We start from the raw sequence: 107,749 nt of genomic DNA, 5'->3' as shown, positions 1-107,749 counted from the left end.
CTGGTGGCTAACGTGTTGATACATATAGGTTAGGCGCAGTATTAGCGGTGGGTGTCTTACAGAATTTAATGAGTATCCTAGTGTGAATAATAGCCAAAAGTGTGGGTGTCTATGCAATATTAAATGCTACGACACCCTAATTTTTTCGCCAGGTGCTAGTTTTTAGGCAAGGGTGTTGAAAGAATTTCTTGTACAGAAATTGCATTCCCATTTAATGCGCCTGAAGAGTTCGCCGCTTTTACAATAATGGTGTAATAGACATTATTGATACGGGTTTTCTCAACAACATTTTGGCCCGTTCCAGCCATCGGTTGAGCCACTTCCGAGCAGCCAGACATTGTACATTGGCGCTGTGTTTGAAACGGAACAGGTTTTTCAGGTTCAATGTTTACTGAACGTGCAAGCGTTGGCTTTTTCTCTATATCTGTTTTTGTTATCGCAAGATACTGAAACCCCTTCTCCTCAGCTATTTCAGCCGCTCGTCTTAACACATATTGCTGAACATCATCCTCAGGTGTTTTATCTGTCGCTTTAAAAAGTACTTTGTATTCCGTATCGCTTACCATCTCGCTCGAGTACCCATACGCGCCTTCTGAAGACGCTGATCTGTACTTAGTGGGCACCGCGGTAGGGGTCGTAGAACAGGCTGCTAGCAATAAAATGCTGCTAAGAAGTGCACTAGTCATTGTTCTTTTTATCATTTACATACTCCGTTTGTTATCAACCGCCATTAGGCAAGAAATTGCATGAGTGTTGCTCTTGCTATAGAGAGTATAGCTTTATTTTTAGTAGTCTTGGGGTTATCTGTTTTCGTTCCTTTGTACAGACCAACGGCAAACACGGCCGCAATTACTTCGGGCTCTCCCATTAATAATTTGCAACGGGTTTTCGTTTGTTGAAGCGCAATGTCGCTGTTCTTTTTTTGCAGTTTATACAGTTTTTGTTGCTGCTGTGCTTCGGATAGCGCTTTGCCAAGTAGGAGAGTCATAAGTAATCCTTCTTTACCGTTCATTTACCGCGGCATCTATAAATCTTTAATCACATTAATAATTCGCTCAAAACGCGCATATCGACTTGTCTTTTTCACAATGTAAACCGTGAATGTGAGTAGAGTGATATTGATAATTAATAGAATAACGATACTGAAAACAATTGAAATTCCTAGTGAATGCAAACTTAGACCAATTAATGCGTTGATCATTAACCAGCATACTCCAGCTAGTAATACTGCAGCTAATCCAGCGAATAGCGTTGAAAAAATAGAAGTTTTTATTACGTTTATCTCGGCATCAACCACACCTAAAAACGCAGACGTTTGCTGCTTCTTTTGGGAGAAAAGATGTATCAATGAATCTTGAACCTCACTAAACGTGATACGAGGATATTCTTCATCCGTTTTATGGGGAGATGAGTGGCTGTCCACAGGAGAGTCGATTGAAGATTCGATGTTCTGTGCATCGCTAGGGGCATCGCCGGGGTGACTGTCCACAGCGTTTTTGTCCAAAGCGTTTTTGTCTAAAGTACTCTTGGTCGATTGAGATATATCGCTGGAATATAAATTACGCCCTTTCCCGTCAAAGTCTATTTCGTCGGCAAGGGCTTTAGAATACAGCGTATCACGCCCAGGGGGCGTGATACGATATGGATTTTCAAAGCACTCACTAAAGCGTGCACGTCGAAAATCAATTATAGAACGCATAAGATTATTTCTTACGCAGTATTGACGTAATCAACATACCTGCCGCAAACGCAATACCTGCAGTTGCAATTGGATTTTCGATAGCAAACTTACGAACTTGTGAAGCTTCCCATTTTTGTTCTGCTAGACGCTTTCTGGCGGCCAAGCTTTCAGATGAATCACTTGCAGACTGACGAATTTTCTCTTCAGCTTTGCCCGCAGTGTCCGCCAATGAATCAATCGACGAGTGTAATGACGAGGTTAGCTGCTCAGTCACAGGGTGACCAGATTCCGTTGCTCCATTCGTCTTACCTGATTTTTGTGTTGTATTTCTTGTTGCCATGATATTTTCCTTTCTTCGCTTACAATACACTTAAGACGGTGCAAGGCATATACCATGATGGAGTGATTTTTAAGTCACTGATAAATATGTATATAATTTTTATTAAACTATTTGTGTTCTCTATTAATGCAAGTCGAGCCGTCTTTCTTATAGACTTAGTGTAAATATTTCTTGGTGTGCCATCAATGCGAGTACATCAACGTATGACAGTAGCAATATCTTCTTTTGTTACTGGTTTTAGCAACGATGCACTTACCCCTAACGATTCCACAACACCTTTTTCAGGTTCGTATCCGCTCACAATAATAAGTGTTGCAGATTGCTGAATGACAGCAATTTCTTTTGCAAGGTCGTAGCCATGGTAATCGGGAAGCGTGAGGTCTAGTAAAACATAATCAAATTCGACGTTCTGGAGATGTTCCAAAGCTTCTTGACCACTATAGGCTAGATGAACAGTATGCCCTTGGTGTGATAGAAATATTTGAAGTAATTCTGCAGTGTCTTCATCATCCTCAACGACAAGTACTTGACGGCGCGTTGAACGCGACGCTGATACAGTATTTTTATCCGTTGAATCCGACGTGACTATTGAATCAGATGCAGTTAAATAGTGGGCAAGTAATTCAATAAGTTCAGAGCGGTCTAGCGGTTTACCTATCACATTGTCAAACCCATCATCTAGCAAAGAAGACTTCAAGCCTTTCCTACTTGCGGCAGTCATTGCGATGATAGGAATATCGATGCCGTGTTTTCTTATTGCTTTAAGTGCATCGACGCCATTCATCACTGGCATGTGGATGTCCATCAAAACGAGATCGAAAGGACTACCGCTTTTATTCGCCTCTAGCACTGCTTCTAGTGCTTTTACTCCGTTGTCAGCGAAAGCAACATTTGCATGGCTTTGACCGACGATGTGTCCAGTAAGGCGACGTAGTTCATGAATGTCATCAACAATTAATACGCGACCAGATACACTGATATCTCGTCGCTTAACGGGTTGATGTAGTGTTTGCTGAACAAGTGTTTTGATACGTGGTTGGGTGGCAATATTCCCAGGATTGATATAAAAGGTAAACGTACTACCCTTACCAAATACTGAGTCAACGTCTATTGCGCCCCCCAACTTGCTCACTAATTCACGAGATATGGCAAGCCCTAACCCAGCGCCGCCATGGTTGGCCCTCATTACATCTTCTAATTGCTCAAAGGGGGTGAAAATACTGTCAAGCTTATCAGGAGGCATACCGATGCCCGTATCTTTTACACTAAAGACAATTTTCTCATTGGGTATCGTTGCTACCTCGTGTTCCATCTTGACTAAAAGTGTAATAACACCGGTGTCGGTAAATTTGATGGCGTTACTTATTAAATTAATAAGTATCTGACGAAGTCGAGTAGGGTCTGTATAGATACATTCAGGTAAGTTACCCTCTGTGGTTACGACAAGTTCTAACCCCTTATCCTCTGAGGCCAACTTCATAAGAGAATGGATGTCAGCTAAAAAGCCGCCAAGGTTTACTTCATGATGACTAATCTCAATTTTATCAGCCATTATTTTTGACATGTCTAGCAGGTCATTTAGCAAATTTAATAGATGCTTTCCATTACTGTGAATGGTTGATAACTCTTGCTGTAGCTGTGAATTTTTTGGTTCATCAAGCAGCAGTTCTGTGTAGCCTAAAATAGAGGTGAGGGGGGTGCGTAATTCATGCCCTAAGTGGGCAAGAAACTTATCTTTTGCCTTATTCTGCTGCTCTACTTTGTTACGTTCGAGTCGCTCGTTTTCAATCTCCCGCCGGACCATCGCATACCGAATTGTGCGCATGAATCTTGGCGTTTCAATTTCACTTTTCTGTAGATAATCGGCGGCACCAGCTCGCATGACCAGCTCATCTACTTTAGCATCTGACTGCCCCGTTAGAATGACCACGGGTAAATTAAATTGGTTTGATTTAAGCGCATCTAATACGTCAACTGCGTTTTCTGCGCCCAATAGGTAGTCTAAAAGGCAGAGGTCAAAACTGTTGTACTGCAGCGCTTCAATCGCATCAGCGCTGTTGGTTACCCACGTTAACTTAAAGGTGGGTGAATCACATTGCTCAAGGTAGTCTGACGTTAAAAAATAATCGTCTTCGTCATCTTCAATGAGAAGTACCCTAATAACCTCTGCCACTATTTACCCCATTAATCGTGTGGAAGTTCTACGAACTCAATCCAATACTTCCCTAAGGCTCGCATCAACTCTACCAGGCCTTCAAAGTTTACAGGTTTGGTTATATAAGACGCGCAGCCAAGGTCGTAACCACGAAGCATATCTTCTTCTTCTTTCGATGTTGTTAAGATAACAACAGGGATTGCTCGCAGACTTGGATCGTTTTTCAATTCTTGTAGTGCCTCTCGTCCGTCTTTTCGAGGCATATTTAAATCGAGTAAGATAAGACTCGGACGAGGCGCTTTCTCTTGGTCTGTATATTTACCTTCGTTACGAAGAAATTCTAAAAGCTCTACACCATCTTCTACGCAAAAAAGATTGTTTAACACGCGACTTTCTTTTAGCGCGTCGACTGTAAGTAAACGGTCATCCTCATCATCATCTGCCATAAGAATGTTTATAGGTTGGGCTTGTTTACGCGTCATTGTTATCTCCGTAACTTTGTGTTGATCCGAATGGCTCACTGTTTTTAGGTAATAGAAAAGTAAAGCTAGCACCCGCACCCTCGGTGCTGGTCGCAAAAATCGCTCCGTTGTGTCGCTCTACAATACGACGGCATACGGCCAAGCCAATACCCGTACCTTTGTATTCGCTTCTTCCGTGTAAGCGCTGAAAGGGAGCAAAGATTTTTTCGGCAAATGATTGTTCAAAGCCAATCCCATTGTCCTTAATGGTTATCTTTATCCACTCGTAGTCTTCTGCGTTTAACCTATCCTTAAGATCGTCATCACTTGCTTCTTCGCAGGTAACATCAACGACTATCTTCGTATCGTCTTTTTGAAATTTAAGGGCGTTAGAAAGTAAATTTAAAAAAAGTTGTTCAAGCTGAGAGCGGTCGCCTCGTATTTTGGGCAATGCGGGAATGTTAATCGTTGCATTGCGTTCTTCTATGGCGACTTCTAAGTCGCCTAATACATTCTTGGCTACCGTTTCCAAATCCACATCATCAAAATCCTTACCTCGAGTAGACACCCTGGAAAACGACAGCAAATCGGAGATAAGCATAGACATTCTTTCAGCAGCATTTAGCATACGCTTCAAGAAATCCTGACCACGCTCGTCAATTTCATTGTGATAACCAGATTCAAGCCGGTTGCCAAACGCTCGGATTTTTCTCAAGGGTTCTTGAAGGTCATGCGAGGCAACAAATGCAAAATCTTCTAGCTCTCGGTTGCTGCGGGTAAGCTCATCTGAATAGACCTGCAACTCTTTCGTTCTCTCTGCAATTTTATCTTCAAGGTTTTGATTTTGTTTCTCTAAATCAATCTGATGCTTTTCATTTTCTCTAACATTCATTTTCAATAAAACAAAAATGGTTATGATTAGGAACAGCGTTGATGCAGAAGAGATAATCAAGGTGTTCGCTGAGTCTTTTCTTAGCTTCATTAGGTCAGCAAGGTGGGTGCCTTGTAGATCGCGTTCAGAGGAATCGATTTCTTTAAACAGCATCTCGAACTCGTTGTAAAGAAAAAGCCCTCTATCGCTTGAAAGTATTTCGAACGCATCATCTGATTTTTTGTCACGAACAAGTTCAACCACTTCAATCATGCCATTTAATTTTGCTCGTGTTAGCAAAATCAGCGCTTCCATTCTTTCTGACTGAGAAGCAAAGTTAGACGCCAATGCACTGACTTCTACTTCATCGACCAGCGCGCCAAAGTTGTCGAGTGTTTCAGAGTATTCTTCGAGGTACGCCTCGTCTTTTGTAATTAAGAAACCACGTTGCCCAGACTCTGCTCTTAATACCGCAACATGAAGTTGGTTTACCGCGTTAATAACGCGGTTGGTAGTAAAAAGTCGAGATTCCAGCCCTGATAAATCGTCAAGGGTTTTTACCACGTAGAACGAATTTGCAGTGATAACAACAATGATCACCGCCACCATAATTATCCAGCTATACATTGAGGACAGTGCTTTATGTAACATTAATTTATTCCACGTGAGTATTGCTGAATTCAGCGGTTAATTCAGACAATGTTGCACTGCAGTCTTTCGTGCTTGCTATAATTTTATCCAATGATACCAGCGCTTTTTCTGCGGGCACATCACCGTTAAGTGCCATTTTGATAAGCTCTGCTTGCATTGAAATTCTATTTAAAGGTTTTCTTGCATCGTGAACATATTTAGAGAGCTTTTGGAACGCATCTTCATTCATCGGGTTACCTCAATTACTGTTCATCTTTTGATAAATCACCGTATGCATGGAGGCGGTTATAGAGTGTTTTTGTGCTTATTCCTAACATTTCCGCTGCCGTTGTCTTATTGCCGCTAACTTTCTCTAGCGTTGCGTAGATAAGCTCTTTCTCGACATCTTCAATCGTTCTACCTGCTTGTAGTGAAGGCGAAGTGCTTTGCTTTTGTGCAAAAGGAGATTCTATCGTTTTAGGTAACTCAATCGCTGACTTCTCAGGATCACTCATGATTGCAGCGCGATGGACAAAGTGTCGTAATTCACGAACATTGCCCGGCCAATCATATGCTTGAAGGGTATCTAACTGACTATCTTTCCATGTAAACTGAGAACCATTTTCTGCATTAAATTCCTCCATAAACCGTCTCGCAAGCAGCGGTATATCTTCTTTGCGATCGCGAAGCGGGGGAATAGTAATAGGGAAAACGGCTAATCGGAAATAGATGTCTTCTCGCAATACTTTACTTTGCGCTATTTCTTCCATGGTGCGGTTAGTCGCGGACACAACACGACAATTCACGGGCGTTGTTTTTGTTCCGCCTACGCGAATAACAACTTTGTTTTCTAGTACTCTGAGTAAATTAGGCTGCATGTCGATAGACATTTCCGTGATTTCGTCCAGGAATAACGTGCCACCTTCGGCTTGTTCAAAGACCCCTTCTTTTCTACCCACGGCACCGGTAAATGCCCCTTTTTCATGGCCGAAGAGTTCACTGCCGATCAGCTCTTTAGAAAAAGCGCCACAGTTAGTAGCAACATAAGGTCCTTCGCTCTCTGAAGCTCTATGAATAGCAGCGGCAACCACTTCTTTACCTACACCGCTTTCACCTAGCAACATTACATTTGCGCTCGTTCTGCTTACCCGTTCAATCAGCTTGTATAGCTCTTTCATTGGGGCAGATTCACCAATTAATAAACCAAAATGCTGCTTGATTGAATCTTCTTTTTTCGATTTCCCTTGCGGCTTCCCACTTAAAACCTGCTCTAAGTCTTCACGCTGAATAGGCTTCACAAGGTAATCTATGTTAGGACCGCAAAGTCCTTTGATTACGCTTTTGACCGAAGGGTGGCCAGTGATTAAGGTTACGCGGGGGCTTTTAGGTAGAGAATTAAGCTCATCAAAAAGATGTGCTCCACTTCCGTCTGGAAGCATGAAGTCGAGTAAAATATGATCGAACGTTTCTTTCTTTAGCCATTCTCTTGCTTCTTCAAGGCTTGAAGCAGTTAATACTTCGTGTCCCAAAAATTCAATAATAGTGCAGGCCACTTCCGTGAATTCGGCATCGTCATCTACAAGTAAAACTGTTAACACGTATTCTTCCTTTTACAAATTTCCGCTCGTAACGCCATTTTTCGAGCTCTTATACTGGCGAACTGATTTGAGCAATAGACTAAGAGTTTGCAAAAATCGCGCCATATTCCGAGCTTTCGTATATCCACTATTAGATGGCACGCTTCTGGCCCTTCAAAATAACCGAGGCCTGTCTTGTTTTCTAAATTGTAACACGGCAATAGTCAGAACATACCCCGCAAGGGATGAGATTTATGTTTTAAGGATTTAAATAACACATTTTTTATCACTCAAGACCGTCGCGACACCACGGGATACAAGGTGCGAAATGTCGACAGCAAACTTGGAGAAACGAATGGAAGCGGCTACGAATTCAATGACACTTTGTGAACTGTTGGGAAAGATAAAGCCTAAAGAATCGGCTGAAACATGGCGCTTCGGCGATTTCTGGTATGTACTCGAAAAACGGGGCTTCGGCCCTATGTTAGCGATGCCTGCGTTCATTGCGTCCACCCCTATCGGCGCTATTCCCGGCGTTCCAAGCGCTACAGGTGTGACTATTTTACTTATTGCTTTGCAAATATTACTCGGTAGGCGTCATCCGTGGATACCAACTCGTCTCATGAAAGTTGAACTAAGTGCGAAACGCCTACAAACCACTGTGAAAACACTACGTCCCCACGCTGCAAGAATTGACCGTTTTCTTGTTCCAAGTTGGTTTTTATGCGCCATTCTGCTTTTAGAGGCCTCATTGCGCTGCATGCGGCATAGTCATGATACCGCTAGAACTTGTTCCTTTTTTAGGACTACTTCCTGCTTGTGCAGTTTTGATAATGGCGGTTGGAATGGCCACAGACGATGGAGCTGTGGCAATAATCGGGTTGTCAATCGCCACCTCTGGGTTTACGTTGTGTCGGCAGCAGCTTATAGCGTTGTAACGACTATTGACATTCTTCGCTAGTGCATTGTGGTAATAAGCCCTTCGCTTCAGGAAGTTGCATCGACTGAAAACGTAGTTCGCCAATAAAGGTTCGGGCGGCCGGGCCCAAACTGTCTCCGTCAGCAAATGACAGATAAAGCAATGATTTTCGAATTCCACTATTATTATCTAATGAGAGAGGCACAAGTGAACCTTCTTCTAGCTCTTTTCTAATAACCGCAACGGGCAGCCAAGCAAACCCTAGGCCTTGAGAAATAATATCAACCGAAGTGCGTATATGACTGACCGTCCATCGTTGCTCCGCACCCAGCCAGCCGGCTTGTGCTTTTCGTTCTGACGATGAATCTCTAACCACTATCTGTCGGTGAGACTTTAAATCTTCTAATGTTAGTGAGCGACCAAGGCTGTGCAATGGATGTGAAGGATGAGCAACCGCAGCAAATTCAATCTCACACAAATCTTCACTAAACCCATTGGCGTAGATAAAAGGAGAAATTGCGATATCAACGTTACCATTGCTTAGCAATGAATTTGAGCCGTTTAACACCGTTTCTTCAATTTCAATGCGTAACAACGGAAAGGCTTCAGATACTTTAGTAAGTACGTTGTACAACAATTCTGAAGGAAAAATTATATCGACGGCTATTCTTAAAAGGGTTTCTGTACCCGATTGTAAGCTGCTCGCAACGGCTTCCAGCTTTTGCGCTTCTGTTAGTAAAAACGAAGCACGCCGGTACATTAATTCACCTTGTGGGGACAGCTTAACTTTTCGGCCACTATTTTCAAATAACGATACGCCAATTGCATGTTCTAACTTTTGAACGGCGTGATGAATACTGGATTGACTTTTATGGACAACCGCAGCGGCCTGATTAAACCCCCCAGCATCTACGACGGCCTTAAACATGCGCCATTGCTCTAACGTTGACTTAAGCATATATTTCTCTTAACACTGAATGGAGAAGGGGAACCTATCGACATGTTACGTTAATAATTAACAAACTACGCTTGGGTTGGTTAGTTATTTACCGCTTTGTTTATGTCAGGAACAGAGCAGGTAATCACGGTGATATTCTCATACCCCATTGCTAAGAGTTGTTCTGCTGAAAGCTTTGCGCGAACGCCAGATGCACAGTGTATGTAAATAGGTTTTGCTGCATCTTTTACATTCTCTAGCATCTTCATTTCCAACACACCGCGAGGGAAATTTGTCGCTTTTGGTACTGGATTAGCTTGCACTTCGCCAGGCTCTCTTACATCGATCAGTATGCCGTTGTTTTCGCGCATCTCATTATCCGCTTCAACAGCGGGTATGCACCGAATGTTACACGTTATATTTGATAGTCTTGTTGGTATGTCTATAAGCATTATTATTCCTTTCATAGAAATATTAGGTATTTCATATATAATGTTATTTATTCTAATATGTCAAATGAACCTAATTAGGTAGGGTAAGTTAGCGGGTTGTTAGACTTTCGTATATCATAGCGCTACTTTATCGTTAATCAATAATACTAAACGGAATAACAAGCTTTTATGGAATTATCTTCTGAGTTACTTAATGAAGACATGCTTAGTCATGCGACAGAAGCTGAACAGTTTCTTAAACAGTTGGCCAATAAAACGCGGCTTATGGTAATGTGCTCATTGCTTGACCAAGAAAAAAGTGTAAGCCAGTTACTTGAAATTGTTAATGTTTCACAACCTGTCATATCTCAACACTTAGCGTTATTGCGAGAATCAGGTTTAGTGTCAACACGTCGTGATGGGCAAACCATTTATTACAGCCTGGCCGATGAACGCGTGCAACGCACGATAGCGCTGTTGTATGACTTCTTCTGTAAACCTAAAAATTAGAGCAAGAGGGCAGTGCAAATGATGCCCCAATCATCTGCACTTATGCTCAAGGTTAACCGAACAGGCAGCGGTGTTTCATAGATGAGGCATGCTAAAGTAGCATGGCGCATTCGATGTAAGTGGTACACTCCTGCTCGTGTTACAAGTTTAGAATAGCCAATATCATGCCTTGCCCCTCAAACAGCCGTCCCCCGAAACACCAATTATTTTAAGTTCATAAGCGAAGTTGTTTGCGAATTAGGCGCGAGCCACAATGCTTTCAACATATTCTGTGTCGTTGAGCTTATCAATATCAATTTCTGGTTGATTTAATAGATCAGCTTCTGACAACAGTATGTCTACTTTGTGTGCGGCCCAGTCTATGTTAGAAATGTGTGAGGGCAAAATAGTAATTTTTTTACCACCAGGCAGCCAATTATGCGTGTCTAAAATAACCAACGTTATTTTCCACGTTTTAAGGTCGAATACAAAATCGCAAATATGACCTACATTACCACTCGTCGTCGCGACCTCATATCCATTTACTTCACCGCATGCCCTTAGGTGGTTGACGGGGCGTGTTTCCTCCAGTGAAGCATCAGAACTTTGAGTCGGCGGATCAACAAGGTCTCCAGGATGTGCAAAGTCACCCCATGCGCCAGGACCAACCCAGTAATAACCATAACCAAAATATTTAAACAGGGTTTCCTCATAGTCTCGAGACACAGGCTTATGCTCGTCAATAGACGGACTGTTTTTCAACGTCTGGGATGTCATGTCAACGGCTATCACATTTTCATCTGGGTCGATGTGGGTAACAGAAACGGGAGATACCACTACTTTTCGGCTCAGCGGTAACCATGTATTGGTATCGGCAACAATGTAGCGAATGACGAAGCTTTCATCGTCAAACAACATATCTTTAATGCCGCCGACTGTCGTATCCGTGGCTTGGATTGAAAAGTGACGCATTTGCTTGAATGAGATAGTCATCACAGGCCTCCTTTCGCTTGTGTTATGTAGATAAGGTCGTTAGCGCTTAAAATCGCAATGCTTATTCTTAGTTAAGTGTAGTGCAGTTATATAATTTTGAAAGTAGATGAATAAGGTGAAAGGCTATCTAGATAGATATAAATCAACGCGAAATAGGTGGGTTAAAAATAGCAATAACAACGATACGCTGAAGGGTTTAGCGAGGAAAGCACAACCACCCCGGGAGTAACGAAGGTATGGTTGTGCAGCTGCTGGTGTTGCGAAGTAATTATGCTACGTCAAACGCATCGTCTGAGTAGTCGTCGTCATAATCTGATTGATTACTAGCGCTGCTGTGTAGCGTGTAAAAGTGCTTTTTACCTCTTGCCAACCTTACATACTTAGCCCATGCACGAGCAATAGGTGTAGTGCATTCTTGTTGACCTTTGATAAACGCAACAAAATCATGCTCGTCGGCGTTTTCAGGCGACAGTTCACCGCTTTCAAGCGCTAACAAGGTATATCCGTATTGGGAGAGAATATTTGCCTCACTAATACTAAAATCTCCGGACTTTTTGAAGCCGTAAGGGAATTTCTGTCTATCTATAAATGGCTTAGAAGAGGGTCTAATTGCTTCCGTTTTCATGTTTTCACCTAGCTCAGCGTTTGGATTCCTCGCACTTTTAATCTAATTATTGGCGTCGGTGAAACAAAATATTTTTTTCTTATCAATAAAAAAAATTATAACTCAAGACTGTGTTCAGCAAGACCAGGCTGGTCGTGCTTTTACGCCTTATTTATGTAAGAAGCGGAATAGTAATCATAGTTTTCACGGCGTGAAAAATTTTCTATCGCTACGATGAGAATTATTCGTTGTTATTTTTTAAGGTTAATGCCAATACTTAGTTGTGTTTAACTTCACCTACATAAAGTAACAAAGCAATGAGTAAAGATTACCGCCACCAACACGACGACTGGTCTTTTGAAGATGATGGAGCAATGCATCACAATCAAAAAGATAAAACACGAAGTCAAAGTTTTAAGGCAAAATTGAAAAGAGACATTCAAAGAAAAGAGAAGCAAAAGCGCTTATATCAAGAAGCGCATTAGTTCACGCTTTCTTTCTTTAATATGTCATTTGAAATCAACGCTGTTAATAATATAACGGCGTTGTTGTGCTTTTGCTTTTTTTTACCGTATTATCTATACAAATTTACACCTTATACTTGGTTTAGTAAGACGTATGGATATCCGCTTTCTCACAACCTTTATCGAAGTGGCAAAAACACGTCATTTCGGTAAGGCAGCTGAAAACCTTTATTTAACTCAATCTGCTGTTAGCGCGCGCATAAAGCTTTTAGAAGAATATTTTCATACCACCTTATTTATTCGACAGCGAAATAGTATTCAGCTTACTCAGTCTGGCGAGAAGTTGCTCCCTTACGCGAAACAGCTTTGTGAAACCTTAAATGATGCAAAGCAGGAACTGCAAATTCAGTCCTCTGAATACGTGGTATGTGGTGCAACACAGCTTGCTAGTGAATTGATCCTTCCTGACGTGCTAAGCCATTTACATAGCACTTTCCCTGATTGGTCCGTAAAAGCAGAGGCCTTATCATTAGATGGTTTATCCCGGCAGCTACACGAACGCGTGCTTGATATCGCGTTCTCTACAGAGCCGCTAAAGTCTGAAGATGTGGTTAGTTCGGTATTAATAGAAAGCCCCCTTGCACTCTATGTAGTGGGCGAGGCAAGTGAAGAGGTAATGCCTAGCGAGTTTGTGGCCATTGATTGGGGCGCGAAAGCTCGTGAATGGTTACTTACGCATTATCCACAGTTACGTGATGCAAAGTTAAGTACCAATAGCTTAGCGTTAGCGGTTGATAACCTCACTAAGGATGGAGGTGTGGCGTTACTACCAACGTTTATTGAGCATTCGGCTACAGATACAAGTGGGTGGAAAAAAGTTGAACAACTTGAAGATATCACTATGAAAGTATACTTGCACAGCATGAAGCAGGTGAGAAGAGTAGGCTTAAGCGCTATAATAGAAAGCGTATCAAGTATCAATCCCATCAATAATTGAGAGACGTTATGTCAACAAATCCTTTGCTAGAAAAAAACGCCTTCGACAGGTTAGAAGCATCACTGCGCAAAATTAAAGAGAATAGCGAGCTATTTATCTTAAAAGATGAACACGGCTGCGTGATGTTGACCACCGATGAAGAGGATGGGATCCCAGTATGGCCTGATGCAGAGCTTGCGCTTCTTTGGGCAACAGATGAATGGTCACAATGTGAAGCAATGCGTTTATCGGTAGATGACTTTTTAAGTAAGTGGGCGCCCGGTATGTCACAAGATGATTTAATGGTAATGGTTTGTCCGGTACCGGGAGAGGAAGGGGAAGTTATTGAACCAGGTGATTTTGCCCAGCAAATAGGGTGATCTTAAACGTCGTATAGTGCGTTTTTAATAGTACTAAACCGTGCGTGATTTGCTGTCCTTGATGCGCCCACTCGGGCGTATTTTCGTTTAACAGTAATACCGCGTCAAAGGGCAGCTATACGCTGAACACGGCACTTCAACAGTGTTTATTCCGTTCTTTGTTTAAAATAGTCTTCGTTAGGAGTAATACCTTGGGTGAGCCGAGTAGTGATGATCTGTGGTTTCTTCCATTAGGAGGAACTGGCGAAATCGGCATGAATTTAAATCTCTACGGTCATGATGGTAAATGGCTGATGGTTGATTGCGGCGTTTCATTTGATGAGCCTTTACAGCCGCCCTATAAAACGTCTTCACAAAACTCGCACTCAGCACAAAAGCATCGCGTTGTTGCAGCTGACCCCACATTTATTTCTCAACGGAAAGAAGCATTAAGTGCCATTATTATCACGCACGCACATGAAGATCATGTCGGTGCCATTCCCTATCTTTGGCAGCGTTTTCAATGTCCTATTTATGCTACGTCTTTTACTGCTGAAATCCTTCGTAGAAAGCTTGCGCAAACGAAGTTGGCAAACAAAGTACCTATTATCGAGATTGAGCCGGATACCACACATCAGTTTGGCCCATTTACCGTATCTTGGTTATCCGTTACCCATTCACTTCCTGAGCCTTTTGCACTTAAAATTAGTACGTCCGTGGGAAGCGTGCTGCATACTGCTGACTGGAAGGTTGATGCTAACCCTATAACGGGGAAGCCTTTTGATGTAAACCGCTTCAAAGCGCTATCGAAAGAGAATATTCTTGCATTAGTCGGCGATTCAACTAATGCCACCAAACCCGGCTTCTCAATTTCTGAACGAAATTGTTACGACGGATTACTAAGCACCGTTCGTTCACAGAAAGGCAAAGTGGTGGTGACGTGTTTTGGAAGTAATGTTGCGCGTCTTATTTCTTTGGCTCGTGTGGCGCAAAAGTTGGGGCGATACATGGCACTGTATGGGCGTTCTTTACTAAACATGTACGGAGTAGCAAAACAACAAGGCATATGGCCAGACGACCTTACCGTCATTGATGCACATCATATAGGGTATTTGCCGTCTAACGAAGTACTCGCGGTGGCAACGGGCAGTCAAGGTGAGCGTAATACAGCGCTGGCAAGACTGGCCGACGATACACACCCACTTTTGCAATTAGACAAAGGAGATACCGTAGTCTATTCCGCGATGGTCATTCCAGGAAATGAAGATAACGTGGCGCGTGTTAATGCTAAGTTGGCCGCTCGAAAAATAAATGTCATTATGAGCGAAACTCACGATTTGCCTATTCATGCTAGCGGGCATCCTTGCGAGGAAGAACTTAAATTAATGTATCATTGGGTAAAACCTAAAATTGCTATCCCCGTTCATGGAGAGCCCAAACACATTAGTGCGCATGCAAATGTGGCAAAAGCATGCGGTGTAAAGATAACGTATGAAGGGCTTAACGGTGATTTGTACCGCTTAGCACCACAACCAAGTGTAAGGCGGCAAGTTGTTGATACGGGGAGAATTCCTGTTCTGCAAGACTAATCTTTTTGGTACTAAATGTATTACCCTCCTCGGAGCAGTTTTACACTGCATTTTTATGACACGTTCTGATACAATTCACACATAATAATAATTTCGTCGAGCTGTTATGCGCCTTTCCCTCATCCTACTTTGGATGCTTCTTCTGGTTTGCTTCTCAAGCAATGCGTCTCCTCGCCTTACTAACCCTGTCTTTCAATCGCTTTCAACTAAGAATGGTCTACCCCAAGATATCGTTAATGACATTTGTATTGCAAATGATGGATTTATTTGGATTGCAACGGAAGGGGGGCTGGCAAGATGGGATGGTGTAAGAGCAAAGCAAATTAGCGGGCCGGACAATATTTTTTTTGACACCGCTATTTATAAAATTACCCTTGAGGGTAACGACGCCGTTTGGATAAGCACGTACTCAAATGGTATCTATCGGTTAGATCTTGCAACACAGGACGTCAAACTTGCTATTGATATGCCTTTCTCAAACTATAGCGACTGGTCTCAAAACGCGGAAAGTTTCTTTTGGCAGAGTGAGCATGAGTTAGTTATCGCCCTTCCTGAAGTGGTGTTGCTCTATGACACCGAAACGAAAAAAACAACGGAATTAGCTGCACTTAGCGAAGAGCTTATCGAACAAACACATTTGATCCGCTTCGCGATGATAGTTGATGATATTTTAATTATGGCCACGACGGACGGTGTTTTTACGGTAGACACAACATCACAAAAGCGTGAGTTAAAACGTTTAGATTACTTGGCCGGCGTGCCCAAAGACGATGACAATAATAACGCCAAATTTCTTACTTTAGATAAAAAGGACAGGTTGTGGATAGCAACCGTAAATGGGGTATTTAAAACGTCCAAAGCGCACTTTTTAGCGCATATTCATGACGAAGCTCAACCGTCTTTTGAAAGGGTTATTTCCGGTAAAAACGTATGGACGATGAGGGACGCAGGTGAAGATAGTTTTTGGCTGGGCACGAACCGCGGCCTCGCCTTACTGCAAAAAAAAGATGAGACGTGGATTTTTGAACACATTTTAGAGCCACACAACGGTCGTACCGAATTATCAGACAAAAGAATTAAGGCGTTGCAGGTCGATAACGCTGGCAACTTGTGGCTAAGCTCTGTTTACGGTGGAGCGTTGCATTTTGGTGTAAAAAGTGCCGATATTTTTTCTATTCAAAATAGTCGGTATAACGAAGAACGCGCGTTGAGCGATGGCGTGGTGTGGGCGCTTGCGCAGACTGAACCCGATACGTTATGGATAGGTACTGAGAACGGGCTTAATCGATACAATTTCACCACTGACAAAACCGACCAATACCTCACCAAAGAAAGCAGTGATATTACCGAAGGTGAAGCGCTCATTCAGCGTGTTGTTCCAGCACCCGAAGGCAAACTGTTTTTGCAGACCTATATGGGGATCAGATTATTCGATCCCGAAGACGAAACCTTATCAATTCCTCTCCTTGTAGATGCCACGCAAAAAGATATTTTCGATGTATGGAGCTCTAGTATTGTTGGCGATAAAGAAGGTGACCTGTATTTTATCGGCAATGAGTTTTATCGATACCGCGTGGCGACGCAAACGATAGAGACGTTAGCGCTTGATAAAGAAATATTCGATGTAGGCTTTTCAATTGGCTTTTTGGGAGAATCACCTTACCACGATAATCGGATGTTTTTAGCTATGGGAGGCGGCCTGTGGCTAGTCGACCTGAATACGTTTGACCACGAATTGGTCTATCGATTTTCAGAGTCGCAACGAAGTACCGATCGCTCAATAGGTTCTTGGGTCATTGACGATCTTGGGGTGCTCTGGCTAGCCTATAGCGGTTACGGATTGATAGGTGTTGATGCCGATACCTTTGAACCGCTGTATAACCTTAATGACTCTAATCTACTCATGAGCAACATTGTGTACGGGCTAGAAAAAGATGGAAACGGGGATATCTGGTTTAGCTCTCACAATGGTCTTCATCGTTATTCTCCGCTCTCGGGGCAAGTAAAAAACTTTATTTATGGGCGTGAATTATCGGTCTCAGAGTTTAATCAAGATGCAGCATTAAAACTGCATGATGGATCTTTCGCATATGGAGCCACGACCGGGGTCGTTATTTTTGACCCAGTGACGTTGGCGAAATCATTTCGAACAGAAGCGTCAGATGTAAACCAAACAGCCATTACTGAGGTGTCAGTAGATAGTCGATTACTGCCACAACCATTAACGAATCTGAATGGAAAAACCGTTTACTTAAATCATGATGACTACGGCCTAACGGTGTATTTTTCTGCCCTTGCAATGAACAGTGTTGGCAATGTCAAATACCATTACACACTCACCCGTGATAGCGATATTGTGAGTGAGGGAGTCACCACTGATAATAAACTAACGATTGCCAGTTTGAGCCCCGGTACGTATGAATTTTCAGTGGGGCCGACGCCTGGCAGTTTTGAAAATGCAATTTTACCGGCATCACTCACAGTCGATATGCCATATGCTCCTTGGCGGTCTCCATTGGCTTACGGCATATATATCTTGCTTATTGCCTCTGCGCTGCTTGCATTTTTCCTCTCTAGACAGCGTCAATTACTTCGCCTACAAAGTGCGCAGCGAGAAGTCGCATTATTTAGTGATGCATTTAAACAAACACGCGATTGGGTCATTATATTTGATAGCAAGCAAGAACCTGTTGCCGCTAATCCTGCTTTTGAAAAAGTATTTGGATTTAATCAAAAAGAGCGGTTGTCAAAACAGTTGAGTCGCCTTTACATGCGCTATCCCTTTTTAAATCGCCAGTTGTCGGGCAAGTTGAAAGAATTAAAGCCTGGAGAGTTTTGGAAAGATGAGGCCGTCGTTGAGGGGCGTGACGGCAACAATTACGACGTATTAATCGACGTAACGGCGGCCAGCGATGGCGCCGGTGGGGTAGAGCATTACCTTATTGTTATTTCAGATATAACAGAGCAAAAAAATGCTGAGAAGAAACTATTAAAGATAGCTAACTACGATAGCTTAACCGGCTTGGTTAATCGAAGTTTGTTACTTGATAGACTAGAGCATGCCATTGGCCATGCCCGACAGCACCACAACAAGGTTGCTGTGATGTTTATCGATTTGGACCGGTTTAAAGGGATAAACGATTCGTTAGGTCATGATTACGGAGACAAGTTGCTTCGCGTTGTCGCTAACCGTATGAGGAACCTTGTAGCAGACGCGGGTACCGTGGCGCGTTTGGGTGGCGATGAATTCGTCATTGTTATTGAAGATGTAGAAAATCCGGAATCGCTTACCTCATTTGTTGGGCGCCTTATAGAGTCAGTAGAAACCCCCATAGCGCTTGCCGATGAAGTACTTAGGGTGTCGTGCAGTATCGGTGTTGCCTACTACCCTGATGATGCCGCTGAGCCTGCAGAGTTGATAAAGCAAGCTGACGTAGCAATGTACACAGCCAAGAAAGATACCCTCAATGGGTTTGCGTTTTTCACGCAAGACATGAACGAGCGAGCGAGACAGCAACTTAACATAGAGAATGTTGTTAAACGCGCCTATTTAGAATCGTGTTTTTTTAATCATTACCAGCCAATAGTGAATGCATCAATGGGTAAAACGGTAGGCGTGGAATTGCTTCTTCGGGGGAAATTGGACGGTAAGCCTCTTTATCCTGATGCGTTCATTCCCGTTCTCGAGCAGCTCCGTCACATTATTGATGTAACTCGCTTGGCTATGCGGCGAGCAGCGGAAGATCTATCAGTTTGGTACGAACAAGGATTTACGGGGTTTGTATCTATCAATCTATCGGCATTACACTTTAAAACCGAGTTTGACCTTGAAGGCGTGCTAGCACTTTTAAATGAATTCAACTTACCAAAAGAAGCCTTTCGTTTTGAGATAACAGAAGGCGTATTGATGGACGATAGTGACAACGCGCTTCGGCAAATTAACCGTTTTGTAGACGCTGGATTTATTCTTGCGTTAGACGACTTCGGTACCGGCTATTCGTCAATGAGTTATTTAAAGCGTTATCCACTTTCAGTGCTTAAAATTGATAAAAGCTTTGTACACGATATGGCACCTGGGAACGCGAATGAAGCCTTGGTGAGTACTACAATTACATTAGCAACAAGTTTAAAAATGCAAAGTGTTGCGGAAGGGGTGGAAACGCAAGAACAGGCCACAAGCTTGTTAAGTAGAGGATGCGAGTATCATCAAGGATATTTTTACTCTCGACCTGTTACGAGTAAAAATGTATTACCTTTATTGCTTAAAAAATGGTAGGCAATCATAGTTTTATAAAGAAAATGTACGTTCTTTGAACCATAATGAATGATAACTTTAATCTATAAAAATTATAAATTTAACCCCGCAGGCTGCGCCGTTCATCGCATCTAAAGTAAACGTCTGTTTAAAAAGCTTGTTATTGTGTTGAAAATAATGCTTATTATGTCACTGTGAAAACATTGTAAAAATAAGCTACATTATAACAACATATGAGTGACCTATGCCGCTAGACATGACAGCAAACGCAAACAGCACCGAAGTAATAAAATCGCCTTTAAGTATGTTGTACCATTGGGAGCAAAGCCGTGGTGACGACGTTTTTCTAACGCAGCCGATAAAAGGTGAGTTTCATGACTACACCTGGAAGCAAGTCGCTAATCTTGCCAGACGCGTGGCGAAACGCCTTGAAGAGCGTAATCTGCCTGAAGGCAGTCGCATTGGTATCTTTTCAAAAAATTGTGCAGAGTGGTTTATTACGGACCTTGGCATAATGATGGCTGGGCATGTTTCTGTGCCTATTTTTTCCACCGCAGGCGCAGATACCGTTCAGTATGTATTGCAACACGCTGACGTTAAACTTTTATTCGTTGGGAAGTTGGACAATACCGAAGAGCAAGTAGCGTCAATTCCCGCCAATTACGAGACGGTGGCGTTTCCTTACCCGGGTATCAAAACAACACAGCAATGGGATACCTTCATTGATTGTGACCCCATAGACGGCTCACCTGTGCATGAGATGGATAAAATTATGACCATCATTTACACCTCAGGGAGCACCGGGCAACCAAAAGGGGTCGTGCACAGTTACCACTCAATTTGCTGGGCGGGACAACGCTCACTAGACCAGCTTGGGGTAGACACTCACGATCGTATTTTAAGCTATCTACCGTTGGCTCATATTACCGAGCGAGTATTGGTTGAGTTAGCGAGCTATTACAGTGGGTGTAGAATTCATTTTGTTGAAGCGTTGAATTCGTTCCAACGTGATGTAGTGAATTGCCAACCAACGTTGTTTATTTCGGTACCGCGTTTATGGACTAAATTCCAAATGGGCGTGTTGGCGAAAATGCCACAGAAAAAATTAGATACGCTGCTTAAAATCCCAATCATCAATAAGCTTGTTGCCAAGAAAATTCGAAATGGTCTGGGCATAAATAATGCGAGACTATGGGCAAGTGGTTCAGCGCCATTGGCGCCAGCTGTTATAGAATGGTTCGCTAAAGTGGGTGTCAATATCTCAGAAGGTTGGGGTATGACAGAAAACAGTGCCTACGGTACGGGAAGTGTTCCTTTCCGTCACGACAAAATAGGGTGTATTGGTAAACCCTATGATGGTGTCGACATTCGAATCTCAGAAGAAGGTGAAATTCAAGTAAGCGCACCGTGCAATATGCTTGAATACTACCTAGAGCCTGAAAAAACGGCAGAGGTGTTTACTGAAGATGGCTACCTTAAAACAGGGGATAAAGGGGTTATCGACAGTGATGGGTACGTCAAAATTACTGGCCGTCTTAAAGATATTTTTAAAACAGCCAAAGGTAAATACGTTGCGCCTGCGCCAATCGAGGCGAAGTTCATGGAGAACCCTATTGTTGAGCAAGTGTGTGTAACGGGTAACAACTTACCTCAGCCGGTTGCATTATTAGTACTGAGCGAAGATGCACAGAAAAAAGATAAAGCCGCGATTGAGGCCAGTTTAAAGCGCACTTTTGAAGCCATTAATGCCAACTTAGAAAGCCACCAAGTGATGGATCGTGTGGTCGTGATGAAGAACGAGTGGAGCATAGAAAATGACTTGTTAACGCCTACACTCAAAGTAAAACGTCATATCCTAGAAGAGCGATTTATTGATGTGATCCAGGGGACTTATAGCGACAAAGTTGTATGGGTTGATGCTTAACCATCCACTTTGATGCAATAAAAAAACCAGACGTACGTCTGGTTTTTTTATATCAAAATCAATAATGTTTTTATGCTGAAGGGTAGCGCGCATTTAACCCATCGTACACATTGTCACTAAAATTCGCGTCGTTTAAATCTAGTGCGTCCATCACCTCTACAAGGTGTTCGTTATCTTCTCTGCCGCTCCACACTTTTATGTAGGTTCCCGTTTTATAACCGTTGTCTTGTCGAAAAAAGTTCAGCACGTTCTTACCTACATATTGACGGTAAAGTTCATCCGCGTGCATGTCACACTGCTCTACAATTTTCATAAATAATGGCACACTAAAGCGCTTTGCGGCGCAAAGCCCCGTCATTAATTCAAGATTATCCAATAAAGATTGGTTAGCAAACGCGTAGTTAACGCCGTCGAACGTTACATGTTGTTCTCCGCTCGCCAGTTCTGAGGCAATTTGTGAAGCGGTTGCCGAAATATCGCCGTTAAAATCAATAATGCAAGCAGAAAGCGCAAAGTGCCAAATGTCTACCAATTCCATCTGAAGTTGTGGAAGGTCTTTTTCTTGTGCTTTCCACCATTTCCAACCGTGGTGCTCAATTGCTTCAACCGACTCCACCATAGCCGCGCGCAGATAGCCATATCCTGCAGTTAACCAAGCAGGATTAACTTTGGTGTTCATTTTATCCTGGAGAGAGAGCATGGTAGCGAGTTGTTGTTGTGTGAGCATAGTAAACCTTTCAAAAGCCCCAAATGGGTAAACAGAGTTATTAGCGTAAAATTGTACTTTACTGGCGTTGTGCAGTGAACCATTCATTTCTTTTTCTGCTGCTGCGTGGTGGTGCAATTGCACCATAGGTAAACTACATAATGTGTCGTTACGATGAGCTGTTTTTTTAAGGTGTTGAATATATTGGCTTTATAAGTTTTTCGTATACGAAAAAATTTGGCATTTAATATGCAAAATATAAAACGTTAACTGTGTGATGCTATAGCGTTAATATAAAAACCGTCAGGCAACGCTTTTTATATTGTTATGGTGTGGCTCATAAACCTTACCCATACAGATTTTTCGTGTCCTGATGTCTGTATGGGTTTTTTTCCCATTTATCCGTTGATTACCTTTTCTATCCATTTTGTATTGAGCAGTCGTTCATCGCTATTTTATTATAAATACGACTTAACACAGCGTCATATTACGATACACTAAATCCTTACGAACAAGAGAAGGTTGCCTCTTATTGACCACCTCTATTCTGCTCGCCATTTAAAGGATTTTACGATTGCTAGCGCTTTATCCCTCGAACAAGTTAGAACACCTTAGTTTTCTGTTAACTACGCTCGTTAAACAGCAGCCTACCGCTGTGTTTACACCTGAAACTATTTTGGTTGAAAGCCCTGGAATGCAGCACTGGGTAAGTATGCAACTTGCAAACGAGCAAGGGGTGTCGATGAATATCGATTTTCCATTACCTGTACGCTTTATGTGGAATACTGCGCGCGCTGTGTTAGGTAGTGACACAGTACCGAAACAATCGCCTTACCGTCGTGAGGTACTTACATGGCGTATTGATAATATTTTACAAGATGAAGCGTTAATGGAAAAAGAGGCTTTTATCCACGTAAAACAGTATTGGGAGAGTGCAGGCGCACAGCAGGAACAAGGTGTGCAGCGTTTGCAGCTAGCAACTGCGTTGGCCGATGTTTACGAGCAATACTTACTATATCGCCCCGATTGGCTGTTTGCTTGGGAGCGAAATGAGCGGGTCGTGTTTGACGATATGGAACTTTGGCAAAGCGAAATATGGCGCATACTTGTTGCATCACAGCCGCTTCATCCAGCGCGGTTACATCACATGGCACTTGAGGCCCTTCAGGACGGGCAGATTCCCGCACATTTACCCACTCGAATTATTGTATTTGCAATTAATACCATGGCGCCGCAGTTAATCGCATTTTTCAATGCGTTAGCAGAGCACATCGATATTCATATTTTTCATCTCAACCCAAGCGTAAATTACTGGGGTGATGCTAAAAGCGACAGTGAACTTGCAAAGCAACTTCGAATGGAAGGGCTTGAGAAGTGGATGGAACATGAGCAGAGTAACCCGCTTCTGGGTAACCTAGGTAAGCAGGGTAGAGAGCTGTTTAATTTACTTACTGAGTTAGAGACTTTTGAAATAAGTGCTTTCGATGCCCCCTCTATGAATGACGCAGCGAGTGGGCGGGATACCCCTGGGTTATTGGCGCGTATTCACGACGACATATTGCATGCTGCTCCAGCATTGCCCCTTGCTGACACAGACATACGCGCCGACGACGACAGCATTACGGTAATGTGCACGCATTCAGCGCTACGAGAAGTGCAGGTTTTGCACGATCATCTTCTGCATTGGTTGTCACAAGATAGCACCCGAACACCGTCAGACATTGTAGTGATGTGCCCGGCCATTGAAAATTACGCTCCTTTTGTTGATGCAGTTTTTCATCGTGTAGGCACTAAGGCGCTGTATGGAAACGGGTTAACACGGCTACCGTGCTCTATTGCAGATAGAAGTCCAATGGATGCAGAGCCTTTAATTGCAGCTTACATGGCCCTTTTACAACTCCCTGATAGCCGCTTTGGTGTATCCGATATAATGGATTACTTGCAGCTTGATGCTGTTCAGAAACGCTTCTCGGTCTCACAAGATGATATTGACCAAATGGCCGTGTGGCTTAAACAGGCTCATATCCATTGGGGGTTAAACAGCGACCATAAATCAGCAGTGTCAGAAGGGGTAACCGACCAAGACACGTACAGTTGGTGGTGGGGCATACGTCGTATGCTTATGGGCATGCTAGCGCCAGACACAGAAATGGTCATCAGCGATTTGCTGACGATCCCCGATGTTGAGGGGCAAAGTGCACTAACGCTTGGAAAATTAGTGCAGGTTATTGCATTACTTGGACAATTTGCGAATGAATTAACGACACCTCGCACGCCTGCTGTGTGGGCAAAAGACTTAATTGAACTGCGTGATGCGTGCTTTATGCCGCTCAATGATCAAGAACAGAGTTGGGATCTGATTGCCAAAGTCGCCGCTGATTTAGCGGCTCGCTGCGAAGAGGCAGAGTACGAACACACGCTGAGTCTTCGACAGGTACGAGATTTACTTCTTAATCGCTTTTCATCGCCCGATGCGGGCAACCACTTTATGACCGGGCAGGTCACCGTATGCTCTATGCTGCCAATGCGAAGCATTCCATTTAAAAAAGTGTGTATTTTGGGCCTCAATGACAGTGAGTTCCCACGTAAATCTACTCCGCTAGGGTTAGATTTAATGGCAGGGCCAGCACGGCGCGTTGGCGATCGTTCAAGACGTTTAGAGGACCGCTATCTATTTTTGGAAGCGATTATTTCATGCAGAGATGGCCTGTACCTAAGTTATCAAGGAAACGACGTTAAAAACAACAGTGAGCGCCAGCCTAGTCTAGTGTTAGCTGAGTTTCTCGACATGCTGCAAGAGGGCTACACGGTTGATGTAGCACGTTATGTAAAGCATGCACCTTTGCACCCGTTTAGCGAAAGCGCGTTTACTGGTGAGTTACCAAGTTATGAAACGGGTTGGCTACGGCTTGCAGATGCGTTAAGGCAAGCAAGGCAATCACAATGCAATGAACAGGCTGGTGATACTACCGATAAATCATGTAATGAGAGTGACAATACTGGGCCACCATTACTGTCGCTGAAGGACGACCATGAGGCACTAGATGAGCGCCTATCGGCTATGCAAGTCGCTAGCGCGTTTAAAGATCCACTTGCCTACTTTTCGATTCAGCGTCTTGGCGTGAACCTACAGCAATCGTTTACCTTGCTTGAAAACAGTGAACCATTTGAGACCAATGCGTTAGTACGTTACCACGTTTTAGATGCTATTTTTGCATCTCCTCACGGCAATGGGCATAGCGCCGCCAACGACAGCTACAGTGAGCAAGTCATTGAGTTTGCTGCAATGCGTGGCGATATTCCTGCTAATCCAGTAGCGCAAGAAGAGCTTGAAATGTGGAGAGACGGGGCGACGGCATTAACACAGGCAATGGGCCCTCACGATGCCGAGGCCAAAAGTGCAAGTTTTACGGGTCAACATATCACGTTCACGGCCAGTGCGTTTGAGGGCGCAGACAGCCTGATGCTGCTATGTGCAGGTAAAATAAATGATACCCGGGCACTGTGTTATTTTATCTCTCAACTTGTATTTTGTAGCAGTGAAACGACTACATCGCACAGTGGTTATCCGTTAGACGCATTTTATTGCGATTGGGAGAAAGGTGAAACCAACTTGGTCAAACGCCGCTTTATGGCATTTGAGAAAGATTTCGCACAACAGCTATTACTATTCATTGAACGTTTATATATCGCTATTTATACGGCGCCTACGCCGCTTTACCGCAGTGCGTTTGATGAGCTTGTACCGGGTAAGCGTAATTCGCAAAGCGCCGCGCTGGTTAAAAAAATCAAGCCTGAGCACTTTATTGACATTGTCGAGGCGTTGTTGACTCAACCGGACACGGTTAATAATGATGTGTCAGAAAGTACGGCTAGTCTCATTAACAACGTGACCTCGCTTTTTGATGATTTCGATGCGGAACGGTTTCTAAAAAATTGGCTTCAATCCGCGGGGCCTTTTACTTCTGATATAGCCAATAACCCCTATATCAAGTGGCTATTCCCGCAAGGCATTAGTTGGCGTGACTTGCCCCATAATGAAGGCTTTATACTATTTGCTATGGTGATAAACGCAGCCGTTGAGGAAAAGTTATGAGCCAGGAGAACACACACACTAATACCGGAATCTCTGGCAATAATAACCATGGCTCCACCGTACCGCTGACAAGCAACATTAATGGTGCTACCCCCTTAGATGTACCAGCAATGCCACTGCATGGTAGGCACCTAATTGAGGCAAGCGCTGGCACCGGCAAAACCTTTAATATTACGCGTTTGTATTTGCGGTTTTTATTGGAAAAGCGCCTTACGGTGACTGAAATATTGGTCATGACCTTCACCAAGGCCGCCACCGAAGAAATTAAAGGTAGAATTGCAAAAACGCTTCGTGACGCGTCAGCAATATGGCAGCAAGTGAAAGAGAATGATGGTGAAGTGCCACACAATATCGACCCTGTTTACGCACACCTTATTGCCTGTTGCGACATAGACGATAGTTTAGCGAGGCTCAAGGCTGCACAGCTGGAACTCGACGAAGCATCCGTGTTTACTATTCACGGTTTTTGCCAGCATGTTATCGGTCAATTGGCCTTCAATAGCGGCTTTGCGATGTCGCTAAACTTAAGTAAAGATACCAGCGAGTTATACCTTCAAGCTGCAGAAGATTGGATTAGAAAGATAAGCCATAACGAAGATGATTTTCTGTTATTAGCGCAGTCAGGCTGGCATGTGCCAGAGCGCTTGCTTAACACGTTTTATGGCAGCATCAAAAGCCCGTTGACGCCGATTTTACTCGATAAAGATACGATTGAAGCGTCGTTTAACGACGCTATGAACAATAACCCTGATACGGCACAGAGCCAGTTTAGGTATTTTTTAGCGAGTCTTGAAGACAGTACAGATCTTCTTGATAAAGAACTCATGAAAACGGCGGTCCATAAACAAACGCGACCCGCTGAATTAGAAGCGCTCAAAGCGTGGTTAGCAGCCGAGCATTATACGGCTGCGCCGCCGGCAGCAACGGCCTTTTTAGATGGCAGGCGTTATGCTCGTAATAAATCAGGGGTAAAAGAGTTACTTAGTCCGATTAAAGATTTTGTAAAAGCGGTAGAAAACGCAGTAGTTGATAAGGAAAACACACTAGCGCAAATCCCCGTGTTTACGTTAGTGAACCAAGCGATATCTTTTATTCAACAGCGTGTCGCTAAACAGAAAAAACAGTTGGGCGTCATAGATTTCGATGATTTGATACACATGCTGGCCGATGAAGTAGTGAAGCCCAACAATACACTTGTGCCTGAACTACGAAAAAAGTTTCCTGTCGCGCTTATTGACGAATTTCAAGATACAGATGCAAAACAGTACGCAATTTTAGATGCCGTTTACCCCAAACGTAGGGGCATCACGAGTGACAACCTCGATGATCACAGCCAGATATCTGGCAAAGGTGAGGGAGGCACTACTCAAAAAATAAGTAACGCATTGCTGATGATTGGTGATCCTAAACAGGCAATATACCGCTTTCGTGGTGGCGATATATTTACGTATTTAAAAGCAGGGCAACAGGCTGATTACCGTTGGGTTATGAATACGAACTGGCGCTCCGTTGAGGGTATGGTAGCGGCATATAATCGCCTGTTTTATGGGGCGCCCTTAGCAAATGGGCATTCAACAGACGTTTTCGGGTTTAATATCCGCTATAACCCCGTCGCATTTTCGGCCAACGCTGCGGCAGCAAAAGCGCCATTGCATGACCCCCATAATCATCGAAATGCAATGAATTTTATCAGTATGAGCCTTGAAGAGAAGCAAGATACCAACACGATGCGGCGGGGGATAGCACAGTGGATAGCGCAAGAGATATATCGCTTATTAAATGAGGCTACGTTTGTTGAAGGTTGCGATGCAGATAAAAGGTCGACGGCAGTAAAACCAGCTGATATCGCTATTTTGGTAAAAGATCGAACCGAAGCCAATGTGATCAAATATGTGCTTCAACAGAAAGGCTTGGCTTGTGTTTATTTAAGTGACAGGAGCAATTTGTTTATTACGCCAGAGGCTAAAGATGTTTTGCGGCTGTTAAATGGCATTTGGCATGCGAGCGATAGCAGCAAATTAGCGTCTAGTCTAGCCTCGCCATTATGGGGGTATAGCCCACAAACTCTCATCGACCTGTTGTATCATGAGGATGATGCATTATGGGATGGCGCGTACGAAAACGTATTATCCTTGCGTGATATGTGGTTACAAAAAGGGTGTATGAGCGTGTTATTGCACTTAATGCAAACCAGTTACCAGCCTTATGGTAATGATGTAGAGCGTGCGTTGACGAATTATCAACATTTGGCTGAGGTTCTGGAAAAGGCAAGCACAACTCATCAGCGCCCCGAGCAATTATTGGACTGGCTGCACAGACAAATACACCAACCTGATGCTGACGAGGAAATGACGCTGCGCCTCGAAAGCGACAGCCAACTTATTCGGTTGATCACTCAGCACGGTTCGAAAGGATTAGAGTACCCGATTGTATTTGTTCCTTACGCAACGGGCTATAAAGACCCTGCGAAAAACGGTAAGTCGATGGCGCAGATATTCACCTTCTATGATGAAGATAAACAAGCATTACAGCTGCAGCTAGGCCAAACAAAGCAGGCGATAGAGAGGGTGCGTGCTGAAGGCCAGGCAGAAGATATGCGCCTCGCCTACGTAGCCGTTACCCGTGCTGCGCACCGTTGCTATATGGGTATTATTCCTCTTGATGGTAACGAAAAAAGCCCGTTAGCCAGAGCGTTGGGGGTAGGCTCGCCAACCAGCAATGAACAAGAAACAACTGATTGGATGACGGCGCTTTCTACTATTAATAATGAGCGAGATGCGTTTACCTGTCATATCAGGGCGGACGATATTGAGGAAATCTATACCGGCGTTGTACAAGACTCCCATGCCACTGAATTATCTACTTTAGTATTTACCGGTACCGACAGAGAAGACTGGCGACTGTTTTCGTTCTCTGCCATTAGCCGTTTGACCGCTTACGGTAATGTTGCTATCCCTACCCAAAATATGCAGACAATACCCGTCTTACAAACGGTAAGGGATGAAGAAACAGACACGTCTAAAAATAGGGTAGACCCTTATCATTCAGGAGAAAGCGACAAGAAAGCCCAAGCAAGTCCTCTGGAGTCGCCAGATAAAATTAGATTTACATTAACCAAAGGCGCTAGTGCAGGTAACTTGCTTCATGATTTACTTGAGGTTAACGATTTTAGTGCGCCTACGTGGGATGAAAACGGCACTGAGTTAGTCAATCGCTTTGGGTTGGACACAAAAAATGTAACGCCGCTTTATGAGTGGTTAGATGAAGTATTGCATACGCCTCTATTTCCTCATGCCGATATAGCGCTAAGTGACTTAGGTTTTACACAAACATTACGAGAAGCGGAATTTTATTTTCCGATGAACAACAGCAAATGGGCCTCGTTGAGTCGAGTATTAGCTGAGCATAGGGCGCATGTCGCGACCCATTTGGGTGCGCTTGCATTAACGGTTCCAAGTCTTATGACACCCAACTTAGCCGGTATGATGCATGGGTTTATCGATTTAATATTTGAATGTAATGGCAAATACTACGTTGCTGATTACAAGTCGACATGGCTAGGGAATGATATTGCAAGTTATCAACCCGCTGCGTTATTTGAAAATAATCAGGAGCACATGTACGACCTTCAGTATCTTATTTATTGTGTAGCGCTACACCGCTATTTGAGAAATGCGATCCCCAATTACCATCCTAATACGCATTTTGGTGGCGTTTACTATTTGTATTTACGTGGCATGCACCCAGAAAACCAACAGGGTGAGGGGGTGTTTTTTACCTCAATATCTGCGCATATGCTGAGTCAGCTCGATAAGGTGTTTGAAAGCGGTGAAAACGGCGTTACAAACAGTGAAAGTAAAAACGGTGGCCAGCAGCAGTTTTCCTTTGATGATACCCAAGGCACCCACGAATGAGCGAACGTAAAACCAACTTCAGTTCCAGTTTTGAACAATTGGCGGGCATTGAAGCAATAGATAAATTTGTTGCTGCTGAATTTACACCGCTGCCCGAGTTGAGCGAAGAGCAAAATAGCGTTTGGTTACATTTACTGGTGACGCTTTCTTTTATGCAGCGAAACGGGCACAGCTGCTTACCCGTTAACGCTATTGCGGGGAAGACGGTTTTTGATGAGCCAACAAGCGGTGATGAAGTTAACAACGGTGAACAAGAGACCAGTGAACAAGAGACAGCCACTCGCATAGGTGATGAAAACCCAACCGGCAATGTGGTAGTGAAGAAAGGCTATACGTTTCCAACGCTTACTGTGGTTATTGGCACAATAAAAAACGCACTTGAAGCTGCCAATGTTAGCCCACTTTTTGTGTACCATACCGGAAGGCTATACAGTCGTCGGTATTTTGAATTTGAACAAGAGGTCGCGCAGCAAATTCATAAACGTACTCGCTTTACTCCATTAAGCGACATGGCTTCTGTCAATGTTAAAGCGTTATGGCCTGCTATGTTTCCCACAGAGGCAAGCCCACATCAAGATTGGCAACAAGTCGCCGTCGCCAAAAGCCTTGTTCAGCATTTCAGTGTTATAAACGGTGGTCCGGGGACGGGGAAAACCTATACCGTATTGCGTTTGTTACTTGCGCTTTTAGCCAGTGATGACAGTGTAAACATCGTATTGGCGGCGCCTACAGGGAAAGCGCAACAGCGAATGACAGAATCGATCGTGGCGAGTATCGAAGGCCTTAAAGGGGCAGTAAACGACACGCTGTTAAACCGTGTTCCCACACAGGCTGTAACGCTTCATCGACTACTTGGCTTACGAGAGCATACCATCGCCACAAGGTATAACGCACATAATCCTCTAGCGTTAGATGTACTTATTGTTGATGAGGCCAGTATGGTTGACCTTGCCCTTATGACGCGTATTATGCGTGCATTGCCTGCGCATGCGGCGTTGTACTTTATTGGTGACGCCGATCAACTTCCTGCGGTCGAACTGGGTAATGTATTGGAACAGTTGGTTGAAAGCGTACATAGCCCAGAGGGCCCCAGCGAGAAAATGTTGGGGGCCATCCCCACTTTTCTGCGTCAACATATTGCCACGCTTTGTCCGCACTTGCCCTTGTTACCCGTGGATGAAAATGCCAAAACGTGGGTACACACGTTGCAAGCTTCACAACGATTCAAAGGACAAGTTGCTGAGGTTGCTACTGCTATTCAGCAAGGTCTCGCACAGCAGGCGTTAGCGGCGATACATAGTTGCAGCCCTAGTGAAAAAAGTAATGCACAATACGCCAATGCGCTAAAGGATGGCGTGTATTTATGGGATGAACAATTGGTCAGCCCTACTAGGCTACAGCGTTTGGCAAAAGAAAGCTTTTTACCCATCTTTGAGGCGCGAGACGCAAAGCAGGCACTTGCGCAACTTAATCGAGTGCGATGGTTAACGCCAGTGCGAAGAGGGAGCATGGGAGTTGAGGGGCTAAATACGTTGGTATTTGACGCTATCAAACATAAAATCTCGCGAAGGGAAGGAAGCTTCTACCAAGGCCAACCTATTATGATTGTAAAGAACAATCACCCTCAACGCCTATCAAACGGTGAGGTAGGCATTATATGGCCTGACGATTCAGGCAAACTGTATGCATGGTTCGAAACGCAAGACGGCGCGATACGACATATATCGCTGTCACGAGTACCTCAATTTGAGACCGTTTATGCGATGACGATACATAAATCTCAAGGGTCAGAATTTAATCATGTGATTTTACTTCTACCCAAACCTGAAAGTGAAAAAGCAGCAGGGTTATTTCACCGAGGCTTGGTATATACCGGGTTAACCCGAGCAAAAGAAGGGTGCTTGATTATCGCTAACGACTCAACATTTTGCGAGATGATAGATCAAAATGATAAGCGTTATTCAGGGCTTTCTGACGCAATAAATGCATTGTCAGTTGACCAATAATTAGCATTACATTGGGGTAAAAAAAAGTAAGCCATGTGTGCGAATGTCTGCGGTGTTTTTTGCGATGATATATACCCTTGTGGGTGAGGTGACTCTCAATATTCCGCTAGACGCGCTGAGAAATTGTGATGGGAGTAAGATTGATGACGTGCCATGAGTGAAGCCAGCCCCGATATTCACCGTGAAGTAAGACAGACCGCCTTGATCTAGCCAACCAATAACATTATCCGGCTGCGCAATAAAACTATCGTGTTCTATCACCTGGCGGTGCAGGGTAATATTGGCGCCGAATACTGGCTTTGTTTCAATCGCCACCTGCACGCTGGGCTTCAACGATAGCTTATATAAGCCGTGCGGCTGTGGCGTGATACTGTGGTTTGAGTTTGTATCGTCTACTAAGCTTAACATACTTGGTTTCGTATAGGAGTGTAGATGCTAGTAGTGTGGCGTATTATGCCTGATGCTGCGTTGATATGGATCAACGCCACGATGGCTTGCAAAAAGTCGATAAGCAACAAACGTTGAAAAATTACACCTTTTAAGGCGTAATATCCCATCAGGAAAGCGCGGTAGCTGTTGCGCATCAGAAATTACATCACAAGGACGAGTTAGTGAAATCATTATTGCTACTTACCGCTATTATGGTTCAGGTTCTTCTACCATGCGTAGCGAGTAATATCATTGCAAGTTCTCACTCAATTACCTCAACGGTTATGAATGAGGCGCGCACTTACCATGTATACTTACCGCCTTCTTATCATCTTGAAAAAACGCGTCGTTTCCCAGTGTTATACGTTCTCGATGGTGACATGCATCGTATGAAAGCGATTGCGGGCATGCTTGAGGGGTTAAGCACCGAAACGCTCGATACCCAGGTGCATGAAGCGATTATCGTCGCAGTCCCCAGCAGTGATAACGCCATACGAGAACGAGATCTCACGCCGACTAATGTTAACTGGGAATTTAACGGTACGCTTTTAGAGCGCTTTAGTGATATTGGCAAAGCAAAGCAGTATCTTACCTTTTTTAATCAAGAGCTTATTCCATACATTCAAGTACACTATCGCGTCAATCAGCAACGTATAGTAATTGGTGAGTCATTTGGTGGTTTGTTTGCCGGGTATGTATTACTAGAAGCGCCACATTCATTTACCGATTACTTGATAATTGATGCCACCTACCTTTGGGACAACAATTACTTAAATCGTACCTATGAAGCAAGAAGCTGGCAACCAGGCAGCGACATCAATACGGTGCTTTTCACTTTCGCAAATAACAGCGCGTTTGAAGAAATAGGTGAGGTTAACTACCAGTGGGGGCAAGCGTTTTATCAAAATATTGCTGGCCATCAACGGGATGATTTCATAGTAGAAAAACGTTATTTCGAGAATGAAACCCACGGTACAGTAGCGTTGTTAAGTTGGTACTACGGATTGAAGCACATTTTGGATAAAAAAGATTGAATGTGCCCTCAAGATTAGGGAGTTGTATGAGGCATCTAGACTTGAAGTAAAGACCGTTTATTCAATGTTCATATTTTAACATTCGGGTGTTATGGTTTAGACGCAACAATGTGTTGAGCTAATAAAAATAAAAAGGAAGTGTGTGTGAAAATAAAAAGGTTGTTAATTTTACTGTGTCTATTGGTGCCTGTTGGGGCGAATGCCGGGTGGTTTAGCTTTTTTGGGGATGTAGCGAGCATATCATCTGCATTGGACTCAGACTCTAGAAATATAACGCAGAGTGATTTAAGTGAAGTAAATAGCTTTCTATGGGGGCACGTTGAACGTAAGCAGAGTTTAGATGGTTACGAATACTTAGCGGAAGTATTGGAATTGTCTAACGACATTGCTCATTTAGATACGGCTGCTCAGGCGCACTTTTTACACGGAAATAAAGAAAAAGCGATAGCGTTGTATGAAGCTCGCATCCTACCTACATCGAGAGCAATAGACAGCGTGTACGAGAAGTACTACAGACAAATGAAAGGACTCAGTGCAAATCAAAAAATAGACTATGGTAGGTTGTATAAAGAAAAACAAAAAAAGGCAGAGGCTATAGAAACCAGAATGGCAGCAGAAATGAAGCTACCACCGTCTGACTATGCGATATGGGGTATTTTGGTCGTATTGTTTTTGCAATTAATTGTAACATTATTTCGTAAACATTCTTAGATACAACTTTAGAGATGACGATAGATAAAGGTAATAGTTCGTTATCATTGATGACGACTATTGCCTTTCATTCTTTTTACGATTCATAGCGTTATTTATTACATATAAAAGTGATAGCTCATTTTTACACTAAGTGAAACCTTCAAATTTAGGTAACATTTTCTTACTCTTTATTATGCATAGTTATTCTTATTTTTTGTAAATATATAATAATATCAATTTATTACATCTCACAGAGCTTGTCATGAAATACGCTTTTACATTCATTGTGGTTGCAATTAGTGGTTGTGCTGTTGTTAACAACGTGAAAACACTCGCCCCACCTACATCTGTGGTAAAACATTCGAGCATAGAAGGTTACGAAGATAGATTCAGTAATCTGTATCGTAAAGTTAAAGCGTACCCGGTAACCTGCGAAGAAAACTGCTACCCCGATAATACAGATATTGAGTGTGAATCTGACATGCAAGACTGCATGTACCGCGGAATAAATGCAGATGTTAATCTCAATACAGGCTTTGCGGTTCAGTGGTTAGGACATGCCAGTTTTGCTATTACAACGAAGAGTAATGAACAATTGTTATTCGACCCTGTATTTGAGCAGTTTGATTGGCCTGTTGACTTAGCATTCAAATTATCTGAAGGTTTTTATCGCAATCCTCCCACGCAGTTAAATGATCAAACACTACATAATACTGATGCAATAATGTATTCGCACATTCATTACGATCATTTTAACAAGTCAGATATTAGCGATATAGGTAACACGCCGGAGTATCTCGTTCCCTTAGGCATTTCTGAGCATTTTCCAGATGGCGGCTTTAACATCACTGAAATGGCGTGGTATTCAAACACTGTGATAGGTGAAAGCAACGTGCACTTTGTTCCCGCCCATCACTTTAGTAATCGTATATGGGTACCTTTTCTTTACGAAGACGACAATGCCTCGCTATGGGGAGGGTGGATCATAGAAAACAATGGCCATACTTTATTTTTCGCCGGCGATACTGGCTACTCCCCACATTTTAAAGACATTGGCGAGCGTTTTGGCTCCATTGATATTTGCTTACTCCCCATTGCTTCTTATTTTAGTGAAGACTCACCTGGCTGGTACCGCAATGTCCATACAACGCCAGAAGATGCAATCGTGGCCGCTGATGACCTAAACTGTCGTATTGCCATTCCATGGGGATACGGGAATGCCTCGTGGCGCATGGGTGATAAAACGTCTCACTCGGCCCTGTTTCGCTTTTTACATATGAAAAATGAACTAAAAAGCAGTATACCTTGGTACATTTTGAATGAGGGTGAGACCGTCAAACTTTAATGCGCTGAAACTGTGAAACAACAAAAAAAGAGGTGCCCGATAGGTTCAGGCTCGTGCCCAAAAGTACAGTTTCGGAATTACATCAACACTACGCTTTGATTTCGAGATGATTTTGTGCGACGTTAACAAAGCATATAAAGCGCTTTAGTCGCATTAATATCTAGTTTAAGCCCCAAATTGAGAGAGATCATGGACGATTATTTTGACTATCAAGGAATAGAAGAGCCACGGCGCCATCATATTTCAATGCCGCATCGTATTGTACATATCGTATGGGCATTAATACTGATGAGCATATGTTGCTACTGCTTATATCGATGTTCACTTACTTATCCTGGCTTGACGGGAGTACCGCCATTTGGCCTCTTCGACGTGACGATTATGTCGTTATGTTTAGGGATTGGTGCGACGGTACTTAACGTGATTGCTATTGTGGTTGAATATTTCCATATACGTTACTTAGGGCGTCGCTACAGAAAAATATCATACTCGCTGAATATTTTAGCGATGTTATTTATCGCAAGTGCCGCATTGTACGAAGTGTTTTCTAATCTAACCCCTACGGTCATGGTTATTTGATAACGGTGATATTACAGGCGGTACTTCACCACGCTGGTGGTATTTGTCAAAAGAGCTTGTGTTAATAGGTAGTTTGACATAGCGTTATAAATTAAGCAGTTATAAGCTTATTGTGTCATGAAAAGACTATTTTATGGTGTATTATGAGAACCAAGTGGCGTACTACCTTAATCATATCGATGTCACTATTAATAAGCGTAGGGTGTGCATTTCAAACCAATAATGATGAAGATGGCAATGATGTTGGTTTCGACAGCCCGTCTTTCGGTTCAATATGCCGCTACAGTTCTGATGGTGAATTTGGCTCGTGCCCGGCACCAAACCAGGAAATAGTAGGAATGCCATGCTCGTGTGCCAGTCCTTTGGGCCAGCAAACCGGAACCATAAGTCGCCGCTAATTGTTACTGATATTTTACCGCTGAGAAGGGGGCAACATGAGTTTTTTTTCCACGATTAAGCAACGTTACACTGCACGTAAATTTAAAAAGCACGATTGGCGAATTATTCAATCTATACCGTTCTTAACGTTTGAAAAACTTATTGTTAATTACGTTGAGAACGGGTGGGAGATTGCCGATGACTACCGTGTGCTGAACGAGAGTGCGAAACAGTGGCAATGCAGCCTTCGAAAGGGGACGTCAGTATTGGTATGTTCGTGGTCCGCTAGCGCACTTGGTAACGTTGTAGGGCCCGCCAGGCCGGTAGAAGGGTTAGGCGCTGAACTAGGCCTGCCAGTTTATGATAAACCTCAATAACCTTTGCTATTCGAATGGCCACGCTAAACCTATACCTAAAACGTAATCTGCTTGTCCGTCAACAATATCTATGGCAAATAAAGGTTCGATTTCAATTTTTGAAACATGAATATCATAGGCAACACTGAGACGATAAACGCGCTCTGAATGCGGGTCGTCGCCTCCAAATTTTTCATGCCCAATACCAACACCAAACTTTAAATCGTGAACGGGGTAATAAAATAGCGACGCTACGGCTACCTGTATGCCGTCACCATGATGCATATCCTCTGTTTCTTCGTAAACTGCACCCACGCCCCAATGATCGTCAAACTTGTAGGTGTATTCCACGCCGAGGGTAAAATGCGTTTCATCTTTTGTCGTGGTATAACCAATAAACACGCCCGGTATATGCGTATCGCTTTGGTTAGCAAACGCTGGTGACATGCCAAATGCTATGGTTAACACTGCGAGTATGATTGTGGTTGTCAGTAAATATTGCTTCATTCTAATCGCGAACGCCGTTTTCTATAACGGCGAAGCGTAGAGGGCGATGCGTTAAAAATCTATAGTGAATTAGTTTAGGGTAGTCCTAGCGTAATTTAAGTGAATTTCTTTAAAGGCGAACTGATAACCTCCTAAGCGCTTGAAATCTATTGTTATTTTTTTTGGTTCGACATTTGGTGGCAAAAGATAAACTTCGTAACTATATACGAGCGTATCGATGTTGATACGCTAATGTGTCGCAGCCAGCGACTAGCAGAATATCGCGGTCTAAAGTATCTTGTTTGAGATGACAAAATACCGTTAAGATAGCGTACATCATAAACGATTGGACAGTCTCACTATGTACTCACGAAAAATTAAGCCCGCAGTGTTCGATGAACTCAATAAGGCAAAGGTTGCAAGTGACGAATATCGTCCAGAGGACGCTTTTAAGCATTTAGAGAATGCGCACGTGTTAGGGCAGCACTCTACCTGGCTGCATACTAAGGCACACCTACTAATGCTGCATTGGGCAATAAAAAACAAAGATTTTAGAGAAGCACGGGGTCAGTTGTTACGCATAGTGGGCGCTGCGACAAAGACGGTGTTTGGATTAGTGCCCGAGGGAAATACCGGAGGTTCAAATGTGAGCCCTTTTACGCCCATGCCCATACCTCAAGCACTTGCTGTCAAAATACATAAAGCTCGCGTAACGGGGTAACACGCTTTATTGATTGTTAGGGCGGGATGTAGGTAGTAGCGTTTCCAAGTAGTGTTCAACGCACTTTGGTTGCGCAACATTGCTTAAACTTTTTGCCGCTATTGCAAAGGCAAGGAAGGTTACGACCATATTTTACCTTTCCGCAATCATCCGCAAGTACTCCATCGTGATAACGCCAACTGCCTTCTTCTTTCAAAAAACTGGACGTTTCATGAAGCTGAAAGAGCGACTTACCTTCAAAGTAATATGCAGTAAACTCTACCATATCGCTTTCATTATCGAGTGACACCGTCTGACTAGGCATCACTGACAAAGCAAACCATACTGCACCCGCTGCGCTTTCTTCTAACTGCGTTACGCTTAGCGTGCTCCGTTTTTCGCTACTGTAGGTATTTAATACGTAGTCATAACGGTGGATGGCATACGCAGTAAAACGGGAACGCATTAATTGCTCAGCGGTTTGCGGTAAACGCATACCTTCAACAAAAGGCTGGCAACATTGAGAAAAAAGTTTATTTGAACAGCAGTAACAACGCATAAAATTGCTCGAGTGTAATGGGGAGGTTCATGGCTACACCCCCTAATTATTAATGCGCATGCTACCTATTTGTTTATTAAATTACCATGGGCCTATCGCGACATTATTCTCATCATCGCTACTCTTAACGCTTACATTAATGAGACTAACCGAATAGAGAGAACATAGCTGTCTAATCATATCACTGTCAGTGGGCTGTAAATCTAAATCAATATCTTCAACATACAAGGTTTTACACTGGCCGCTCATGATTAATTTGCTGATCCATTCCGGTACTTTTTCTTTTTCAGGTTTTTGAATACGAATGGCGTTGTTCACCCCTTTTTTGAAACATACAGAGTTAGATAAAAGGTAACTCCATCCTTTACTATTGTTACTTTTACCTTCGCCAGGGTAGCCTTCGAAAGGAAGGGGAAGTTGCACAACATTAGAAACTGAGGTGCGTAGTGCATTTAAACGAGCAATGGGGGATGTATTCATTGTAAACCTCAAAATTAATATACTGTTTTCTTATACAGTGTGTATGGGTATACAGTAGTTTTAAGTTGGCTATATTGCAAGAAAAAATTGCGTCTTTTTCACACAATGCGGGAATACATCATGTACATAATTGATGTTTATGAAGTGAAGTGTGCGTAAGTTAATGAATTCGCGTATATTTATAGAGGATACGATAAGGAGTAAAATGTGAGCGGTTTAGCAACATATGGCTTAGTAGGTATGTTTTTGTCTGCCTTTTTAGCTGCAACAATTTTGCCGTTTAGCTCAGAGGTCGTATTGGTGGCATTAGCACAAGATACCCGCCCACTCATTTTGTTAGGTATTGTTGCATCGCTCGGTAATGTGGGGGGGGCGTTGGTAAACTATATTATTGGCTTCAAATACGGTAAAACCGTAGCAGTATCATGGTTACGTATGTCACCGAGATCGCTAGTGCGCGCGGAACAGTTTTTCAACCGCTGGGGTAGGTGGTCTTTATTGCTCGCATGGGTGCCTATTATTGGTGATCCGCTCACATTATTGGCAGGAGTGCTAAAAACACGATTTGCATTTTTCATCACGGTTGTCGCTCTTTGCAAAACCACACGCTATGCGATTCTACTCGTGTTATTTACACCTTAGCGCGATTACGTTGCCATCGGGTGTATGCCTGCACCATTATTCCTCGTAATCTTCCTTGAAGTATCACAACAGCAAAAAGCCAATAGAACACTGGCTCTTGCCAAAATGTCTTTTGTGACCAACTAAAATGAACCAGCGCTAAGCCCATGATTACGTAAATGCTATTGTGAAGTTGCTGCCATCGTTTTCCCATTGATTTCCTAACGCGCCTGAACGATGTAGCGGTTAATAAAAGCAATAGTATGAATGCAAGCATTCCGACAATTATATACGGCCTAGAAACGATTTCGCTGGCAACGAGTGCCATATCAAGCTGAAGCTCGAATAAAATGTATGTTGCTAAATGTGCACATGCATACACAAACACGTATACGCCAATCATACGCCTAAATTGGATAGGCTCGGGGCTAGGTAATAATTTGGCTAACGGGCTAAGTAGTAACGTAATAAACAGCAAATGAATAGCCCAAATACCCGTTTCATTTAACAGTGTATCGACAGGATCAGGGCCCAAATTATCGTTAATGCCAGCATAAAATAAAAACACCAGATACCCAATCGCGCATAGATGAATAAGCGCCTTTAGCGTATGGTGAGTTAACGAACTAAATCGAACGGGTTTATTTAATAAGCGCATTAATAAAAACGAGACAAGTCCATGTTGGTGTACATTGAGGCTACTTCGTCATAACCATTGAACATTTGTGTATCGATTCGGTTTCGTGATAACAAGCCACCGGTTGTTATCCGTCTTTCACTGGATTGACTCCATCGCGGATGGGACACGTTTGGGTTTACGTTAGCATAAAACCCATATTCATTAGCCGCGAGACGATTCCACGTTGTGGGGGGCTGTTTGTCGGTAAGCCTAATACGTACAATACTTTTAATGCTTTTGAAGCCGTACTTCCATGGCACCACTAAACGAATAGGTGCGCCGTTTTGCGGAGGAAGTGTTTCGCCATACAACCCAACGGCCATCATAGTAAGCGGGTGCATTGCCTCATCTAAGCGTAATCCCTCGACATAAGGGTAATCAATACCGCCACCCATGAAGCGACTGTTTTGTCCCGGCATTTGCTCTGGATCGTAGAGCGTCTCAAAAACCACATATTTAGCTGAAGATAGTGGTGCAGCTTTTTTTAGTAATGCGGCGAGTTCGAATCCTATCCAGGGTACAACCATAGACCAGGCTTCCACACAACGTAGTCGGTAAATCCGCTCCTCTAACGGGGAGCTAGCGGTTAAATCGTCCGCGTCAAGCTCCAATTTATTTTGAACGAGTCCGTCTACTTTCAATGTCCAAGGTTTAGTCTGCAAGCCTTGCGCATTTTTCGCGGGCGCGTCTTTAGACGTGCCGAACTCGTAAAAATTATTGTAGGTCGTTGCCTTAGTTTTTGGTGTAAGTACTTCAGAAATTTGGTAAGCGTCGGGCTTAGAAAACGACAAGGGTTGCGTTTTAAACATCTCGGCTTTCTTTTCTTCTTCCCAAAACCAGCTCGCCGCGCCCGCAGATTTAGCAAGTAACGACGATGCACCAATAAACCCCATCGATTTAAGAAGTTGCCTTCTGTTTAAGTACACACTTTTATCGGTTACATCGTTATCGGTTAGCTTTACTGACGGCTTAAACGGCGTTGGCATAGATTACATCCCGTAGGTAAACAGTTATTTATAGTATTACTACGCGTGGCAATCACAATTGGTTTCACGCAAGCATGACGGGTGATTCTGAAGCAAAGTGCTCGAACCAGTTATGATTAAAGACCTGATGTTACGAGAAAAAATTTCACTATTTATGAAGTGTAATAAACGGGGACTTTCAGCGAGTTAACGATATCCGCCATGATAGTTAATGAGCACGTCGAATAAAAATAGTACTTTTTGTGTGTGGCTTACACTTCTTTGACTACTTATATGTGAAACCCATCTTGAATGCCACCTTGCTTAGGTGAAAATATATTGGCGTAGAGGCGCGAAGCAAACTCGTCAGTCATGCCTGAAATATAGTCTGACAACACCCGCATCCCGTTGCCTTGGGCTTGCGCGCTGTGCCATCGCTCTTGAGTATTGTCGGGCAGCAACCGCTCTGGATCGGAGCTAAATGCTTCAAACAGTTCCATAACAACCAATTGGCCTTTGTATTCCAAAAGCTGTACATCAGGCCGGCGGATAACGTTTTGATATACAAACCGCTTAAAACATTCCAAAGCTTGAGCAAATGTATCTGGCATTGACGCATTAAAGGCTAATAGCGGGTGCTCAAACTCTTCTATATTGTTTATAACAATGGCGGTAATAAAGGTATTTACCAGTGCCCCAATCGCGTTTTTGCGTTCGTGATGCTGGTGACTAAACAATTTCTCACTAAGCACGGTGATATTTTCAGACAGCCACGGAACACCTATCGCTTTTAGCGGACCCGTTACATCTCTATCAAATGCCTCTTTTTTTACCATTTCCATCACAATGGCATCTTCTAAATCGTGGATACCGTAGGCGATGTCGTCGGCGAGTTCCATGATAGAGCAATCGAACGATTTAAAGCGAGTCTTACTGTGGGCCTCATCACGACGTGTAAAGCTCATGAATTTATCTATATCATTGTGACTAAACGGCGCAAGTAACCAATCAAACAACGGCTCGTCACAGCGAAATAACCCTTTCGGCGGATGCCAATCATGGGCTTTTACTTGTCTTAGCGATACTGGACGAGGAGCAGCCGCGTTCGAGGTATGCAACGTGTCAATAAAATTGGGGTATTTAACAAGGCCCAATATACTGCGACGACAAAGATTCATGCCGTGATCAGCGGTATAAGGTTCTAATTGAGTGATAATACGAAATGTTTGCCCATTACCTTCAAAACCGCCGTGATCATGCATCATATAATTCAGTGCAATTTCACCACCGTGACCAAAGGGAGGGTGCCCTATGTCATGCGCTAAACAGAGCGTTTCGATGAGTGTAGGGTCTAAAGACAGACTATCGGTAATGTCGGGATATTTACCGCATAACTGTGCCGTGATTCCGGTACCAATCTGCGCAGCCTCTAGGGAATGAGTAAGGCGAGTACGATAAAAGTCACTCTGTCCAACGCCGAGTACTTGTGTTTTTGCCTGTAAACGTCGAAAAGCCGCACTGTGCAACACCCGTGCTTTGTCTCGTTGATAGGCGTTGCGATGGTCACCATCTCGGCTAACACTTCTTGGTAACCGTCTGGCCTGTAATGCTTCTTCCCAATGACTAAGGCTCATTCCATTCCTTATTTACATTTCGTCTTGTGTTATTTCATCAAGGCTAAGTGAAAAGCTTGGTACATAACGGGTTAAGAAGTAATCCACTTCTTCAGAATGATATTCCTTCAAAATTCCGTCTAAGCGCTTCTTTGCCAGCGTAAATTCGCGATTGCCAGAGGCTAACTCTTCAAGGGTTTTCAAGTAGGCACATAATACGTCGGCGGCCTTGACGATAAACGATTCTTCTTCTGAATGATAATGACCATCGATAAGCGCCGCATAATCATCACGAAAGGCCTCTGGCGCCATTTCGATCAGCTTATTTTCTGCGATCTTTTCAATTTTCTTATATTCTTCTTTGATTGCGGGGTTGAAATACTTAACGGGTGTAGGTAAATCGCCAGTAAGTACTTCAGACACGTCATGAAACATCGCAATGGTAGCAATACGATCTGGGTTCAACGTGCCGCCAAAAAAGCGGTTCTTAATCAACGCCAATGCATGCGCTACCATGGCGACTTGCAAACTATGCTCTTGTACGTTCTCAGTACGCACATTGTGCATAAGCGGCCAACGATTGATTAACTTTAACCGCGCCATATGAGCAAAAAAGTGACTTTTATCTGACACGTTATGCACCTTGCTTATAATGGCGGAAGAAGTTTCCTATGCGGTGGAGAGCGGGTACTAATATGTCGCTATGGGGTAAGAACACCAAACGAAAATAAATACCCTCGTTTAAATTAAATGCTCGGCCATGAACCAACAGGATTTTCTCAGCGCTTAACAAATCTAATATCATTTGCTCATCATTATGAATGTTGAATTTCTTCTCATCCACACGGGCAAAACAATACATGGCACCTTTAGGTTTTACGCAGTGAACGCCTTCAATGCCGTTTAGCATGTCCGTTGCAACATCCCGTTGTATGCGCAAGCGGCCATTCTCAGCAACGAGGTCGTTAATACTTTGGTAACCGCCTAACGCGGTTTGGATAGCGCTTTGGCAGGGAACGTTTGCGCACATGCGCATCGACGACAAAATATTTAGCCCCTCAATATAGTCACGAGCAAGCCGTTTGTTGCCGCTGACTATGAGCCAACCAGAGCGAAACCCTGCGACTCGATAATTTTTTGATAAGCCACCAAAGGTAACAAAAAACACATCATCAGCGAGTGAGGCGATGCTAGTGTGTTGCGCTTCGTCATAGAGAATCTTATCGTAAATCTCATCACTAAATACCACCAGGTTATGCTGGCGCGCAATTTCAACCACATCCTCTAATAACGCTTTATCATATACTGCGCCGGTTGGGTTATTGGGATTGATTAACACAATCGCTCGGGTCTTGCTGGTGATCTTACTCTTTATATCATCAAGATCAGGGAACCAGCCGGCTTGTTCATCACAGCGGTAATGTACCGGAGAACCAGAAGAGAGACTTACCGCTGCTGTCCATAGCGGGTAATCGGGGCTTGGGATCAATACTTCATCGCCGTGATTAAGTAATGCTTGCATCGCCATCATTATCAACTCGCTCACGCCATTGCCGATATAGACATCATCAACGCGAATATCTTTTATATTACGCTGTTGGTAATACTGCATCACGGCAACACGGGCTGCATAGATCCCCGTAGAATCTGAATATCCCTGAGAAGTCGGTAGGTTATGAATAACATCTTTCAGGATATCATCAGGTGCTTCAAAACCAAACGGGGCAGGGTTGCCTATGTTTAATTTTAAAATACGGTGCCCTTCGTCTTCCATTTTCTTAGCTTGCGCTGCAATAGGGCCGCGAATGTCATAACAAACGTTATCTAACTTGTGTGAGCGTGATACTGGTTTCATGGTCTATCTGGTTGATTTACATACCCTGAGAGTATCGCAAAGCGATAAGGGATGCGATGGCAAATTTGCATACTAAATACAAATTTTTTTCTATCTGGTTAATTTATGACCGCAAGCAAGCAGTATTTATCATCAAAACCGCATAAAACTAGAAAAATTTAGCAAAAAAGTCTGTTTTTCACTAAAGGCAACCGCCAAAAACAGTCTTGTTGAAGGCAACTTCCTCTTTGTTTCATCAAATAGTTTAAAATTTATGTTAATAAGTTGTGAACTTTTGTGTTTGCGCCTATCGTAGTAATAGAAACGCAAGAAAATGGCGTTCACAACAACCGACGAGATTACTACTAGAGGTAACCGGAACATGTCGCACCACTTTAAAGAAACCCCAGAAACTCCGATGACACAAAGCAAGATTGCGCGTGTCATACCCTGTAAGGAGTTAGATATTGGCGACCCTATTAAATGGCTTTCGCTAGGCCTTCGCGATGCAATGCGCGCACCAGGCTTGACCGTATTTTATGGCGTACTGTTCGCCGTTATTCCCTGGGCAATTGCACTTCTTGTGCAAATGACTGGCTGGCACCTCGTTATTATGCCCGCCATTGTATGCTTTATGCTTATTGGGCCATTTCTAGCAGCAGGCCTCTACGATGTTAGTTGGGAAATGGAAAAAGGTCACAAGCCGACACTTCGACACTCACTTCGCGCAATGAGACGAAATGCATTTAACGAGTGGGGCTTTGCACTACTTCTTATGTTCCTAATGATATTTTGGTTGCGTGTAGCGTCATTGATTCATGCGCTTTACCCACAAAATACAAATGTAACCATTGAAAGTTTACTGCCGTTTTTGGTGTTAGGCACAATCGTTGGCGCAATATTTACTGTAGGGATGTTATTTATTACCGCGTTTACACAACCCATTTTAATGGAACGTAAGGTAGACCTTGGTACCGCAGTGCTGACAAGTATCAATGCGGTTTGGCTAAATAAAGTACCAATGTTTATCTGGGGTGGAATTATATTTACCGCAGTCGCTATTGGTTTTGTTACCGGCTTCGTTGGTTTCATTATACTCATGCCACTAATTGGTTACGCGTCGTGGCATGGCTATATCGATGCTATAGAAACCAAAAGAGAAAGAAAATACGAGTAAAGTGTAGTTTTATTACAACACTTGTTGGTAGGAGCGCGCATTTATTGCGCGCTTTTTATTTTTTATTTGTTAATTTTTCAGGTTATGCGTTCTTAAATTACAAGATCTAGACTAAAGTATTATACCTTTTTGTTTTAATTATCTTCTTTTTAATTCTTTTTTGGAATTATGAATTTGTTAAAACGTATAAAAATCATGGTGTTACTGGTTTTTCATTTCTATAACAACTCAATTTACCTCGTTTTTACGCTACTCACACAAAGATTCAACAGAAATACTTTTAAATATCGTGCATAACTTAATGGCGTTCAGGGATTACCCCTAACGCTAAAACCACTTGCTAACTATTTAAGGTACACATCATGAAACTATTAAAAACGCTTGCTGTAACTGCTGCCGTAGCGCTAACGTTCAATGCTTCTGCTAATACAGAGCAACAAAACGTTCGCTTCGTTGGCGAAACACAATATGCTGGTTTTTGTAAAGCTATCGTTCTTGACGATGTAAAAGTATTACGTTCAAACGTCGCGCGTAACGTTGGTCGTATTGGCGCTAGTCAACGTGAAGTATTACGCATGGTTACGGCTGAAAATGGCCTAACGTGTAACGGTACAAACCTAATTAAATTCTCTGAAGAACGTAACGCAGATGCGGTTCGTGATTACCTAACTTCACGTATTTAATTGTGCTTAGGCTTAGTAAGTGGGTGAAGGCAGCATGTTCGTTCGCTGCTAACTCCCACTTCTGACCCATCCCTCATTTTGCTTTAACCATTACACGCTTACCCATTTTGCAACGCGACGACGCCCGTTTGCGGTAATACGTTGGGTGTGAAAACGTAGTTTGAGTAATAGAACGTACGCTAAAGGGACCAGAAATAAACTGGTTAGCGTAGAAAATATCAGCCCGCCAATAATAGCAATAGCCATCGGTGAATAGGGAGGCCCGTCTCCACCAATTCTTGTCGTCCCCATCGCAAGCGGCACCAAACCTAATACCGTGGTTGCCACTGTCATTAATATCGGACGAATTCGAGATACTGCGCCTGAAACGACAGCGTCGTAGAGTTCTACACCCTCGTTAACCAACTGATTGATTCTATCAACCAGTACAATACCGTTATTCACGACAATACCCATTAAAATAAGCATACCAATCATGCCCATCACGGACATCGAGGTACCGGTTATCATAAACGCCCAAAAAACACCTGTGAATGAAAACAGTAATGACGTTATTACAGATGTTGGAAGTACCAGTGATTCAAATAGTGCCGCCATCACCACGTAGATCATACATAGTGCAAGCAACATGTTCATTTGCATGACTGCATTCGCTTCATCTTGGCGTGAGAACCCCCCATCAAGTGTCCACTGGTAGCCAGTAGGCAGTTGAATATGACTTAGCGCTAGCTCAATGCGCTCTCTGACTTGCTCCATCGTAGTCTCGCTCTCGAGATTTGCGCCAATATCTAACGCAGTCTGTCGGTAACTTCGGTTTATTTGAGAAAGCTGTTGAGCTACCGTGAAATCGGCAATCATTGATAACGTAATAGATTGTCCTTGATTAAAGCCAATATTAATATTCTTGAGGGCTTGTAATGACGATTGTACATCGCTGCCAAACTTAAGCTGTACGGCTACTTCACCCGCATCACCATAGCGAAATGTGCGTAAGTTGTTACCGCGCAGGGCGGTAGCTACTAAGCGAGCGACGTCAGCAATTTGGACTCCTAGACGGTTAGCTTTTTCTCTGTCTATTCTAATTTGGATTTCGTCGCGCTTAGCTCCCGTATCTGCTTTCACATCCTCTAAGCCCTCGATATTACTAAGTATAGGAATGATCTGTTCTGAGATGTCGAGCAGGGTCTCTGAGGATTCGCCAAGAAGAGTGACGCGCACGCCGCCGCCATTACCACTCTCCCATTGAAACGAGGGGCGGGCGCGGACAAATAATGGCATATCTTCTCGAATTGCTTCTTTTATCTCGCTTACACTTACCGATAATTCGTCATTAAGTGTAATGCCACTGATGGCAAAGCCAGGAGTAAAGTAGGTGTAGACTTGTTTAATATTAAAACGCGTTTGATTTTCATAGAGGTAAGCTTCCATCTTATCAACGGTTTTCTCTACCTCATCAAGCGTATAATTTTGCGTGAGATGGTAATTTAGCCAGATACGCTCTTGATTGTTGTTCCCCTCGTCGTCTGAGGATACAACCTGCATTGGAATAACGGTAGAAGCTAAAATCATCACTGCAATAAGTGACGTTTTACCTTGGTTTTGTAATACCCAACCCAGTATCTTGCCATAAGCGCTTATATATTTAGGTGTTTGTGGCTTTTTACTCGTTGGAATATTTACCTTAGTGGTTAGCAGGGGAATAAGCGTTTTAGCGATAAATAATGAGGCGAACAGCGAGATACAGATAGCAATAGCGACATGTTCGAGAAACACAGTAACGTCAATTTTTACGCCTACAATATTAGGGAGGAAAACAATCGCTGTCGTCGCAGTACCTGCGATTACTGCTAAACTGACTTTGTTGACACCAGATTGCGTCGCAGTTTCAATGTTGCTATCTTTTTGCCTTTCTTGAAAAATGCTTTCGGTAATGACGACAGCGTTATCAACCAACATGCCTACCGCTAGCATTAACCCCATTAGCGATAAGATATTGAGTGTATATCCCAATAAATACATCACGCCTAAGGTGATACAAATCGAAAAAGGTACTGAAAGGACGACGATTAGCGTGGTAGTAAGCTGACGAAGAAATAAATACAACACGACAACCGACAGTAACGCGCCTAATAAGCCCGCATTGAGTAAATCAGATAGTGACGACGTGACACTTTTTGCGGTGTCGTCCATCACAAACAAATTGATACCGGTAAACTCTGGATCAGCCTTTGTTTCATTGACCACTCTCATTACCGCCTCTGATACTTCAACGAGGTTACTGCCTGATTCACGAAAAATATTAAACCCGACTGCGAAGGTTCTGTCCAAATGACGCCCTTCACTGCGCTCTGGCAATTCGTAATTAATAACGGCGATATCACCCAACGTTACATTGGGGGCTACCCACATGTTTTTAAAATCATTAATGTCGGTAAATTCACCGTGCGGATTGACCAAGATTTTCTCACCGTTGTCGTACATATAACCGGCGGTTAAAGAAAAGTTAGCGTCATTGAGTTTTTGCTGAAGTGCTTGAGTATCAATGCTGTATGCGACAAGACGTTTAGGATCTAATCGAATAGTGATTTGACGTTTCATTGTGCCATAAAGCTCAACTTTGGATACGCCAGGAACGCGCTCCAAAGGGCGCTTCAAGTTGCGCTCTAACAGGTCATACGCGTTTGATAAATCTCGGTCACTTGATACTCGCAATTGGAAAATTGGCATATCGTTAGTGTTAAACTTATACACCATAATACGCTCTACATCATTTGGTAAAAGATGGCGTATCGCGTCTATTTTCTCACGAGCCTCAATACTTTTTGCCTTTAAGTTTTCATCCCAGTCAAACTCGACCACGATCTCTGCTTTATTATCGTAAGAGCGTGCTCGAAGGCGTTTAATACCCGACATCGTTGCAATCGTTTCTTCTACTGGCCTGGTGATCATATTTTCAATCTCAACAGGAGACGCATCAGGGTAGGGGATCTCTACAACCATCTCAGGGATATCTATCCCCGGAAATTTTTCAAGGGGAAGCATACGGCCCGCGACTACGCCAAAAAGGAGCATAGAAAGAAATACCATACCGATAGTAACGGGGCGTGCGAGCGCAAAACGCGCAAGACTGGCCCCCAATCCGTTAAGCTTTTTCATATGCAGCCTCCGTCGCAGTGGTGTCTGCTTTAGTATCAAATAAACTGTAGAGGACGGGCAGTAAAATGAGTGTCAGCACGCTTGCAAACATTAATCCAAATATGACGGTGATGGCCATAGGTGTCCGAATTTCGGCGCCTTCGCCCACACCAAAAGCCATCGGAAGCAATCCAAGTACGGTGGTGAGTGTTGTCATGATAATAGGGCGTAATCGCGTTTTCGCAGCCTCTACGATGGCGTTGTGTTTATCCATACCATCACGACGCAGTTGATTAATTCTATCGACCAATACAATGGCATTGTTCACAACAATACCGCACAGCATAATGAGGCCAATAAACACCACCACGTTTAACGGTGAATTAGTCAGGTAAAGGCCATATACAGAACCTGCGCCCGCTAGTGGTACGGCAAACAAAATAAGCAGGGGGTGTAGTAGCGATTCAAACTGCGAGGCCATAACTAAATAAACCATAAACACCGCAAGCGCTAAAGCAAATTGGAGTGAGCGAAAACTATTTTGCATATCTTCGCTTTGGCCTGTCACATCTGCTTTAATTGAAAGCGGTAAAGACACGTTCTCCAATACGCCGTTTACAACATTTACGGCTTCATCAAGCTTTCCCTTTGCCAAGTTTGCCGAAATGAGCGCTACTCGCTGCTGGCCAACGCGCGTAATTTCGCTAGGACCGACACTCATGAATACATCTGCTACCGCACTAAGCGTGACTGGGTTCGTTGCACCGGGGTTCACAACAATATTGCGGACATTAGCCATATTACTTCGCTGGTTTTCCTGGGTTCGGACTAACACGTCAACTTTTCTGTCGTTAACACTGTATTGCGTTGCAACTCGACCACCTACTTTAGCGGCAATAAGGTTTGAAACTGTCGATGCATCAAGCCCTAAGCGTGACAACTTCGCATGATGAAACGCTATCTTAAGCTCTGGATTACCGGCGCGAATACTGGTCGTGATATCAGCAAAGTTGTCGTGTTCGGCGAGCGTCTCCGCCACTATGTCGCCGTACTGTTGCAATTGGTTCAAATCGTAGCCCTTTAGCTCAATTTGAATAGGCGAAGCAAAGGTGAAAAGGGCAGGTTCGCTGAACGTAGCTTGCGCATTAGGGAACTGATACAGCGCATCACGAAGCAAGGTTTTTGTGGATGCAATGCTGTTGTTGTCGATGCCCGCTTTCATGACGACATTAAGTCGGCCCCAATGATCGCCGCCCTGGTTAACCGAGGCGCTTATTAAACTGCCAGTGCCCGACATCGCATACGTGCGCGCCACATTATCATCTTGTTGTATTACGCGAGATAACGCGGTGAGTGTATTATCGGTTTCAGAAAGTGGCGTACCTGCTGGAAGCGTCACATCAACGGAAAACTCGCCCTGTGAAAGAGTGGGAATAAGTTCCATGCCCAATTTGGGAACGAGCACTACTGCACCTGCTGCTAAACCGACTGCACAGATAAGCACGGCTAGGCGCGCGCGCAAGCTAATAATGAGTGCTTTGTTATAAAATGTAGACAGCCCATCAAACGCTTTATTGAATACCCAAATAATAGGGCGAAAAGCATAAGACAAACCTTTGGCAACGATATGCCAAGCGCCAATAATGAGCGTGATAAACGCCGCAGGTAAAAAGACGAATACAACACGGAGCACAATTCGAATGGGTAAAGTAAGGTAATACATGACCTTGCCCAAACGCGTCGTGGGCTGCGCCTTTTCAGTGCCCATGAAGGTGTCTTGGTGGGCAAGCGTTTGGCTTTTATGCCTGCGAGCCATCGCTGGAATCAGTGTAAGCGCTACAACAAGTGAAGCTGCAAGCGCAAATGAAACGGTAAGGGCTTGGTCTCTAAACAGTTGACCAGCAATGCCTTCTACGAAAATAAGGGGAACGAACACGGCCATGGTGGTAAGTGTTGATGCGACAATTGCACCAGATACTTCCTTAGTCCCCGTACTTGCAGCATCGTTTCCCTCTACCATGTCGCGATTATGTTTTTTATGGCGATCAATATTTTCGAGTACCACAATACTGTTATCAACCAATAAGCCAACCGCCAAGGCAATACCCCCTAAACTCATCATGTTGAGGCTAATATCGTAAGCGTACATTAGGTTAAATGTCGCGATTACTGATACAGGAATTGAAACTGAGATAATAACGGTGGCCCAAAAGTCTTTAAGAAATAGGAATAGAATAAGCATTGCCAACATGCCGCCGACAACGGCTGCTGACTTAACGTTATCTATAGCTTGCTTAATAAATACACTTTGGTCGTAGATTTGCGAGATATCGTATTGCGTTGGAAGGTTATATTTCACTTCTTCCATTCGACCCGCGACTCGCTTGGCTACATCAACCGCATTCGCGTCGCCTTCTTTGTAAATGGCAATCTCAACGCCTTCACTTCCATTGAAGCGAGTTACCACGTCGCGGTCTTTGTAGGCACTTTCAACCGTAGCCACATCTCTTAGCTGAATATTTCGGCCTTCAAAGCGGCCTATGAAGAGGTTCTCTATTTCAGCTAAACTTTCAAACTGATTAAGTGTTCTCACTAAAAACGCTTGTGCATCACCGTCAACCCGGCCACCCGCGGCATTAATGTTTTCAGCCTGTATTCGTTCGATAATCTGCGTGGTTGGAATAGACAATTGGCTTGCCTTGCGCTGGTCGATAAGCACATGGATTTCGTTTTCAAGCCCTCCACCAATGCGAACGGCTGCGACACCTTCTACAGATTCAAGGGCGCGCTTTACCTGTTGTTCGGCATACAGGCGTAGACGTTTCATTTCTGCTATCGATAATGATGTTTGCTGCTGCGTATCGGTGAGACCTAACTTTATGACAGGGTCTAACGATGGATTGAAGCGCAGTACTCTTGGCTTATCAATATCAAGAGGAAGCCTTAAAACGTCTAACTTCTCCCGCACTTCTAAGCTGGCGAAATCCATATCCGTGCCCCAAGCAAAAGAGAGTACGACATCTGATTGCCCAGCGCGTGAGGTAGAGGTTACTTTTCTTACCCCTTTCACTACCCCAATGGCTTCTTCAATTGGCTTAGATACCAATTGTTCGACTTCAGCAGGTGCTGCCCCGTCGTAATCAGTGCGAATGGTGAGGGTAGGGTATGACAGGTCTGGTAATAAATTAACGGATAGGCGTCCTAGCGATACCATGCCGAATAGAAGTACGGCAAAGGTAAACATAGACACAGCAACGGGCCGCTTTACGGCAATATCAACAATACGCATGAGGCTCTCCTTAAAGCGTGCTAGTTAGCTGTTTACAATGTCAACAGGTGCTGCATCTTTTAAGTTTTGGTGGCCCGCAGTAACGACGGTTTCATCACCATTAAGTCCACTGATCACCTCAACAACATCGTTTTGCTCAAATCCGGTTTCGACCTCTTTTTTATGAACGACACCGTTTTCTACAACAAATACGCTATGGTTGTTGTCTATGGTAACGAGTGCTCTGCGCGGAAGAAGTGTCGCATCTTTATGATTCGCATATTCCAGTGCTACATCGGTGAACATACCTGCTTTTAGGCGTTCTTCTCGATTCGGAATGCTAAGTGTTACTTTAAACGTGCCGGTGGTCGCATCAATGACAGGGCTAATGCGCTCGACGCTCGCTGACATTTCATGATTTCCCAAGGCAGCAACCTTAAGCGTAGCAGCTTGTCCTACGGCAATATTCTGAAGCTCGTTTTCTGGAAGATATATAATACCTTGTAAGTTTCTTTGCTGAACAATATGAAACATTCTTTCCCGTTGAAACGATTCTGTTAGGTTACCAACTTTGGCGCCCCTTGAGGCAACGTAACCGCTAATGGGCGCGGTAATAGTGGTTTCTTGTAAGTCGAGTTCAGCTAGCTTAACCGACGCTTTTGCTGACTCATACTGAGCCACCAATTTGTCATATGTATCGTCGCTTACCAGTTTTTTTGAATAGACTTTATTGATTTTTTCTAGCTCACGCTCAAGACCCGTTAAATCTGCTTTTGCTTTTGTAAGGTTTAACTCATAACGGCGACTATCGAGTCGAGCAAGTACCTGACCTTTTTCCACATAATCGCCTTCTTCAACGAAGATGGCCTCAATGATGCCGGCAGCGCGCGCTACGACAAACGCTTCCTCTCGTGCCTCTAATATGGCCGTTGTAGAGTATGTCGACTGAATACTGCCTCTTGAAAGCATCTGTGCTTCAACAGGAATAGCAATGACGGCTTCTTCCTGAGACACATGGGTGTCAACAGCGTCAGCGTCTGAACAGGCGGTGAGTGAAACAGACAGTGCTAATAAACTGCTGCTGATAGCGAAAGTGCGAAGCGTGCGAATTGAATTTTCCATGGTCAAATACCTAAACGTTATTTTTCGTTATATTAGTAATGACCAACAGATAGCATCAAATATGCCAGTAGGATTTTAATTGCATAAACTTGTTTAAAATCAGCTTCTTAAGTTTACATTTAAAAAGCTATAAAAAAAGGCTAACACCTGATGTTAGCCTTTTTCACTAAGAGATGGCGAATTAGCCTAACGGTAAGTCTATTCAACTAAAGTATAGCTGGTAGTGACGTCTACTTTTCCCGTTAGCATTAGCATAACGGAGCAATACTTTTCTGCAGATAACTGTACTGCACGTGCTAACGCTTTGTCAGTAATCCCTTTTCCTGTTACGGTGTAATGGGCATGGATAGACGTAAAGACGCGAGGGGGCTCATCTGCTCTGGTTGCATCGAGATCACATACACAATCTTCTATCGCGAATCGACCCTTCTTCAGGATTTCAACCACGTCAACGCTTGAACAAGCGCCAGCCGCAAGTAGAACAGACTCCATTGGCGATATCGCGTTTCCGCTACCGTCCATTACGGTTTCATATCCCTTGTCGGTTGAGCATTTAAAAGAGAGATCGTTCTCCCACACCACTTTTGCTTTCATGGGGTTTTCTATCCTACGTTTTAATTAATCGAACAGCGTCAGGTGAAATCGTGATTTTCTTCTGTTTGTAAAGCGCACCTAGTGCTTTCTTATACGCCGCTTTACTTACATTGAAATGAGTATAAATAGCGTCAGGCGGGCTTTTGTCCGTAAGTGTAGACACGCCACCATGCGCTTCAAGGTCATCAAGAATCGCTTGCTGGAGTGTATCTCGCCCCGCTTTGTCTACGCGTTGCAACACCACATCAATTTTACCGTCTTCTCGAATGTTCTTAATAACGCCTTGCGTTGCGTCTCCTATCTTTAAGGGTTTAAACGCATCGCTGTTAAAAATTAGGCCCAGAGACTGTTCGTTGATAACCACTTTAAAGCCGAGATCTGACTTTGCGTATACCAAACAGTCAACAAGGTCTCCCTCATTTAAATAGGCGTTACCTTCTTTTAAGAAGTAATGGAGTTTGGTCGCCCCTAAAATACGATTGGTTTTTTCGTCAAAGAATGCGTGGACAACATAACGCATGCCTGGGTCGACAGGATTCGCCTGATAATCGATAGGCATCAACAAATCGTTGTCTAATCCCCAATCGAAAAATGCACCAAAGTGTGTGGCTGAAACCGCCTTTAATACTTTTACTTCACCGACCTGAATTAATGGCTTCTTTAGCGTAGCGTATAAATCACCACGTTGGTCTGCTGCAACAAACACGTCAATGAGCGCACCGTCACTTAACTCACTTTCAACCTCATCATGAGATAGTGTGACAGTGGGTAATTCATCATCTGAATAGGTGTCGTCTACATTTTCAATGCATGGTGCCAAGGCATAGCCAAAAGGATATTGCGCGACCACGCGAAGGGTATTAATTTTTCCGATATTTATCATTAACGCTGACTTTTAATAAAGAACAGGTAACATGATATCGGATTACACGTAAGAGCAAAACCACTATGAAGTTAAATTGCGATTTAGGCGAAGATTTTGGGGCATGGAAAATGCCTCTCGACAGTCACATTATGACCGTTATCGACCAAGCGAATATTGCATGCGGTTTTCATGCTGGCGATCCTTCGGCGATGAAAGAGGCGCTGGCTCTCGCTCACCAGCATAATGTTACTATTGGGGCGCACCCGTCTTATCCAGATTTACAAGGGTTTGGTCGCCGAAGTATGAAAATGGCTAAGCGAGAATTAATTGCCTGTATTCAGTATCAAGTCAGCGCGTTGCAAGGGTTGGCTGCTATTATAGGTACCCATGTTAGCTATGTGAAACCACACGGCGCGTTATATAACGACATGATGCAAGACAATGCGATTCTTGAAACCGTCATTGAAAGCGTAGCGGCAATGTCCAGTAAAACGCATAGTCTGGTGGTCCAAGCTCACCCAGACAGTGAAAATGTACAGTCATTAGCCAAACAGTACGGTATATCATTGCAATTTGAAGCGTTTTCAGATCGTCGTTATACCGACGAGGGCTACTTACAAAGTCGTAAAATAGACGGGGCAGTACTTAACAAAGAGCAGGCGTTTGAACAATCTGAACGATTAATCAACGAAGGTGTGGTGATCACGACCTCGGGAAAGCCACTTGCCCTTAATGCAGATACGCTGTGTGTGCATGGTGACACGACAGGCGCGGTGGACATTGCGGTGCGAATAAAGACGCTATTAAATAATAGGTGAATGTTGAATTATCATAATCTAGCGTTAATTCGACATAAAAAAGACAGAAAGGAATGAAATACTCTTATGCAACCGTTTGGTGATGTAAAACAGATTGTCTCAGCAGGTATTGATGGCCTTCTATTTTACTTTAACGGACCATCGCTTGATGAGGCCAATACCCAGTGTTTGCAGTTTTGCGACACGTTAGCGTCTGCTGGTCTTTCATGGGTGCGCGACGTCGTCCCTGCTTATGACTCGGCGTTGGTTGTGTTCGATGCACTGAAAGTGGACGGTCATAAGGTGTATTCGACCTTATCAACACTTGCTTCTGTGACGCAGTCTGCATTTGAGGGGCGTTGTCATACGCTCCCCGTTTGGTACGGCGGAAAAGACGCCAACGACTTATCGCTTGTGGCGACGCAAACGGGGTTATCAGAGAATGACGTTATTACGCTGCACACGAGTGTTGAGTATTGCGTATATGCAGTGGGCTTTGCTCCAGGTTTTGGGTATATGGGGAGTACTCCCGAAGCACTCTCATGCCCGCGACTAGCAACACCAAGAAAGCGAGTGCCACAAGGCGCTGTTGCGATTGCGGATAGACAAACCGCAGTTTATCCATCAGTGTCACCCGGTGGCTGGCACTTATTAGGATTATGTCCACTGCGCCTTACTTTTGGGCAAGATGCACTGCTCAAAACCGGAGATAAAGTGACATTCAAATCGATTAGTGAAAAAGAGTTTATCGCGCTTAATGAGTATTAATATAATTGCCCCCGGCTTGATGAGTATTATCGTCGATATGGGGAGAGTGGGGTATCAAAGCGCCGGCTATTGTCAGTCAGGCCCAATGGATGATGACGCCTTTTTCTGGGCTAACTATCTTGTCGAAAATAATGAAGCAACCCCTTGCGTTGAAGTGTTAGGCGAAATGACGTTAGTGGCGAAGCGCGATGTTTGTGCTGCGATAACAGGCAAACAGGTGCAAGCAACTATTAACGGACACGCGTGTTCTGTCTATGAGACACTGGTATTAAAGGAAGGAGACTCGCTCACGTTTGGTAGTCAAACATTAGGTTGTAGGGCCTATTTGTCATTGGGCGGTGAGTGGAACGTACCACGATTAATGAATAGTGCATGTTGTGTCGTTCGCGAGGAACTTGGCGGCCTAAACGGCAATGGTAGGCCATTATCAGCAGGCGATAACGTAACATTGAACAAGCATCGCACTATGCGTACCGTGCGATGCCTAGCGGCGCCCCATAGACCTGACTATAGCCTAGATGAACCCATATCCGTGATACCTGGCTATCAGTTAAGTCACTTCCCTCGTGCTTCACATCGCATGTTTACTACCAGTATTTATACAGTAACTCAGGATATTAGCCGAATGGGCTATCGTTTATCCGGCGCACCGGTGCAACATAACATAAGTAGTATGCGCTCTGAGGCCATTCACCTTGGCGCAGTGCAAATTCCGCCAAGCGGTCAACCCATCATTATGATGCGAGACAGACAAACGTTAGGTGGCTATCCAAAGCTAGGTTGTGTTAGCCCGATTGATATTAATCGATTTGCGCAGGCATCACCGGGTGACACCATAACATTTGCGTTTAATGACAAAGAAAATGAAAGAGCAAAGTTTTTACTTCGCCAGCAAAAACGCCTTAAATTAACAGGAGATAATGTATGACAGTGGCATTTTTAAACGGTGATTATCTGCCATTATCTGAGGCAAAGATCTCGCCAATGGATAGAGGCTTTTTGTTTGGTGATGGTATTTATGAAGTGATACCAACCTATGATGGCCGTCCTGTTGGCATGAAAGGCCACACAGAGCGAATGAATAACGGTCTTAATGCCATCTCAATAAAAAACCCTTACAGTGTTGAACAATGGAACGGGATATTAGCAACACTCATAGAGAAAAACGCGTCGCAATTCCCCAGTGGTAACATAGGGGTATATTTTCATGTTAGCCGAGGCACGGATGTTAAGCGATATCATGCATATCCTGAGAATATTGCACCTACCGTATTTGGCTTCGTGTTTGAGATTGCGCCGCCACAAACCGCCGACAAAACTGCGGTAAAAGCGTTTCATGTGGCGTTGGAAGAGGATAAACGGTGGCAACGCTGCCACATAAAGTCTACGTCATTGTTAGGTAATGTTATGCATTTCCAAACAGGTGTAGACCAAGGGGTTAACGAGACTATTTTGCACAACGAAGAGGGCTTTGTTACTGAGGCAAGTGCGTGCAATGTATTTATCGTCAAAGATGCAGTTATTTATACGCCGCCTCTTAATCATCAATTATTGCCCGGCGTGACTCGTGCAATTGCGCTGCGTGCATTTGAGGAGTCAGGATTAGCGGTACATGAGCGTTGGTTTAGCGTTGAGGAGTTACTCAATGCTGATGAAGTGTGGTTAACCTCGTCAAGTAAAGAGATAGCGCCAGTCACTCGGGTAAATAATACGTTGATTGGCAATGGAAAAGTCGGTGATGTTTGGGAAAAGGCTATCAATGCCTATCACCGCGTAAAGTTCAACGCATAACACTCAGCGCATGAAATAAAACAGCCCGCATATTCGCGGGCTGTTTTCAAAAACCAGTTTTTTATGGTGACGATGCTTAGTCGTCAACGTTGTCACAGTTGCCTTCAGTGCACTCACCGTAGAGGTATAAACTATGGTGGGTTAATTTAATATTATGTTGTTTAGCAATGCGTTCTTGTCGTTCTTCGATAATGTCATCTTCAAATTCAATAACTTTACCGCATTTAAGACAAACCAAATGGTCATGATGATCTTTATGGCTAATTTCAAAAACAGACTTGCCACCTTCAAAGTGATGACGGTTAAGAATGCCCGCATCATCAAATTGGTTCAGTACACGATAAACCGTTGCCAACCCAATTTCTTCACCGTGCTCGATAAGAATTTTATATACGTCCTCGGCACTAATGTGTTGGTTTTGTGGCTCCTGCAGAATTTGCAAAATTTTAAGGCGCGGTAGCGTAACTTTTAGCCCCGCTTTTTTTAGTTCTTTATTCTGATCCATTACAACCTACTGAGAACGATTAATCACATGATGTGGGTATTATAGGTAACTCAACAGGATTTAAAAGTAAAACCGCGTATTCTTGACCCTGACTAGAAAAGAACACACTTAATCGATTTATATTTTAACAGGTTACGTTTTGTGAAGCTCTTATTTTTCGTGGACTGACCAGTCTGTAAGTGTAAGTAATACCTAATGATTAGTTTTAAAAATTAAAACTTTTGGTGCATTGAATTAACATCCTGTTAAACTAAAATGATAGAACGCCGACATAAAAGATGTAAGGCTGTTTTCAATTTCAGCGGAAGTACTATGCAGTTAACTGTAATCAATAAAATAAAGCTAGGGTTCGGTCTGTTCGGCTGCTTACTCTTAGTAACCAGTGTGCTCTCCTATTTTGGGTTGAGCGACATTCGCGTGTCTGCTGAAGACGTTGTCGAGCGTAAAATGCCGGTTCAAAATCGTATGGTAGAGGTGAAAACCGAGATATTGTCACTGTCGGTTATTACGGCGAATGGTTACCATGAAGACTCGCTAAATGCCTTGGAAAAAAATAAATCTCAGTTTGACTCTCTCTCAGCGTTGTTTGTTAATGACCTTGAAGGCTTGAGAAAGGCAATGCCATCAAATTCAACGGTGAAAGACGCTGTTGAAGCGAGCAATAATTATGTGACAAAAAGTAAAGCAATGTACAACGCACTTGAGTTAAGGATGAAAGTGCAAAGCGATGTTGCTGCAAAATTGGAAGAGGTACTATCGACGGCCGATGAGGCGAGCGCTTTGATGCTTGACTTATCTTATCTTGATACCCGCGACCCAGGTATTGAAACGCTTATCGGTACGGGAACAAATATCGATAACAAGCTTCTCACAATGAATGAAACGTTTAGCGAGCTTGCTACTAACAACAGCGCTGAAACGACGCAAAATATTATTGACGATTTACAGTATCAAGTAAGCAATCTGCAGGTGGACAAGGACTACTTGAATAGGCTTGTTGTTGGGGTTGATGATGGCGGAACGGTTGAAATGTTTAATGAACAATTCGACCTGTTGCTGTCTCGTTTAAATGAAAGCAATGGTCTTATCGCATTACAACAACAAAAGCTCAATTACATCGCCGATGCCAGAACGAATCGCAGCGACGCAAAGGCAGCGTTAGAAGCGTCATTGTCATATATCAATACATTGTTCGACAAAGTGCAGGCAGAGTCTATTGACGGTCAAAATGCCATTCTAGAATCGGTACAAGCCAACCTCCTGAAAAACCTTATCGTTGCCTGTATAGGGCTAATTGCCGCTATAAGTCTTGCCGTAGCGGCGACACGCAGTATTTCGCGACCACTTGATAATATTAACAAAGGCCTGACCCAGTTAAGTAAAGGCGATTTAAGCCACAAGCTTTCTGAAGACGGCAACGATGAGTTCTCGGCGCTTTCTGCAAAGGTTAATAGTTTAACCGACAGCTTAAGAGAACTCGTGGGTAATATTTTAGAGCAAGAAAAGCGCTTAATTGAGATCACTAAAGAGAGTGTCGCCTTAGGCGAAAAGAGTCTGCGCGATGTTGATGAGCAGCGCGAGCAGGTGACGACGACATCGACTAATACTCAGTACGTACAAGACACTAGCCGTAGTAACTTGGCGCAAATTAATGATGCGATGAGTGCACTTCGCCATGTTACCGAGCAAAGTACCGAAATTGGCGTGCTCGTAGAAAAGAGTAGAAATCAGGTCAATAATCAGGCGACACAAGCCGATGCTTCAGCTGAAATTATTAACCGGCTCGATGAGAACTCTAGAAGCATAGGCAGTATTTTAGACGTCATTAAGACCATAGCGGAACAGACCAACTTGCTCGCGCTAAATGCTGCTATAGAAGCAGCAAGGGCGGGAGAACAGGGGCGTGGGTTTGCGGTGGTTGCTGATGAAGTAAGAACGTTGGCTAATCGTACTCACGATTCGACAGAAGAAATTGAGACGATGATAGGTAACTTGCAAAAAGATGCAAGCCAGGCAGTAAAAGCGATTAGGGCGGGGAGAGAACAGGCACAGAAGGGCGTTGAAATAACGCAGCTAGTGTCTACACAAGTTGAAGGCATTAGAGAAATTATTGCCCGTTTAAGTACAATCAATGAACAGATTGTATCTGATACCGAGCAGCAGGATTTATTGCTTGCCGATGTTGCGTCAAGCTTAAACCGTATTGTTGATTTAGCCGATTCTAGCGCTCAAAGTACAAGGCAGTCTAATGAGTCGACCATGATGTTAGATGCGCAAACTGAAAGCTTAAGAAAAGCAGTAGAGCGTTTTCACCTGTAGTTCATGTGCGGGTAAGTGCTAAAAAAATGCCGCGTAACTACGCGGCATTTTTTATTACGTCGATGTGTGATGTACTAAGCTAGCTCAGCAAGACAGAGCTCTTCATGAAGCTGCTTACACCACGCCTTCACGCGTGAGTCGGTTAGCTCTGGCTGACGATCCTCGTCAATACCAAGTCCTACAAAGTGGTCATCGTCAGCAAGGCCCTTTGATGCCTCAAAGTCGTAGCCTTCTGTCGGCCATTGACCAACAAGAATTGCGCCCTTTGGCTCTACGATATCGCGGATCATGCCCATTGCATCTAAGAAGTACTCTGCGTAATCTTCTTGGTCGCCACATCCGAAAATCGCTACAAGCTTATCTTCAAACCCAATGCTTTCTAGTTCTGGGAAAAAGTCATCCCAATCACATTGTGCTTCGCCGTAGTACCAAGTAGGGATGCCGAAAATAAGAAGATCGAATTCTGCGATCTCTTCTTTACTGCTCTTGGCAATGTCTTTTACATCGATTAGCTGCTTACCTAATTCTTTCTGAATCATTTTAGCTACATGTTCGGTGTTACCCGTGTCACTGCCAAAAAACAGGCCAACGCTTGCCATATCAAACCTCTATTAATCGTTACTTACTAAACGCCATTGCTTAACCAGAACCACTCAATGATACCTTTTGCTAAAAAACCTATCGCACCAAGACCAAGCACGCCATAGGTTACAATGCGCCCAATGAGAGGCACGTCGTTTTTCGTCAATACATCGTGAACGGCAAAGCCCATTAGTGCAAAAAGCACAAACAAACCGCCGTACAACATAATGGATTCTATTAGCTCAAAGTTTTCTGCAAGCATAGTGTTACTTATGAAAAAAATCTGGCGCAACTATACCACAGGTTAAACGCCGAACAGAGCCCAAAACATTCAAAAAATTGTAAGAATACATCGCTTTTTTTCTTCGCAATGCAACATTACTTCGCCAGTATTTTACTGACGATAGCGTTAAATGCTGTCGGCTTTTCTGCGTGTAACCAGTGTCCCGTACCTTCAATAATATGTGCTTTTGCTTTAGGGAAGTACCGTGCAATCGCTTCGCGGTGCTGCGCAGTGATATAATCTGACTGTCCACCTTTAATAAAATAGGTTATCCCATCGTATTGTTGATTGGTTTGAGGCCAATCAATAATGTGAGGATAACTTTTAATCAATCCGTTTACATTAAAACGCCAAAGCCACTGCTTTTGATCGTTTTGATATAAGCTTTTGAGCAAAAACTGCCTTACACCAGCTTCTTGTATGTGTTCAGCCATTGCCATCTCTGCATCTTTGCGCCCTGTAATGGTCGAAAGATTAACAGCATTTAACCCATCAAATACCGACTGGTGACGATGTTCGTACGCCACCGGCGCAATATCCGCAACCAACAAGTGGCTAACGCGTTCGCCATGGGCAAGCGCTAACTGCATGGCTACCTTGCCGCCCAGTGAATGGCCCAGAACGGCGGCTTGTGCAATGCCATTTGAATCTAGAATTGCAGTGATACCTGTAACCGTGTCATTAATGTTGAAACTATCAACCCAAGGCGATAAGCCATGGTCTGGTAAGTCAACGCTTATTATATTGTGAGTGGGTTCAAAATGTCGTCTTATGACGGCGAGGTTATCGGCACTGCCAAACAAGCCGTGAATAAGTATAAGCCACGGTGCATCGACAGCATGAATATGTGTTTTGTAATGTAATTCCACAGGCCACCAGTTGTTTTCAATTTAACGCTTAACGTGAAAATGGGGGAGGGGTTAGCATTTTACAAGAGCCATGCCATGCGTATGGCATGGCATGTTGTGTTTATCAAAGGGCAAATTGACTTAGAGACTGACCAGAATCGAGAGCCTTTTTATAGACACGAGGCATTCTACCAATACCTGTCCATGTATGTTCGTGGCCTTCACTGTCGATTAACTTATATTTAATCGGACGTTTTTTGCCCGTTTTTTTGGGTTCGTTCTGTGTCAGCGCTTGTAAATCTTCAACATTGAGCCCCGCCGCTTCCATTTGGCGTTTTATCTCTGCAAGCTTTTGTTGTTTTTCTTCCTGCGCTTTTTCAGCTTCCCGCGCTTTTTCTTTTCTTTTTTCTACAATGCTGGCCAGTTTTTCTTGAACTTGTTCAAGTTCGTTAAGATTTAATTCCTTTACTGCACCTTGTAAACGTCGTCCATGGGTCAAAATATCTAAAAAGTCTTTCATGTATTTATTAACCTTAACGCTTATTTAAAAATCATAATTAATACGCGTTAAATTTAGCATAAAAAAAAGCGGAGAGACTCCGCTTTTTTACACTTATTAATTGTTACATCGATTACATATTTGGATAGTTAGGCCCACCGGCGCCCTCTGGTACCACCCATTTGATATTTTGAGACGGGTCTTTAATATCACATGTTTTACAATGTACGCAGTTTTGCGCATTAATTTGAAAACGTTTAGTGCCTTCTTCCTCAATAATTTCATAAACTCCTGCAGGGCAATAACGTTGAGCGGGCTCAGCGTATTTTGGCAAGTTTACCGAAATAGGAATTGACGCATCTTTCAATTGAAGATGACAAGGTTGATCTTCTTCATGATTCGTATTTGAAAGAAAAACAGACGATAATTTATCGAAACTTAATTGTCCGTCAGGTTTAGGGTAATTAATTTCTTCAACGTCTTTTGCTTCTTTTAATTGTGCGTAATCTTTGTGCTCATCTTTCATGGTAAAAAACAGATTACCATTAAAGAAGTTTTGCTCGACAGTATTAAAAGCACCGCCCCAGAAATTTCCTAATTTATGAATTGCAGGGCCAAAGTTTCTAGAACGATATAATTCATCATATACCCATGACGCTTTGAAATTCTCGGTGTAGCTCGTCAGTTCTTTTACTGGTGCTTCCGCATTTTCTTTTATTGCATCAAAGATAGATTCAGCGGCGATCATGCCCGATTTCATCGCAGTATGGTTGCCCTTAATTTTCGCAAAATTAAGGGTGCCGGCGTCACAGCCTACCAACAAACCGCCAGGGAAGGTCATTTTGGGTAGTGAATTATAGCCGCCTTTCGCAATAGCGCGTGCGCCATAAGACACACGTTTACCGCCGTCTAGATATTGTTTGAACACCGGATGATGCTTCATACGTTGAAATTCATCAAACGGGCTTAGGTAAGGGTTGTCATAGTTTAGGTCAACAATAAGCCCTACAAATACCTGATTGTCCTCTGCGTGATAAAGGTAACTTCCACCCGTAGCGTCGTTTAACGGCCACCCCGCAGTATGCACCACCAAGCCTGGCTGATGTTTAGCTGGGTCAATATCCCAGATTTCTTTAAAACCAATCGCATAATGCTGTGGCGAGGCGTCTTTATCTAAGTCAAAATGCGCAATAAGTTCTTTACCAAGGTGCCCACGGCAGCCTTCTGCAAACACCGTATACTTAGCACGTAGTTCCATCCCTGGCATGTAGCCGTCTTTTTCTTCTCCGCTTTCACTCACTCCCATGTCGCCGGTGATAACACCGCCTACGCTGCCATCGTCGTTATAGATAACGTCGGCTGCAGCAAAACCAGGGAAGACTTCAACGCCAAGTTGTTCAGCTTGCTCGGCAAGCCATCGACATACATTGCCCATAGACACAATATAATTGCCATCATTGTGCATTGTTTTAGGCGTAATCGCGTTCGGTAATCGTTTCGCTGATGATTCACTATTCAATAAATAAATATGATCATCGGTCACTTTTGTATTGAGTGGGGCGCCTTTTTCCTTCCAATCAGGAAAAAGCTCGTCCATAGCGCGTGGCTCAAAAACAGCACCGGATAGAATGTGTGCACCTACCTCGGAGCCTTTTTCGACGACACAAACCATTAGCTCTTGGCCATTTTCATTCGCAAGCTGCATAAGCTTACAGGCCGTTGATAAACCAGCTGGGCCGGCACCGACGATGACTACGTCAAACTCCATCGATTCTCGTTCCACGGGAGGCTCCTTATGTTCAGTTTTTTATAGTGCACTATTGATGAAACAAATAATGCGTTGTGTCAAAAACATGTAAATTAGTTGTCGCCCTGAAAGGTAATGCAGGTTGACGTTTACGTCAACAGTAAGTACATTGCAGGGAGTTTACGTTAACGTTAACTGAACGTTTATTTTATATACACGTAAACATGGTGTTAACGACATTTAAGGTATAGCTTTATTACTGTCTTCACCATGAAAGTAAAGTTAATGAAGTGAATATTGTAAAAGTTTTTGATTACGTGGTGACTGACACTGTTTTTTTACGGGCTGTTTCGAAAGTTCAGGTAAAGAAAAGTACCATCACCGACGAACTCAACCATTGAGGTAACTATGAAAATACTCGTACCAGTCAAGCGCGCGATTGACTATAACGTAAAGGTAAGAGTGAAGGCCGATAATACCGGCGTTGACCTTACCAATGCAAAAATGGCAATTAACCCATTTTGTGAAATAGCCGTGGAAGAAGCGGTTAGGTTAAAAGAAAAAGGGGTAGCCACCGAAATCGTGGTCGTTTCTATTGGCGATAAGAGTTGCCAAGAGCAAATTCGTACCGCGCTAGCACTCGGTGCAGATCGTGGTATCCAAATTGATACCGACCAAAACCTTGATTCGCTACAAATTGCTAAACTGCTTACTAAAGTGGTTGAAGAAGAGCAGCCTTCGTTAGTTATTCTTGGCAAGCAGAGCATTGATTCTGATAACAATCAGACAGGTCAAATGCTAGCAGCCTTAACCGGTATGCCTCAGGGGACATTTGCCTCTGAAGTGGTGGTTGAAGGTGATAAAGTTAATGTAACTCGCGAAATTGACGGTGGGCTTCAAACGGTTGCACTTTCATTACCTGCGGTAGTAACAACTGATCTTCGCCTTAATGAGCCTCGTTATGCGTCGCTGCCAAACATTATGAAGGCAAAACGCAAACCGCTTGACGTCAAATCAGCGGCTGACTTTGGCGTTGAGCTTGTGTCTAACGTTACCGTGCTAAAAGTGACTCCTCCCCCAACGCGCGAAGGCGGTATTAAAGTCGCTGATGTGGCTGAGCTAGTGGATAAACTGAAAAACGAAGCAAAGGTGATCTCATGACAGTTCTTGTATATGCCGAACACGATAATTCAAGCTTAAAAACCGAAACCCATAAGCTCGTTTTTGCTGCACAGAAAATGGGTGGCGATATTCATGTTCTTGTTGCTGGCGAAGGTTGTCAGGCAGTTGCAGATCGTGCCGCGACCATTGAAGGTGTGTCTAAAGTTATTGTTGCCGATAACGCCGCTTACAAATATCAATTGGCGGAAAATGTGGCTGACTTAGTCGTAGAACTGGCAGTTGACTACAGCCATGTGCTAGCGGCGGCAACCACCACGGGTAAAAACTTTATGCCACGAGTGGCAGCCCTATTAGACGTTGCGCAAATTTCAGATATTATCGGCGTAGAGAGTGAAGACACGTTTGTGCGTCCTATCTATGCAGGTAATGCTATTGCGACGGTTCAGTCATCTGATAGCAAGAAAGTAATTACTGTACGTGCAGCGTCTTTTGACGCCGCATCGGAAGGTGGTAGCGCAGAGGTTGCTGCGATCGATGTAGTGAAATCTAGCGATAAATCAGGATTCGTTGCAGAAGAGCTTACTAAATCAGAGCGCCCAGAGCTTACCGCTGCTGATGTCGTCATTTCTGGTGGTCGCGGCATGCAAAACGGTGAGAATTTCTCATTGCTTGAAGGTATCGCCGATAAGCTAGGTGCGGCAATGGGCGCATCACGTGCGGCAGTAGATGCTGGCTTTGTACCTAACGATATGCAAGTGGGTCAAACTGGTAAGATTGTGGCTCCACAGCTTTACATTGCTGTTGGCATCTCGGGGGCTATTCAACACCTTGCAGGTATGAAAGACTCAAAAGTCATTGTTGCGATTAACAAAGACGAAGAAGCACCAATTTTCCAAGTGGCTGATTATGGCTTGGTGGGTGACTTGTTTGATGTGCTTCCTGAATTGGAAAAAGCACTGTAATCGTTTACTTCATGCGATAAAAAAGGCTGCCAATGGCAGCCTTTTTTGTTATACGCTAACTAATGAGTTTTCTTCTACGCTAACATTAGAGGGAACATAGCCATCGGCTTCCCAATCGTTTTCCCACTTTTCCTCATCGAGTAAATAACGAAATTGATATTCGTTGTCTTTTTCAAGATTGACGGTAAGTGTAAATTCTCCGCTCTTTAGCTTTTTCATAGGAAGCGCTTTCGCGTCCCACTGGGTAAAATCACCACAAAGCTTTGCTTTGCTTACATTTTTTGCAGCTTCAGCATCTAGCTTAAACGTCACCTTACAAACCGGCTTTGATTTTAGATATTGCTTCTTCAAACTCATGGGGATGTGTTCCTTCAACGTACTACTGTTTTATTGTGTGTAAATAATTGGGAGTGCACTAGTGTGCCAAATAATATTGGTCAAAATTCGCGCTCAAATCAATAAGACTTTTTGGTATGTATATAGTTTTTTAATACTTCTAGGTCGGCCTGTGGGCAAATTAATGGCGTTACACATTTTTTAACAATCAATATGAGCACTTCTTATAGAAAATAAGTACACTAGGGTATACAAGAAAAAAATTATAATTATCGCTATACGTTACCGTTTTAAAACAAATTTTTACTTAGATAAGTAAGCGGTACATAGCAACTTACAAGGGAAAGGGAATGAGCAACGCAGTGTTTAAGGCTGGAATACCGCTAGGTATTATACTTATTGGGTTTGTTGGCGCAGCCGTAATGATTTCATCAAAAAAACCGCCTGAACAAGCGCCTGTTGAAAAAACCGCATTTTTAGTTGGCGCAAGTGAAGTGTATGCAGAGCCCGTCAATTTTATTGTAAATTCGCAAGGTAACGTTGTTCCCCGTAATCAAACCTCGTTAAGTGCTCAAGTAAATGGTCGCGTCATTGGCTTAGCGGACGACTTCATTACAGGCGGTATGTTTAAAAAGGGGGATGTGCTTGCGACATTAGAGCAAGACGACTACCTAACCGATGTTAAATTAGCAGAGGCTGAACTTGCACAAGCGACGGCGTCGTTTGAGGAAGAGGTAGCGCGAGGTAAAGTTGCTGAGCAAGAATGGCGCTCTGTCCGAGATGTACCGCCTCCTCAACTTGGACTGCGTAAACCTCAGTTGGCACGAGAGCAAGCCAACGTTAAAGCCGCCGAAGCAAAACTTGAACGGGCTAAACGAAACTTAGCCAGAACCGAAATCCGTGCCCCTTACAATGGGATTGTAGTCGCCCGAAATATCGATTTGGGTCAGTTTATAAGCGCGGGAACGGCAATTGGTATGCTGTATTCGACGGATACTGCCGAGGTACGGTTACCAATGACTGACAGCGACTTGATGTTTGTCGATATTGGAAAACAGTCTGATAGCGATGCTAACGTCATGTTAAGTGCGACGGTTGGCGGTATAGACCGTCAATGGGAAGGCACACTAGTTCGCTCAGAGGGCGTGTTAGATACGGGTAGTCGTGTCATTTACGCTGTTGTTGAAGTTAACGACCCTTACGCACTTGCTGATGAGAGTAAAGTGCCGCTTCGTTTTGGGCAGTTTGTTGAAGCTAAAATTACCTCGCGTAAAAATGAAAGCTTGATTGTATTACCTCGCAGCACGCTTCGCTTAGACAATACGATATTGACGGTAAACGACAATCGCGAAATTGAAATTAAAGATGTGGAGGTTGCACGAACCACCTCTGAGCACGTCTACCTTGCTGGAGGAGTAAGCAACGGTACGTTAGTAGTAACCAGTGCGGTTCCCAACCCGTTTAACGGAATGAAAGTACGTTTACCCGGCGATGAGCCAGCGCTTCCTCCTGAAGCGGTAAACGACAAAAAAGACGATACGCAGGCGATAGCAAATAGTGATGAGACGGCATCAGAGGGGGCCGAATGAGTACTATAGATACGCAAAAAGGCCTTATTGCTTGGTTTGCGCGCAATCATGTGGCGGCAAACCTGCTAATGTGGTTGCTCATTGTTGGTGGCATTTTCTCGGCATTTAGTATTCAAAAACAAGTCTTCCCCAGTTTTGATATTGACGTTATTAGTGTCCGAGTTCCCTATCTCGGCGCGGCTCCCCAAGAAGTTGAAGAGGGCGTTATTCTAAAAGTAGAAGAATCGTTGAAGAACCTTGAGGGGATAAAACAGCTGACCTCTACTGCAGTAGAAGGTATGGGAACCGTGACTATTCAAGTTGAAGAAGACTACGATGTGCAGTCGTTACTTGATGAAGTGAAGGTGCAAGTAGATGCTATCCCCAGTTTTCCAGGCGATACCGAAAAACCAGTAGTTTACCGCCAAAAAATTCAACAAGACGTAATGTGGGTATCGGTTTACGGTGATGCTAGCGAGCGCGAGCTTAAAGAATTTGCTAAAGACTTACGCGACGATATCGCCAACCTGCCAGGCATATCGAGTGTTCAGGTTGTCGGCGCAAGAGACTATGAAATTTCATTGGAGTTGTCAGAAGTTGATTTGCAAAAGTATAACTTAACCTTTTCCGATGTCGTAAGACGTCTGTCTCAGTCGAGCGTTGACTTGCCCGGTGGCTCAATTCGAACAGAAAATGGCGATATCCTTCTGCGTACGAAAGGGCAGGCCTATACGGGGTGGGACTTTTCACAAATTGTACTGGTAACCAACCCAAATGGAACCCGCGTCACGCTTGGCGATGTAGCGTTTATAAACGACGGATTTATTGAAAATAACCAATATGCGATGTTTGATGGGAAGCCTGCGACGAGTTTACGCGTGCGTGCGGTGGGCGATCAAAATGCATTAGAAATTTCAGAGCAAGTGAATACGTATCTCAGTGCTGCAAAAGAGGATTTTCCTGCGCATATCACAGCAGATATATGGGGCGACAGTTCATTCTATCTTGCCGATCGCTTGAACATGATGTTGGAAAATATGTTTTTCGGCGCGTTATTGGTATTTTTAGTGTTGTCGTTGTTTCTAAAAATTAAGCTGGCGTTTTGGGTGATTGTTGGGCTTCCTGTTTGCTTCTTAGGCACGCTCTTTGTCATGCCAATGGAAATGGTCGGTGTATCCATCAACATGCTGAGCTTGTTTGCATTTATCCTGGTCCTAGGGATTGTGGTCGATGATGCCATTATTATGGGCGAATCGGCTTATTCAGAAATTGATAAGAAAGGACATAGTGCGGACAATGTCATTGCAGGCGTAAAGAAAGTTGCTATGCCCGCAACCTTTGGCGTATTGACCACAATCGCTGCATTTACGCCTATGTTAATGGTGTCAGGGCCGTTTGGTATTATTTGGAAAACCATTGGTGCCGTTGTTGTTGTGTGCCTTATCTTCTCGCTAATAGAATCAAAACTAATTTTACCCGCTCACTTAGTGCACATGAACTTAAAGCCTTATGACCCCGCTAAGGCAAATAAGCTGCAGAAGTTTAGAGACTACTTTAGTGAAGGTATCAAGCGCTTTATCAATAACCAATACGCGCCATTTTTAGCGAAAGCCATTCGAAATAGGTACACCACGGTATCAGTATTCCTCGCAATGCTTATTCTGACGGTAGGCTTGTTTGGCGGTGGCATCGTTCGTTTTGTATTTTTCCCGAACATCCCTAGCGACTTTATGTTTGCAAGCTTCGAACTTGAACCTGGCTCATCGTTAACCCAACGAGATCAAGTACTAACGACAATGCGTGAAGCCATGCAGCGTATGGATGACGAGGTAAAAGAGGAAACGGGTGAATCCGTTATTAAGCATGCGATCGCGTTTGATAACGGCAACCTAGGCGGGCAAGTATTTACTGAGCTTACCAAAGGTGAGACTCGAACGCTGACTGATTTTGAAATTCAGCAGCGTTGGCGCGATGAGATGCCAGAAATTCCGGGTGTGAAATCTTTTAATATTAATTCACCGGGCGGTCCCGGAGGTGGTTCAGATCTCAGTTTTGAATTTAGCTCAGGCGATATCACAGCATTGCGCGCCATTAGCGATGAACTGAAGGAAGCATTAGCCGCTTATGAAGGCGTCACTGATATTAACGATACCTTTTCTGGCGGCAGTGAAGAAATTCAGTTATCACTTAAACCACAAGCTGATGCGCTAGGGATTACGTTGCAACAACTCGGTCAGCAAGTTCGCTTTGGTTTTTATGGCGCGGAAGTGCAACGCATCCAACGTGACGATGAAGAAATCAAAGTCATGGTGCGTTACCCGAAGGCACAAAGAAGCTCTATAGAGCACCTTGAGAATATGCGTGTACGTGCGCCAAATGGCCAAGACATTCCGTTTGAACAGGTTGCAACGTTTACTGTCGGGCAGGGGTTTGATTCAATTATTCGCGTCGATGGTAAACGGTCTGTGTCAGTAACCGGTGCGGTAGACAAAGCGTTAATGGATCCTTCTGAAATTACGCGAGAAGTGATAGATACGGTAATGCCTGATTTACTTGCGCGTTACCCAAATGTTGAGTTTCAACTTATGGGGAATTCGAAAGAGCAAGGCGAAGCGATATTTAGCCTTCTTCAAGGCTTATTATTCGCGCTCTTTGCAATTTATGCATTACTTGCCATACCGCTTAAATCTTACAGTCAGCCACTTATCATCATGTCGGTTATCCCTTTTGGTGTGGTGGGAGCCATTATTGGGCATTTAGTATTGGGCATGGCAGTGAGTGTGTTGTCGGTGTGCGGTATTATCGCATTATCGGGTGTTGTGGTTAACGACAGTCTCATTATGGTTGATTTTGTTAACCGTGCCAGAAAAGAAGGGCTATCACTCAAAGATGCGGCAATTAGCGCGGGCACGCAGCGCTTTAGAGCCATTATTCTTACGTCATTGACTACGTTTATGGGGTTAATGCCCATAGTGTTTGAGCGTAGCTTACAAGCACAGGTCGTCATCCCAATGGCTATTTCGCTTGCCTTTGGTATTTTGTTTGCCACGATAATTACGTTGCTGTTAGTGCCAGCACTTTACCTTATCCTCAATGACATTAAGTCGGCATTTAAAGGTAAGAAACGAAATAACAGTGCAAAACACAGCGAAATAGAACATGCCGGGTAGTTATCCGGCGTTACGTTTTTAAGGTTTGACATAAATGAAACATAAAGTAATGACCTCGGTTACCTTAATCGCGGCGTCGATGGCGCTGTTTTCATGCGTGGGTAATAATGAAGAAACGACGTTGATGCAAGATAATACCGATAAGCAGACAATCGTTACCACGCCAATAAGTTACCCAACTACGCGTACCGTGAACCAGGTGGATAACTATCACGGCACCGAAGTGTCAGACCCATACCGCTGGTTAGAAGCACAAAAAAGCACAGAGGTCGCGGCATGGGTTAGCGCGCAAAATAGCGTTGCTCGTCCGTTTTTAGAGGCATTACCCTCAAGAGCGACTTATAAGGAGCGCCTTACCGCACTGTGGGATTACGAAAAATATCAAGTGCCTTACACGGTTAATGGTAAGGTATTTCACTCGTATAATGATGGCCTGCAAAACCAGTATGTATTGTATGTTTCCGACAGTGCTGATGGGCAGGCCGATGTGCTCCTTGACCCGAACACGCTGAGCGATGATGGAACCGTCTCTATGGCAAGTTACGAGATAAGCCCAAAAGCGAATTATCTCGCTTATTTGCTTTCTGACGGTGGTACTGATTGGAAGACCATCCATGTCAAAAACGTTAACACCAAAAAAGATAACAGTGACGTTATTGAAGGGGTTAAGTTCACCAATGTTGCCTGGTTAAATGATGAAAGTGGCTTTTTTTATTCACGTTATCCGCAAGATAGCCAAGGGAACTGGGATGACAGTAAAGCAGTGTCTATTTACTTTCATAAGTTAGGAACTTCACAGTCACAAGATAGCAAAGTGTTTGCGTTTGATGATAAGCCAACATGGAACCCATACCCAGCGGTTATTAGTAATGACACTACGTTACTTATTTCTGTCTTTGAAGGGTACCAAGCGAATGGCGTATATACTAAGTCGCTGGAAGAGAGCGATGCTCCCGTTAAGCCTATTTTTGATAAGTGGGACGGGCGCTATGATTTAATCGGTGAAGCGAACGATTCACTTTACTTTGAGTCGACAGCAAACGCGCCCACGGGAAAAGTGTTAAAGGTTGATATTGACGGCAGCAATGAAAAGACGATTGTTGAAAGTAAAGACGCCACACTTAACGGTATAAGTTTATTGGGCGATAAGCTTTTTGCCCAGTACCTAAGTGATGTTAAGTCGAATGTCGTTGTTTATGACTTAAATGGAGAGACACTCAATACCCTTTCGTTTGATGATATCGGTCGCGTTACTGGTTTTTACGGAAGTAAAGACGCAAAAACTACCTTCTATAAGTTGACGGGATTTACTAACCCTGGCGCTATTTATGAATATGACATTGAGACCGGTAAACAGCAGCATTTCAAAACCATAGAAACCGGAGTCGATTACTCTCAATTCGAAACTAAGCAAGTATTTTACCCTAGTAAAGATGGTACCGACATTCCCATGTTTATTATTCATAAAAAAGGGATAAAACTGGATGGGAGCCATAAGACCTTATTGTATGGGTACGGTGGGTTTAATGTGTCGTTATTGCCTAGTTACTCAGTGTCACGCATGGTGTGGATCGAGCAAGGGAACGTGCTTGCAATTGCGAATTTACGTGGCGGTGGAGAGTATGGCCAGCAATGGCATAAAGCAGGTACGAAACTTAATAAGCAAAATGTGTTTGATGATTTTATCGCAGGCGCTGAGTATCTGATAGAACAAGGGTATACGACACCAGAATCATTGGGTATTCAAGGTGGAAGTAATGGGGGCTTATTAGTCGGTGCCGTTACTACACAGCGACCAGACTTATTCGCTGCCGCATTGCCGGCTGTAGGCGTATTAGATATGTTGCGCTACCATACGCCGAGCGCAAATGCCCGTGCTTGGTCATCAGATTATGGTTTAAGCGAAAACAAAGATGAGTTCGAGGCGTTATACGCCTATTCGCCTTTACACAATACTGAAGCGGGTGTCTGCTACCCGGCAACGCTGGTTACAACAGGCGATCATGACGATAGAGTTGTACCGTGGCACAGTTATAAATATGCCGCGCAGCTTCAGGCGCATCAAGGCTGCAATAGACCCGTTTTATTACGTGTAGAGACTCGGGCTGGACACGGTGCAGGCACGCCAACGTGGATGCGTATTGACGGCTATGCTGACCAATGGGCATTTTTGGAAGCGATGCTTAAATAGCTGACAGCAATACCTGCATTTAAAAGCCGAGACACAGTGTCTCGGCTTTTTTGTTTGCATTTTGTACAAATCTGAATATACTGTATGTATAAACAGTATTTGGAGGTGTCAATGCAAACAGGCATAAAAGCAGTTGATCAACTCATTGAAAAGTACGGGTTGTTGCGCGTTCCAGGGCAAGATGCCTTTCAGCGACGTATACAGCTAATGGGGGGCGATAGACGGGCAGAGTTTCTACCGTTTTGTATGTATCAAAAAGTGATGTATGCGCCTATGTCCAAACATTTTACGGTGCATCATTTTTATTTGCCCGCAAGAAACGCGAAGTTAGCTAGCTTTTTATTTGATGAAAAAGGGCAGTTGGTAGAGCAGGTGTATTACCAAAAAGTGGCAAAAATGGTGAATGTATGTCGCAAGCTGCATCAGATTTTAGTGAAGCATACGCAAGATGTTGGTTTGGCTGCATGATAATAACTGCACAGCAATATCGTTGATGTTAGCTTTTATGTGGTGGTTATGTAGTGTGTAATCTTTAGTTAATAAAAAAGCGATGGGGTTAGCCATCGCTTTTTGTTTTTATAAAACCAAATGCGTAATGCTATTAGTAATATGTGTATTTAACTTCTAGGCCCCAAATACGCGGTTCGTTTACGATACCGGTGAGGTTGTTAAAGTCGATTGCACCTTTCACATTGTTTTCATCGGTAATGTTTCTACCAAATAAGGCTACCGTGTAGTTGTGCTCGAAGTTTTCGTAACCTACGCGTAGGCCGCCTTCAAAGTTGTTATCCGTTGTGAATTCAACCGCTTCATACAAGAAGATGTTGGTTTCACCTTGGAATGCCCAATCAGTGAATACAAAGAACTCACCGTTGTCACCCATTGGAATAGCGTAGCGTGCTGTGAAATTGAAGATTGACTCAGGCGCCTGTGGGAAAGGGTTGCCGTCGATAGACGCAACAAAGCCGTCAGGGCGTGGGTCGGTTACTGTACAGTTTCCATCGAAACCAGAACCTGCGTTAGTCCCGCACGGCGATACTGTTAGTGTATCGTCTTGTATCTCAGTGTGGTTATAGCTGTAACCCGCTGTGAAGGTAAGTTCGTCAGTCGCTAACCATTGTGCGTCTACTTCAAAACCGTACGCTTCACCTTGGTCTGCATTCACCAGTGACGTGAAGTTATTGCCACCACCAATCGCTGAGAACTGCATATCGTCTACCGTGTAGTAGAACGCAGCAGCGTTTAGGCGTAGTGTGTCATCAAGAAGGTCTGACTTGAAACCAATCTCAAAAGAGTTAATGGTTTCTGCATCAGCAACAGACGGCGCACCTTCAAATGCAACATCTCGGCCTTGGATTGTTTGTGCTCTGAAGCCGTTGGCGTAACGAGCAAAAACAGACATGTCGTCAGTAACACGGTAGTTCGCGCTAAGCTCGAAACTAGCTTGGCCGTCGTCAACGTTAATGTCTTCATAGTCTTGTACGCTAGCAGCGCCAATAACTAACGCAAAACCATTTACGTTTTGTTCGCCAACCACTAAAGATTTCTTGTCGTGTGTGTAACGAACGCCACCCGTAATGTTTAGCTTTTCATTCACTTGATAAGACGTTTGGCCAAAGAGTGCCCATGTTTGGTTTTCGTGGAAAACGGTAGAAGCACCAAAGAAACCATCAATGCTGGTTACGTTAAACGATGCATCGTAATAAAATGCACCTAGTTGCCAGTTCATTGCGTCTGTTGTGTTGCTAGATAGACGGAACTCTTGAGTGTACTGCTCAAGATCGTCAAGGTTGTCTTGTGTTACCGCAGAGAACGGAATAAAGCCTGGACCTGATGTGCCGTCAGCATTGTTGAAGCCACCATCAACGTCGCCTAGGCTTGAACCATCAGCAGTTTCAATGGCTGAGATTGACGTAAACGTCACATCATCCATATCGTATTCTAGTTTAAGTGACGCACCGAAGCCTTCGTAGGCTTGCGGGTTATTGTCGATACCATCGCCTTCAAGATCGCCATCATAAAAAACAGTTTCACGGTCGTAATTAGCGTTAAGGTCGTTACTACCCTTATCAAACACGTTAGCACGGAAAATAGACGCAGTACCTTCAAGGTCGCGACCATGAACATTTAACAATGCAGAAAAATCAGCTGATGGCTCCCATAGAAGCTGTAGACGCCACGCTTTTTCATCAAATCCACCAATGGCATCATTTTCGCCAGTAAACGCGTTATCGATGTAGTCGTCGCGCTCTTGAGAAAGTACTGAAAGACGAGCAGATAAGTCATCAGTAAGACCGCCACTGATTGCGCCTTCAAAATTCATCGTACCGTATGAACCAAATCCAGCTTTCGCATAACCTTCTAAGTCTTGTGTAGGCTTAACCGTGTCAAATTTGATAATGCCGGCTGTAGTGTTTCTACCGAACAAGGTACCCTGAGGGCCACGTAATACTTCAACCTGTTGAACGTCAAAAAGCGGGAAGCTTTTTAGTACAACATTTTCCATTACCACTTCGTCCATGATAATTGAAACAGGCTGAGAAGCCGCAAGGTCGAAATCGGTGTTACCTAAACCACGGATGTAAAAACGCGGAGCAACACGGCCGTTAGATGATTCGGCGTATAAACCAGGAACGCGAACGGCGAGTGCTAGAATGTCTTCACCGCCAGAAAAAAGGCTTTCGAATTTCTCGCCACTTAGCGTAGCAACAGAAATAGGAACTTCCTGAATTGACTGAGTACGCTTTTGAGCGGTTACGGTAATTTGTTCAAGAGCAGCTTCTTTTTTTTCTTGAATTACTGCTTCTTGTGCTAGAACTGAGGTACTAAACGCAGCACTTACGGCTAGCGCTATCGACGCCATTTTATATGTTCTCATGTGTCCACCAAGTTGTGAAAATGTTTTTGTAGTGTTTAAAAATGAGGTCTGTATGCCTCAATCGTGCGGCATTTTACACAAATGCCATGGGAAAAACCTCAAAATTTTTTAAAAATACGATTAGTTACGAATAAATTTTGCGCGATACTGAGATGGGGATAAGCCCGTATTTTTCTTAAATAATCGAGTAAATGAACTTAAGTCCTCGTAGCCCACATCATTAATAAGTTTCTCTAACGGAACACGTGTCGTTTCAAGCACTTTGCGTGCTTGTTCTAGCCGAATACTTTGCAGGTAATGTAAAGGCGTTATTGCACAAGCTTGTTTAAAACGTCGTATCAAGGTGCGCTCAGTCATATTAAATAGCTCAGCAACTGCTTTATTCGTTAGCCGCAGATGCAAATGACTTTCCAAGTAATCTTGTATTGCCAAAATGTCTTTATCTTGGTGAAACTTGTGCTGTCTGCTACTTGCATAAACGGTTTGGTTTGGGCGTGAAAAATCTAGCACGTGCGACTTTGCAATGTCGCTCGCCACTTGGTAGCCACAATACCTTTCGATAAGTAATATCGCTAGGTCAATCCATGCCATTCCGCCCCCTGCGCAAAAAATTGCGTCTTGCTCTGTCACCATTTTATCCGATTGTAAATCGACATGGGGGTAATGCTGGCGAAACTTATCGGCATAGCCCCAATGGGTTGTGGCCACCTTTCCATCCAGTAACCCCGTCTCTGCCAGCAGAAAGTTTCCGGTACAGTTTGCCGCGATATCTGCGCCATTTTTTTGAAGTCGCCTGATGTGTACGTGCAAACCTTGGTTGTCGCGAAGCACGCCATCAATGTCACCGCCTATGGTGGGAATAAGCAAAATATGTGTATGAGACACATCTTCAATGGCAATGTGTGGCGTAAGCGATAGTTGATTAGAGCACGTGAACGGCCGACCATGGGCACTCGCCAGTTGCACTTTAAATTGAGGGTGGGTGGGTTGTTGATGAATACGTTGCCAGCTAATTCCAGCAAATGCGAATACATCAAGTGCACCGGTGATAGCAGAAGCAAGCGCGTGCTCAAAGCCTAAGACCGTGACTATAAAGGGTTCTTTATTCATAAAAATAATTAATTTTATAAGCTACTATCAATTTCTGTGATTGTTGGCGGTAATGACCATAATTGTGTCATTAATGACAATGATGGCACACTAACGTTTATGACACAATGTGTTAACAATCTAATCGTGGAGTGTCTAATGGCCGATCAACTTATTCCCCGTAAAGAAATGTACTTTCAATTATACGAAGTACTGAATACTCAACAATTATGTGAGAAATCCCGTTTCGACGAGCACAATGTCGAAACCTTTAATGCCGTTATTGATATGGCTGAAAAAATGGCAGAAGAGCTATTTTTACCGCATAACGCAATTGCTGATAAAAATGAGCCGACATTCGATGGTAAAAAAGTAACCATGATTGATGACGTCAAACGTGCGTTTGATACGTATCGAGAGTCTGGTTTCATCGCAGGGCATTTTGATTACGAAGATGGTGGTATGCAGCTGCCTGTCACAATAATGAATGCCTGTGCAGGGTATTTTCTAGCGGCTAACCCATCGTCTACTGCTTATCCATTTCTTACTGCTGCGGCAGCGAATGTCATCAAACATTTTGGCTCAGATGAAATAAAAGCATCTTTCCTGCCAAAAATGTTAACGGGCGACTTTACTGGCACCATGGCGTTAACCGAGCCTCATGCAGGATCTTCATTGGCTGATATTAGAACCTCTGCAAGACCTGCCGACGATGGCAGTTACCGTCTTAAAGGCAGCAAAATTTACATCTCGGGCGGCGAACACGAATTATCAGATAATATCGTACATTTAGTCTTGGCTAAAATTCCCGGCGGGCCTGCTGGCGTGAAAGGTATCTCATTGTTTGCCGTGCCTAAATATCGACTTGATGGGTCAGGTAACCCGGACAAACGTAATGATGTAACGCTGGCAGGACTAATTCATAAAATGGGTTATCGCGGTACAACGTCGACTGCTCTTACGTTCGGTGAAAACGATGACTGTCATGGTTACCTTATCGGCGAGGCGCACCAAGGCTTACGCTATATGTTTATGATGATGAACGAAGCTCGTATTGGCGTGGGTTACGGCGCAGCCATGATTGGTTATAGGGGTTATCGTTACTCGCTTGATTATGCGAAAGATCGTACTCAAGGCCGCGCAGCGCCAAACTTAGCGCCTGACGATGAGCCAACGCCTATTATTAATCACGGTGACGTACGTCGTATGTTGCTGGCGCAAAAAGCGTATTGCGAAGGTGGGATGTCATTATGTCTATACGGCAGTACGCTAATAGATGAGATGACCACTGAAGAAGATAGCGATAAACGGACTGAGCTGTCTCAACTTCTCGATTTATTAACACCTGTATTTAAAGCATGGCCTTCTGAGTTTGGTCCAAAAGCTAATGATTTAGCCATTCAGATATTAGGTGGGGCAGGTTACACCCGCGAGTATCCAGTCGAACAATGTTGGCGAGATAACCGTTTAAACCCAATTCATGAGGGGACCAACGGTATTCAAGCGTTGGACTTGCTAGGACGCAAGCTCTGGCAACACGAAGGCAAAGGCTTGAATGTGCTATTGAAGCGTGTAACACATGATATGACGAGCGCGACGACGCCACGTGCACAAGCGCTAGCGGGATCGTTAAAACCCTATCTAGATAAGCTAGGTGCATTGATTCAACAAGCTGGTGCAGACTTACGTTCAGATAAACAATCGATACTGCTGACTAACGCCAGTTGTTTCTTAAATGTGTTTTCTGCCTGCGTAGTCAGTTGGATTTGGTTACGCCAGGCTAATGTGGCTGAAAAAGCGTTATTAGATGGCGCGAGCGGTGAAAACGCAGACTTTTATGAAGGCAAAATGTCAGCAGCTGAATACTTCCTCAATTGGGAGCTTCCTCTTGTATCTCGTGATATCGAGGTGCTCACCAATCGCGATGCAACGTGTGAAAACGTTAACGCAAACTATTTCTAAGGAAAGGTAATGGAATATAAACAGTGGCAATTGACTACCCGTCCTGTTGGCGAGCCTACACGACAAAACTTCACCTACGCGACCGTAAGTTTACCGCAGGTCAAAACCGGTGAGATTGCAGTAAAAATTAAGTATATATCGCTCGATCCTGCTATGCGTGGTTGGATGAACGATGGTAAGTCTTATATTGAGCCGGTTCAGCTAGGCGATGTTATGCGAGCGGGTACGGTTGGCGAAGTCATTGCATCAGAGTCTGATGATTTCAGTGTTGGCGACCATGTTTATGGTCACTTCGGTGTACAAGAATATGCCGTGGTGAGTACCAAAGGTGTTCACAAGGTCTCTCCAGACTTAGCCCCACTAGAGCGTTATTTAGGCGTGCTGGGAATGCCGGGTATGACCGCCTATTTTGGCCTGTTAAAAACCGGTTTACCTAAAGAAGGTGAAACCGTTGTGGTATCAGGTGCAGCCGGTGCGGTCGGCACGGTCGTTGGGCAAATTGCGAAGATCAAAGGCTGCAGAGTCGTAGGGATCGCAGGTGGTAAAGATAAGTGCGATTACTTGACCGAAGAACTCGGTTTTGACGCTGCGGTTGATTATAAGAGCGATAATTTTAGAAAAGACCTGAAGACCGCGTGTTCTAATGGTATCGATGTTTATTTTGATAATGTGGGTGGCGATATTCTCGACGAGGTGCTCACCAAAATAAATCTTAGGGCGCGCATTGTCATTTGTGGTGCTATCAGCCAATACAACAATACCACGCCGGTAAAAGGGCCGTCGAATTACCTATCATTACTGGTTAATCGCGCGCGTATGGAAGGCATCGTTGTTTTTGACAACGTAGCTGAATATCCGTTGGCGGCGAAAGAAATGGCAACGTGGATTGCTCAAGGCACATTAAAGGCAAAAGAGCATGTAGTAGAAGGGCTTGATACGTTTCCTGAAACACTGCTTATGCTTTTCAAAGGTGAAAACTTTGGAAAATTGGTATTAAAAGTGGAGCACAGTGAATGAATGTTGCAAATGTAGAAGGTAAACATATTTTAATTACCGGCGGTGGTTCAGGTATTGGCGCGGCGTCGGCAAAACTACTTTGCGCGCGCGGTGCGTTAGTAGGTATTGCTGATTTGAACATTGATAATGCGTCAGCACTTGCTGAACAACTCAATGGTGAAGGTGGGAAAGCCTATGCGGTTGCCGTTGATGTGACACAACCAGAACAAGTCAGCGCGATGTTTGAAAGCGCGTTTGCACAAAACGACAAAATCGATGTCATTATCAATAATGCAGGTATTGATCATTTTCCTGCACCGTTGACTGAAGTCGATGATGCAATGTTTATGAAAAATATTCAGGTCAACTTGGCCGGTGTATGGTACTGCATGAAAAATGCGCTTAGGCATATGACGGCGACAGGTGGCGGGCATATTATAAATATCGCGTCGGTTGCAGGTTTGCGTTCAGCGCCGATGATTAGTGCATACAGTGCCTCTAAACATGGTGTAATTGGCCTCACAAAATCGGCAGCCGTTGAGTACGCACGCGCTAACATCCGTATTAATGCGGTATGTCCAAGCTTTGTAGACACGCCCATGGTACAAGGTGTGCTTTCAAAGCTTGACGAGCGAGGTAAGAAAGGTTTGGTGGGCGCTAATCCCATGAAGCGTCTTGGTAAACCAGAAGAGATTGCTAACGCTATTGCATGGTTATGTAGCGATGAATCGTCATTTATGACAGGCCAATCTGTGGTCTTAGATGGTGGTATGTTGGCGTAAATATTCCTACAACACAGGGAGAAATATAATGAAAGATTTATTCGATTTAACAGGTAAAGTTGCTTTAGTAACAGGTGCTAGTCGAGGTATAGGTGAGTCTATCGCGCGATTATTAGCGCAGTACGGTGCACACGTGATTGTGTCTAGCCGAAAGATTGATGGTTGTGAAGCGGTTGCATCATCTATTCGCGATGCGGGTGGTAAAGCGACAGCGTTAGCTTGTCACGTGGGAGAGATGGAACAAATTACTGCGGCGTTCGACGCCATTAAACGTGATTTTGGTAAGCTTGATATTCTAGTAAATAACGCGGCAGCAAACCCCTATTTTGGTCATATTCTTGATACCGATCTCGGTGCCTACAATAAAACCGTTGACGTTAACATTCGTGGTTATTTTTTCATGTCTATCGAGGCGGGAAAAATGATGAAGGAGCAGGGTGGCGGCGTGATCTTAAACACCGCATCTGTGAATGGTGTTACACCTGGCGATATGCAAGGGATTTACTCTATAACTAAAGCAGCGGTTATTAGTATGACCAAGTCGTTTGCTAAAGAGTGTGGTAAATTGAATATTCGTGTTAACGCGTTATTGCCTGGACTGACCGACACTAAGTTCGCATCTGCATTGACGACCAATGAACAGATCCTTAAACACGCGCTTAAAGTTATCCCATTGGGTCGCGTCGCCGATCCCGATGAAATGGCGGGTACCGTATTGTACTTAGTTTCAGATGCCTCAAGCTACACGACCGGCACGACAGTGGTAGTCGATGGTGGTATGCTAGCGTAAAAATTTACGCGAGATATTATTATGCATATATGGGTAGATGCTGATGCATGCCCTGGCGTAATTAAAGAAATTCTTTTTAAGGCAGCCCGTCGAACCGGGCTGCCTTTATCTTTAGTCGCCAACCACTCTATGACAATCCCACCAGATAAAAACATTACGTTAACGTTAGTGCCCTCAGGTTTTGACGCGGCAGATGATTACATTGTTGAAAAATGTGATGCAGGCGATCTGGTTATCACATCTGATATTCCGCTTGCCTCAGACATTCTTGCCAAAAATGCGATGGCAATGAATACCAGAGGGGACGAGTTCGATAAGTCATCAATACGCGCAGCGCTGACTATGCGAGACTTTATGGATACTATGCGCTCAAGCGGAGAGCATACGGGGGGGCCTAAAGCATTCTCTCAACGTGATAAGCAAAATTTTGCGAATGCATTAGACAGATTAATCACTGCCGGCACTCGTTAGATTGGTAGGGGTAATTGAATAAAAAAGGCGACATTACTGTCGCCTTTTTTTATTTTTTATAGTGTCTTAAAGAACCGATACTAACGCTTTTGCTAACGTCTCTACGTTTTCTTGGTTAATGCCAGCAATGTTTACACGGCTAGAGTCAACAAAGTATACGCTGTGTTTTGCTCGTACTTCACGTACTTGCTCTGGCGTAATACAAAGGAAAGAGAACATGCCTTTTTGGTCGTTTACAAAACTAAAATCTTTAGGCGACCCATTATCATGCAAATTCTGAACAAGCATGGCACGTAATGCCTTCATGCGGTTGCGCATGGTATCAACTTCGTTTACCCATTCTTGATTCAGCGCATTGTCTGACAAGATAATGTCAACTAATGCACCGCCGTAACTTGGTGGCATTGAATAGATACCACGAGCAACAGACTGAATTTGTGCCTGTGCAATATTACGTGTATTGGTGTTTTCGGTAACGATGGCTGCCAACCCTACACGCTCTCTGTATAAACCGAAGTTTTTAGAGCATGAAGCAGCAATGATGACTTCAGGTAGGTTCTCAACTAATAAACGCAATCCATAAGCATCTTCATCTAGACCTTCACCAAACCCTAAATACGCTACGTCAATGAAAGGTAAGAATTCGCGTTCTTTTGCTACAGCGAGGACTTCATCCCATTGTGCATTGGTTAAGTCAGCACCGGTTGGGTTGTGGCAGCAACCGTGTAGTAGTACTACATCACCTTTTTTCACTTTACGAAGTGTGTCCATCATGGCGTCAAAACGGATGCTTGCCGTTGCTTTATCGAAATACGGATAGGTTTCGATATTCAAACCCGCCGAGCCAATCAGGGGAATATGGTTAGCCCATGTAGGATCACTTACCCATACTGTCGCATCTTTATTACAACGTACTAAAAGTTCAGACAAAATACGTAAAGCGCCGCAACCACCCGGCGCTTGCACAGCGGCCACACGGTTAGCAAGTAACGTCTGGCTACTCTTGCCTAATAGTAGACTAAGCATACCGTCGATAAACCCTTGATTACCCTGAGGGGTAATATACGTTTTGCTAGTTTCTTTCTCTAGAAGCACATGTTGCGCTTTCGCCACGCTGGTAAGAATAGGGGTATTACCGTTTTCGTCTTTGTAAACACCGACGCCTAAGTCAATTTTTGCAGGGTTAGCGTCTTCGCGATAGGCAGCAGACAAGCCAAGAATTGGATCTGGATCTAGATGGGGTAATACTTCAAACACGATATGTCCTCACAGTACGATGCAAAAAAAAGCAGGGTCGCATTATGCCACTGATGGTAGAAAAAACGACCCCTAATAAGGTTAAAATGTGCCAAAAAACACAATTAATTTAAAAAATTGAAATACTCGTCCTACTTACATGTGTAGAGAAAAGTGAAATGATTGGGTGCTTATGGTTTTACCTCGCGTATCAAACGTTCGTTCTTCCCAATAGAGCATGTTGTTAGCATCAACGGTAACAACAGTTGATGTGCGTGTACCGTAGGTTGGCATCACAATAAAAATAGAAGATAACGCGCGTTCCCATTCAAGTGGTACGCCGGTAGTGGGCAACACGTCATCGGTCGCTTTTTCCTGATTTCTAAGTAACTCAAACAATGCTTCGTTGTCGATGGTGTCCGCCTGACAGACGTAATCACTCAGTGCTGTAATACCTCGGGACACTTTGGGCCATGGTGTCTGAATGTCTGCATTAGAGAGCCCATATACTCCCTTGTTTATGTTGTCGATGCGGTCTGAATGATTATTATAAACTGCTAAATTGTTAATGGTGCCAAAGACAAGATTATAGCCATTGTATCGATGGCGAGAAGACGAAAGCGTATGCGCATAGCCCGTATTATTTGTCGTATTGTTAGTGAGCCATTCCTTCACAACACCACCGCGGGAGAGGGCATCGGCAACCGTTGTCTCTGGCGCGCGAATGTTCGTTAATGCTGCTATCTTTCCGTTACGCGTAACGCCCATCCACGTGCCTAATGCTTCTAAATCTATGCCGCCGAGGACATCAGGATGACTTTTCCAAAATGCAGAAGGTGCGGTAGGTCTAGCATGAAATTCATCCCTATTAGCCGCCATAATGAAAGGGATATCTTGGCGTTGTTTATTAGCAATAAAAAGAATGCACATATGATTCCATGTTGAACATTTAGGAGCCCTTACTATAGCGTTTTCAAGTATGATTTACGGATATTTTTCCACGTTAAGCGCTTAATACATGTCTTTCTTATTGTAATTAAAATGTTAATGGTGGTGCAGTCTATCGATTTTTAATATGCTTACAGGAATAAAGAAGTAAGAGTTAATGCATGCAAAAGCGTATTTATGATGTAAACATTGGTGCAAGGGTACCGAAGAAATGGCCGACGTGGCTGAATCGTTTTGGGTGTTTTATGCTTGATAGGCGCGGGTGGCGAGTGAGTGGAGACTTTATTAATGAAAATAAAGCGATACTTGCGGTGGCGCCTCACACCTCTAATTGGGATTTTTTTATTGGATTGATGGTCGTATTTTCCTTTCGTTTAAATATAAACTTTTTTGGTAAACACACGATTTTCGTTCCCCCGCTAGGCTATATTATCCGTCGTCTTGGCGGAATTCCAATTAAACGCAGCAAAGCACATGGCGTGGTTAATACAATCAAAGAGCAAATTAAATCGTCGCCGCACCTTTTGCTAGCGCTAGCGCCTGAGGGCACGCGAAGCCCTATTTATCCGTGGAAAACGGGGTTTATGCATATTGCCAAAGAAGCCGGCGTCCCGGTACAACTTATAGGGCTAGATTACGACACGAAGACCATTGTACTAGGCCCTGTTATTCAGAAAGTCGATAATATAGAAGAACAAATGCAAACTATTTATGCATTTTATGCTAACGTTTCAGCTAAATACCCAGCAAAATGTATAACTAACAGAAAATAGCAGCATGCCTTGTGCGGTGCTATTGATCGCTAACGTATTGGAGTTTATTCGTGGCAAAACAGGGATTTACAACCCGTCAGGTGCACGCAGATCGTAGATTGAATACGCCTGAGCATGGTGGGGTGCATAGCAGCACCTCGAATTCAGTATTATTCGAGTTTAAAGATGCTCAGGGTATTATTGATGCGTTTCAAGGTAAAAAAGCAGCGCATGTCTATTCTAGGTCTTCTTCACCTTCTGTAACCGCCCTGCAAAATATGTTGAATGAACTAGAAGGCGGAGTTGGCGCACTCTGTTTTTCAACAGGTATGGCAGCCATTAGCAGCACGTTTTTTTCACTATTAAAAAGCGGCGACCACCTTATAGTAAGCCAGTATTTGTTTGGCAATACGCGAAGCTTCTTTGAAACATTAATGGAATATGGTGTTCATATTACCTTTGCTGATGTTACTGATGTCCACAATGTTAAAGCGGCATATCAACCCAATACGAAGGGGGTTTATACAGAAACCATTGCGAACCCAGTGACACAAGTTGCTGATTTGCACGCGCTTGGTCAGTACTGCAAAGAAAAGAACCTTGTGTTTATGGTAGATAACACCATGACGCCTCCACCGTTGTTTTATGCCAAAGCGGTTGGCGCAAGCTTAGTATTCTGTTCACTAACCAAGTATATCGCGGGGCACGGTAATGTACTCGGTGGCGCAGTTGTCGACACGGGCATATATGATTGGACAACCTACGACAATATTAAGCCTGGCTATCGTGTAGCCGACACCACGCAGTGGGGATTAACTCAAATCAAAAAGAAAGGGTTGCGAGATTTAGGCGCTACATTAGCCCCTCAGTCTGCGTCTGATATTGCCTTAGGTATGGAAACGTTAGCATTGCGATTGACGAGGAGTTGCCAAAATGCTCTTAAATTAGCTACATTTCTAGACAATCATCCTCAGGTAAAACACGTGTTTTATCCAGGGCTTGCAAACCACCCTCAACACTTTATGGCACGCGAGCAACTAAACCGCGGCTATGGTGCAATACTCAGTTTTGATTTGATTGATGAACGCGACCCAGTAGAATTTCTCAATCGATTGTCGCTAGTGATATGCGCGACGCACTTAGGTGATAATCGGACATTAGCGTTGCCCGTTGCCTCAACGATCTATTTTGAAAATAGTGCCGAAGAAAGAGAAAGTATGGGTATTTCTGAGACTACTATCAGGATATCCGTCGGTATTGAAGACACTGACGATCTTATTGCAGATTTTGCCAATGGTTTACATGAGCAGGCGGGTTAATAGGCGCAGCGTTACGACGGTATTATATTGAAAATAGAAAAGGCCCTCATGATTGAGGGCCTTTTTTGTATCTAGATGACGTTGTTAAAAAACGCCATTAGCTATTACGTTATTGTAGCGTTTCTGTGATCACACTATCAATAACATGAATAACACCATTAGATGTATTAACGTCAGTTGTGGTTACGATAGCGCCTTGCACCATTAAGGCTGTTTGCGGTAGTTCGACGTTCGACCACACATCATTTACGCCGTCACCATTATTGTCACCAGCCGCCGTGTCATTCGCATAAAAATAAAGTGGACGACCTTGAAACGCAGCTTGCATCGCGCCATCGGTTCTCTCGATGGTAGTTAAACCGGGCACGCCAGACGCCGTACCGTCAGTGACCACAACCGGCATCCATGTAGTCGCACACGCATCATTACAGTTACTGCCTGCACTGCCTAAATCGTTATCAAAGGTATACAGTGTAAAACCTGTGTTGTCAGTAGCATTGCCACCAACAAGTCTGCCTGTTGCTGTATCATACGTTACTTCAGTCGCATCGGTATTTTCACCCAAAGTGAAATTCACAATATCAATCGCAACATCTTCACCAGATACGGTATCAACAGCTGTGCCATTGGCCGAAAAGGCGGTTACTGCGTTTATCGCTGCACCTGAGACAACGTGTTGAAGCAGTACTTGAGACAGTGCGTCTGTGTCAGCCAATAAACCCGCTAGCGCGGTATCTTCAATTTTATCAAATGCTGCATTGGTAGGCGCAAATACCGTGAACGTTGCGTCTGTGTCTGCCAAGGTATCAACTAAATCTGCTTCGGTTAATGCCGCAACTAATGTAGAGAAATCTTCATTGGCTACCGCGTAGTCCACAATAGTTTGCGATGTTGCATCAACGGATGCGGGTGGCAATATCACCTGGTCAACAACATGGATAACCCCGTTGTCAGCCATGATATCAGCCGACGATACCCGTGATGTGTTTACATATAAATCTGAACCCGATAACGATAATGCGACATCTTGTCCATTAGCGGTTTCAACTAAACTTTCATTTGACTGAGCAATAGCAACGGCGCCGTCTTGCAGTACGGTTGCCCCTGCAATAACATGGTAGGTAAGCACTTCAGTCAGTGCGTCAGCATCGTTGGCAAGCGCAGTAAGTACGCTATCGTCAATAGCATCAAAGGCCGCATTCGTTGGCGCAAATACCGTAAATTCGTTTGTTGTGTCATCTAACGTCGTGTCTAAACCTGTCGACTGGAGCAAGCTTACTAGCGTTGAGAAGTTGTCATTACTTGCTGCAATATCAACAATCGTATTGGGTGGTGTAGGCAGGTCAACATCACCTACGATAACCATATCAATGACATGAATAATGCCATTGCTCGTTTGGATGTCCGATACCACAACGTTGGCTCCGCCAACAGTTAGCGTGTCAGTATCAGTGTTAATGGCAACAGGAATCATCGCGCCTGATGCCGTGGTCACATCGGTACCATTCAATGAGAATGCGGTGACAGAATCTACGGCCGCCTCTGGAACTACATGCTGAAGTAATACTGCACTTAAAGCGTCGGCATCAGCAAGTAATGCATCTAATGTGTCGCCATCAATCATGTCGAACGCTGCGTTTGTAGGAGCAAACACGGTAAATGTCGCGTCGGGATCGCTTAACGTATCAACAAGATTTGCTTCTGTCAGTGCCGCTACCAGTGTTGAGAACTGTTCGTCACCCGCAGCCACTTCTGCAATCGTAGCGTCTGATGCATCGGTAGGGGCAGGCGGCATGAGTACAGCATCGATAACGTGTATGATACCGTTATCTGTTTGTATATCCGCCATAGTCACCGTTGACGTGTTAATCAATAAATCATCGCCAGATAACGAAAGCGCAATTGATGCACCGTTAACTGTCTCAGCAGTCGTTCCAGCTAGGCTGATGGCTGTCTCTGCATTCACTTCGGTAGAGAGCACGTGGTAAGTAAGAATATCAGACAGCGCATCGGTGTCTTGCAGCAATGCATCTATGGTTTCTTGTCCTAACAATGCAAATGCATCATCAGTTGGCGCGAATACGGTAAATGTTGCGTCTTCGTTATCAAGCGTCGTCACAAGGTCAGCAGCTTCAAGTGCAGCCACTAAGGTAGTGAAATTACCATCAGCAATGGCAACATCAACAATAGTTGTCGCTTCTGGTGGCGGCGTTGGTGTTGGGGCGGGGGTATCATCATCGCTTTCCAACCAGCAACCAGAGAGAAGTAGTGGCGCGCTAATGAGTGCAGCCTTAAGCTTTAGAGTCATGATAATTTTCCTTTTATTAACAAATAATTCATAACCCTTTACGCCGCGCTTAAAACTAAAGTTTAATAAAATAGCTTTCATTAACACAGTTTAATCTAAGCTCATGAACTCCTAAAACACAGCGCTAAACAATGCTTATATTCTACAAAATAGAATGGTTTCCTCAATATTTACTGATTTTGTTTCAAATATATGGCTGATAATATTTATCTTATACTTTACTAGGAGAGACAAATGACATCAGTATTAGCAATATTTTCAAGCCTAAATGGCGAGCAAGGTAATTCTTCAAAGCTTGCCCGCGCCTATTTAACTGCGAAGCAAAAAAGCAAAGCTATTGATCTTAAAGAGGTGGATTCATCTGTTACTGATTTACCACATTTATCTAGTGAAGAAATGAATGCATGGATGACAGAGCCCCAAGCGCGTTCCGAGGAACAAATCGCCCTGGCGGCTTTGTCGGATGAAGCCGTAGCTGCCGTTTCAAGCGTGGATGAAATTGTGATTGCAGTGCCTATGTATAACTTTGGAATACCGTCATCACTGAAAGCATATTTTGATAGATTAGCCCGCGCAGGGGTGACCTTTAAGTATACCGAGAATGGACCAGTTGGTTTGCTTCAAGGCAAACGAGCAACCATTTTTGCAGCGCGTGGTGGAGTTTACCAAGGAACCGAATTCGATACTCAAAGCGCCTACATAAAGCACTTTTTGAATTTTATAGGGATAGTTGATGTCGAGTTTGTTTATGCGGAAGGGTTGGCCATGGGCGAGGAAAAGGCGTCTGAAAGCTTTTCTTTAGCTAACGAAAAAATTATTGAACTTACTCGTTAACTCGGTGACTAACTCTATGTGTTTAGCAGCGCGGCAGAATGTAACGTGATGCTAATAGTGTGTTCCAAGTTGAGTGTGCTTGTTTACCCCGCGTACAGTGTACGCGGGGTTTTTTTATGTCTAGCAATTATTTCGCAACCATATCTTCAAGTGCTGCAATGAACTTAGGGTCGTCAGGCGTGGTTGAACTTGGGTAGTGAATGACTGTCGTGCCATCTGCATTTACCAAATACTTGTTAAAATTCCAAGACGGTGACTTCCCCGTTGCTGTTTGAAGCATCTTATACATGGGGTCAGCATCTTCACCTGTAACAGATGTTGGTTCAAACATTGGGAATTTGACCCCGTACGTTAACTCACACAACTCCGCGGTCTTTCCTTCATCATTTGCTTCTTGATTAAAATCATGTGAGGGAAAGCCTAACACAACAAAGTCTTTGTCTCTGTAGTCTCGGTAAAGGGCTTCAAGCCCCTCGAATTGTGGCGTGAAACCACAGTAGCTTGCTGTGTTTACGATGAGAAGCGTTTTCCCTGCGTAGGCGCTACACATGTTAACGGTCTCTTGAGAATTCAATTTCCTTTTCATGAATTTCAATACCGAAGGGCATTCGTTCGCGATTGCAGATTGACTCAATAATATTGCCACCGCACTTAAAAGCAGAATTTTCTTCATTGTGATGTTTCTCATGTAGTTATGTCATGTATATATACGTACAAAATAGCCATAAAGTTGCGTTTGTTAACCAAAGGTAACCGATGAATGTTGATGTTTTGGGTACACTGTTGGGTATAATGACCCGGTACTAAAATTAAAAATGAATAAAAACATGACTAAAATTTCAACGCTTTTACTTGCTGCCAGTATCTCTGCAGCGTTAGCCGGTTGCGCATCGACAACTGACAACACACTTGATGAAACGACGCCCATTACAACGCCATCAGCAACATTAACGACATCAGCAAGCGTTAACCCACAGGTTAACGTTGTAGCTTCAGATAATGTGATCACGTTAAAACAAATAATGTCTGATCCTCAGTGGCTCGGTAGGCAGCCTACCCAAATGGGATGGTCAATTGATGGCCGCGCTATCGTTTTTGAAAGAGAAAAACCGGATAGTGACCTTTACGATGTATATGCTGCAAGCATTGATGCACCAGCATCAGCAGAGAAAGTGGCCTTGGGCGAGTTACATCATTACCGTTTTGATGAGCGCGTTGTACGTGATGATGGCGTGGTGGCATTTCGCTTCGAAGACAGTGTTTTTGTTCAATTTACTGACGGTAACACCGTACAGCTAACACGAGGTGGAGCTCGACTTTCTTCGCTTTCTTTCATGACAGATGGCCGTTTAATGGCGGTTAGCGCAGACCGTTTTATTGCTATTAACTTGGAAACGGGACAGCGCGAAGAGTTATTAACGTGGAAGTTCGCTGATAAGCCAAGTGCGGTTGACGAACCGAAAGATTATATTGCCGGTGAACAACAAACGTTAATAGAGTACATCAAAAAAATTCGAGAGACACGACAAGCGCGAGACGAGCTAAAACAGCAAATCGCTTTAGAAAATCAAGCGGTTGCGCCCGGTGCGTTTTACTTTGATAAAGCACATCGATTAGCGGGTATTAGTGTTTCTCCAAATGGACATTTTGCGGTTGCGGCGACCACCGAACGCAAGCCGTTCAGAGATGATAACGATATCATGCCTCACTATATACAAGAAGATAGCCGAATCGCGAGTAAGTCGGTTAGGCGTCGCGTTGCCGATGCTGAAGCAGTCAACCATGACATATGGTTGCTTAATTTGAAAACAGGCGAGAAATCAGCCCTGAATTATTTTAGTCTCCCTGGCTACAACGATGATGTACTCGCCGAGGTGAAAAAAGAAAATGCGCAGGCTAAAGGTGAAACGTACGAAGTAAATCGCCTTCCTCGCCCCATTACCTTGCAACAGAGTTGGAATTGGCAGAGACCCTCTATCCGCTGGCATAAAAACGGAAACGCAGTAGCAGTAATGCTTGAAGCATGGGATAACAAAGATCGTTGGATTGCTACTGTTGATCTTGATAATAAGCGTTTAGTGAATCAACATCGTTTACACGATGATGCATGGGTTAACTACCGTTTTAATACTTTCGGTTGGTTCAGTAATACCGAAACACTTTATTTCCAGTCTGAACACAGTGGATACGCCCACGTTTACAAGCAAACACCTGGAAGTGAAGCGGTAGCGCTAACTAAAGGACAATACATCGTCGACGAGTTAACACTGTCGTCTGATGACACTTACGTCTATTTCAAAGCGAATATTGAACACCCAGGTATTTATGAAATTTACCGAGTGAATACGCAAACCAGTGAGATTGAAAGCCTAACAGATCTAAACGGTATTACCGATTACGCACTCAACCCATCTGAAAATACGCTATTGCTTAGTCACAATAAAGTGAATCGCCCCAGCGAATTATATATCAAGAACGTTAGTGATACGGGCGCGGCAACACAGATTACAAACACGGTTAGCGATGCCTTTACAGCGATGCCATGGGCAATACCACAAATCGTTGAAATTCCGTCTTCACATACCGACGTCCCTATTTATGCGCGTGTTTATCTGCCTGACAACTTCGATGCGAAGAAGAATAAAGCCGTCGTGTTTAACCATGGAGCTGGGTACTTACAAAACGCGCACATGGGTTGGTCGGGTTACTTCAGAGAATATATGTTTCATAGCATGCTAGTGCAACAGGGATATGTTGTATTGGATATGGACTATCGTGCCTCAGCGGGCTATGGGCGCGATTGGCGTACTGCAATTTATCGCCAAATGGGGACGCCAGAGGTACAAGATTTACGTGATGGCGTAAATTGGCTGGTAAATAATGCTAACGTAGACAGGGATCGGATAGGCACATACGGAGGATCGTACGGTGGCTTCTTAACATTTATGTCCATGTTTACTGCACCTGATTTGTTTGCTGCGGGCGCGGCACTGCGTCCGGTGACAGACTGGGCACACTACAACACTGGTTACACTTCGAACATTCTCAATACGCCTGAGGTCGATCCCATTGCTTATGAGCGTAGTTCACCCATTTACTTCGCCGAAGGCCTTGAAAAACCTATGTTAATCAATGCCCCTATGGTCGATGATAATGTGTTTTTTCTTGATACCGTTCGCCTCGTTCAGCGTTTGATAGAGCTTGAGAAGGAAAACTTCGAGACCGCTATTTATCCTGTTGAGCCTCATGGTTTCGTACAGCCTAGCTCATGGTTGGATGAATACAGACGTATCTACAAGTTATTTGAACAGAATTTGTAAAAATACCTCGCGTATCATTGAATGAGAAATGCCGGTCAGTACTGCTGACCGGCATTTTATATTATGGTCGTTGAATTTGGCATTCTAGTAATGCTTCTGGCGAGTCGCAGCTTCCATGTCGTCAGTGTGTGCAATCTGTAGTATAAGCACAGCGCAATGGCCGGAGGATTTATTGTTGTGAGCATTGTCAGTCGTCTGCATCATATCTTCCTTTACGTCATACAATAGCCGAAAAGAACGATTAAGGCTGTGGAGTTTTTCGTTGCGAAAATAACGCGATTATCTTTTTCATTCTTGCCCTGTTTGCGCCAAGGTCTGAGTAGCCAATACGAGAAGCAGATCTAAAGTCAATTCTCGTTGATGTAGCATCATCAGTTGACAGTAAAAATTCAACATCATCGACAAACCCAAGTAATGCCGTTTCAAACTCAACCCTTATGTAGTCGTTACTCTGTTCACGTATAGTAGTGCGAGGAAGCGTTGTGATTACATCGATCAATTGCTTTTTTGCTACTGTGGGCGGCACGTCAAGCCTTATTGGGCGTAGCGCCTCCTCACTGGTGTTGCCAGATGCCACACAATTTGGCGTACTTGGGCAGGGAAGCAGCATACCGTTCTTAACTCCAAGTGTTGGCGCTGTTGTCGTACAACCAGATAGCGCAACAACAAAGAGTAATAGATTCCTTTTTTTCATGATCCCTCGTTATTAATTTATTCATTATAGGTAGAACATTGCGTTTTTTAAGATTCTCAATTACTAACTTGCTGCGCAAGGTAGTACAATGCGCGGCTGTTCTCATTCTTCATTAATTGAGTGGTAAAGTGAAATTTTTTATTAACCTCATTCGTAACTTATTGGGTGCGATAATCGCGTTTTTTGATGTTATTACCCGTGGGCGCAAACTTAAGCGCACGCCTGAAAAACAAAAGCAGGTGGACGCAGAAAGTGAAAAACTTGCGTTGTATCAATTTTTTGGTTGCCCCTTTTGTATCAAAACTCGTCGTGCAATGTATAAATACAATCTACCCATCGAAAAGCGTAATGTTTCAGAGGGATCACCGCACAGAGCGGTATTACTTCAAAACGGCGGAAAGGTGCAGACTCCATGCCTCAGAATTGAAAGCAGTAATGGGGTTGAATGGTTATATGATTCCAGCGCTATCATAAACTACTTAGAAGGGCGTTTCGTAGACGCAAAATAGTCCTATTTGAATAGCGCTGTCATTCAGTACAGCGCTTTTGTGGTGCGTTAAACGTCATGCAAAACATTCTCGACACCAGTGATACGCTCTCACTCAGTTAGCTAATATTACACAGTTTCTTCCAGCATCTTTTGCGTGATATACGGCCTCATCGGCACGTTTAATTAACGTGTGCATATCGTTTTCACTTCCTAGCGCGGCAACACCAATACTGCAACTTACGTTAAAAGTATAGTCATCTGATAATGCTGAAACATTTTCCCTTATGCGCTCAGCAAGTTCTTTTGACTGTAAGCGGTCGGTTTGTGGCAACGTAATAAGAAACTCTTCTCCGCCGTAACGTCCCACAAAGTCTGTTTGACGGCAGGTATTCGAAATAGTGTCTGCTATTTTTACTAATACATCGTCACCTACTTGGTGGCCGTAGGTATCATTTACCTGCTTGAAATAATCGACGTCAAGCATCAGTATCGAACAAATTTGATCGTGACGTCGACAGCGTTTAATTTCGTTATCTAAATCGCGCAAAATTGCACGGCGATTGAGGATGGATGTGAGTGGATCGGTATTGGCTTGCTGATGAAGTTCTTTCGTTCGCGCTTCTATTTTTGCTTCTAGGGTAAGGTTTACTTCTCTCAGTGCTTCTTGCGCCTTCAACAACTCTTTATTTCTTTGCTCTAACAACGCTGAACTAGGAAGTGCAATAATCGTTGGTGTTAATTTCCACAACACTACGGCGGTAGTTATTGATACAAGTCCAGTAATAAGTTTTGCGGCACCCTCGATAAAGTAATAACCATGCCATATATTTACCAGTCCAAGTGAATGAGTAATACCACAAAAACCAATAAACCCAGCAAAGAGTAAAAATAGTCTATCAAATTTTAGATCGTCACGTTTACGCACGATATGAATCAACGCCACAGGGATCAATGCATAGGAAAGCGCGGTGAGTGCATCGCCGGTGACATGTAAGAACAGTAAATCCCAACGCCATAACAAGCAGTGCCCGTGGGGCATAAAGCTGCCGTTGAAGACAATTTCGAGCACTAGATTCTCCTTAAAACTGAATACCGCGTTGTAAACCATTACTACGTGCTAGCTGCACACGCGTTACTCGTGCGTACCCTTTCACCAGAGGTAATACCTCTCATATAAAGCGTAGCCTATCTCTCTATTTCGTAAAGGTGTAGGCTGGAATAATAGTAGATATTTCGTAAAGAAGCTCTAGATAAAAATGCTTTCCCCTCAGCGTGTTATTTAAAATAAGCCGAGAGGAGATAGGGTATTGCTACAAGGATGAGAATTTTACAAGTGGCGCATGTATCGCCTAAGACGAGCAACTATAATGCGATACGCCTCCAGCACCGAAATAGGATGATGGGCGTAAGCGATAATAGACGTCAGTATTCGCATCAGATTGTTCTTCATAGGGTTTTGATAGCATGTCTTGTAACGCTTCAATTCGTGTGAATTCCCCATTTTCAGCCTCTTGGTAAGCGGGCACAATGTGCCATTCTCGCCACGTGAATTTAGGGTTAACTTGGCTCATATGCTGTGAAGCATGCGAGGCGTTATTATCATTTTTAATCGCTTTAAACCAGGCGTTTAGCCAATCGTTCCATTGTTGCGAAAGTTCTTCTTTTGCGGGTGAGTAAAAGCTCATGGCGACGGCGCTGACGTCGGGTATATCACGTTTTTCTGGCAAAGCAGAAAGCGCTCGGAAGAAAATAGTATAGTCAACGCCCGTGCGTATCATCAGTTGAAGTACTTGCACTAGCAGGACGTTATCGTATTGCGCAAGCCCTAACTTCGATGCCCACATGCGTTCCATTTTATCGCTCATTACCGCTGAAAATGTATCATTCACTTCAAAAACGGCATTACGCTCTAATGGGCTGTCAGCAAGCAGAGGCTCAAGGGCTCGACAGAACATAGTAAAATTCTTTTCGGCCGCGACAGGTTGATTTAGGAAAGAAAAGTGTCGTCCCCCGCCAGTCCAAGGTTGATAATCGACTTCAAACAGTTCACAAAAACCAAATGGACCATAGTCGAGCGTGTATCCTCCAGCAGCACAATTGTCACTGTTAAAGTTTCCTTGACAGTAACCAACACGCACCCAATGCGCCACCAATGTGGTCAAGCGCTCTCTAAATGCAATAGCCAAGTCAACAAGCTGCGCCTCAAACGACTTAGTGTTATCGACCTCGCCGGCGTACTCTCGGTCAATGAGGTGCTTTACCAATTGTTTAAGCTCTTGAACGGCTGTTGGATGTTCATTACATCTTGCTCTACGTCCAAAGAGTTCTAGTTGTCCTACACGAATGAACGAGGGCGCTACGCGAGTCGATATTGCGACTGCGTTTTCAACCATCACCTCTGGATTATGTGAGGTTGACCCTTCTAAATACCAAGGGCGGTCGACGGTGTCGGACGCAGATACAAACAAGCTCAACGAACGAGAGGTAGGTATACCTAATGCGTGCATATGCTCTTGTACCAAAAACTCTCGAACACTTGAGCGAAGTACTGCACGTCCGTCAGCACCACGACAATAAGGCGTGCGACCAGCCCCTTTGAGTTGCATTTCCCAACGCTTTCCATTTAACACCGCTTCTACTATTGAAAGCGCTCGTCCATCACCGTATCCATTACCGTTACCAAAAGGACATTGCTGAGTGTATTCGGTACCGTATATGGAGAGAGCATAGCCGGTGGCCCACCCATAAGGTTTCATTGCAGAAGGAAGGTTGCTCATATCTCCCGAAAATAAACATTTAAATTCGTCAGTACGCGCTAATTCATCGCTAAAGCCCAGTTCTTCAAAAAAGGGTTTACTGTGACTGACATAGATTGGATGATTAAGCGGTGTCGGGGTTACTGGCACATAATGGCCTGACGTTACCTGCCTTGGGTTATGTTCATCCCCATCAGGGTGTGACACAGGATTGGGTACAAGAGTATCTAATAACGAATAATCAACATGTGTGGCCAGATCGCTGATTGTGTTTATCGTATGTTGAGTGTTGTTGTCATTCTTGTTGAACATAGAGGCATCTTGGTTAACGTAATGAATGGTGAACAGTGTACTACATTCTAAAGCGCTGAATGATTACTTGCGCGATGACAACCACATCAATAAAAAGAGCAGTAAACCGCTGATGGCACCAAAAAAGTGTGCGTCGACCGCGACTCTGGCATTAATAAGTGCAGCCACTTCAGGGCTACTTCCAGATACCTGCTCGTAGGCTACTTTGATTGCAACGCCGATAAGCAGCAGCCAACCAGAACGCATGTTTGCACGGAGATCCATACAAGCTCCCCATACGAAAATACCATGAAGTGCCCCAGACAACCCCGCATACCAAATTAATTCGGTTGAAAGAAAATAGAGCCCGACACTGGTGCCTACACTGCACCACACAAACACCTTTATGAAACGACCTACACGATAATGTTCGCCATGTAATGCCCATAATAATGCCAAACCAGCTAAATTCAGAAGCAAATGATACCCGTTAGTATGAACGAGGTTTCCGGTTAATAACCGCCAGGTATCTAGGCCTTGAATGGCATATCGGTCGTAGGCAAGCCACTGGCTAGATGTTGGTTCGCAGTAATAGGCCGCTATTGAGATAAGCGCGAGTATAAGTGGGCCAAACGAATACTTAGGGGAAAACGGCAGTGACATTATCATTGAATATTATTGTAGTAATTGAACTCTGCTAGATATGATACAGAAAATAACCCTAAGGGTGAAAATTGTATTCGATGTCTTTGCGAATACATACCTACACTACAAGTCGAAAGAGGTACGAGCATGGAACATATCAAAACACACATCGCCGATGGTGTATTACATATCGTCTTAAATAGGCCTGATAAGAAAAACGCATTAACCCGTTCGATGTACCAAATGATGGCCGATGCCATTGTTGACGCAAACGACAATAACGCCATCCGTGTTATTAGATTTAGTGGGGAGGGCGACTGTTTCACCGCGGGTAACGATATAAGCGATTTCGCAAACCGTGAAGAAGGGCAGCATGTGCCTGAAACCGCTGCCTTTATGCGAGCACTGACCGATTGTAAACGTCCTGTAGTTGCTCAGGTACATGGTCTAGCGGTCGGTATTGGCACTACATTACTTCTGCATTGCGACTTTGTCTATGCGGAACCGAACGCAAAATTTGTTTTGCCGTTCATTAATTTAGGGCTTGTACCAGAATATGCATCCAGCTATTTATTACCGAAGATAGCGGGGCATATTAAAGCCAGCGCGTGGCTTATGTTAGGTGAACCAATTACTGCGCAAGAGGCCCATGATTTTGGTATGCTTACGGCGATTGTTTCAAGTGATACTTTAGCCGCTACAGTCGATGAAGTGTGTGCTAAGCTCACAGCTAAACCTGCGTTTGCGCTATTGCACACCAAAGCGCTATTGAAGAGCGAAAATGAAAAAATACATCAAGTTATGAACGAAGAATTTGATATTTTTCTAGATGCGATGAATTCTACTGCCGCGCAAGAAGCTTTTGATGCGTTTTTAAATAAGCGCCCAATTAACCCTGAGAAATTTAAGTAAGAGGAATTTCCATTTGTCACAACGTTCTTGGTTAACTGCATCTTTTCTTTCTTTTACACTTTTGGCTTGTGCTAGTCCTTTTGCGGCCTTTTCCAAAGAGCCCCGTGAGGTTGGGGAACCAGAAGCAGCAACAGGATACAGCGAGAAAAAAGCGTTTGAAGCCAAAGAGTATATGGTCGTTGCTGCAAACCCCTACGCGTCATGGGCTGGCAAGCAAATCATCGAAAAGGGAGGTAGCGCTATCGACGCTGCAGTAGCAGTGCAAAGTATGCTTTCTCTTGTCGAACCCCAATCGTCTGGTATAGGCGGTGGAGCGTTTATTTTATACTGGGATAATGTGAATAAGGTTTTACATACATTCGACGGTCGAGAAATGGCGCCCGCAGCCGTGAATGCCCACTGGTTTATTGAAGGCAATAAACCAATGCGCTGGATAGATGCTGTAGTCGGCGGAAAGTCGGTTGGTGTGCCTGGCGCCATTGCGGCGTTAGAGCAAGCACATTCAGAGTTTGGTACGCTGCCGTGGAGTGAATTATTCGACGATACTATCGACACAGCTTCTAACGGATTTCGAGTGTCTCCTCGTCTAGCAAAGCTGGTGGCGTTAGACTATCACCCCGGTTTGAAAACATTTCCGACAAGCTCAACGTATTTCTATCCTGCAGGCTTACCACTTAAAGAAGGGACAGTTAAGAAAAATAAGCCGTTAGTTAAAACCTTGAAAGGTATTGCAGAAAAAGGCAGCGATTATCTTTTGAAAGGCGAGTTGGCAGAAAAAATTGTTAAGGCCGTTAATTCCGCGTCAATTAATCCAGGCCAATTGTCTATGGATGATTTAGCCAACTATAAACCAATTAAGCGAGAGCCGGTTTGTGGCACATATCGTAGCCAGCAGATCTGTGGAATGGCTCCACCAAGCTCTGGTGGAATCAATGTTTTTCAAATATTGAAGATGCTAGAAAATCACGATTTGTCTTCTTATGCTCCTGGTTCCGTTGAGTTCGCTAATCTCTATACGCAGGCCAGTGCCAAAGCGTACGCAGACAGAGAGAAATTTATCGCAGACAGTGATTTTACTAATTTGCAGTTTGCCGCCATGATAAATGCAGCTTATTTGAATCGCAGAGGTGAGGGAATTGAAGCAAATAAACCGTGGCGAAGAGCGCGCGCCGGAAACCCGTATGAAGGCGTAAACGTTGCAATGGGGCAGTCAATGGAGCTGCCCAACACGTCTCATGTTTCTATTGTAGATAAGCAAGGTAACGCTGTGTCGATGACTACCAGTATCGAATTTATGTTCGGCTCTGGACTTATGGTGGGCGGCTTTTTACTAAACAACCAACTCACTGATTTTTCATTCTTACCTACAAAAAACCGCTTTCCGGTCCCCAATCGTGTAGAGCCGGGCAAACGTCCGCGCAGCGCTATGAGCCCTACAATGGTGTTTGATGAGAAAGGTGAGTTAAGTATCGTCGTTGGCTCTCCTGGTGGTTCAAGAATAGTAAGCTACGTAGCGCAAACGCTTATCGGTATTATTGATTTTGATATGGATATTCAGCAAGCCATCAATATGCCTAAAATCACGAACAGAAACGATTACACGGCGCTTGAAAAGGGTACGCCTATCGCTAACTTAGAAGGCCCGCTTTCTGCGTTAGGCCATGATGTGAAGGTTGTAGACTTGAACAGTGGTCTGCATGGCATACAGTTTCGTGCTAAAAAACTCATTGGCGGTGCAGATCCTCGCCGAGAAGGAATTGCGGTAGGCCAGTAAGTCTGGCCTACTTAATTGATGAGTAAAAAAGGCGTGAAAATCACGCCTTTTTTATGTGCTTTATTAAGTACGCTATCCGGTAGGCGTTATTTTTATAAGTACTTGTCGGGGTGAATTTCTGACACTTTCCATTCCCCGTTTTCTTTTATTAATTCAACGCTTCTTAAGTCTTCGATTTTATCGCCATCGTACGTACCACTTAGGAAAACAGTAATTGATGCTGTTTCAGCAAACTCAGTACGTCCCACCCGAGCACCACTTTGCGGTGTAATAACAACCTCGTCATATTTAAGGGATAAAAGGTGACGTTGCACGTTACGATTGGTGTGATAGCGCTTCAATATTCGTTTTAGTTTTTCACTCGATAAACTAATTGCTACGTCTAAATTGTCATCTTCATACACGCTATGCAAAAAAGCGACGGTTGTGTATTCAGGGGTTTGTTCATCCAGCATACCATAGCGACCTAAGCCCTCTTGCTTCTCTTCACATCCCGATAGCGCCATCAAAACAAGAAAACCAGCCAATGTGGCAACGGCATTTTTTAACATTAAAACAACTCCATTCCTGTTGTGGTAATCATTAAGTAGATAGCTCAACTCAATGTTACCTTTTTTATTATAGTAGAGCGCTTTCTAAGGTCTAATTCCACGCGCTTTGGCGTTATACCAGTTGATGGGCTGTTAATCAAATAACGAAAAAAGCGAGGATTTCCCCTCGCTTTTTGATGTGGTTTTTAACGTGCTGGGATTACTGGACTTCTTCTTGCTCGTCAAACGTGCCTGCGAATAACGGTGAGCTTAAATAACGCTCTGTGCCGCTTGCTAGTAATACAACCACGATTTTGTCTTTATTCTCTGGACGCTCAGCGAATCGCTTGGCTGCAACTACCGCTGCACCTGAAGAGATCCCCGCAAGGATACCTTCTTCTTTCATCAGTCGGTGGGTCATTTCCATGCATTCTTCATTAGTAACTTGCTCAACCTCATCAATCAGATCAAGGTCTAAGTTACCCGGAATAAAGCCTGCACCAATACCTTGAATCTTATGCGGTCCTGGTGTCAATTCTTCGCCATTTTTTGCTTGTGTAATAACAGGTGAATCAGTTGGCTCTACAGCAACTGATGTGATGGCTTTTCCTTGCGTATTTTTAATGTAGCGAGAAACACCGGTGATTGTACCGCCTGTACCTACACCTGCGACAAACGCGTCTACTTTACCTTCAGTATCATTCCAGATTTCTGGCCCCGTTGTTTTTTCATGGATAGCCGGGTTAGCCGGGTTATCAAATTGCTGAAGCAACACATATCTTTCAGGGTCAGATGCAACGATTTCCTGCGCAGCCGCTACCGCACCTTTCATGCCTTTAGGTGCCTCAGTAAGTACTAAATTTGCACCTAATGCTTTTAATAGTTTTCTACGCTCTAAACTCATGCTGCTAGGCATCGTTAATGTAAGCTTGTAGCCGCGAGAAGCAGCAACAAATGCAAGTGCAATTCCTGTGTTACCGCTTGTAGGTTCTACGATTTCTTTTCCGTCACCCAGTACGCCGCGTTTTTCGGCATCCCAAATCATATTGGCTCCAATACGACATTTAACGCTAAAACTTGGATTACGCGATTCAATTTTTGCGTAGACGTTTCCAGAAGTTACGCGATTGAGTTTTACCAGTGGCGTGCGGCCAATTGAAAGTGAGCTATCGTCAAATACTTGCATTTTTAATCCTTACTAATGAGAGAAACCCAAAACGACGTGGCCGTTACGACCTTTGTAATAGTTAATAATTCACAGTCTAAATTTGGGATTTTCGTTATACCCCTATATCATTGGCCCCAAACGCGAAAATGCAAAGTGCTTTTTCGCTATATGTTATTGTTATTTTACATGACGACGCAGAATTTGAAGAGGTGAATCAATAATGGCTTTTAGTGGAACGTCTAATTACATTGCAACCAAAGACCTACAGCTCGCGGTTAATGCCGCCATTACACTAGAGCGTCCGCTACTGATAAAAGGTGAGCCTGGAACGGGTAAAACGATGTTGGCGGAAGAGCTGGCGGAAAGTTTAGGGACGGAACTAATTCAATGGCATATCAAGTCAACCACAAAAGCTCAGCAAGGGCTGTATGAATATGATGCTGTTTCTCGCCTCAGAGATTCCCAACTTGGTGATGATCGAGTACACGATATTGGTAACTACATTGTCAAAGGCAAATTGTGGCAAGCCTTTACCGCAGAGAAGCGCCCAGTGTTATTGATTGACGAAATTGATAAAGCCGATATCGAGTTTCCTAACGATCTATTGCTTGAGCTCGATAAAATGGAATTCTTTGTATACGAGACTCAAGAGCGTATTGTTGCCAAACAGCGTCCTATCGTCATCATCACATCGAACAATGAAAAAGAATTGCCCGATGCGTTTTTACGTCGCTGTTTCTTCCATTATATTCAATTTCCTACACCTGAAGAGATGCAGTCAATTGTCGATGTGCATTTCCCTAACTTGAAAAAGACGTTGTTAGATGAGGCGCTAAAAGCCTTCTTTAACGTACGAGACGTTCCAGGAATAAAGAAAAAGCCCTCGACGAGTGAATTGATCGACTGGCTTAAGTTATTAGTGGCAGAAGACATTCCACCTGAGACCTTACATTCAAAAGAGGGTAAAGCGGCTATTCCTCCACTTTATGGCGCATTGCTTAAAAATGAGCAAGATATTCACTTGTTCGAGAAACTGGTTTTCATGGCGCGTAGATAATGTTGATTCAATTCTTTTTCACGCTACGACAATATCAAGTCAAAGTCAGTCTTCGAGAGCTGCTAGATTTACTTAAAGCAATGGAAAAGCATATTGTTTACGCCGATCTAGAAGGGTTTTATAGCCTTTCCAGAACAATAATGGTTAAAGATGAAACGCAATATGACAAGTTTGATCGTGCTTTTGCTGCTTACTTTGAAGGGGTTGAATCTATCGATCTATTCGGGAAGGATATTCCTGAGGAATGGCTACGCAAAGAAATTGAAAAGCACCTGAGCGAGGAAGAAAGAGAGGCCTTGCGACAAGCAGGTGGTCTTGACGCGTTAATGGAGACGTTAAAACAACGCTTAGAAGAACAAGAGAAGCGGCATCAAGGTGGCAATAAATGGATAGGGACGGGCGGTACGTCGCCTTTCGGCGCGTATGGAGATAACCCTGAGGGCGTAAGAATAGGCCAGAAGGGCAACCGCAAATTTTCAGCAGCGAAAGTGTGGGACAAGCGTGAGTTTAAGAATCTATCCTCGGACGTCGAATTAGGCACAAGGAATATCAAAGTCGCGCTACGTAAATTACGAAAATTTGCTCGCACGGGCGCAAGTGAAGAACTCGATGTTGCGACGACTATCGGTGAAACCGCAAAAAAAGGCGGCATGCTTGACATACACATGGCACCCGAACGGCACAATGCGGTCAAGGTACTGATGTTTTTTGATGTGGGCGGCTCTATGGACCCTCATGTTAAATCAACGCAAGAGCTTTTTTCAGCGGTTCAAACCGAGTTCAAATACCTTGAATACTTTTACTTTCATAATTGCGTATATGAAGGTGTGTGGAAAGACAACGCAAGGCGCGATAAAGAACGTATTTCTATTTGGGATATTATCCATCGTTACGGAAAAGACTACAAAGTGATTTTCGTGGGTGATGCAACCATGGGGCCGTATGAAATAACCTATCCAGGTGGCAGTGTCGAGCACTGGAATGAAGAGGCCGGAAGTGTATGGATGGGTCGATTGCTCCAGCACTTTACTAATGCGGTGTGGTTGAATCCACAGCCAGAAAACTATTGGCCGTATTACTCATCTGTGTCGATTATGAAAGATATCATGGAAGACAGAATGTTTGGGTTAACCCTGGAAGGATTAACAGCAGCCATTAAGGGGCTTAGTCGAAGCCGTTAAAACACCGAAGCATAATTAACGCTGAACGAGAGGGCGAAGTGCAGTTTGCTTCGCCCTTGTTATCATCCCATAACAGCAATCTTGCTGATGCTGCGTTACGCGTAACTCTTATTTCGAATGTAATTGCCTCGTTGAATATAGTATAGCCTCGCACCTAGTAGTACCGCCGCAGCAGAAAGCCCTACGATAAAGCCTATCCAAAACCCTGCCGCTGACATGGGCTCTAAGGTTATCCAACTTGTTCTCCCTAGTATAATGCCTGTTGGAAGCCCAATAAGCCAATAGGAGATAAAAGTAATAATAAACATCCAAGTCGTATCTTTATATCCGCGAAGGGCGTTAGCTGAAATGACCTGGACCGCATCAGAAAGTTGAAACAACGCTGCATAGATAAGCAACGAAGTCGCCAACTGATAAACGTCATTATCGTTGGTATAAAGGCCAATTATGAACGATTTTGCAGTAAGCGTGAACGTTGCAGTAAGTGCGGCGGTGACAAAGCCAATTAAAATAGCACACTGCGCCGCAATTTTTGCCTGACGATAATTTTGCTGTCCAATTCTATAGCCTATTCTGATAGAGGCAGCCATGCCAATACTCATAGGGCACATGAACATAAGTGCGGAAAAGTTTAGAGCGACTTGATGTGCCGCTACCGTTGTCGCGCCAAAAGGAGCAAGCAGTAAAGCAACCACTGCAAATAACGTCACTTCAAAAAGCAGCGTCATCGCAATAGGTAAGCCCAGTGAAAAAGTACGTTTGATAGCCGCAAGGGAAATAGGATATCGCTGGTTAAACAATGCGTATTTTGCGAGGGCAGGGCTATATCGTACATAGATGAACGTAGCAATTAGCATGGTATAAATAACAATCGCTGTGGCCACCCCACAACCCGCACCGCCCATAGCTGGGATTGGGCCGACGCCATAGATAAACAAATAGTTACCGACAATGTTCGCCATAAGACCTATCACGGTAATAAGCATGGTTGGTTTGGTTTTACCTAAGCCTTCACAGTAGTTTCGAAGCCATTGATACAATGCAAAACCAGGCATTGCCAACAGTACATAGACGACATAATTAACTGTGATGGTGTGTAGGGCATC

At 43.8% G+C, this 107,749-nt stretch carries 94 protein-coding genes (1 of these 94 running past the window's edge); 46 read left to right on the top strand and 48 right to left on the bottom strand.

The window, feature by feature from the left end; all coding sequences use genetic code 11:
• Positions 1 to 155 precede the first annotated feature (155 nt).
• The 9 genes from AC27EZ_RS14340 to AC27EZ_RS14300 form a co-directional block, all read right to left on the bottom strand.
• A complete protein-coding gene (locus AC27EZ_RS14340) occupies positions 156 to 701 on the bottom strand; it encodes a CC0125/CC1285 family lipoprotein (protein ID WP_487135971.1) in 546 nt (181 codons plus the stop codon).
• Positions 702 to 730: 29 nt separating this feature from the next.
• Positions 731 to 988: a hypothetical protein gene (locus tag AC27EZ_RS14335; RefSeq protein ID WP_487135970.1), complete on the bottom strand. Its 258-nt coding sequence runs from the start codon at positions 986 to 988 to the stop codon at positions 731 to 733.
• A gap of 36 nt (positions 989 to 1,024) precedes the next feature.
• Positions 1,025 to 1,699, bottom strand: a complete 675-nt coding sequence (locus AC27EZ_RS14330; RefSeq protein WP_487135969.1) for a hypothetical protein — start codon at positions 1,697 to 1,699, stop codon at positions 1,025 to 1,027.
• A 4-nt stretch (positions 1,700 to 1,703) separates the two neighbouring features.
• Positions 1,704 to 2,021 carry a DUF883 domain-containing protein gene (locus AC27EZ_RS14325; protein ID WP_487135968.1) on the bottom strand — a complete coding sequence of 106 codons (318 nt, stop codon included), beginning with the start codon at positions 2,019 to 2,021 and terminating at the stop codon, positions 1,704 to 1,706.
• Between the two features lie 196 nt (positions 2,022 to 2,217).
• Positions 2,218 to 4,194 carry a response regulator gene (locus AC27EZ_RS14320; protein WP_487135967.1) on the bottom strand — a complete coding sequence of 659 codons (1,977 nt, stop codon included), beginning with the start codon at positions 4,192 to 4,194 and terminating at the stop codon, positions 2,218 to 2,220.
• An 11-nt stretch (positions 4,195 to 4,205) separates the two neighbouring features.
• Complete coding sequence (locus tag AC27EZ_RS14315; RefSeq protein WP_487135966.1) at positions 4,206 to 4,658, bottom strand: response regulator; 453 nt, start codon at positions 4,656 to 4,658, stop codon at positions 4,206 to 4,208.
• Positions 4,648 to 6,159: a sensor histidine kinase gene (locus AC27EZ_RS14310; RefSeq protein ID WP_487135965.1), complete on the bottom strand. Its 1,512-nt coding sequence runs from the start codon at positions 6,157 to 6,159 to the stop codon at positions 4,648 to 4,650. The genes AC27EZ_RS14315 and AC27EZ_RS14310 overlap by 11 nt, the downstream gene beginning before the upstream one ends.
• A 4-nt stretch (positions 6,160 to 6,163) precedes the next feature.
• Positions 6,164 to 6,388, bottom strand: a complete 225-nt coding sequence (locus AC27EZ_RS14305; RefSeq protein WP_487135964.1) for a hypothetical protein — start codon at positions 6,386 to 6,388, stop codon at positions 6,164 to 6,166.
• 13 nt (positions 6,389 to 6,401) lie between these two features.
• Positions 6,402 to 7,736, bottom strand: coding sequence for a sigma-54-dependent transcriptional regulator (locus AC27EZ_RS14300; RefSeq protein WP_487135963.1), 1,335 nt, complete (start codon positions 7,734 to 7,736; stop codon positions 6,402 to 6,404).
• Between the two features lie 307 nt (positions 7,737 to 8,043).
• Here AC27EZ_RS14300 and AC27EZ_RS14295 point away from each other — a divergent pair, with 307 nt between their 5' ends.
• Positions 8,044 to 8,676, top strand: coding sequence for an exopolysaccharide biosynthesis protein (locus AC27EZ_RS14295; protein WP_487135962.1), 633 nt, complete (start codon positions 8,044 to 8,046; stop codon positions 8,674 to 8,676).
• Here AC27EZ_RS14295 and AC27EZ_RS14290 read toward each other — a convergent pair.
• Together AC27EZ_RS14290 and AC27EZ_RS14285 are read right to left on the bottom strand one after the other, a co-directional pair.
• A complete protein-coding gene (locus tag AC27EZ_RS14290; protein WP_487135961.1) occupies positions 8,657 to 9,592 on the bottom strand; it encodes a LysR family transcriptional regulator in 936 nt (311 codons plus the stop codon). The genes AC27EZ_RS14295 and AC27EZ_RS14290 overlap by 20 nt on opposite strands.
• An 80-nt stretch (positions 9,593 to 9,672) precedes the next feature.
• Entirely contained in the window at positions 9,673 to 10,023 is a 351-nt protein-coding gene (locus tag AC27EZ_RS14285) for a rhodanese-like domain-containing protein (protein ID WP_487135960.1), read from the bottom strand.
• Positions 10,024 to 10,191: 168 nt separating this feature from the next.
• Between AC27EZ_RS14285 and AC27EZ_RS14280 the strand changes: the two genes are divergently transcribed.
• Entirely contained in the window at positions 10,192 to 10,512 is a 321-nt protein-coding gene (locus AC27EZ_RS14280) for an ArsR/SmtB family transcription factor (RefSeq protein WP_487135959.1), read from the top strand.
• Positions 10,513 to 10,749: 237 nt separating this feature from the next.
• Here AC27EZ_RS14280 and AC27EZ_RS14275 read toward each other — a convergent pair whose 3' ends face one another.
• Together AC27EZ_RS14275 and AC27EZ_RS14270 are read right to left on the bottom strand one after the other, a co-directional pair.
• Positions 10,750 to 11,484: a PRC-barrel domain-containing protein gene (locus tag AC27EZ_RS14275; RefSeq protein ID WP_487135958.1), complete on the bottom strand. Its 735-nt coding sequence runs from the start codon at positions 11,482 to 11,484 to the stop codon at positions 10,750 to 10,752.
• 268 nt (positions 11,485 to 11,752) lie between these two features.
• Positions 11,753 to 12,109, bottom strand: a complete 357-nt coding sequence (locus tag AC27EZ_RS14270; RefSeq protein WP_487135957.1) for a MaoP family protein — start codon at positions 12,107 to 12,109, stop codon at positions 11,753 to 11,755.
• 296 nt (positions 12,110 to 12,405) lie between these two features.
• Here AC27EZ_RS14270 and AC27EZ_RS14265 point away from each other — a divergent pair, with 296 nt between their 5' ends.
• The 6 genes from AC27EZ_RS14265 to AC27EZ_RS14240 all read left to right on the top strand — a co-directional run bounded on the left by AC27EZ_RS14265 (position 12,406) and on the right by AC27EZ_RS14240 (position 21,655).
• Positions 12,406 to 12,573 (top strand): hypothetical protein, encoded by a 168-nt coding sequence (locus AC27EZ_RS14265; protein WP_487135956.1) that lies wholly within the window; start codon positions 12,406 to 12,408, stop codon positions 12,571 to 12,573.
• A 133-nt stretch (positions 12,574 to 12,706) separates the two neighbouring features.
• Entirely contained in the window at positions 12,707 to 13,549 is an 843-nt protein-coding gene (locus AC27EZ_RS14260) for a LysR family transcriptional regulator (RefSeq protein ID WP_487135955.1), read from the top strand.
• A gap of 8 nt (positions 13,550 to 13,557) precedes the next feature.
• Entirely contained in the window at positions 13,558 to 13,908 is a 351-nt protein-coding gene (locus tag AC27EZ_RS14255; RefSeq protein WP_487135954.1) for a DUF2750 domain-containing protein, read from the top strand.
• Between the two features lie 191 nt (positions 13,909 to 14,099).
• Positions 14,100 to 15,476 carry a ribonuclease J gene (locus AC27EZ_RS14250; protein WP_487135953.1) on the top strand — a complete coding sequence of 459 codons (1,377 nt, stop codon included), beginning with the start codon at positions 14,100 to 14,102 and terminating at the stop codon, positions 15,474 to 15,476.
• A 106-nt stretch (positions 15,477 to 15,582) separates the two neighbouring features.
• The gene (locus AC27EZ_RS14245) at positions 15,583 to 19,752 is read left to right on the top strand and encodes an EAL domain-containing protein (RefSeq protein ID WP_487135952.1); all 4,170 of its coding nucleotides are present in this window, start codon (positions 15,583 to 15,585) and stop codon (positions 19,750 to 19,752) included.
• Positions 19,753 to 19,975: 223 nt separating this feature from the next.
• Positions 19,976 to 21,655 (top strand): AMP-binding protein, encoded by a 1,680-nt coding sequence (locus tag AC27EZ_RS14240; RefSeq protein WP_487135951.1) that lies wholly within the window; start codon positions 19,976 to 19,978, stop codon positions 21,653 to 21,655.
• Between the two features lie 70 nt (positions 21,656 to 21,725).
• On the opposite strand, the gene AC27EZ_RS14235 is transcribed toward AC27EZ_RS14240, so the two are convergent.
• Complete coding sequence (locus AC27EZ_RS14235; protein WP_487135977.1) at positions 21,726 to 22,382, bottom strand: dUTP diphosphatase; 657 nt, start codon at positions 22,380 to 22,382, stop codon at positions 21,726 to 21,728.
• A 553-nt stretch (positions 22,383 to 22,935) separates the two neighbouring features.
• On the opposite strand from AC27EZ_RS14235, the gene recC reads away from it, so the two are divergent.
• Genes recC through recD form a run of 3 tightly spaced genes read left to right on the top strand, consistent with a single transcriptional unit; the run spans position 22,936 to position 32,377 of the window.
• Complete coding sequence (gene recC / locus AC27EZ_RS14230; protein WP_487135950.1) at positions 22,936 to 26,457, top strand: exodeoxyribonuclease V subunit gamma; 3,522 nt, start codon at positions 22,936 to 22,938, stop codon at positions 26,455 to 26,457.
• Positions 26,454 to 30,371 (top strand): exodeoxyribonuclease V subunit beta, encoded by a 3,918-nt coding sequence (recB, locus tag AC27EZ_RS14225; RefSeq protein WP_487135949.1) that lies wholly within the window; start codon positions 26,454 to 26,456, stop codon positions 30,369 to 30,371. Before recC ends, recB begins: the two co-directional genes overlap by 4 nt.
• Positions 30,368 to 32,377, top strand: coding sequence for an exodeoxyribonuclease V subunit alpha (gene recD, locus AC27EZ_RS14220; RefSeq protein ID WP_487135948.1), 2,010 nt, complete (start codon positions 30,368 to 30,370; stop codon positions 32,375 to 32,377). The genes recB and recD overlap by 4 nt, the downstream gene beginning before the upstream one ends.
• 6 nt (positions 32,378 to 32,383) lie before the next feature.
• On the opposite strand, the gene AC27EZ_RS14215 is transcribed toward recD, so the two are convergent.
• Entirely contained in the window at positions 32,384 to 32,785 is a 402-nt protein-coding gene (locus tag AC27EZ_RS14215) for a hypothetical protein (RefSeq protein WP_487135947.1), read from the bottom strand.
• Positions 32,786 to 32,988: 203 nt separating this feature from the next.
• Here AC27EZ_RS14215 and AC27EZ_RS14210 point away from each other — a divergent pair, with 203 nt between their 5' ends.
• From AC27EZ_RS14210 to AC27EZ_RS14185, 6 genes are all read left to right on the top strand, one after another.
• Positions 32,989 to 33,840, top strand: coding sequence for an alpha/beta hydrolase (locus tag AC27EZ_RS14210; RefSeq protein ID WP_487135946.1), 852 nt, complete (start codon positions 32,989 to 32,991; stop codon positions 33,838 to 33,840).
• 144 nt (positions 33,841 to 33,984) lie between these two features.
• Positions 33,985 to 34,551, top strand: coding sequence for a hypothetical protein (locus AC27EZ_RS14205; RefSeq protein ID WP_487135945.1), 567 nt, complete (start codon positions 33,985 to 33,987; stop codon positions 34,549 to 34,551).
• Between the two features lie 244 nt (positions 34,552 to 34,795).
• The gene (locus tag AC27EZ_RS14200; RefSeq protein WP_487135944.1) at positions 34,796 to 35,878 is read left to right on the top strand and encodes an MBL fold metallo-hydrolase; all 1,083 of its coding nucleotides are present in this window, start codon (positions 34,796 to 34,798) and stop codon (positions 35,876 to 35,878) included.
• 189 nt (positions 35,879 to 36,067) lie between these two features.
• Positions 36,068 to 36,457 (top strand): hypothetical protein, encoded by a 390-nt coding sequence (locus tag AC27EZ_RS14195; RefSeq protein WP_487135943.1) that lies wholly within the window; start codon positions 36,068 to 36,070, stop codon positions 36,455 to 36,457.
• Between the two features lie 143 nt (positions 36,458 to 36,600).
• Entirely contained in the window at positions 36,601 to 36,855 is a 255-nt protein-coding gene (locus AC27EZ_RS14190; protein WP_487135942.1) for a hypothetical protein, read from the top strand.
• Positions 36,856 to 36,891: 36 nt separating this feature from the next.
• Positions 36,892 to 37,212, top strand: a complete 321-nt coding sequence (locus AC27EZ_RS14185; RefSeq protein ID WP_487135941.1) for a hypothetical protein — start codon at positions 36,892 to 36,894, stop codon at positions 37,210 to 37,212.
• A gap of 6 nt (positions 37,213 to 37,218) precedes the next feature.
• Here AC27EZ_RS14185 and AC27EZ_RS14180 read toward each other — a convergent pair whose 3' ends face one another.
• Positions 37,219 to 37,698: a hypothetical protein gene (locus AC27EZ_RS14180; RefSeq protein WP_487135940.1), complete on the bottom strand. Its 480-nt coding sequence runs from the start codon at positions 37,696 to 37,698 to the stop codon at positions 37,219 to 37,221.
• 340 nt (positions 37,699 to 38,038) lie between these two features.
• On the opposite strand from AC27EZ_RS14180, the gene AC27EZ_RS14175 reads away from it, so the two are divergent.
• Complete coding sequence (locus AC27EZ_RS14175) at positions 38,039 to 38,398, top strand: DUF3703 domain-containing protein (RefSeq protein ID WP_487135939.1); 360 nt, start codon at positions 38,039 to 38,041, stop codon at positions 38,396 to 38,398.
• Between the two features lie 55 nt (positions 38,399 to 38,453).
• Here AC27EZ_RS14175 and AC27EZ_RS14170 read toward each other — a convergent pair whose 3' ends face one another.
• Together AC27EZ_RS14170 and AC27EZ_RS14165 are read right to left on the bottom strand one after the other, a co-directional pair.
• The gene (locus tag AC27EZ_RS14170; protein WP_487135938.1) at positions 38,454 to 38,873 is read right to left on the bottom strand and encodes a YchJ family protein; all 420 of its coding nucleotides are present in this window, start codon (positions 38,871 to 38,873) and stop codon (positions 38,454 to 38,456) included.
• A 144-nt stretch (positions 38,874 to 39,017) separates the two neighbouring features.
• The gene (locus AC27EZ_RS14165) at positions 39,018 to 39,416 is read right to left on the bottom strand and encodes a deoxyguanosinetriphosphate triphosphohydrolase (RefSeq protein WP_487135937.1); all 399 of its coding nucleotides are present in this window, start codon (positions 39,414 to 39,416) and stop codon (positions 39,018 to 39,020) included.
• A gap of 207 nt (positions 39,417 to 39,623) precedes the next feature.
• Between AC27EZ_RS14165 and AC27EZ_RS14160 the strand changes: the two genes are divergently transcribed.
• The gene (locus AC27EZ_RS14160) at positions 39,624 to 40,058 is read left to right on the top strand and encodes a YqaA family protein (protein WP_487135936.1); all 435 of its coding nucleotides are present in this window, start codon (positions 39,624 to 39,626) and stop codon (positions 40,056 to 40,058) included.
• On the opposite strand, the gene AC27EZ_RS14155 is transcribed toward AC27EZ_RS14160, so the two are convergent.
• The 5 genes from AC27EZ_RS14155 to AC27EZ_RS14135 form a co-directional block, all read right to left on the bottom strand.
• Positions 40,048 to 40,695 carry a protein-methionine-sulfoxide reductase heme-binding subunit MsrQ gene (locus tag AC27EZ_RS14155; protein ID WP_487135935.1) on the bottom strand — a complete coding sequence of 216 codons (648 nt, stop codon included), beginning with the start codon at positions 40,693 to 40,695 and terminating at the stop codon, positions 40,048 to 40,050. The two genes, AC27EZ_RS14160 and AC27EZ_RS14155, sit on opposite strands and share 11 nt — an antisense overlap.
• Entirely contained in the window at positions 40,695 to 41,702 is a 1,008-nt protein-coding gene (msrP, locus tag AC27EZ_RS14150; RefSeq protein WP_487135934.1) for a protein-methionine-sulfoxide reductase catalytic subunit MsrP, read from the bottom strand. The genes AC27EZ_RS14155 and msrP overlap by 1 nt, the downstream gene beginning before the upstream one ends.
• Positions 41,703 to 41,971: 269 nt before the next feature.
• The gene (locus tag AC27EZ_RS14145; protein ID WP_487135933.1) at positions 41,972 to 43,315 is read right to left on the bottom strand and encodes an anti-phage deoxyguanosine triphosphatase; all 1,344 of its coding nucleotides are present in this window, start codon (positions 43,313 to 43,315) and stop codon (positions 41,972 to 41,974) included.
• A 12-nt stretch (positions 43,316 to 43,327) separates the two neighbouring features.
• On the bottom strand, positions 43,328 to 43,927 hold the full coding sequence (yfbR, locus tag AC27EZ_RS14140) for a 5'-deoxynucleotidase (RefSeq protein WP_487135932.1): 600 nt from the start codon (positions 43,925 to 43,927) through the stop codon (positions 43,328 to 43,330).
• 1 nt (position 43,928) lies between these two features.
• Positions 43,929 to 45,149: a pyridoxal phosphate-dependent aminotransferase gene (locus AC27EZ_RS14135; protein WP_487135931.1), complete on the bottom strand. Its 1,221-nt coding sequence runs from the start codon at positions 45,147 to 45,149 to the stop codon at positions 43,929 to 43,931.
• A gap of 361 nt (positions 45,150 to 45,510) precedes the next feature.
• Here AC27EZ_RS14135 and AC27EZ_RS14130 point away from each other — a divergent pair, with 361 nt between their 5' ends.
• Positions 45,511 to 46,305 (top strand): DUF2189 domain-containing protein, encoded by a 795-nt coding sequence (locus AC27EZ_RS14130; RefSeq protein WP_487135930.1) that lies wholly within the window; start codon positions 45,511 to 45,513, stop codon positions 46,303 to 46,305.
• Between the two features lie 362 nt (positions 46,306 to 46,667).
• Positions 46,668 to 46,988: a hypothetical protein gene (locus AC27EZ_RS14125; RefSeq protein ID WP_487135929.1), complete on the top strand. Its 321-nt coding sequence runs from the start codon at positions 46,668 to 46,670 to the stop codon at positions 46,986 to 46,988.
• A gap of 90 nt (positions 46,989 to 47,078) precedes the next feature.
• On the opposite strand, the gene AC27EZ_RS14120 is transcribed toward AC27EZ_RS14125, so the two are convergent.
• From AC27EZ_RS14120 to AC27EZ_RS14100, 5 genes are all read right to left on the bottom strand, one after another.
• On the bottom strand, positions 47,079 to 50,144 hold the full coding sequence (locus AC27EZ_RS14120; RefSeq protein ID WP_487135928.1) for an efflux RND transporter permease subunit: 3,066 nt from the start codon (positions 50,142 to 50,144) through the stop codon (positions 47,079 to 47,081).
• Entirely contained in the window at positions 50,131 to 53,412 is a 3,282-nt protein-coding gene (locus tag AC27EZ_RS14115) for an efflux RND transporter permease subunit (RefSeq protein ID WP_487135927.1), read from the bottom strand. Before AC27EZ_RS14115 ends, AC27EZ_RS14120 begins: the two co-directional genes overlap by 14 nt.
• A 24-nt stretch (positions 53,413 to 53,436) precedes the next feature.
• Complete coding sequence (locus AC27EZ_RS14110) at positions 53,437 to 54,513, bottom strand: efflux RND transporter periplasmic adaptor subunit (RefSeq protein ID WP_487135926.1); 1,077 nt, start codon at positions 54,511 to 54,513, stop codon at positions 53,437 to 53,439.
• Between the two features lie 198 nt (positions 54,514 to 54,711).
• The gene (locus tag AC27EZ_RS14105) at positions 54,712 to 55,107 is read right to left on the bottom strand and encodes an OsmC family protein (RefSeq protein ID WP_487135925.1); all 396 of its coding nucleotides are present in this window, start codon (positions 55,105 to 55,107) and stop codon (positions 54,712 to 54,714) included.
• Positions 55,108 to 55,120: 13 nt separating this feature from the next.
• Entirely contained in the window at positions 55,121 to 55,990 is an 870-nt protein-coding gene (locus tag AC27EZ_RS14100; RefSeq protein WP_487135924.1) for a CvfB family protein, read from the bottom strand.
• 65 nt (positions 55,991 to 56,055) lie between these two features.
• Between AC27EZ_RS14100 and AC27EZ_RS14095 the strand changes: the two genes are divergently transcribed.
• The 4 genes from AC27EZ_RS14095 (at position 56,056) to AC27EZ_RS14080 (ending at position 59,328) form a co-directional block, all read left to right on the top strand.
• The gene (locus AC27EZ_RS14095) at positions 56,056 to 56,790 is read left to right on the top strand and encodes a 5-oxoprolinase subunit PxpA (protein WP_487135923.1); all 735 of its coding nucleotides are present in this window, start codon (positions 56,056 to 56,058) and stop codon (positions 56,788 to 56,790) included.
• Positions 56,791 to 56,856: 66 nt separating this feature from the next.
• Positions 56,857 to 57,537, top strand: coding sequence for a 5-oxoprolinase subunit B family protein (locus AC27EZ_RS14090; RefSeq protein ID WP_487135922.1), 681 nt, complete (start codon positions 56,857 to 56,859; stop codon positions 57,535 to 57,537).
• Positions 57,527 to 58,465, top strand: a complete 939-nt coding sequence (locus tag AC27EZ_RS14085; RefSeq protein ID WP_487135921.1) for a 5-oxoprolinase subunit C family protein — start codon at positions 57,527 to 57,529, stop codon at positions 58,463 to 58,465. The genes AC27EZ_RS14090 and AC27EZ_RS14085 overlap by 11 nt, the downstream gene beginning before the upstream one ends.
• Positions 58,462 to 59,328, top strand: coding sequence for an aminotransferase class IV (locus AC27EZ_RS14080; protein WP_487135920.1), 867 nt, complete (start codon positions 58,462 to 58,464; stop codon positions 59,326 to 59,328). Before AC27EZ_RS14085 ends, AC27EZ_RS14080 begins: the two co-directional genes overlap by 4 nt.
• 76 nt (positions 59,329 to 59,404) lie before the next feature.
• Here AC27EZ_RS14080 and fur read toward each other — a convergent pair whose 3' ends face one another.
• On the bottom strand, positions 59,405 to 59,833 hold the full coding sequence (gene fur / locus AC27EZ_RS14075; RefSeq protein WP_487135919.1) for a ferric iron uptake transcriptional regulator: 429 nt from the start codon (positions 59,831 to 59,833) through the stop codon (positions 59,405 to 59,407).
• 312 nt (positions 59,834 to 60,145) lie between these two features.
• Between fur and AC27EZ_RS14070 the strand changes: the two genes are divergently transcribed.
• Positions 60,146 to 62,152, top strand: coding sequence for a methyl-accepting chemotaxis protein (locus AC27EZ_RS14070; RefSeq protein ID WP_487135918.1), 2,007 nt, complete (start codon positions 60,146 to 60,148; stop codon positions 62,150 to 62,152).
• A 74-nt stretch (positions 62,153 to 62,226) separates the two neighbouring features.
• Here the strand turns inward: AC27EZ_RS14070 and fldA are convergent, their stop codons facing one another.
• From fldA to AC27EZ_RS14045, 5 genes are all read right to left on the bottom strand, one after another.
• Positions 62,227 to 62,751, bottom strand: a complete 525-nt coding sequence (fldA, locus tag AC27EZ_RS14065; RefSeq protein ID WP_421134502.1) for a flavodoxin FldA — start codon at positions 62,749 to 62,751, stop codon at positions 62,227 to 62,229.
• Positions 62,752 to 62,777: 26 nt separating this feature from the next.
• Positions 62,778 to 62,996, bottom strand: coding sequence for a DUF2788 domain-containing protein (locus AC27EZ_RS14060; RefSeq protein WP_487135917.1), 219 nt, complete (start codon positions 62,994 to 62,996; stop codon positions 62,778 to 62,780).
• 116 nt (positions 62,997 to 63,112) lie between these two features.
• Entirely contained in the window at positions 63,113 to 63,886 is a 774-nt protein-coding gene (locus AC27EZ_RS14055; protein WP_487135916.1) for an alpha/beta fold hydrolase, read from the bottom strand.
• Between the two features lie 103 nt (positions 63,887 to 63,989).
• Complete coding sequence (locus AC27EZ_RS14050) at positions 63,990 to 64,385, bottom strand: H-NS histone family protein (RefSeq protein ID WP_487135915.1); 396 nt, start codon at positions 64,383 to 64,385, stop codon at positions 63,990 to 63,992.
• A 112-nt stretch (positions 64,386 to 64,497) separates the two neighbouring features.
• On the bottom strand, positions 64,498 to 66,147 hold the full coding sequence (locus AC27EZ_RS14045; RefSeq protein ID WP_487135914.1) for an electron transfer flavoprotein-ubiquinone oxidoreductase: 1,650 nt from the start codon (positions 66,145 to 66,147) through the stop codon (positions 64,498 to 64,500).
• 372 nt (positions 66,148 to 66,519) lie between these two features.
• On the opposite strand from AC27EZ_RS14045, the gene AC27EZ_RS14040 reads away from it, so the two are divergent.
• On the top strand, positions 66,520 to 67,272 hold the full coding sequence (locus AC27EZ_RS14040) for an electron transfer flavoprotein subunit beta/FixA family protein (RefSeq protein ID WP_421134507.1): 753 nt from the start codon (positions 66,520 to 66,522) through the stop codon (positions 67,270 to 67,272).
• Entirely contained in the window at positions 67,269 to 68,195 is a 927-nt protein-coding gene (locus AC27EZ_RS14035; protein ID WP_487135913.1) for an electron transfer flavoprotein subunit alpha/FixB family protein, read from the top strand. The genes AC27EZ_RS14040 and AC27EZ_RS14035 overlap by 4 nt, the downstream gene beginning before the upstream one ends.
• Before the next feature lie 48 nt (positions 68,196 to 68,243).
• Here AC27EZ_RS14035 and AC27EZ_RS14030 read toward each other — a convergent pair whose 3' ends face one another.
• Complete coding sequence (locus AC27EZ_RS14030; RefSeq protein ID WP_487135912.1) at positions 68,244 to 68,552, bottom strand: isoamylase early set domain-containing protein; 309 nt, start codon at positions 68,550 to 68,552, stop codon at positions 68,244 to 68,246.
• Positions 68,553 to 68,881: 329 nt separating this feature from the next.
• Between AC27EZ_RS14030 and AC27EZ_RS14025 the strand changes: the two genes are divergently transcribed.
• The 4 genes from AC27EZ_RS14025 (at position 68,882) to AC27EZ_RS14010 (ending at position 75,928) form a co-directional block, all read left to right on the top strand.
• Positions 68,882 to 70,120 carry an efflux RND transporter periplasmic adaptor subunit gene (locus AC27EZ_RS14025; RefSeq protein ID WP_421134510.1) on the top strand — a complete coding sequence of 413 codons (1,239 nt, stop codon included), beginning with the start codon at positions 68,882 to 68,884 and terminating at the stop codon, positions 70,118 to 70,120.
• Positions 70,117 to 73,269 carry an efflux RND transporter permease subunit gene (locus AC27EZ_RS14020; protein WP_487135911.1) on the top strand — a complete coding sequence of 1,051 codons (3,153 nt, stop codon included), beginning with the start codon at positions 70,117 to 70,119 and terminating at the stop codon, positions 73,267 to 73,269. The genes AC27EZ_RS14025 and AC27EZ_RS14020 overlap by 4 nt, the downstream gene beginning before the upstream one ends.
• Before the next feature lie 124 nt (positions 73,270 to 73,393).
• Positions 73,394 to 75,460, top strand: a complete 2,067-nt coding sequence (locus tag AC27EZ_RS14015) for a prolyl oligopeptidase family serine peptidase (protein ID WP_487135976.1) — start codon at positions 73,394 to 73,396, stop codon at positions 75,458 to 75,460.
• A gap of 111 nt (positions 75,461 to 75,571) precedes the next feature.
• Positions 75,572 to 75,928, top strand: a complete 357-nt coding sequence (locus AC27EZ_RS14010) for a hypothetical protein (protein WP_487135910.1) — start codon at positions 75,572 to 75,574, stop codon at positions 75,926 to 75,928.
• Positions 75,929 to 76,061: 133 nt separating this feature from the next.
• Here AC27EZ_RS14010 and AC27EZ_RS14005 read toward each other — a convergent pair whose 3' ends face one another.
• Together AC27EZ_RS14005 and AC27EZ_RS14000 are read right to left on the bottom strand one after the other, a co-directional pair.
• Positions 76,062 to 78,338 carry a TonB-dependent receptor gene (locus tag AC27EZ_RS14005; protein ID WP_487135909.1) on the bottom strand — a complete coding sequence of 759 codons (2,277 nt, stop codon included), beginning with the start codon at positions 78,336 to 78,338 and terminating at the stop codon, positions 76,062 to 76,064.
• A 120-nt stretch (positions 78,339 to 78,458) separates the two neighbouring features.
• Positions 78,459 to 79,448 (bottom strand): GlxA family transcriptional regulator, encoded by a 990-nt coding sequence (locus AC27EZ_RS14000; protein ID WP_487135908.1) that lies wholly within the window; start codon positions 79,446 to 79,448, stop codon positions 78,459 to 78,461.
• A gap of 138 nt (positions 79,449 to 79,586) precedes the next feature.
• On the opposite strand from AC27EZ_RS14000, the gene AC27EZ_RS13995 reads away from it, so the two are divergent.
• The 5 genes from AC27EZ_RS13995 to AC27EZ_RS13975 are packed head-to-tail and all read left to right on the top strand — an operon-like array spanning position 79,587 to position 84,428.
• Entirely contained in the window at positions 79,587 to 81,389 is a 1,803-nt protein-coding gene (locus tag AC27EZ_RS13995) for an acyl-CoA dehydrogenase (protein ID WP_487135907.1), read from the top strand.
• Positions 81,390 to 81,398: 9 nt separating this feature from the next.
• The gene (locus AC27EZ_RS13990) at positions 81,399 to 82,406 is read left to right on the top strand and encodes an NADP-dependent oxidoreductase (protein WP_487135906.1); all 1,008 of its coding nucleotides are present in this window, start codon (positions 81,399 to 81,401) and stop codon (positions 82,404 to 82,406) included.
• Positions 82,403 to 83,167, top strand: coding sequence for an SDR family NAD(P)-dependent oxidoreductase (locus AC27EZ_RS13985; RefSeq protein WP_487135905.1), 765 nt, complete (start codon positions 82,403 to 82,405; stop codon positions 83,165 to 83,167). Before AC27EZ_RS13990 ends, AC27EZ_RS13985 begins: the two co-directional genes overlap by 4 nt.
• A gap of 28 nt (positions 83,168 to 83,195) precedes the next feature.
• A complete protein-coding gene (locus AC27EZ_RS13980; protein ID WP_487135904.1) occupies positions 83,196 to 83,957 on the top strand; it encodes an SDR family oxidoreductase in 762 nt (253 codons plus the stop codon).
• 21 nt (positions 83,958 to 83,978) lie between these two features.
• A complete protein-coding gene (locus AC27EZ_RS13975; RefSeq protein ID WP_421134520.1) occupies positions 83,979 to 84,428 on the top strand; it encodes a YaiI/YqxD family protein in 450 nt (149 codons plus the stop codon).
• Between the two features lie 66 nt (positions 84,429 to 84,494).
• Here AC27EZ_RS13975 and AC27EZ_RS13970 read toward each other — a convergent pair whose 3' ends face one another.
• On the bottom strand, positions 84,495 to 85,685 hold the full coding sequence (locus AC27EZ_RS13970; RefSeq protein ID WP_487135903.1) for an amino acid aminotransferase: 1,191 nt from the start codon (positions 85,683 to 85,685) through the stop codon (positions 84,495 to 84,497).
• A 135-nt stretch (positions 85,686 to 85,820) separates the two neighbouring features.
• A complete protein-coding gene (locus AC27EZ_RS13965) occupies positions 85,821 to 86,594 on the bottom strand; it encodes an NRDE family protein (RefSeq protein ID WP_487135902.1) in 774 nt (257 codons plus the stop codon).
• Between the two features lie 179 nt (positions 86,595 to 86,773).
• On the opposite strand from AC27EZ_RS13965, the gene AC27EZ_RS13960 reads away from it, so the two are divergent.
• Positions 86,774 to 87,385, top strand: a complete 612-nt coding sequence (locus AC27EZ_RS13960; protein ID WP_487135901.1) for a 1-acyl-sn-glycerol-3-phosphate acyltransferase — start codon at positions 86,774 to 86,776, stop codon at positions 87,383 to 87,385.
• Between the two features lie 50 nt (positions 87,386 to 87,435).
• Positions 87,436 to 88,683, top strand: coding sequence for a cystathionine gamma-synthase family protein (locus tag AC27EZ_RS13955; protein WP_487135900.1), 1,248 nt, complete (start codon positions 87,436 to 87,438; stop codon positions 88,681 to 88,683).
• 109 nt (positions 88,684 to 88,792) lie between these two features.
• On the opposite strand, the gene AC27EZ_RS13950 is transcribed toward AC27EZ_RS13955, so the two are convergent.
• Positions 88,793 to 90,991 carry a fasciclin domain-containing protein gene (locus tag AC27EZ_RS13950; protein ID WP_487135899.1) on the bottom strand — a complete coding sequence of 733 codons (2,199 nt, stop codon included), beginning with the start codon at positions 90,989 to 90,991 and terminating at the stop codon, positions 88,793 to 88,795.
• Between the two features lie 234 nt (positions 90,992 to 91,225).
• Between AC27EZ_RS13950 and AC27EZ_RS13945 the strand changes: the two genes are divergently transcribed.
• Positions 91,226 to 91,825 (top strand): FMN-dependent NADH-azoreductase, encoded by a 600-nt coding sequence (locus tag AC27EZ_RS13945; protein WP_487135898.1) that lies wholly within the window; start codon positions 91,226 to 91,228, stop codon positions 91,823 to 91,825.
• Positions 91,826 to 91,952: 127 nt separating this feature from the next.
• Here AC27EZ_RS13945 and AC27EZ_RS13940 read toward each other — a convergent pair whose 3' ends face one another.
• A complete protein-coding gene (locus AC27EZ_RS13940; RefSeq protein ID WP_487135897.1) occupies positions 91,953 to 92,498 on the bottom strand; it encodes a glutathione peroxidase in 546 nt (181 codons plus the stop codon).
• A 154-nt stretch (positions 92,499 to 92,652) separates the two neighbouring features.
• On the opposite strand from AC27EZ_RS13940, the gene AC27EZ_RS13935 reads away from it, so the two are divergent.
• Complete coding sequence (locus AC27EZ_RS13935) at positions 92,653 to 95,145, top strand: S9 family peptidase (protein ID WP_487135896.1); 2,493 nt, start codon at positions 92,653 to 92,655, stop codon at positions 95,143 to 95,145.
• A 241-nt stretch (positions 95,146 to 95,386) separates the two neighbouring features.
• Here AC27EZ_RS13935 and AC27EZ_RS13930 read toward each other — a convergent pair whose 3' ends face one another.
• Complete coding sequence (locus AC27EZ_RS13930) at positions 95,387 to 95,839, bottom strand: DUF1499 domain-containing protein (protein WP_487135895.1); 453 nt, start codon at positions 95,837 to 95,839, stop codon at positions 95,387 to 95,389.
• Positions 95,840 to 95,967: 128 nt separating this feature from the next.
• On the opposite strand from AC27EZ_RS13930, the gene AC27EZ_RS13925 reads away from it, so the two are divergent.
• Entirely contained in the window at positions 95,968 to 96,348 is a 381-nt protein-coding gene (locus AC27EZ_RS13925; RefSeq protein ID WP_487135894.1) for a glutathione S-transferase N-terminal domain-containing protein, read from the top strand.
• Between the two features lie 93 nt (positions 96,349 to 96,441).
• Here AC27EZ_RS13925 and AC27EZ_RS13920 read toward each other — a convergent pair whose 3' ends face one another.
• From AC27EZ_RS13920 to rrtA, 3 genes are all read right to left on the bottom strand, one after another.
• Positions 96,442 to 97,398, bottom strand: coding sequence for a GGDEF domain-containing protein (locus tag AC27EZ_RS13920; RefSeq protein WP_487135893.1), 957 nt, complete (start codon positions 97,396 to 97,398; stop codon positions 96,442 to 96,444).
• Positions 97,399 to 97,678: 280 nt separating this feature from the next.
• On the bottom strand, positions 97,679 to 99,397 hold the full coding sequence (locus tag AC27EZ_RS13915) for a protein adenylyltransferase SelO family protein (protein ID WP_487135892.1): 1,719 nt from the start codon (positions 99,395 to 99,397) through the stop codon (positions 97,679 to 97,681).
• 63 nt (positions 99,398 to 99,460) lie between these two features.
• Complete coding sequence (gene rrtA, locus AC27EZ_RS13910) at positions 99,461 to 100,042, bottom strand: rhombosortase (protein WP_487135975.1); 582 nt, start codon at positions 100,040 to 100,042, stop codon at positions 99,461 to 99,463.
• 126 nt (positions 100,043 to 100,168) lie between these two features.
• On the opposite strand from rrtA, the gene AC27EZ_RS13905 reads away from it, so the two are divergent.
• Positions 100,169 to 100,933: an enoyl-CoA hydratase gene (locus AC27EZ_RS13905; RefSeq protein WP_487135891.1), complete on the top strand. Its 765-nt coding sequence runs from the start codon at positions 100,169 to 100,171 to the stop codon at positions 100,931 to 100,933.
• Between the two features lie 61 nt (positions 100,934 to 100,994).
• Positions 100,995 to 102,707: a gamma-glutamyltransferase gene (gene ggt / locus AC27EZ_RS13900; protein ID WP_487135974.1), complete on the top strand. Its 1,713-nt coding sequence runs from the start codon at positions 100,995 to 100,997 to the stop codon at positions 102,705 to 102,707.
• A gap of 92 nt (positions 102,708 to 102,799) precedes the next feature.
• Here ggt and AC27EZ_RS13895 read toward each other — a convergent pair whose 3' ends face one another.
• Positions 102,800 to 103,258, bottom strand: coding sequence for a nuclear transport factor 2 family protein (locus AC27EZ_RS13895; RefSeq protein WP_487135890.1), 459 nt, complete (start codon positions 103,256 to 103,258; stop codon positions 102,800 to 102,802).
• Positions 103,259 to 103,457: 199 nt separating this feature from the next.
• Positions 103,458 to 104,423, bottom strand: coding sequence for a cysteine synthase A (gene cysK, locus AC27EZ_RS13890; RefSeq protein WP_487135889.1), 966 nt, complete (start codon positions 104,421 to 104,423; stop codon positions 103,458 to 103,460).
• Positions 104,424 to 104,625: 202 nt separating this feature from the next.
• On the opposite strand from cysK, the gene AC27EZ_RS13885 reads away from it, so the two are divergent.
• Together AC27EZ_RS13885 and AC27EZ_RS13880 are read left to right on the top strand one after the other, a co-directional pair.
• Positions 104,626 to 105,462 carry an AAA family ATPase gene (locus tag AC27EZ_RS13885; protein ID WP_487135888.1) on the top strand — a complete coding sequence of 279 codons (837 nt, stop codon included), beginning with the start codon at positions 104,626 to 104,628 and terminating at the stop codon, positions 105,460 to 105,462.
• Complete coding sequence (locus tag AC27EZ_RS13880) at positions 105,462 to 106,643, top strand: vWA domain-containing protein (protein ID WP_487135887.1); 1,182 nt, start codon at positions 105,462 to 105,464, stop codon at positions 106,641 to 106,643. The genes AC27EZ_RS13885 and AC27EZ_RS13880 overlap by 1 nt, the downstream gene beginning before the upstream one ends.
• Positions 106,644 to 106,738: 95 nt before the next feature.
• Here AC27EZ_RS13880 and AC27EZ_RS13875 read toward each other — a convergent pair whose 3' ends face one another.
• Positions 106,739 to 107,749, bottom strand: partial view of an MATE family efflux transporter gene (locus AC27EZ_RS13875; protein ID WP_487135886.1) — the 3' portion only. It continues 363 nt past the right edge of the window; the window shows 1,011 of its 1,374 coding nt (coding positions 364–1,374); its start codon lies beyond the right edge, outside the window — the gene reads right to left on this strand; its stop codon occupies positions 106,739 to 106,741.

Source organism: Alteromonas sp. 4NH20-0056 (genome assembly GCF_057539655.1).
Note: the sequence above shows the minus strand (reverse complement) of the source record. Positions and strands in the feature narration are given on the sequence as shown.

Excerpts from the sequence above, each read along its gene's own strand:
- AC27EZ_RS14340 (WP_487135971.1), bottom strand. The coding sequence starts at position 701 with ATGATAAAAAGAACAATGACTAGTGCACTTCTTAGCAGCATTTTATTG.
- AC27EZ_RS14335 (WP_487135970.1), bottom strand. The coding sequence starts at position 988 with ATGACTCTCCTACTTGGCAAAGCGCTATCCGAAGCACAGCAGCAACAA.
- AC27EZ_RS14330 (WP_487135969.1), bottom strand. The coding sequence starts at position 1,699 with ATGCGTTCTATAATTGATTTTCGACGTGCACGCTTTAGTGAGTGCTTT.
- AC27EZ_RS14325 (WP_487135968.1), bottom strand. The coding sequence starts at position 2,021 with ATGGCAACAAGAAATACAACACAAAAATCAGGTAAGACGAATGGAGCA.
- AC27EZ_RS14315 (WP_487135966.1), bottom strand. The coding sequence starts at position 4,658 with ATGACGCGTAAACAAGCCCAACCTATAAACATTCTTATGGCAGATGAT.
- AC27EZ_RS14310 (WP_487135965.1), bottom strand. The coding sequence starts at position 6,159 with ATGTTACATAAAGCACTGTCCTCAATGTATAGCTGGATAATTATGGTG.
- AC27EZ_RS14305 (WP_487135964.1), bottom strand. The coding sequence starts at position 6,388 with ATGAATGAAGATGCGTTCCAAAAGCTCTCTAAATATGTTCACGATGCA.
- AC27EZ_RS14295 (WP_487135962.1), top strand. The coding sequence starts at position 8,044 with ATGTCGACAGCAAACTTGGAGAAACGAATGGAAGCGGCTACGAATTCA.
- AC27EZ_RS14290 (WP_487135961.1), bottom strand. The coding sequence starts at position 9,592 with ATGCTTAAGTCAACGTTAGAGCAATGGCGCATGTTTAAGGCCGTCGTA.
- AC27EZ_RS14285 (WP_487135960.1), bottom strand. The coding sequence starts at position 10,023 with ATGCTTATAGACATACCAACAAGACTATCAAATATAACGTGTAACATT.
- AC27EZ_RS14280 (WP_487135959.1), top strand. The coding sequence starts at position 10,192 with ATGGAATTATCTTCTGAGTTACTTAATGAAGACATGCTTAGTCATGCG.
- AC27EZ_RS14275 (WP_487135958.1), bottom strand. The coding sequence starts at position 11,484 with ATGACTATCTCATTCAAGCAAATGCGTCACTTTTCAATCCAAGCCACG.
- AC27EZ_RS14270 (WP_487135957.1), bottom strand. The coding sequence starts at position 12,109 with ATGAAAACGGAAGCAATTAGACCCTCTTCTAAGCCATTTATAGATAGA.
- AC27EZ_RS14265 (WP_487135956.1), top strand. The coding sequence starts at position 12,406 with ATGAGTAAAGATTACCGCCACCAACACGACGACTGGTCTTTTGAAGAT.
- AC27EZ_RS14260 (WP_487135955.1), top strand. The coding sequence starts at position 12,707 with ATGGATATCCGCTTTCTCACAACCTTTATCGAAGTGGCAAAAACACGT.
- AC27EZ_RS14255 (WP_487135954.1), top strand. The coding sequence starts at position 13,558 with ATGTCAACAAATCCTTTGCTAGAAAAAAACGCCTTCGACAGGTTAGAA.
- AC27EZ_RS14245 (WP_487135952.1), top strand. The coding sequence starts at position 15,583 with ATGCGCCTTTCCCTCATCCTACTTTGGATGCTTCTTCTGGTTTGCTTC.
- AC27EZ_RS14240 (WP_487135951.1), top strand. The coding sequence starts at position 19,976 with ATGCCGCTAGACATGACAGCAAACGCAAACAGCACCGAAGTAATAAAA.
- AC27EZ_RS14235 (WP_487135977.1), bottom strand. The coding sequence starts at position 22,382 with ATGCTCACACAACAACAACTCGCTACCATGCTCTCTCTCCAGGATAAA.
- recB (WP_487135949.1), top strand. The coding sequence starts at position 26,454 with ATGAGCCAGGAGAACACACACACTAATACCGGAATCTCTGGCAATAAT.
- recD (WP_487135948.1), top strand. The coding sequence starts at position 30,368 with ATGAGCGAACGTAAAACCAACTTCAGTTCCAGTTTTGAACAATTGGCG.
- AC27EZ_RS14215 (WP_487135947.1), bottom strand. The coding sequence starts at position 32,785 with ATGTTAAGCTTAGTAGACGATACAAACTCAAACCACAGTATCACGCCA.
- AC27EZ_RS14200 (WP_487135944.1), top strand. The coding sequence starts at position 34,796 with ATGAAATACGCTTTTACATTCATTGTGGTTGCAATTAGTGGTTGTGCT.
- AC27EZ_RS14195 (WP_487135943.1), top strand. The coding sequence starts at position 36,068 with ATGGACGATTATTTTGACTATCAAGGAATAGAAGAGCCACGGCGCCAT.
- AC27EZ_RS14190 (WP_487135942.1), top strand. The coding sequence starts at position 36,601 with ATGAGAACCAAGTGGCGTACTACCTTAATCATATCGATGTCACTATTA.
- AC27EZ_RS14185 (WP_487135941.1), top strand. The coding sequence starts at position 36,892 with ATGAGTTTTTTTTCCACGATTAAGCAACGTTACACTGCACGTAAATTT.
- AC27EZ_RS14180 (WP_487135940.1), bottom strand. The coding sequence starts at position 37,698 with ATGAAGCAATATTTACTGACAACCACAATCATACTCGCAGTGTTAACC.
- AC27EZ_RS14175 (WP_487135939.1), top strand. The coding sequence starts at position 38,039 with ATGTACTCACGAAAAATTAAGCCCGCAGTGTTCGATGAACTCAATAAG.
- AC27EZ_RS14170 (WP_487135938.1), bottom strand. The coding sequence starts at position 38,873 with ATGCGTTTACCGCAAACCGCTGAGCAATTAATGCGTTCCCGTTTTACT.
- AC27EZ_RS14165 (WP_487135937.1), bottom strand. The coding sequence starts at position 39,416 with ATGAATACATCCCCCATTGCTCGTTTAAATGCACTACGCACCTCAGTT.
- AC27EZ_RS14155 (WP_487135935.1), bottom strand. The coding sequence starts at position 40,695 with ATGCGCTTATTAAATAAACCCGTTCGATTTAGTTCGTTAACTCACCAT.
- msrP (WP_487135934.1), bottom strand. The coding sequence starts at position 41,702 with ATGCCAACGCCGTTTAAGCCGTCAGTAAAGCTAACCGATAACGATGTA.
- AC27EZ_RS14145 (WP_487135933.1), bottom strand. The coding sequence starts at position 43,315 with ATGAGCCTTAGTCATTGGGAAGAAGCATTACAGGCCAGACGGTTACCA.
- AC27EZ_RS14135 (WP_487135931.1), bottom strand. The coding sequence starts at position 45,149 with ATGAAACCAGTATCACGCTCACACAAGTTAGATAACGTTTGTTATGAC.
- AC27EZ_RS14130 (WP_487135930.1), top strand. The coding sequence starts at position 45,511 with ATGTCGCACCACTTTAAAGAAACCCCAGAAACTCCGATGACACAAAGC.
- AC27EZ_RS14125 (WP_487135929.1), top strand. The coding sequence starts at position 46,668 with ATGAAACTATTAAAAACGCTTGCTGTAACTGCTGCCGTAGCGCTAACG.
- AC27EZ_RS14120 (WP_487135928.1), bottom strand. The coding sequence starts at position 50,144 with ATGAAAAAGCTTAACGGATTGGGGGCCAGTCTTGCGCGTTTTGCGCTC.
- AC27EZ_RS14115 (WP_487135927.1), bottom strand. The coding sequence starts at position 53,412 with ATGCGTATTGTTGATATTGCCGTAAAGCGGCCCGTTGCTGTGTCTATG.
- AC27EZ_RS14110 (WP_487135926.1), bottom strand. The coding sequence starts at position 54,513 with ATGGAAAATTCAATTCGCACGCTTCGCACTTTCGCTATCAGCAGCAGT.
- AC27EZ_RS14105 (WP_487135925.1), bottom strand. The coding sequence starts at position 55,107 with ATGAAAGCAAAAGTGGTGTGGGAGAACGATCTCTCTTTTAAATGCTCA.
- AC27EZ_RS14100 (WP_487135924.1), bottom strand. The coding sequence starts at position 55,990 with ATGATAAATATCGGAAAAATTAATACCCTTCGCGTGGTCGCGCAATAT.
- AC27EZ_RS14095 (WP_487135923.1), top strand. The coding sequence starts at position 56,056 with ATGAAGTTAAATTGCGATTTAGGCGAAGATTTTGGGGCATGGAAAATG.
- AC27EZ_RS14090 (WP_487135922.1), top strand. The coding sequence starts at position 56,857 with ATGCAACCGTTTGGTGATGTAAAACAGATTGTCTCAGCAGGTATTGAT.
- AC27EZ_RS14085 (WP_487135921.1), top strand. The coding sequence starts at position 57,527 with ATGAGTATTAATATAATTGCCCCCGGCTTGATGAGTATTATCGTCGAT.
- AC27EZ_RS14080 (WP_487135920.1), top strand. The coding sequence starts at position 58,462 with ATGACAGTGGCATTTTTAAACGGTGATTATCTGCCATTATCTGAGGCA.
- fur (WP_487135919.1), bottom strand. The coding sequence starts at position 59,833 with ATGGATCAGAATAAAGAACTAAAAAAAGCGGGGCTAAAAGTTACGCTA.
- AC27EZ_RS14070 (WP_487135918.1), top strand. The coding sequence starts at position 60,146 with ATGCAGTTAACTGTAATCAATAAAATAAAGCTAGGGTTCGGTCTGTTC.
- fldA (WP_421134502.1), bottom strand. The coding sequence starts at position 62,751 with ATGGCAAGCGTTGGCCTGTTTTTTGGCAGTGACACGGGTAACACCGAA.
- AC27EZ_RS14060 (WP_487135917.1), bottom strand. The coding sequence starts at position 62,996 with ATGCTTGCAGAAAACTTTGAGCTAATAGAATCCATTATGTTGTACGGC.
- AC27EZ_RS14050 (WP_487135915.1), bottom strand. The coding sequence starts at position 64,385 with ATGAAAGACTTTTTAGATATTTTGACCCATGGACGACGTTTACAAGGT.
- AC27EZ_RS14040 (WP_421134507.1), top strand. The coding sequence starts at position 66,520 with ATGAAAATACTCGTACCAGTCAAGCGCGCGATTGACTATAACGTAAAG.
- AC27EZ_RS14035 (WP_487135913.1), top strand. The coding sequence starts at position 67,269 with ATGACAGTTCTTGTATATGCCGAACACGATAATTCAAGCTTAAAAACC.
- AC27EZ_RS14030 (WP_487135912.1), bottom strand. The coding sequence starts at position 68,552 with ATGAGTTTGAAGAAGCAATATCTAAAATCAAAGCCGGTTTGTAAGGTG.
- AC27EZ_RS14025 (WP_421134510.1), top strand. The coding sequence starts at position 68,882 with ATGAGCAACGCAGTGTTTAAGGCTGGAATACCGCTAGGTATTATACTT.
- AC27EZ_RS14020 (WP_487135911.1), top strand. The coding sequence starts at position 70,117 with ATGAGTACTATAGATACGCAAAAAGGCCTTATTGCTTGGTTTGCGCGC.
- AC27EZ_RS14015 (WP_487135976.1), top strand. The coding sequence starts at position 73,394 with ATGCAAGATAATACCGATAAGCAGACAATCGTTACCACGCCAATAAGT.
- AC27EZ_RS14010 (WP_487135910.1), top strand. The coding sequence starts at position 75,572 with ATGCAAACAGGCATAAAAGCAGTTGATCAACTCATTGAAAAGTACGGG.
- AC27EZ_RS14005 (WP_487135909.1), bottom strand. The coding sequence starts at position 78,338 with ATGAGAACATATAAAATGGCGTCGATAGCGCTAGCCGTAAGTGCTGCG.
- AC27EZ_RS14000 (WP_487135908.1), bottom strand. The coding sequence starts at position 79,448 with ATGAATAAAGAACCCTTTATAGTCACGGTCTTAGGCTTTGAGCACGCG.
- AC27EZ_RS13995 (WP_487135907.1), top strand. The coding sequence starts at position 79,587 with ATGGCCGATCAACTTATTCCCCGTAAAGAAATGTACTTTCAATTATAC.
- AC27EZ_RS13990 (WP_487135906.1), top strand. The coding sequence starts at position 81,399 with ATGGAATATAAACAGTGGCAATTGACTACCCGTCCTGTTGGCGAGCCT.
- AC27EZ_RS13985 (WP_487135905.1), top strand. The coding sequence starts at position 82,403 with ATGAATGTTGCAAATGTAGAAGGTAAACATATTTTAATTACCGGCGGT.
- AC27EZ_RS13980 (WP_487135904.1), top strand. The coding sequence starts at position 83,196 with ATGAAAGATTTATTCGATTTAACAGGTAAAGTTGCTTTAGTAACAGGT.
- AC27EZ_RS13975 (WP_421134520.1), top strand. The coding sequence starts at position 83,979 with ATGCATATATGGGTAGATGCTGATGCATGCCCTGGCGTAATTAAAGAA.
- AC27EZ_RS13965 (WP_487135902.1), bottom strand. The coding sequence starts at position 86,594 with ATGTGCATTCTTTTTATTGCTAATAAACAACGCCAAGATATCCCTTTC.
- AC27EZ_RS13960 (WP_487135901.1), top strand. The coding sequence starts at position 86,774 with ATGCAAAAGCGTATTTATGATGTAAACATTGGTGCAAGGGTACCGAAG.
- AC27EZ_RS13950 (WP_487135899.1), bottom strand. The coding sequence starts at position 90,991 with ATGACTCTAAAGCTTAAGGCTGCACTCATTAGCGCGCCACTACTTCTC.
- AC27EZ_RS13945 (WP_487135898.1), top strand. The coding sequence starts at position 91,226 with ATGACATCAGTATTAGCAATATTTTCAAGCCTAAATGGCGAGCAAGGT.
- AC27EZ_RS13940 (WP_487135897.1), bottom strand. The coding sequence starts at position 92,498 with ATGAAGAAAATTCTGCTTTTAAGTGCGGTGGCAATATTATTGAGTCAA.
- AC27EZ_RS13935 (WP_487135896.1), top strand. The coding sequence starts at position 92,653 with ATGACTAAAATTTCAACGCTTTTACTTGCTGCCAGTATCTCTGCAGCG.
- AC27EZ_RS13930 (WP_487135895.1), bottom strand. The coding sequence starts at position 95,839 with ATGAAAAAAAGGAATCTATTACTCTTTGTTGTTGCGCTATCTGGTTGT.
- AC27EZ_RS13915 (WP_487135892.1), bottom strand. The coding sequence starts at position 99,397 with ATGTTCAACAAGAATGACAACAACACTCAACATACGATAAACACAATC.
- AC27EZ_RS13905 (WP_487135891.1), top strand. The coding sequence starts at position 100,169 with ATGGAACATATCAAAACACACATCGCCGATGGTGTATTACATATCGTC.
- AC27EZ_RS13895 (WP_487135890.1), bottom strand. The coding sequence starts at position 103,258 with ATGTTAAAAAATGCCGTTGCCACATTGGCTGGTTTTCTTGTTTTGATG.
- cysK (WP_487135889.1), bottom strand. The coding sequence starts at position 104,423 with ATGCAAGTATTTGACGATAGCTCACTTTCAATTGGCCGCACGCCACTG.
- AC27EZ_RS13885 (WP_487135888.1), top strand. The coding sequence starts at position 104,626 with ATGGCTTTTAGTGGAACGTCTAATTACATTGCAACCAAAGACCTACAG.
- AC27EZ_RS13880 (WP_487135887.1), top strand. The coding sequence starts at position 105,462 with ATGTTGATTCAATTCTTTTTCACGCTACGACAATATCAAGTCAAAGTC.